The organism is Streptomyces sp. cf386, from assembly GCF_900103585.1.
Taxonomy (GTDB): domain Bacteria; phylum Actinomycetota; class Actinomycetes; order Streptomycetales; family Streptomycetaceae; genus Streptomyces.
The window spans coordinates 1-113,925 of the sequence record NZ_FNHV01000015.1; the positions used below are offsets into that span (position 1 = coordinate 1).

General features: G+C 71.2%; 94 protein-coding genes, 2 pseudogenes and 2 riboswitches (1 of these 98 only partly in view). Of the genes and pseudogenes, 49 read left to right on the top strand and 47 right to left on the bottom strand.

Going from position 1 to position 113,925, the window contains the following annotated elements; all coding sequences use genetic code 11:
- Together ilvC and BLU79_RS50100 are read left to right on the top strand one after the other, a co-directional pair.
- A pseudogene (gene ilvC / locus BLU79_RS32630) lies at positions 1-889 on the top strand (ketol-acid reductoisomerase); the annotation flags it as partial.
- 116 nt (positions 890-1,005) lie between these two features.
- Positions 1,006-1,395 carry a CHAT domain-containing protein gene (locus tag BLU79_RS50100; RefSeq protein WP_177001265.1) on the top strand — a complete coding sequence of 130 codons (390 nt, stop codon included), beginning with the start codon at positions 1,006-1,008 and terminating at the stop codon, positions 1,393-1,395.
- Between the two features lie 36 nt (positions 1,396-1,431).
- Here the strand turns inward: BLU79_RS50100 and BLU79_RS32640 are convergent, their stop codons facing one another.
- Entirely contained in the window at positions 1,432-1,659 is a 228-nt protein-coding gene (locus BLU79_RS32640) for a hypothetical protein (RefSeq protein WP_093909586.1), read from the bottom strand.
- 160 nt (positions 1,660-1,819) lie between these two features.
- Between BLU79_RS32640 and BLU79_RS32645 the strand changes: the two genes are divergently transcribed.
- A complete protein-coding gene (locus tag BLU79_RS32645; RefSeq protein ID WP_177001266.1) occupies positions 1,820-2,794 on the top strand; it encodes a hypothetical protein in 975 nt (324 codons plus the stop codon).
- Positions 2,795-2,808: 14 nt separating this feature from the next.
- Here the strand turns inward: BLU79_RS32645 and BLU79_RS32650 are convergent, their stop codons facing one another.
- From BLU79_RS32650 to BLU79_RS32660, 3 genes are read right to left on the bottom strand one after another with little or no spacing between them, the layout of a single operon-like run.
- Positions 2,809-5,286 (bottom strand): ATP-binding protein, encoded by a 2,478-nt coding sequence (locus BLU79_RS32650; protein ID WP_143052540.1) that lies wholly within the window; start codon positions 5,284-5,286, stop codon positions 2,809-2,811.
- On the bottom strand, positions 5,264-8,626 hold the full coding sequence (locus BLU79_RS32655; protein ID WP_093909589.1) for a phospholipase D-like domain-containing protein: 3,363 nt from the start codon (positions 8,624-8,626) through the stop codon (positions 5,264-5,266). Before BLU79_RS32655 ends, BLU79_RS32650 begins: the two co-directional genes overlap by 23 nt.
- On the bottom strand, positions 8,626-12,276 hold the full coding sequence (locus BLU79_RS32660; protein WP_177001267.1) for an AAA domain-containing protein: 3,651 nt from the start codon (positions 12,274-12,276) through the stop codon (positions 8,626-8,628). Before BLU79_RS32660 ends, BLU79_RS32655 begins: the two co-directional genes overlap by 1 nt.
- A 525-nt stretch (positions 12,277-12,801) precedes the next feature.
- On the opposite strand from BLU79_RS32660, the gene BLU79_RS32665 reads away from it, so the two are divergent.
- The 6 genes from BLU79_RS32665 (at position 12,802) to BLU79_RS32690 (ending at position 18,407) form a co-directional block, all read left to right on the top strand.
- On the top strand, positions 12,802-13,578 hold the full coding sequence (locus tag BLU79_RS32665) for a LysR substrate-binding domain-containing protein (protein ID WP_143052541.1): 777 nt from the start codon (positions 12,802-12,804) through the stop codon (positions 13,576-13,578).
- Between the two features lie 80 nt (positions 13,579-13,658).
- On the top strand, positions 13,659-14,375 hold the full coding sequence (locus BLU79_RS32670; protein WP_093909592.1) for a transporter substrate-binding domain-containing protein: 717 nt from the start codon (positions 13,659-13,661) through the stop codon (positions 14,373-14,375).
- 140 nt (positions 14,376-14,515) lie between these two features.
- A complete protein-coding gene (locus tag BLU79_RS32675; RefSeq protein ID WP_093909593.1) occupies positions 14,516-15,538 on the top strand; it encodes a DNA-directed RNA polymerase subunit alpha in 1,023 nt (340 codons plus the stop codon).
- A 122-nt stretch (positions 15,539-15,660) separates the two neighbouring features.
- Entirely contained in the window at positions 15,661-16,140 is a 480-nt protein-coding gene (locus BLU79_RS32680; protein WP_093909594.1) for a hypothetical protein, read from the top strand.
- A 22-nt stretch (positions 16,141-16,162) separates the two neighbouring features.
- Complete coding sequence (locus BLU79_RS32685; RefSeq protein ID WP_093909595.1) at positions 16,163-16,474, top strand: GNAT family N-acetyltransferase; 312 nt, start codon at positions 16,163-16,165, stop codon at positions 16,472-16,474.
- Positions 16,475-16,610: 136 nt separating this feature from the next.
- The gene (locus BLU79_RS32690; RefSeq protein ID WP_177001268.1) at positions 16,611-18,407 is read left to right on the top strand and encodes an APC family permease; all 1,797 of its coding nucleotides are present in this window, start codon (positions 16,611-16,613) and stop codon (positions 18,405-18,407) included.
- On the opposite strand, the gene BLU79_RS32695 is transcribed toward BLU79_RS32690, so the two are convergent.
- From BLU79_RS32695 to BLU79_RS32710, 5 genes are all read right to left on the bottom strand, one after another.
- Positions 18,391-20,067, bottom strand: coding sequence for a hypothetical protein (locus BLU79_RS32695; protein WP_093909597.1), 1,677 nt, complete (start codon positions 20,065-20,067; stop codon positions 18,391-18,393). The genes BLU79_RS32690 and BLU79_RS32695 overlap by 17 nt on opposite strands.
- Positions 20,064-21,092, bottom strand: a complete 1,029-nt coding sequence (locus BLU79_RS48390) for a hypothetical protein (protein WP_107489320.1) — start codon at positions 21,090-21,092, stop codon at positions 20,064-20,066. Before BLU79_RS48390 ends, BLU79_RS32695 begins: the two co-directional genes overlap by 4 nt.
- A 5-nt stretch (positions 21,093-21,097) precedes the next feature.
- Positions 21,098-21,442 (bottom strand): hypothetical protein, encoded by a 345-nt coding sequence (locus BLU79_RS47595; RefSeq protein WP_143052542.1) that lies wholly within the window; start codon positions 21,440-21,442, stop codon positions 21,098-21,100.
- A gap of 238 nt (positions 21,443-21,680) precedes the next feature.
- Positions 21,681-22,757, bottom strand: a complete 1,077-nt coding sequence (locus BLU79_RS32705; RefSeq protein WP_093909598.1) for a D-2-hydroxyacid dehydrogenase — start codon at positions 22,755-22,757, stop codon at positions 21,681-21,683.
- Positions 22,757-23,392, bottom strand: a complete 636-nt coding sequence (locus BLU79_RS32710) for an RraA family protein (protein WP_093909599.1) — start codon at positions 23,390-23,392, stop codon at positions 22,757-22,759. Before BLU79_RS32710 ends, BLU79_RS32705 begins: the two co-directional genes overlap by 1 nt.
- Positions 23,393-23,620: 228 nt before the next feature.
- Between BLU79_RS32710 and BLU79_RS32715 the strand changes: the two genes are divergently transcribed.
- The 7 genes from BLU79_RS32715 to BLU79_RS32745 are packed head-to-tail and all read left to right on the top strand — an operon-like array spanning position 23,621 to position 30,675.
- Positions 23,621-24,973 carry an MFS transporter gene (locus BLU79_RS32715; protein WP_093909600.1) on the top strand — a complete coding sequence of 451 codons (1,353 nt, stop codon included), beginning with the start codon at positions 23,621-23,623 and terminating at the stop codon, positions 24,971-24,973.
- Between the two features lie 35 nt (positions 24,974-25,008).
- Positions 25,009-25,815: a 5-oxoprolinase subunit PxpA gene (locus BLU79_RS32720; RefSeq protein WP_093909601.1), complete on the top strand. Its 807-nt coding sequence runs from the start codon at positions 25,009-25,011 to the stop codon at positions 25,813-25,815.
- 10 nt (positions 25,816-25,825) lie between these two features.
- Complete coding sequence (locus tag BLU79_RS32725) at positions 25,826-26,557, top strand: 5-oxoprolinase subunit B family protein (RefSeq protein ID WP_093909602.1); 732 nt, start codon at positions 25,826-25,828, stop codon at positions 26,555-26,557.
- Positions 26,554-27,555: a 5-oxoprolinase subunit C family protein gene (locus BLU79_RS32730; RefSeq protein ID WP_093909603.1), complete on the top strand. Its 1,002-nt coding sequence runs from the start codon at positions 26,554-26,556 to the stop codon at positions 27,553-27,555. The genes BLU79_RS32725 and BLU79_RS32730 overlap by 4 nt, the downstream gene beginning before the upstream one ends.
- A 50-nt stretch (positions 27,556-27,605) precedes the next feature.
- Positions 27,606-28,856: an SDR family NAD(P)-dependent oxidoreductase gene (locus BLU79_RS49340; RefSeq protein ID WP_256333539.1), complete on the top strand. Its 1,251-nt coding sequence runs from the start codon at positions 27,606-27,608 to the stop codon at positions 28,854-28,856.
- Between the two features lie 25 nt (positions 28,857-28,881).
- Complete coding sequence (locus BLU79_RS32740) at positions 28,882-30,054, top strand: pyridoxal phosphate-dependent aminotransferase (protein WP_093909604.1); 1,173 nt, start codon at positions 28,882-28,884, stop codon at positions 30,052-30,054.
- A 33-nt stretch (positions 30,055-30,087) separates the two neighbouring features.
- The gene (locus BLU79_RS32745) at positions 30,088-30,675 is read left to right on the top strand and encodes a TetR/AcrR family transcriptional regulator (RefSeq protein ID WP_093909605.1); all 588 of its coding nucleotides are present in this window, start codon (positions 30,088-30,090) and stop codon (positions 30,673-30,675) included.
- Positions 30,676-30,692: 17 nt separating this feature from the next.
- Here the strand turns inward: BLU79_RS32745 and BLU79_RS32750 are convergent, their stop codons facing one another.
- The 3 genes from BLU79_RS32750 to BLU79_RS32760 all read right to left on the bottom strand — a co-directional run bounded on the left by BLU79_RS32750 (position 30,693) and on the right by BLU79_RS32760 (position 33,074).
- Positions 30,693-31,628: a LysR family transcriptional regulator gene (locus BLU79_RS32750; RefSeq protein WP_093909606.1), complete on the bottom strand. Its 936-nt coding sequence runs from the start codon at positions 31,626-31,628 to the stop codon at positions 30,693-30,695.
- Between the two features lie 72 nt (positions 31,629-31,700).
- A complete protein-coding gene (locus BLU79_RS32755) occupies positions 31,701-32,396 on the bottom strand; it encodes a M24 family metallopeptidase (protein WP_093909607.1) in 696 nt (231 codons plus the stop codon).
- A gap of 87 nt (positions 32,397-32,483) precedes the next feature.
- Positions 32,484-33,074: a TetR/AcrR family transcriptional regulator gene (locus tag BLU79_RS32760; RefSeq protein ID WP_093909608.1), complete on the bottom strand. Its 591-nt coding sequence runs from the start codon at positions 33,072-33,074 to the stop codon at positions 32,484-32,486.
- A 121-nt stretch (positions 33,075-33,195) separates the two neighbouring features.
- Here BLU79_RS32760 and BLU79_RS32765 point away from each other — a divergent pair, with 121 nt between their 5' ends.
- Both BLU79_RS32765 and BLU79_RS32770 read left to right on the top strand, forming a co-directional pair.
- Positions 33,196-34,176: an NAD(P)-dependent oxidoreductase gene (locus BLU79_RS32765; protein ID WP_305657772.1), complete on the top strand. Its 981-nt coding sequence runs from the start codon at positions 33,196-33,198 to the stop codon at positions 34,174-34,176.
- Positions 34,173-34,952 (top strand): enoyl-CoA hydratase/isomerase family protein, encoded by a 780-nt coding sequence (locus BLU79_RS32770; protein WP_093909609.1) that lies wholly within the window; start codon positions 34,173-34,175, stop codon positions 34,950-34,952. The genes BLU79_RS32765 and BLU79_RS32770 overlap by 4 nt, the downstream gene beginning before the upstream one ends.
- Before the next feature lie 65 nt (positions 34,953-35,017).
- On the opposite strand, the gene BLU79_RS32775 is transcribed toward BLU79_RS32770, so the two are convergent.
- Positions 35,018-35,452 carry a DUF6299 family protein gene (locus tag BLU79_RS32775; protein WP_093909610.1) on the bottom strand — a complete coding sequence of 145 codons (435 nt, stop codon included), beginning with the start codon at positions 35,450-35,452 and terminating at the stop codon, positions 35,018-35,020.
- A 263-nt stretch (positions 35,453-35,715) separates the two neighbouring features.
- Between BLU79_RS32775 and BLU79_RS32780 the strand changes: the two genes are divergently transcribed.
- Entirely contained in the window at positions 35,716-35,910 is a 195-nt protein-coding gene (locus BLU79_RS32780; RefSeq protein WP_093909611.1) for a DUF5999 family protein, read from the top strand.
- Between the two features lie 7 nt (positions 35,911-35,917).
- Here the strand turns inward: BLU79_RS32780 and BLU79_RS32785 are convergent, their stop codons facing one another.
- Positions 35,918-36,316 (bottom strand): RidA family protein, encoded by a 399-nt coding sequence (locus tag BLU79_RS32785; RefSeq protein WP_093909612.1) that lies wholly within the window; start codon positions 36,314-36,316, stop codon positions 35,918-35,920.
- On the bottom strand, positions 36,313-37,482 hold the full coding sequence (locus BLU79_RS32790; RefSeq protein WP_093909613.1) for an acyl-CoA dehydrogenase family protein: 1,170 nt from the start codon (positions 37,480-37,482) through the stop codon (positions 36,313-36,315). The genes BLU79_RS32785 and BLU79_RS32790 overlap by 4 nt, the downstream gene beginning before the upstream one ends.
- A gap of 169 nt (positions 37,483-37,651) precedes the next feature.
- Between BLU79_RS32790 and BLU79_RS32795 the strand changes: the two genes are divergently transcribed.
- The 5 genes from BLU79_RS32795 to BLU79_RS32815 all read left to right on the top strand — a co-directional run bounded on the left by BLU79_RS32795 (position 37,652) and on the right by BLU79_RS32815 (position 42,889).
- Complete coding sequence (locus BLU79_RS32795; protein WP_371131986.1) at positions 37,652-39,265, top strand: AMP-binding protein; 1,614 nt, start codon at positions 37,652-37,654, stop codon at positions 39,263-39,265.
- A gap of 15 nt (positions 39,266-39,280) precedes the next feature.
- Positions 39,281-40,093: a PaaX family transcriptional regulator gene (locus tag BLU79_RS32800; RefSeq protein WP_093909614.1), complete on the top strand. Its 813-nt coding sequence runs from the start codon at positions 39,281-39,283 to the stop codon at positions 40,091-40,093.
- Between the two features lie 116 nt (positions 40,094-40,209).
- Entirely contained in the window at positions 40,210-40,776 is a 567-nt protein-coding gene (cysC, locus tag BLU79_RS32805; protein WP_093909615.1) for an adenylyl-sulfate kinase, read from the top strand.
- Positions 40,773-41,675, top strand: coding sequence for a sulfate adenylyltransferase subunit CysD (cysD, locus tag BLU79_RS32810; RefSeq protein ID WP_093909616.1), 903 nt, complete (start codon positions 40,773-40,775; stop codon positions 41,673-41,675). The genes cysC and cysD overlap by 4 nt, the downstream gene beginning before the upstream one ends.
- Before the next feature lie 2 nt (positions 41,676-41,677).
- On the top strand, positions 41,678-42,889 hold the full coding sequence (locus tag BLU79_RS32815) for a sulfate adenylyltransferase subunit 1 (RefSeq protein ID WP_093909617.1): 1,212 nt from the start codon (positions 41,678-41,680) through the stop codon (positions 42,887-42,889).
- On the opposite strand, the gene BLU79_RS32820 is transcribed toward BLU79_RS32815, so the two are convergent.
- Entirely contained in the window at positions 42,873-45,266 is a 2,394-nt protein-coding gene (locus tag BLU79_RS32820; RefSeq protein WP_093909618.1) for a bifunctional salicylyl-CoA 5-hydroxylase/oxidoreductase, read from the bottom strand. The two genes, BLU79_RS32815 and BLU79_RS32820, sit on opposite strands and share 17 nt — an antisense overlap.
- 3 nt (positions 45,267-45,269) lie before the next feature.
- On the bottom strand, positions 45,270-46,097 hold the full coding sequence (locus tag BLU79_RS32825; RefSeq protein WP_093909619.1) for an enoyl-CoA hydratase family protein: 828 nt from the start codon (positions 46,095-46,097) through the stop codon (positions 45,270-45,272).
- 365 nt (positions 46,098-46,462) lie between these two features.
- Here BLU79_RS32825 and BLU79_RS32830 point away from each other — a divergent pair, with 365 nt between their 5' ends.
- Positions 46,463-46,915 (top strand): ATP-binding protein, encoded by a 453-nt coding sequence (locus BLU79_RS32830; protein WP_093909620.1) that lies wholly within the window; start codon positions 46,463-46,465, stop codon positions 46,913-46,915.
- A gap of 27 nt (positions 46,916-46,942) precedes the next feature.
- Here BLU79_RS32830 and argF read toward each other — a convergent pair whose 3' ends face one another.
- Together argF and BLU79_RS32840 are read right to left on the bottom strand one after the other, a co-directional pair.
- Complete coding sequence (gene argF, locus BLU79_RS32835; RefSeq protein ID WP_093909621.1) at positions 46,943-47,950, bottom strand: ornithine carbamoyltransferase; 1,008 nt, start codon at positions 47,948-47,950, stop codon at positions 46,943-46,945.
- Positions 47,951-48,051: 101 nt separating this feature from the next.
- Entirely contained in the window at positions 48,052-49,275 is a 1,224-nt protein-coding gene (locus BLU79_RS32840) for an arginine deiminase (RefSeq protein WP_093909622.1), read from the bottom strand.
- Between the two features lie 126 nt (positions 49,276-49,401).
- Between BLU79_RS32840 and BLU79_RS32845 the strand changes: the two genes are divergently transcribed.
- A complete protein-coding gene (locus tag BLU79_RS32845) occupies positions 49,402-50,478 on the top strand; it encodes an SPFH domain-containing protein (protein ID WP_093909623.1) in 1,077 nt (358 codons plus the stop codon).
- On the top strand, positions 50,475-51,374 hold the full coding sequence (locus tag BLU79_RS32850) for an NAD(+)/NADH kinase (RefSeq protein WP_093909624.1): 900 nt from the start codon (positions 50,475-50,477) through the stop codon (positions 51,372-51,374). The genes BLU79_RS32845 and BLU79_RS32850 overlap by 4 nt, the downstream gene beginning before the upstream one ends.
- Before the next feature lie 36 nt (positions 51,375-51,410).
- Here the strand turns inward: BLU79_RS32850 and BLU79_RS32855 are convergent, their stop codons facing one another.
- Positions 51,411-53,951, bottom strand: coding sequence for a polynucleotide kinase-phosphatase (locus tag BLU79_RS32855; RefSeq protein WP_093909625.1), 2,541 nt, complete (start codon positions 53,949-53,951; stop codon positions 51,411-51,413).
- Entirely contained in the window at positions 53,948-55,447 is a 1,500-nt protein-coding gene (locus BLU79_RS32860) for a 3' terminal RNA ribose 2'-O-methyltransferase Hen1 (RefSeq protein WP_093909626.1), read from the bottom strand. Before BLU79_RS32860 ends, BLU79_RS32855 begins: the two co-directional genes overlap by 4 nt.
- A 181-nt stretch (positions 55,448-55,628) precedes the next feature.
- On the opposite strand from BLU79_RS32860, the gene BLU79_RS32865 reads away from it, so the two are divergent.
- Positions 55,629-56,429, top strand: coding sequence for an SAM-dependent methyltransferase (locus BLU79_RS32865; RefSeq protein ID WP_093909627.1), 801 nt, complete (start codon positions 55,629-55,631; stop codon positions 56,427-56,429).
- 86 nt (positions 56,430-56,515) lie between these two features.
- Here the strand turns inward: BLU79_RS32865 and BLU79_RS32870 are convergent, their stop codons facing one another.
- The gene (locus tag BLU79_RS32870) at positions 56,516-57,439 is read right to left on the bottom strand and encodes an LLM class F420-dependent oxidoreductase (RefSeq protein WP_093909628.1); all 924 of its coding nucleotides are present in this window, start codon (positions 57,437-57,439) and stop codon (positions 56,516-56,518) included.
- Between the two features lie 240 nt (positions 57,440-57,679).
- Here BLU79_RS32870 and BLU79_RS48395 point away from each other — a divergent pair, with 240 nt between their 5' ends.
- Positions 57,680-57,853: a hypothetical protein gene (locus tag BLU79_RS48395; protein WP_177001270.1), complete on the top strand. Its 174-nt coding sequence runs from the start codon at positions 57,680-57,682 to the stop codon at positions 57,851-57,853.
- Positions 57,854-57,996: 143 nt separating this feature from the next.
- Here the strand turns inward: BLU79_RS48395 and BLU79_RS32880 are convergent, their stop codons facing one another.
- The 4 genes from BLU79_RS32880 to BLU79_RS32895 form a co-directional block, all read right to left on the bottom strand.
- Positions 57,997-58,467: a DUF6099 family protein gene (locus BLU79_RS32880; RefSeq protein WP_093909630.1), complete on the bottom strand. Its 471-nt coding sequence runs from the start codon at positions 58,465-58,467 to the stop codon at positions 57,997-57,999.
- A 208-nt stretch (positions 58,468-58,675) separates the two neighbouring features.
- Positions 58,676-59,002 carry a nucleotide pyrophosphohydrolase gene (locus BLU79_RS32885; RefSeq protein ID WP_093909631.1) on the bottom strand — a complete coding sequence of 109 codons (327 nt, stop codon included), beginning with the start codon at positions 59,000-59,002 and terminating at the stop codon, positions 58,676-58,678.
- Positions 58,999-60,309, bottom strand: a complete 1,311-nt coding sequence (locus BLU79_RS32890; protein WP_093909632.1) for an AAA family ATPase — start codon at positions 60,307-60,309, stop codon at positions 58,999-59,001. The genes BLU79_RS32885 and BLU79_RS32890 overlap by 4 nt, the downstream gene beginning before the upstream one ends.
- Positions 60,310-60,396: 87 nt before the next feature.
- Complete coding sequence (locus BLU79_RS32895; protein WP_177001271.1) at positions 60,397-60,786, bottom strand: cell division protein SepF; 390 nt, start codon at positions 60,784-60,786, stop codon at positions 60,397-60,399.
- 231 nt (positions 60,787-61,017) lie between these two features.
- On the opposite strand from BLU79_RS32895, the gene BLU79_RS32900 reads away from it, so the two are divergent.
- On the top strand, positions 61,018-65,091 hold the full coding sequence (locus BLU79_RS32900; protein ID WP_093909634.1) for a bifunctional nitrate reductase/sulfite reductase flavoprotein subunit alpha: 4,074 nt from the start codon (positions 61,018-61,020) through the stop codon (positions 65,089-65,091).
- 129 nt (positions 65,092-65,220) lie between these two features.
- Positions 65,221-66,924 (top strand): hypothetical protein, encoded by a 1,704-nt coding sequence (locus tag BLU79_RS32905; protein ID WP_093909635.1) that lies wholly within the window; start codon positions 65,221-65,223, stop codon positions 66,922-66,924.
- Here BLU79_RS32905 and BLU79_RS32910 read toward each other — a convergent pair.
- Positions 66,902-67,420, bottom strand: a complete 519-nt coding sequence (locus tag BLU79_RS32910) for a YceI family protein (protein ID WP_093909636.1) — start codon at positions 67,418-67,420, stop codon at positions 66,902-66,904. The genes BLU79_RS32905 and BLU79_RS32910 overlap by 23 nt on opposite strands.
- 122 nt (positions 67,421-67,542) lie before the next feature.
- On the opposite strand from BLU79_RS32910, the gene BLU79_RS32915 reads away from it, so the two are divergent.
- A complete protein-coding gene (locus tag BLU79_RS32915; RefSeq protein WP_093909637.1) occupies positions 67,543-68,097 on the top strand; it encodes a MarR family winged helix-turn-helix transcriptional regulator in 555 nt (184 codons plus the stop codon).
- On the opposite strand, the gene BLU79_RS32920 is transcribed toward BLU79_RS32915, so the two are convergent.
- Positions 68,043-68,813, bottom strand: coding sequence for a carbonic anhydrase (locus tag BLU79_RS32920; protein WP_093909638.1), 771 nt, complete (start codon positions 68,811-68,813; stop codon positions 68,043-68,045). The two genes, BLU79_RS32915 and BLU79_RS32920, sit on opposite strands and share 55 nt — an antisense overlap.
- Positions 68,814-68,989: 176 nt before the next feature.
- Between BLU79_RS32920 and BLU79_RS32925 the strand changes: the two genes are divergently transcribed.
- From BLU79_RS32925 to BLU79_RS32935, 3 genes are all read left to right on the top strand, one after another.
- Positions 68,990-69,463 (top strand): DUF6174 domain-containing protein, encoded by a 474-nt coding sequence (locus BLU79_RS32925; RefSeq protein ID WP_093909639.1) that lies wholly within the window; start codon positions 68,990-68,992, stop codon positions 69,461-69,463.
- Positions 69,464-69,762: 299 nt separating this feature from the next.
- Positions 69,763-71,013, top strand: coding sequence for an ATP-grasp domain-containing protein (locus tag BLU79_RS32930; RefSeq protein WP_093909640.1), 1,251 nt, complete (start codon positions 69,763-69,765; stop codon positions 71,011-71,013).
- Positions 71,014-71,016: 3 nt separating this feature from the next.
- Positions 71,017-72,300, top strand: a complete 1,284-nt coding sequence (locus BLU79_RS32935; RefSeq protein ID WP_093909641.1) for an ATP-grasp domain-containing protein — start codon at positions 71,017-71,019, stop codon at positions 72,298-72,300.
- A 328-nt stretch (positions 72,301-72,628) separates the two neighbouring features.
- Here the strand turns inward: BLU79_RS32935 and BLU79_RS32945 are convergent, their stop codons facing one another.
- From BLU79_RS32945 to BLU79_RS32980, 8 genes are all read right to left on the bottom strand, one after another.
- Positions 72,629-72,922, bottom strand: coding sequence for a hypothetical protein (locus BLU79_RS32945; protein WP_093909642.1), 294 nt, complete (start codon positions 72,920-72,922; stop codon positions 72,629-72,631).
- 138 nt (positions 72,923-73,060) lie between these two features.
- Complete coding sequence (locus BLU79_RS32950; protein ID WP_093909643.1) at positions 73,061-73,738, bottom strand: 4-carboxy-4-hydroxy-2-oxoadipate aldolase/oxaloacetate decarboxylase; 678 nt, start codon at positions 73,736-73,738, stop codon at positions 73,061-73,063.
- A 31-nt stretch (positions 73,739-73,769) separates the two neighbouring features.
- Complete coding sequence (locus tag BLU79_RS32955; RefSeq protein WP_093909644.1) at positions 73,770-74,984, bottom strand: aspartate transaminase; 1,215 nt, start codon at positions 74,982-74,984, stop codon at positions 73,770-73,772.
- 4 nt (positions 74,985-74,988) lie between these two features.
- Positions 74,989-75,732 carry an SDR family oxidoreductase gene (locus BLU79_RS32960; protein WP_093909645.1) on the bottom strand — a complete coding sequence of 248 codons (744 nt, stop codon included), beginning with the start codon at positions 75,730-75,732 and terminating at the stop codon, positions 74,989-74,991.
- A gap of 96 nt (positions 75,733-75,828) precedes the next feature.
- Complete coding sequence (locus BLU79_RS32965; protein WP_093909646.1) at positions 75,829-77,139, bottom strand: MFS transporter; 1,311 nt, start codon at positions 77,137-77,139, stop codon at positions 75,829-75,831.
- Positions 77,140-77,828: 689 nt separating this feature from the next.
- Positions 77,829-78,821: a 5-oxoprolinase subunit C family protein gene (locus BLU79_RS32970; RefSeq protein ID WP_093909647.1), complete on the bottom strand. Its 993-nt coding sequence runs from the start codon at positions 78,819-78,821 to the stop codon at positions 77,829-77,831.
- Complete coding sequence (locus tag BLU79_RS32975) at positions 78,814-79,563, bottom strand: 5-oxoprolinase subunit B family protein (protein ID WP_256333541.1); 750 nt, start codon at positions 79,561-79,563, stop codon at positions 78,814-78,816. Before BLU79_RS32975 ends, BLU79_RS32970 begins: the two co-directional genes overlap by 8 nt.
- Before the next feature lies 1 nt (position 79,564).
- Complete coding sequence (locus BLU79_RS32980) at positions 79,565-80,347, bottom strand: LamB/YcsF family protein (protein WP_093909649.1); 783 nt, start codon at positions 80,345-80,347, stop codon at positions 79,565-79,567.
- 256 nt (positions 80,348-80,603) lie between these two features.
- Between BLU79_RS32980 and nac the strand changes: the two genes are divergently transcribed.
- Both nac and BLU79_RS32990 read left to right on the top strand, forming a co-directional pair.
- Positions 80,604-81,548 carry a nitrogen assimilation transcriptional regulator NAC gene (gene nac / locus BLU79_RS32985; protein ID WP_093909650.1) on the top strand — a complete coding sequence of 315 codons (945 nt, stop codon included), beginning with the start codon at positions 80,604-80,606 and terminating at the stop codon, positions 81,546-81,548.
- 102 nt (positions 81,549-81,650) lie between these two features.
- Positions 81,651-82,628, top strand: coding sequence for a 2-hydroxyacid dehydrogenase (locus tag BLU79_RS32990; RefSeq protein WP_093909651.1), 978 nt, complete (start codon positions 81,651-81,653; stop codon positions 82,626-82,628).
- A 127-nt stretch (positions 82,629-82,755) separates the two neighbouring features.
- Here BLU79_RS32990 and BLU79_RS32995 read toward each other — a convergent pair whose 3' ends face one another.
- The gene (locus BLU79_RS32995; RefSeq protein WP_093909652.1) at positions 82,756-83,397 is read right to left on the bottom strand and encodes a superoxide dismutase; all 642 of its coding nucleotides are present in this window, start codon (positions 83,395-83,397) and stop codon (positions 82,756-82,758) included.
- A gap of 190 nt (positions 83,398-83,587) precedes the next feature.
- On the bottom strand, positions 83,588-87,181 hold the full coding sequence (cobN, locus tag BLU79_RS33000) for a cobaltochelatase subunit CobN (protein ID WP_093909653.1): 3,594 nt from the start codon (positions 87,179-87,181) through the stop codon (positions 83,588-83,590).
- Positions 87,182-87,228: 47 nt separating this feature from the next.
- A riboswitch (cobalamin riboswitch) is annotated at positions 87,229-87,341 on the bottom strand.
- A 76-nt stretch (positions 87,342-87,417) separates the two neighbouring features.
- Here cobN and cobG point away from each other — a divergent pair.
- Genes cobG through BLU79_RS33015 form a run of 3 tightly spaced genes read left to right on the top strand, consistent with a single transcriptional unit; the run spans position 87,418 to position 90,856 of the window.
- A complete protein-coding gene (gene cobG / locus BLU79_RS33005; RefSeq protein WP_177001280.1) occupies positions 87,418-88,692 on the top strand; it encodes a precorrin-3B synthase in 1,275 nt (424 codons plus the stop codon).
- Positions 88,693-88,697: 5 nt separating this feature from the next.
- Positions 88,698-89,369, top strand: coding sequence for a precorrin-8X methylmutase (locus tag BLU79_RS33010; protein WP_177001279.1), 672 nt, complete (start codon positions 88,698-88,700; stop codon positions 89,367-89,369).
- A complete protein-coding gene (locus BLU79_RS33015) occupies positions 89,366-90,856 on the top strand; it encodes a precorrin-2 C(20)-methyltransferase (protein WP_093909655.1) in 1,491 nt (496 codons plus the stop codon). Before BLU79_RS33010 ends, BLU79_RS33015 begins: the two co-directional genes overlap by 4 nt.
- A gap of 14 nt (positions 90,857-90,870) precedes the next feature.
- Here BLU79_RS33015 and BLU79_RS33020 read toward each other — a convergent pair whose 3' ends face one another.
- On the bottom strand, positions 90,871-91,998 hold the full coding sequence (locus tag BLU79_RS33020) for a Nickel transporter NicT (RefSeq protein WP_256333543.1): 1,128 nt from the start codon (positions 91,996-91,998) through the stop codon (positions 90,871-90,873).
- A gap of 110 nt (positions 91,999-92,108) precedes the next feature.
- Positions 92,109-92,864 carry a cobalt-precorrin-6A reductase gene (locus BLU79_RS33025; RefSeq protein WP_093909657.1) on the bottom strand — a complete coding sequence of 252 codons (756 nt, stop codon included), beginning with the start codon at positions 92,862-92,864 and terminating at the stop codon, positions 92,109-92,111.
- Between the two features lie 18 nt (positions 92,865-92,882).
- Between BLU79_RS33025 and BLU79_RS33030 the strand changes: the two genes are divergently transcribed.
- The gene (locus tag BLU79_RS33030) at positions 92,883-94,001 is read left to right on the top strand and encodes a cobalt-precorrin-5B (C(1))-methyltransferase (protein ID WP_093909658.1); all 1,119 of its coding nucleotides are present in this window, start codon (positions 92,883-92,885) and stop codon (positions 93,999-94,001) included.
- A gap of 22 nt (positions 94,002-94,023) precedes the next feature.
- On the opposite strand, the gene cobM is transcribed toward BLU79_RS33030, so the two are convergent.
- Together cobM and cbiE are read right to left on the bottom strand one after the other, a co-directional pair.
- Positions 94,024-94,773 carry a precorrin-4 C(11)-methyltransferase gene (gene cobM / locus BLU79_RS33035; RefSeq protein WP_093909659.1) on the bottom strand — a complete coding sequence of 250 codons (750 nt, stop codon included), beginning with the start codon at positions 94,771-94,773 and terminating at the stop codon, positions 94,024-94,026.
- Complete coding sequence (gene cbiE, locus BLU79_RS33040; RefSeq protein ID WP_093909660.1) at positions 94,770-96,035, bottom strand: precorrin-6y C5,15-methyltransferase (decarboxylating) subunit CbiE; 1,266 nt, start codon at positions 96,033-96,035, stop codon at positions 94,770-94,772. The genes cobM and cbiE overlap by 4 nt, the downstream gene beginning before the upstream one ends.
- A gap of 156 nt (positions 96,036-96,191) precedes the next feature.
- Here cbiE and tsaD point away from each other — a divergent pair, with 156 nt between their 5' ends.
- The 3 genes from tsaD to BLU79_RS33055 are packed head-to-tail and all read left to right on the top strand — an operon-like array spanning position 96,192 to position 98,759.
- Positions 96,192-97,241 (top strand): tRNA (adenosine(37)-N6)-threonylcarbamoyltransferase complex transferase subunit TsaD, encoded by a 1,050-nt coding sequence (gene tsaD, locus BLU79_RS33045; RefSeq protein WP_093909661.1) that lies wholly within the window; start codon positions 96,192-96,194, stop codon positions 97,239-97,241.
- A complete protein-coding gene (locus BLU79_RS33050) occupies positions 97,241-97,807 on the top strand; it encodes a GNAT family N-acetyltransferase (protein WP_093909662.1) in 567 nt (188 codons plus the stop codon). The genes tsaD and BLU79_RS33050 overlap by 1 nt, the downstream gene beginning before the upstream one ends.
- 25 nt (positions 97,808-97,832) lie before the next feature.
- Positions 97,833-98,759 (top strand): cobalamin-binding protein, encoded by a 927-nt coding sequence (locus tag BLU79_RS33055; RefSeq protein WP_093909663.1) that lies wholly within the window; start codon positions 97,833-97,835, stop codon positions 98,757-98,759.
- Positions 98,760-98,784: 25 nt separating this feature from the next.
- Here BLU79_RS33055 and BLU79_RS33060 read toward each other — a convergent pair whose 3' ends face one another.
- The gene (locus BLU79_RS33060; RefSeq protein WP_093909664.1) at positions 98,785-100,191 is read right to left on the bottom strand and encodes a short-chain fatty acyl-CoA regulator family protein; all 1,407 of its coding nucleotides are present in this window, start codon (positions 100,189-100,191) and stop codon (positions 98,785-98,787) included.
- 425 nt (positions 100,192-100,616) lie between these two features.
- Here BLU79_RS33060 and aceA point away from each other — a divergent pair, with 425 nt between their 5' ends.
- From aceA to BLU79_RS33085, 5 genes are all read left to right on the top strand, one after another.
- The gene (gene aceA / locus BLU79_RS33065) at positions 100,617-101,900 is read left to right on the top strand and encodes an isocitrate lyase (protein ID WP_093909665.1); all 1,284 of its coding nucleotides are present in this window, start codon (positions 100,617-100,619) and stop codon (positions 101,898-101,900) included.
- A gap of 122 nt (positions 101,901-102,022) precedes the next feature.
- Complete coding sequence (gene aceB / locus BLU79_RS33070) at positions 102,023-103,621, top strand: malate synthase A (protein WP_093909666.1); 1,599 nt, start codon at positions 102,023-102,025, stop codon at positions 103,619-103,621.
- On the top strand, positions 103,618-104,490 hold the full coding sequence (locus BLU79_RS33075) for a 3-hydroxybutyryl-CoA dehydrogenase (protein ID WP_093909667.1): 873 nt from the start codon (positions 103,618-103,620) through the stop codon (positions 104,488-104,490). Before aceB ends, BLU79_RS33075 begins: the two co-directional genes overlap by 4 nt.
- 75 nt (positions 104,491-104,565) lie before the next feature.
- Positions 104,566-104,719, top strand: a riboswitch (cobalamin riboswitch).
- A gap of 175 nt (positions 104,720-104,894) precedes the next feature.
- Positions 104,895-107,222, top strand: coding sequence for a 5-methyltetrahydropteroyltriglutamate--homocysteine S-methyltransferase (gene metE, locus BLU79_RS33080; protein WP_093909668.1), 2,328 nt, complete (start codon positions 104,895-104,897; stop codon positions 107,220-107,222).
- A gap of 57 nt (positions 107,223-107,279) precedes the next feature.
- A complete protein-coding gene (locus BLU79_RS33085) occupies positions 107,280-108,647 on the top strand; it encodes an MATE family efflux transporter (protein WP_256333544.1) in 1,368 nt (455 codons plus the stop codon).
- Positions 108,648-108,862: 215 nt separating this feature from the next.
- On the opposite strand, the gene BLU79_RS33090 is transcribed toward BLU79_RS33085, so the two are convergent.
- The 4 genes and pseudogenes from BLU79_RS33090 to BLU79_RS33110 all read right to left on the bottom strand — a co-directional run.
- Positions 108,863-109,927 carry an enoyl-CoA hydratase/isomerase family protein gene (locus BLU79_RS33090; protein ID WP_093909669.1) on the bottom strand — a complete coding sequence of 355 codons (1,065 nt, stop codon included), beginning with the start codon at positions 109,925-109,927 and terminating at the stop codon, positions 108,863-108,865.
- Positions 109,924-110,189, bottom strand: a pseudogene (locus BLU79_RS33095) (acyl-CoA dehydrogenase family protein); the annotation flags it as partial. The pseudogene BLU79_RS33095 and the gene BLU79_RS33090, both read right to left, overlap by 4 nt.
- Positions 110,190-110,297: 108 nt before the next feature.
- A complete protein-coding gene (locus BLU79_RS33105; RefSeq protein ID WP_256333546.1) occupies positions 110,298-111,917 on the bottom strand; it encodes an ABC transporter substrate-binding protein in 1,620 nt (539 codons plus the stop codon).
- 5 nt (positions 111,918-111,922) lie between these two features.
- On the bottom strand, positions 111,923-113,925 hold the 3' portion of the coding sequence (locus BLU79_RS33110) for a hypothetical protein (protein WP_093909670.1). The gene runs 163 nt beyond the window's last position; only the last 2,003 of its 2,166 coding nucleotides appear in the window; its start codon lies off the right edge, out of view; the stop codon is at positions 111,923-111,925.

The following is a 113,925-nucleotide window of genomic DNA, read 5'->3' on the forward strand; positions in this document are numbered from 1 at the left end:
CGACGCCGACCTGTCCATCATCCAGGGCCGCAAGGTCGCGGTCATCGGTTACGGCAGCCAGGGCCACGCCCACGCGCTGTCGCTCCGTGACTCGGGTGTCGACGTCCGCGTCGGTCTGCACGAGGGCTCCAAGTCCAAGGCGAAGGCCGAGGAGCAGGGCCTGCGCGTGGTGACCCCGTCGGAGGCCGCCGCCGAGGCCGACGTCATCATGATCCTCGTCCCGGACCCGATCCAGGCCCAGGTCTACGAGGAGCACATCGCCCCGAACCTGAACGACGGCGACGCCCTGTTCTTCGGCCACGGTCTGAACATCCGCTACGGCTTCATCAAGCCCCCGGCCGGCGTCGACGTCTGCATGGTCGCCCCCAAGGGCCCGGGCCACCTGGTCCGCCGCCAGTACGAGGAGGGCCGCGGCGTTCCGTGTATCGCGGCTGTCGAGCAGGACGCCACCGGCAACGCCTTCGCGCTGGCCCTGTCGTACGCCAAGGGCATCGGCGGCACCCGCGCCGGCGTCATCAAGACGACCTTCACCGAGGAGACCGAGACCGACCTGTTCGGTGAGCAGGCCGTCCTCTGCGGTGGTACGGCCGCCCTGGTCAAGGCCGGTTTCGAGACGCTGACCGAGGCCGGCTACCAGCCGGAGATCGCGTACTTCGAGTGCCTGCACGAGCTGAAGCTGATCGTGGACCTCATGTACGAGGGCGGCCTGGAGAAGATGCGCTGGTCGATCTCCGAGACCGCCGAGTGGGGCGACTACGTCACCGGCCCGCGGATCATCACCGACGCCACCAAGGCCGAGATGAAGCAGGTCCTCGCCGAGATCCAGGACGGCACCTTCGCCCAGGCCTGGATGGACGAGTACCACGGCGGTCTGAAGAAGTACAACGATGGCTCTGGGCCTTTGTCCACCTCGACGCCGGATCGTTCGATGTGCCGGTCTTGCGGCGGACGGACCGGGCACAGGCCCAACTGGATCACCTGCTCGACGCGGTTCGTGTCGTACCCGTGTTCGAGGACTGTCCCAGACTGCTCTTCGGTACCGAAGAGCTCACCTGGCGACATCTGCCGCGCGATCTCGTCGCCGACGGGGCGCTGGCCTACCTGTCGGCTGCCAGAACTGCCGGCGACGGCCGGGAGTACGAGAGCGGAGGGCGGACGCTGGCGGCGGCCTTCCAATCGGCCGGTTTCCGCCATGTGATCGCGGCACTGGGGCAGTTGGGGGATGCGGTGGCGGAGCGCACCGCGGTCTCTGTGTACAGGGCGCTCTCGGACGCCGACGGACGGCTGCATCCGGAGCATGCCGCCCGTGCCCTGCACCGGGCCCTGCAGGAGGTGCGGTCCTCTTCCCGCCGCGAATCGCTCGCCTTCGCCAGTCTGGTGCACTTGGGTCCTTGAAAGCACGATGCTCGCGCATCTGCCCAGCCCGCGCCCTCAGTTCTCCCCCTCGATCCGGGCGAGTTCCAGCAGGTCCTTGCGTACCGCCGACGGCTTCGCGGCGAAGATGCATCGCCAGGCCAGCGACGCCAGCCAGGGTATGGAGGCGCTGGCAACGGCGAGCCCGTACAGCCAGGGGGTGTTGGTGGTCGCGGCGGCGGTGACGAGGGCGGCCGTGGATCCACCCGCGGCGGCGGTTGCCTGAAGTCTGCGTGTTCTTGTCATGGCATCGAGTCTCTGGCCGACCCGGTGACCAGCCCAAGTAGGGCCACGATGACATTCGGATGCCCGCGCAGCCCAAGTACACCGAAAAGACAGCGGTTTGGTCATTGGGCGGTCACCGTCGCACGTCACCTGCCGCTATGGTGAGGAAATGACCCAGGCGGTGTCGACTGAGTTTGCGGGCATCCAGGTCGAGGTCCTCGGCTCCCCGAGGGTCCGCCTTGCCGATGGGACCCACTCCGACCTCGCCGCGCTGCCCGGGGACCTGCTGGCGACCCTGGTGCTCGCCGGTCCCGAGGGCCGTTCGGCCGACTGGCTGCGCAGGGAGCTGTGGTCCAGTCTCCCGGTCGAGGACAACAATCCGGTCGCGCGGGCAATGATGCGGTTGAGGAAGGACGTCCCGATCCCGAAACCGCGCGCCGGGGGCAACTACGTCCTGGCAGTCCCGCCGGACCGCATCGACGCGCTGGTCTTCCGCGACGGTGTGGCAACCCTGGGTTCTCAGACCCCCGCCACCGAAGTGGACGCGTTGCTGGGTCTGTGGCGGGGCAGCCCCTGGCAACGCAAGTCGCGGGTACGGGCCGCGTCCTGGGCCGAGATCCGTAGGGCACGCGACCGGCTGGGTGTGTACGTGGACGCCATGCCGCCGCAGCAGAGGGCTGAGTTGACGCACTGGCACCGGTTCTGCGGGCTCTTCCAGCACGAGACGGAGGCCTGGCACGGGGAGGCGGTCCCCGAACGGCCGCGCCGTAAACAGGTCCTCATCGTCGACGACATGATCGGCGAAGCGCTCGCCCGGGCCCTGGGAGGTGTGTATGACTGCGAGGTCGTGACCTCGTTCACCGCCTGGACGGAGATGCTGAGCCAGAACCATCCACTGGACTACGACTGCGCTCTCGTCGACCGCCACCTGGACGAGAACATGGCCGACGAGAACGGCGAGATCGTCCTGAAGAATCTGCGTGAGCTGCGCCCCGCGATGCCCACCGCACTCATGTCGGCCGAGCTTCCCTTCGAAGACGCCGAGAGCGTCAAGAGCAGGCTCGGTGTGCGCACCGTCATCCCCAAGCACAACGACAAGGACGGGAGGTTGGTCCCGCTCGTCGAACTGGTGGAGAAACTCATCGGCTCCGGGTGAGCGAGGAGGCCGCGTCACATCGCCAGAGGCAGCCAGACACGCAGATGGGCCCCGCCCAAGTCGGGCGAATTGCCCTGGATTCGCTCCAGCTTGCCCCGACACGCCTCCAAGGCCCGCAGTGCGTGCTGGAGTCCCTCCCCGCCGGGCATCCCGTTGGCTTTGCGGACACGGTCCAGTTCGGTTCGGTCGGTGTTGCCGAACCCCGGGCCGCTGTCCTCGACATCCGCGACCAGGAAGCGCTCGGTGGCCGTGTCCTGGTGGCGCACGGTAATCCGCACCGCCCGCCGGGGCGACTTGACTTCGTCCATGGCTTGGGTGGCGTTGAGGATCAGGTCGCTCAGCGTCAGCTGGACCAGCAGTCGTCGGGCCGTCACATCGCCGTCCCCCTCCGTACGGTCCACCACTTCGACCTCGACCCGTCCAGTGGGGCGCTGGGCCTGCATGAGGGACCGGGCCAGCCCGACGAAGTCGAACGTCGTGGTGCGCACCGCGTGCTCCACATCGCCACTCTCGATGGCCGTGCAGTCGGCGACGAGCTCGTCCAATGCTGTGATCTGGTCCTCGATGGCCCTGCGCTCCACGGGGTCTCCGGTCACCGCTTGGCGGCCGCGCAGCTGGTCCAGAGCGTAGAGGAAGCCCTTCTTGACGTGCTTGTTCTGCCGCTCCGTGCGGCTTAGAAGGAGGAGCCTGGCCAGTTCCTCGGCCTCGTCGAGATTCTCGTGCAGCCGACGAAGCACCCGCACGGTGTCCGCGATCGCCTCGTCGCCCGCGATGAGGGAGACCAGGCCGGCGCCGGGCAGCACCACGTCGTCGCCGCGCCGCTCGGCGAGGCCGGCGTTCTCGACGCGGGTCAGGGTGTTGTCGATGTCGATGCGCTCCAGGGCGAGGTTGCGGGGCCGTTCGCCTTCCCGCTCGTATTCCTCCATCAGCAGCATGGTGAGGTCGTCCAACTCGGCGTCCAGCCGGCGGATGCTCACCCGGTCGGTGCCGAGCCGGGCTGCCGCGCCGAGCAGCGCGCCGCAGACCACGCGGGCCGGCATGTCGTCGTTCAGCGGTGCGAACACTGCCGCGCGCACGGCGCGGGTCGCGTCCGGGTCGTTCCTGAGTCGGGACAGGTCCTCGTGGACGAGGTCCCGAGGACGCCGCGGTCGGCTCAGTTCGCGCAGCATCGCCTCCAGCGCCGCCGGTACCGCCGCCGTGTAGAAGAGGACCATGTCCGCGACCTCCGGAGCCGCACACAGCCCCAGCACGTCGAACAACCACAACAGCGATGCCCTGATCCCTGCCTCGTCGCCCAGATCCTGCTCCGCCAGGTTGACCACCTGATCGAAGGGCAGCTGCGCGCACACATGCCGCAGCATGTTCATCCGTCGCCACTGGGTGGGATAGGACCGACCTTCACCGTCCGGCTCCAGCAGGCTGAACAGCAGGTGCGGCTCCACCACCGCCACCCCCTGTGGGAGGACGGGCCGGTCGACGGACGTGGGCAGCCACAGCAGCGGCTCCGCTCCTGGCTCGGGCAGGCGCGTGCCGATGTGCAGCGTGGTCCGCCAGGACGGGGCCAGCCACGGCAGCCGGGCGTCGACGAAACAGGACAGCTCGACGGTGAAGCCGCCGTTGTCCGAGGGCCGCACCCGGTGGATGGTCGGCGCGTCCTGGATGAGATGGCCGAAGGCGTCGGCCAGCACGCGGGCACTGTTCTGGTTCAGCTCCGCGTAGGCGTCCTGCAGGGCGGTGACAAGGGCCCAGGCCTGCTCGTCCGACGGCGCGGGACGGTGCTCGGCGAAGTCCGCGGGGGCCGCGGCCTTGCCGAGGAACCACTCCACCACCCTGTCGTACGAATGCCGGTACGGCCATCGGGGTGGCCGGGAGACGCTGGCGGGACCGAGCCACCCCTGCTCGTGCTCGGTCTGCGTGACCACATGTTCGGCGACCGCGTACTCGCCGCTCTTCAGGCATGCCCTGGCAATGGCGATCCGGTCCCGGTGCAGTCCCGCGAAGTGCTTCTCGATGGCTGTACGACGTTTCGCGGCCTCGCCGTCGAGCGCCTCCTCCCATTCATCGAGTGCTCCGTCCGCCTCCCGTCCGCTGTCGCTCGCGAGGAGGCTCCAGTACTCCTCGTCGGCAGGGAGCTTGAGGGCCCGGGCCCGGGTGGCCAGCCGGTGGGCGCGGGGCTGCCGCGCGGTGCGGGCGGCAGCGGCAGCCCGGGTGATGCGGTCGGCCAGCTCCGTGCGCTGTTCCTCGGTGAGGCTCGTGCCGGTCCGCTCCAGCAGCGTGCGCGCTGGCCGGAGCTCTTCGGAATCGATCAGCCGTTGCACGCCCTCGGCCACGTCGGCGACCGGATCCAGCAGGCCGGCCAACACCGTGTCTGCGGCGGCGGTCGCCGTCATGCCGACGCCTGTCAGACCCAGCGCGAACAGCCCCGGCTGCTGCCAGGCCGCCGGCCAGTCCGTGACCACCACTGCCAGCTCATCCGTCCGTCCCGCACTCACCGCTCCCCCATTCCCTGATGTCCGTCAGCGCCGTCAACGCGTGCTCGGTGAGGTGGCGTTCCGGCGCGGGGTGGTCGTGCAGGTCGGCGTGCAGCTCAGGCCAGACCTCGGCCAGCCGGATCGCGGTCGGGCGGGCTTCGGTCACCTGGTACGCCATGTCCACATCGCGCTCCGCGTCGTGGAACGCCGCGACGACTCCGGCAGCTCCCTTCACCTGCCGCAACCGGTCCAGGTAGACCCGTCGTTTACTGCTGTGGATGACGTTGTTCTTGTGTCCTGCCATCAACTCGGCGGTCGTCCGGTCGACGTGGGCGGCCAGGTCCGCCACCTCGGGCCGCCCGGCCCACTGGGCCGCGCCGGTCACGTCACGCCGGTTGAGGACGGTGCGCAACTCGCCGAACAGGCCTTGGGCGTGGAAGAGATGCTCGTGGGTCTTCAGTCCGGCCTCGAAGCGGAAGTTCGTCGCCCCGGCCGTCGCCAGCGCCTCGTCCATCTCGTCCCAGGCCTCGGTGAGCCTGCTGCCCCGGTCGCGCCAGACGAGCTGCCGACGGGCGACGACGGCGGGTCCGGGGTTCTCGACGATCCCCTGCGGGCACTGCCGGGCGAGTTCGGCCAGCTTCTTCCAGCACGGCCTTGCCCGTCCCTCTGCCACGAGGAAGCCGAGGGTCTCGCGCACGCGGTGGGCCAGGTCCGGTGGGATGGCGGGCTGCTCGGACGTGCCGGACCAGGCGAGTAACTGGCTGACGCCGAGGGCCATGAGCGCTGCGGTGTGACCCGGGGACGGCGGCTCCTGCAGGGCAGCGGTCTCCAGGGCCTCGCCCAGGTGTGCCGTGTTCGCAGCGGCAGCGGCAGCCGCCGGCAGTAGCGGCAGCGCGCCGTCCGGCAGTGCCCGGCGCAGCACCCAGGCCTCGACGAAGCGGCCCCGCGACCACAGATCTGCGACCAGCCAGTCGGCCCATTTGCGCAGGTCCCGGCCGACGGTGTCGATGCGGCCGCGCAGCGCGGCAGCCACGACGACCCTCAGCAGGTCGTCCGGCGCCTCCGCCTCCCGTAGCTCGGCAAGCAGTACGGCGGGATCGCCCTGGCCGATGGCTCTCCTGACCAGTTCGGCACGCTGCCCTGGATCCGGGCACCCCTCCAGCTCCACCATCAGGCGGTTGGAGCGGTGGTCGAGTCGGTCACCCCGGACAGGTCGCGGCCCGGGGCGGCGTACGGCAGGCGCGCCGAGCAGGGTGGCCGCCTCCTGGGCCAGTCCTCCGCCGGTGACCCGCAGGCTCACCTCTGCTGCCGGTCTGCGGCCCGGCAGACCGCGGAAGGAACCCTCGTGGGAGAGAAAGTCGAAGCTGCCGACGATCAGGTCGTCGTCCCATATCAGGGCGCGTGCGGCCGAATCGCTCCGGTGCACGGCGAAACCCGAAGCGGAGTCGGCTGTCCTCTCCAGCAGGTCCCGGGCGTCCGCGCCATGCTTCTGGACATGGCGGTAGAACACGTCGGCCCGTACACCGGTCTGGACCCTTTGCGCCAGGACATCGACGAGAGGTTGCTTGACCACTCTTGGAGCGATCGTCTCGCTCGCCAGGACCAGCTGTGCTGTAGCGGAACGCACGGCCTCCCACAGCGCGTCGCGGTGCGCGGAGTCCTCTACCACGGTGACCGACGGCAGTGTGCGCGCCGCCAAGTGCCGTCGTACCTCCTCCGCGCAGTGGCGCCAAGCGAGCGCCCAGGCGCGCACGGCCGTGTCGGAGGCCGCGGTGTCCAGCTCCAGCGGCGAGGGCAGCTCCGACCAGGTCAGCCGCTGCGACGGCGGGACCCATCCGTCGAAGTGGCGGGCGAAGTCGCGCTCCCGGAAGTACACCGCCGAGGCGGTCGCGCCGTCAGGCATCGCCCGTCGTACCCAGCGCAGGATCATCTCGACGGGTTCGCAGCCGCCCGGTTCGGTGGCGGTCACCAGCGCGCCGAGCTGGTCGGCATTGCGGTCGAGGCGTTTGAGGCAGGGGTAGCCCCCGACGAGTGCCGTGTGGTTGTCGGCCACCACCATGTTGGCGTTGACGTTCCCCGGCCGCCGCGACACCAGCACGACCGACTCGCCCGTTTTGCCTTCCTCCCCCACGTAGCGCAGTTCCTCCAGGGCGTTCGCCGCGCGCGATTCGATCGTCTCGTTGTGTCCGCGGCCCCACAGCAGCACCAGCTGTGTGCCCCGTTCGACCGCGGCCCGCAGCGTCGGCAGCAGGTCGGACAGCCCCTCGAAGTTGACCGCCGACGCGACGAGGATCACCTGCCGGTCGGCGGCCGCAATCACGTCCCGGATCGCGGCACGGTAGTCCTTGTGCGTCCGCACCAGCCGGACGTCGGCCTCACCGTCCACCCGCGCCCCAACCTGCGAGTGGGCCGTGCGCAGGGCCTCGACAAGGCTGTCGTGCAACGCGCCGCGGGTGCCGGCCGCCGCAGTCAGAGCCCGCCCCGCCAGGGTCTCCAGCCGGGTGACGGTGCGCTCCAGGGACGGGGGGTCGGCCAGCCGGATCTCCAGACTGGCCCGTAACTTCCTTGAGAACCGGTGCTCCGGCCGCCGGTCCAGGAATTCGGTCAGCTGCCTGCCGATCCGTTCGCAGTGTGCGAGGTTGCGCCGCGAGTCCTGCACCACACTGACCCGGACGACATCGCTCTCCGGGTCCTGCCGCACCGTGATGTCCACGGGAAACCACATGGTGCGCCTGGCTGCGGTGAGCTGCTGGGCGGGCATCAGACGTGCCTCCAGCACGCGCAGGTTCCTGCCCTGCGGGCGGTGGGGCGGCGCGGAGGCCTCGCGCTCCTGGACGCGCTTGGCGAGCGTCTCCCGCACGGCCCGAACCAGGTCGCTGCCCGTGATGTCGTCGACCGTGGCGCTGAACAGGGGATGCGCCGGCACCACCAGGTCGCGGTCGGGTGGGTGCGTATGACCGGAGCGCCCGGTCAGATGGCCGCTGACCCGGTCCAGCCACACGTCGACGGTCTCCACAGTGAACTCGCCGCCCGTCAGCTCGTCCTGTCTGCCCTGGGCGAAGGCTTCGAGCACCAGGGGGGTCGGAGCCACCTCCGCGCCGTACATGTCGAGCGTGACGTAGTCGCGCCGCCACAGGTCGAAGACCAGGTGCAGGGTCATCCGGTTGCCTATCTCGAACATCCCGGAGAGCCTGCTCAGGCTCACGCCGTGCCGCTCGCGTTCCATGCGCTGTTGTGCGGTCCACAGCTCGACGATGCCGCGCAGCACGGTGGACTCGATTCGGGACAGCGTCCCGCCGTAACCGAGTTGGACACGCGCCGGTACTGCCTCGTACGGCAGGAAGATGCGCAGTGCGGGCATCAGATGACCCCTGCTTCACCGGCGGGGACGATCACACCGTAGCGCTGGACCAGTGCACACACGTCCTCCCACATCGGTCCGCCATGGGAACGGAAGTGCTCAAAGGAGCCGACGACGATCAGGTGCTCGCGGGCCCGGGAGAACAGAACGTTGACGAGCTCTGGTTCGTTCAGGTGGCCGATGCTGCGCCACGGCTGTTCCGCGGGTCCGCGTTTCTGGTCGCGGACCAGGGAGACGATGACGACGTTGGCCTCCCGGCCCTGGAAGGCGTGGATGGTGGAGGCGTGCGGGCGTATCTCACCCCAGGAATTGAACAGTTCCAGTTGGCGCCGATAGGGCGTGAGTACGGCCACCGGATGGTCGCCGTAGCCGTCGTGGCCGGGCACCGGACGCGGTTTCAGCGACTGGAGCAGGGAGTTGATGATCCGCACCTCGCCCGGATTGCACCAGGCCGGTTCCTCGGAGCAGTCGGAGATGTGGCTTGTGTCCAGCCACAGCACCGCCTCCGGGCTGGGCAAGCTCAGAACGGGAGTATCGTCCCGCCCGGTGGCGAGCAGTCCCTCAGCATCGATGTCGACGTGTCCGTCCTCGTCGGGCGGGTCGACAGCGTAGAAGAGCCGACTGACGATCTGACTGATGGCCGGCCGCATGCGGTACTGGGTGCGCAGGGTGTGCCGAGGCGGGTCCTTGACCGGAGGGGTCGGATCGTGGGCGAAGAGGTGGCCGAACATGCCGAAGACGTCAAGGTAACTGTCCTTGCGTTTGCCGTGCAGCTGTAGGTCCAAGTCCCCCGACCGCTCGCAGACGTCGAGGAAGTCGAGGACCTCTCGGCGGCGGTGCGCGGGTAGTTGTCGGTGGTCACCCACCAGCGACCATCGGGTGCCACGGGCCAACGGGATGGCCAGCTCCGTCGGCCAGGCCTTGGCGGCCTCCTCGATGACCACCCAGTTGAACAGGTCCGTGTCCGCGGCATGGGCCAGTGCGTCGCGCGTGGCCGACGAGCAGGTGGCAAAGACCAGGTTGGCGGCACGGTGCAGGCGGTCGATCAGCTCAGGCAGGCTGTCCCGCACCACTTCGCGCCAGGTGGCAAGCAGTTCCTTCTCCCTCTCGTCGCCGTGCGCGTCATTCAGTTTCTCCGAAGTGCGGCTGATGATCTCCTGCTGGGTGCGCTCGGCCAGGTGGTGGATCAGGAACGGCTTCACAAGCTCGTCCACCTTGTCCTCGCGGCGGATGCTGCTGGCGCGTACGGCGATCACGTCCGAGTTGGCCTGCGCCAGAGGGACGTCACCCGACAGCAAGTCCAGTTTGCGCAGCAGCCGCTCGGCGATGTTGTCCAGGGCGAAGTTGGACTGGGTGGACACCAGGACGCGGTCGCCGGGCTCCCTTTCCAGGTAGCGCACAATCGCCCGGGAGGTGACCTCGGTCTTGCCCGTTCCGGGCGGGCCCTGGAGGGCGAAGAGCGGCTCCACGTCGCTGAGCGCCTCGACGACGCGCTCGGCAGTGCTCCGTTTGTTCAGGGAGACCGGGTTCGCCGCCTTGGGCCCGGCGAGTTGCTCGACCAGTACCCTGTTTTCCAGTAGCTCCCAGGCGGCATGCTGCTGCCGGTCCAGCGCCATCCAGGAGCCAAAATCGTCGGCGAGGATGAGCCACCCCTTCTCGGGGATCGACTCCGAGCGCCGGCCGACCGCCAGCGTGACGGTGTCGGTGTGGGCGTCGATGCAATCGCCGGTGAAGGACGGGGTCCGCGCGGGCCTCCCCTTGTCGTCGGCGTGAACCGAGACCGATACCGTGCCGTCCTCGTTGCTGGACCCGGCGAAGAAGTCGCCCATCAAGGGACGCAGACTCGGCGTGTTCGCGAATGCGGTGGCCATGGCCGAGCCGAACCGCCACATGCGGTCCCGTTCCTCGTCGAAGCGCAGTACCGCAGAGCCCCGCTGGTCCGGCTCTTCGACCATGACGTAGGGATACCGCCGGGCCTCCAGCTCGATCCGCTGGAACTGCAGCAGCCACTCGAAAGCCTGGGCGTACTCCCGTTCCGCCCTGGTCTTCGGGGCGATCTGCTGGACAGCCTCGAGCAGCGGCTCCCAGGAGGGGCTGCCTCTGAGTTGGGCCCCCATCTCCCTGGGATGGATGTCCGAGGCTTCGATCCGCACTCTCGGCGGAATGAAGCGCCATTTCTTGGCCTTCTTCACAGTGGCCAGGAGGCTGCGGCCGCGCGCGCTGTCGAGTTGTAGTGCGAACGTCAGCAGCAGGCCGCGCGGGTCCGGGGTGCCTCGGTGCCGACCGGCCCGATCGGGTTCGTAGAGGCGGCAGAACCAAGCAATGTCACGACCCATGAGAAGCTGGTCGGCGGCGCGCAGTTTGTCGGCGTCGGCACCCGGCACGAACGGCAACGCACCATCGGGAAGGTGCAGAAGCCGGGCTTCGCGGAGGTCGCTCAGGATGAACTCGGTGGTCTCGAGTCTGCCTTCCTCACTCGTCGGATCGAGATCGATCAGCTCCCACTGAAGCAGTGTCTTGCGGCACTCGTCCGGCATGAAGACGAGCAGGTGCTCCGCGTCGCTCCCCTCCGCGGTGGTGACCGTCACCAGCTCGTAGTGGTCGCTCAGCCGCCCGACGACGTCCATTGCGGACGGCCGTCCGGTCGGCTTTCCCCACTCGATCATGTCGCGCAACAGGGTGGCCAGAGGGCCGGGCAGAACTCGCACGGCGTCGGCCAAGTGCCCATTGACACGGTGTGCGGCAGCCAGGAGCCGATCGGGGTCGGGAGCGGCTTCGGGCCCCGCCGTCATAGCCGCCTCGGCCTCCGCCAGCAGGTGGTCGGGGATGGGGCCGGTCATCCACTCCGCCACCACCATGCCCAAGCTGTAGGTGTCCGACCGGAAGTCCTCCAAACGGGCTCCCTCCTGCAGCAGGAAGCGGAGGCGCTCGGGGGAGAAGTACACCAGGGCATCGCTGCCCTGGGACACGATCAGTCTGCGCGCGTGGGCAGCCCGCTCGCGGGCGTCCAGCAGGAAGGATCTGAGCAGGTTCGACACCAGGCCGCTCATCTCGAACCGGCTCAGCACCATCTGGTCCTTGCCGTCGATCTTGGCGCGGCTGATGGTCCCCGGCCAGATGTTGCGGTGCACGATCCTCATGTCATGCAACACCGATAAGGCGTCGGCAAGCGACATGAACTGAGCGACCGCCTCACGGCGGTTGTCGCGCAGGTCCTCGATCTCCTCCGCGAGTCCCGGCCTCATCCCATATTCCGGGTCGGTTTCGTCGTACAGCTGTCGCTGTCCGGAACGGGTGACAACGTAGGCACAGCCGCGGATACCGAAGCGCCTGGTCGCGGACTCCTCTATGTACCCGCCGTGCACGAGGCCGGGCAGCGCGGGATGCTGCAGGGCCGCGACCCTCCGCAGGACGGTGAGTTCCTGCTTCCACAAGCCCTCACCGAGGCCGGACACCCCCAGGTAGAACTGCACGGTGACAGGCGCTTTGGTCGCCCGGTCCGCCAGTTCGTAGCGGTACAGCGTGCCCGGGAGGAGTTCGGCCCCCTCAGCGCGGCTGCCCCCGCCTGGGACCCGGAAGGATCCATAAGGAGTAGACTCGGTTCCGCAGAACAACGCCGTGACGAGCGCGTCCATCTCCCCCAGTGCCATCGGCCCAGCCCCTCCAGGCACGCAGCAACCCCGCATGGCTTCACATGCGCTGGTCCGTGCGCGTGCCCTCGCCCGCCCCGACTTATATGTCCGGGAACGTTATCTGATTGCCCATCTGGGCGAGGCCGTATTCGAGGGGTTCGTGAGAACTGCGGCGTCTGCGCATCTCCGTCGACGCCAACGCATGCGTAAATGCCGGACATGGAGCGCCCCGTGACCGCCCATCTCAACAGGTCACGGCGCTGGCTGTTCCCTTCCGGGACATCGGAAGGGCGGACCCCGCCGCGCCTCATCAGACCTGCACAGATCCTGGTCTGATGAGGTGCGGTGTAAGCCGGGGAGCTGGGAAGTGATCTGGCGGGCCGGCGGGACGAGCCGGTCGGCGCCCTTCGCCCCGACGGGCTGCGCGAGGGTGAGCATCCAGGTGCGGGACGCGGTACGCCACACCACCCACGTGACGGTCTGTCGCGGTTGGAGCACCTGGCGCACTCGTTGAAGGCGGCCCGCCCCAGGCTGGTGACCTCGGTGACGCGTACGGAGCGCATGCCCGCCGATGCGCTGGCAGAGGAGGAGCTCGCCTCCCTGAACTCCCCCAGCGGCGGCCGGGTCCGGCTCGCGGCCATGCAGAGCAGCTGCGTCTCCCTGGTGCCCCGCGCCCTCGGCGCCCTGCGCCGCACGCATCCGGAGCTGGAGGTCACGGTCACCCAGGCCGAGTGCCCTGTCTCGCACGGTCTGCTGCTGAACGGCGAGATCGAGCTGGCGGTGATGTGCGACGTGGACGCGGTCGACCCGGCCGTCGAGCCGGAGACCGGGCGCGAGTCCCTCACCATCGACATCGATCCCCGGCTGAGCCGTATCCCCCTGCTCACCGACCGCCGCTGCGTGCTGCTGCCCGCCGACCACCCGGCCGCCGCCCAGCCCTTCGTCTCACTGGCGGACCTCGCCGAGGAGCGCTGGGTGCTGGAGTCCGGCCGGGCCCGCTTCCTGGCGGCCTGCCGCGAAGCCGGTTTCACCCCCCGGATCGCCGCCACCGTCGACGACCAGCTCACCCTGCACCATCTGGTGGCCCACCGCATCGGCCTCGCGGTCCTCAACACCCTGGCCGTCACCGCCCACACCGACCCCCGCGTGGTCACCCGCCCGCTGACCGGCTTCCCGGTCCGCCATGTCTTCGCCCTGCTCTGGCCGGACGCCCGGAACATCCCCGCTGCGGCCCTCCTGCGAGCCCTCAGCGACGCGACCCGGCCGACGGCCGACGGCGTGCCGGGCATCCTGCCCTCGGCCGCCGCCGGGCAGACGTGACGCGATCAGCCGACGCAGGTCACAGGCACTCAACCATCCGCTCTGACCGGCTCATTCGATACACGACCTAGACTCCCGCCATGAGCCTGCCGTCCCTCGCCGCCGACCTCGCGCCCACCGGTGTCCTGCGCGCCTCCATCAACCTCGGCAATCCCGTCCTCGCCCAGGGCACGCCGGACGCGCCGAGCGGCATCACCGTCGATCTGGCCCAGGAGATCGCGGCCCGGCTCGGCGTGCCCGTGGAGTTCCTCTGCTTCGACGCCGCACGGAAGTCGTTCGAGGCGATGGCCGGTGGGCGGGCCGATGTGTGCTTCCTCGCGATCGAGCCCGCGCGCGAGGCGGAGGTCGCGTTCACAGCCCCGTACGTGCTCATCGAGGGCGTGTACGCGGTACCCCGGGACTCCGAGCTGACGAAGCCCGAGAGCGTCGACGCGCCCGGGGTCAGGATCGGCGTGAAGTCCGGGTCCGCCTACGATCTCTATCTCACCCGGACCCTGCGCCACGCCACCCTCGTGCGCGGCGACGAAGGCGTCGACGTCTTTGCCGCGCAAGGCCTGGAGGTGGGGGCGGGCATCCGGCAGCCGATGACCGCCTACGCAGACACGCACCCCGAGGTGCGGCTGATCCAGGAGGGATTCATGCAGATCCGCCAGGCCGTCGGCACGACCAGGGCCCGGCGTCCGGAAACCGTGCGATTCCTGCGGGAGCTGGTCGAGGAGCTGAAAGCCAACGGCTTCGTCGCCGCGTCGCTGCGCCGCGCAGGGCAGCCGGAAACCCTGGTGGCCCCGTCGGCCTAGCAGGGTCCACACACCGTCGCCGTCGGATACATCACCGGCGGTTCGGCCTCTTCGGAGGCAGTATCGCCCGTACCGCCCGTACCCTTCATGGTGTCCAAGGCGTCACGCAACGGGCGCCAAACCACTGGAGGCAACACCTCGTGCTGATTGCTCAGCGTCCGTCCCTGACCGAAGAGGTCGTCGACGAGTTCCGTTCCCGGTTCGTGATCGAGCCGCTGGAGCCGGGCTTCGGTTACACCCTCGGCAACTCCCTCCGTCGAACCCTCCTGTCGTCGATTCCTGGCGCTGCTGTCACCAGCATCCGTCTCGACGGTGTCCTGCACGAGTTCACCACCGTGCCGGGCGTCAAGGAGGACGTCACCGACCTGATCCTCAACATCAAGCAGCTGGTCGTCTCCTCGGAGCACGACGAGCCGGTCGTGATGTACCTGCGCAAGCAGGGTCCGGGTCTGGTCACCGCCGCCGACATCGCGCCCCCGGCCGGTGTCGAGGTGCACAACCCCGACCTGGTCCTCGCCACGCTCAACGGCAAGGGCAAGCTGGAGATGGAGCTCACCGTCGAGCGCGGCCGCGGCTACGTCTCCGCCGTGCAGAACAAGCAGGCGGGCCAGGAGATCGGCCGTATCCCGGTCGACTCCATCTACTCGCCGGTTCTGAAGGTCACATACAAGGTCGAGGCCACGCGTGTCGAGCAGCGCACCGACTTCGACAAGCTGATCGTCGACGTCGAGACCAAGCAGGCGATGCGTCCGCGTGACGCCATGGCGTCTGCTGGTAAGACGCTGGTCGAGCTGTTCGGGCTTGCCCGTGAGCTCAACATCGACGCCGAGGGCATCGACATGGGTCCGTCCCCGACGGACGCCGCGCTCGCCGCCGATCTGGCACTGCCGATCGAGGAGCTCGACCTCACCGTTCGGTCGTACAACTGCCTCAAGCGTGAGGGCGTCCACTCCGTGGGTGAGCTCGTCGCCCGCTCCGAGGCCGACCTCCTCGACATCCGCAACTTCGGTGCGAAGTCGATCGACGAGGTCAAGGCGAAGCTGGCCGACATGGGCCTGGCCCTCAAGGACAGCCCGCCCGGATTCAATCCGACCGCCGCCGCCGACGCCTTCGACGCCGGCAATGACGGTGACGCGGGCTTTGTGGAGACCGAGCAGTACTGAACCGCTGCGCCAGGGCAGGTTCGCCCGATGCCGGTCCACGGGACCGAGCTCGGCGCGGCCTGCCCCGGCCCTGCCGGCGTCAGCGGCTTCATCGTCGGTCTGCACACGCTTCAGGGGGTTAGATGCTGGACACGTTGGTGACAACGGCCGCTGGTGCGCTCTCCGCCACAGCGGGTGTGCTGGTCGGCGGTATCGTCACGCGCCGTGCTCAGGATCGTCAGTGGACACGTGATCAACAGCTTGCCGCCTATCAGGAGCTGTTCAGCCACTACGCCAAGTTCACGATGGAACTCAGGCGAGCGCATGGTGACCGGCGCGGCTGGGACTACGACTGGGGCGAGTGGAGCGCGGCCTTGATACGCGTCAGCCTGGTCGCTCCCGCGGAAGTCGCGACGGAAATCGACAACTTCGGCCGTGCCATCAACTCCTTCCTGGACCAGGTGGAACGAGGCGAACGCACTCCGCTGCGTGACCCGCTGAGCCCGGAGGAGTTCGAACAGGCCAGGCAGGCTTCCGCCCAAGCCCAGGTGAAGCTGGTCAACGTCATACGACGTTCGCTGAGCAACGATCGTCAAGGCCTGCCCTTCGGAATGGGCGGGTAAGGCAGCATCCAGCCATCCCCGCATGCCGCTCTTGCGAACCGTTGTCGGCGATGGCGTGGTGGTCGGGCATGCCGCGGTGTTCGGTTCGCCCTCCGAGCGTGAGGTCACCTATGTCGTCGGGCGACCCCACTGGGGCCGAGGCATCGCCTACCGGGCGCTCGCCGAGCTGATCCAGCTGGAGGGCACCCGCCCTCTGCACGCCGACGCCGCTGCCGACAACGCCGGATCCATCCGCGTACTGGAAAAGTGCGGCTTCGCCGTGACCGGGCGCAGCCGGTGCTCCGCCCATGCCCGGGGTCATGAGTTCGAGCTCGTGCACCTGACGCTGAGTTGAGCGGAAGGGCACCCTGCCGAGGAGTTCGGCCACCGTCCGCCACCGCCGATCCCCGGCGCGTCCCCTGCCCCGCCACCGCCCGCGCCGCTAGCGTTGCTCCTTCGCAACTGCGGTGGAGGGGGAGAAGTTGGGGTGGTTGGGCGGGGGCCGGGGCAGTGTGTCGGCGGGGTCGGCGGAGGATGCGGACGAGCGGCGGCGGCTGTCGACCTCGGACCTTGTGGGGCTTGCCGCCGGTGGGGTTCTCGGGTCCGGGTGGCTGCTGGCCGCCGGTCCGGCCTTCTGGGGGCTCGGAAAGTACGCCGTGTGGGGGTGGGTGGCCGGCGCGGTGCTGATGCTGCTGATCGCCGCCGTGATGGTCGAGCTGGGGATCGCCGTCCCGAAGACCGGCGGGCTGATCTTCCTTCCGCTGCAGGCCGCCGGCCCGCTCGTGGCCTCCGTCGTGGCCGCGGGGCTGTGGATCGTGTACGCGGTGAACCCGGCGAGCGAGGCGGCGGCCATGGTCCGCGGGCTGGCGTACAAGTTTCCCTCGCTGCTTGAGAATTCGGGTGAGCTGGAGAGGGCCGGCGAACTCGCCACGGGCGTGGGCCAGCCCTACGACCTGTCCAACACCGGCCTCCTGTGCGCCGTCGTCTTCATGGCGCTGATCGTGGGGCTCAACCTGCTGCCGCCCCGTCGGCTGATCAGGCTGAACCTCTTCATCACCGTGGTGAAGATCGTCATCCCGCTGCTGGTCGTCGTCTGTCTGTGGCTCGCGGCCCTCGACACCGGCCACAGCTGTCAGCCACGCGACGTCTGGTATCTCAGCGGCGGGACGGAGAGCGCCAGGGTCCTGAAGGAACAGGCCGGGAATTCCTCGCACTTCCTGTACACGGTGCTGGGCGGCAGCATCATCTACGCGTACATCGGCTTCCAGGCCCCGCTCGACTTCGCCGGCAACGTCAAACGGCGCGGCATGGGCGAGGCCGCACGGCTGCGATGGGCGGTGTACGGCACTCTCGTCGGCGCGTTCCTGCTGTACGCGGCGTTGCAGTGGGTGTTCGGCATGCAGTGCGGGTGGCTCGACGGGAACATGCTCGACTCGCCGTACGCCAAGATCGCCTTCGCGTTGGAGATGACCGGGCTGGGCTGGCTGATCCGCGTGAACGCGTTGCTGTCCCCGATGGGCTCCGGCATCGTCTTCACGCACGCGCTGACCCGTGAGGTCGCCGCCCTCAGCCGCGCCCACCTCACCCACCGGGGACTGCAGACGGCCCGCCGGGCCTCGTTCCGGTTCCGGGGCGGCGCGATCGACGCGTACTGGATGATCCTGCTGGTCAACTTCGCCATAGGGCTGGTGATGCTGGCGTTGACGCGGGGCAGCTGGGAGGAGTTGGTCGCCCTCAACAGCGTGCCCGCGCTGGTGGTGTACGCCATGCCGGGCGTCGTCCTGGTGGCGCTGAAACCGCCGGGGTTCCGGGGAACGCGGCGGATCGTGCACCTGGCCCTCTCCTACACCGCGTTCGTGGCGATCGCCGTCGTCATCCACGAGGCCAGGTGGGACGACGTATGGCGGGGCATGGCCGCCGTGGGGATCGGCTCGGCGCTGCTGCTCGGGCTGCCGTGGCTGGCGGGACTCGACCTGCCCTTCGTGGGACGCCTGTTGCGGCGCTACGACGCCCGGGAACACGTCTCCCGCCTGGCCGACCCGGACGACCCCGCCGTGCGGCCGGTGCTGCTGTTCCTGGCGTATCTCGCGGTACTCGTGGCAAGCACGCTGCTGGGGGACGAGTACGACCTCGACCAGGTGACGCTGCCGGTCGCCGCCCTGTCGGCCGCCGTGGTGTTCCCGCTGCTGGTGCGGGCCTGCCGACGCTACATGGACTCCGTACCGCCCACCCTGCCCGCTCCCCGCCAGGAGCCCCGGGTGCAACCGTCCGTCACCGCAGGGACTTGACGACCCACTCGGCCGCCTCGCTCCGGCCGGCCGCCCGCAGCGCGGCCACCGTGTCATCGCGGTGGCCCACGTCCGACCAGCGGCCCACCGTGGCCCGCAGCAGCAGCTCCGCGTCCGGCAGTGGCAGCTCCAGCACCTGGCCCACGACCTCCACGACATCGGTCCGCGTCACCAACTGCTCGTTCTCCAGGAACCGTTCGAGCAGCGTCCAGGCCACGTTGTCGAGGCCTGCCCGGTGCAGCCGGCCCGCGACATCGGCGACCAGCTCGGCGTCGACCGTCGCCCCGGGAGAGGAGGGATCGGAGAGTTCGCGACACGCCGCGCGCACGGCGACCGAGAGCCTGGCCTCGTGCAGCGCACGCAGGCAGTCCACGAACCCGTCCCGGTCCGCGTCCGGCTCCATCACGGCCACGGCCAGCCGGCGCCCCGCCTCCAGCGCGGCCCGGGTCCGGTCCCGGCTGCGCTCGACGCGGCCCAGCAGGGTCACCAGGTCGGCGCCGGAGCGCCCCTCGACGCGTACCGCGGCGGCATGGCGCAGCAGGCGGGAGCACTCGGGGGCGGCGTCCTCCAGGGGCAGCCACTCGTCCAGCTGACGCAGCTCTTCCAAGGGGCGGGGCGCGAAGCCGGAGGCGGACGGGCCCGCCACGATGTCGGCCAGCAGATCCCTGGTGGTACGGGTCAGGACCGGTACTCGCTGCCAGGACGCCACGAGCACGGCCAGTTCCTGCACGCTCTTGTACCCGGCCGCGTGGTGCCGCACCAGGGCGCACTTGGCGGGGGACGCCTCGTCCTTCGCCAGGATCGCGCAGAGCTTCACCAGGTGCCGGGGCTGTGTGGTGCGGCCGATGTGCTCGGCCAGGGCGTCATGGCCGGTGCCGCGCCGGGCGATCAGCCTCGCCACCAGTCGTTTGGTCCGCTCCACCTCGGTCGCGTCCGAGGCGGCCAGCCGCTCCTCGACCCAGCGCTCCAGGACCCGTCCGGCCGGGCTGAGATGCTGGAACGCGCCGGCCAGGTCGGCGATCTCCTCGCCGTCCTCGCCCGCTCCGGCGGCGCCCGGCGGGCCGTCGGCGATCGCCCGCAGGGTCAGCCCGAGCAACCGGTCGGCCTCGCGATGGCAGCCCTCGTCGCGCAGCGCGGTGTGCAGCAGCGCCTTGTCGAGGTTGGTGCGGCCGGAGCCGGCGCCCGCGAACACCTTCACGGTGCGCTTGGCGAGCGCCGACTGCCGCTGCTCGAGAACCCGCACGAACACCGCCACGTCGAACGCCGTCCGCTGGCAGGCCACGTCATGCACGATGCTCGCGGTGATCGTGGCGGGCTCGCTCCCGGACTCCGCCTCCTGCTGCATCACGGCCAGCTCGGCCGCCTCCCCGACGGGCCGCGACAGGGCTGCCGTGGCCATCAGCATGACCGCGTCCCGCCGGTCGAAGTGGTGGACGAGCTCGACGAGTTCGCCGACCGGGCGGCGCAGCGCGAAGGCGTGCAGGGCGCGCATGGCCATCGCCCCGCGGTGCTCCTCCCGCATCCTGCGCAGGATTCCCACGAACTGCGGGACCTCGATCCGGGTCACCCAGGCGTACGCCTCGTTGAGCGACTCGGTCAGGTCCGGCTGGAACAGATGGTCGGTGCGGCGGGCACCGTGGGTGCCCTCGGTGCCGGTCATCCGCCGCCCAGCATCGCGGGTTCGATCTCACCCCAGTACCTGACGAAGTCGACCGGGTCGGGCAGCAGTTCGCCCGCCCTGGCGTCGACCCTGCGGGCCAGCTCGCGGCTCTGCTCGTCGCCGGCCTTCAGTCGCACCACCACACGGCCCGCGAGGTCGGGGCAGCGCATCAGCTCGGGCAGGTTGCGCTCGCCGTTGAGGAGCAGTTCGCGGACCCACTCGTCCACCGTGACCGGTGCGCGCGTGCGGGACCGGCGGCCCTTGGCGTGGTTGGTGAACAGCGAGGCCGCCTCCGAGGCGTCGTTCAGCAGCATCCGCGGGGTGTGGTGGACACCGCACTCCTGCATGCCCTCGTCGATGCCGGCGCGCAGCGCGCCGAGCGTGAGGTCGTCGGGGTGCTCGGGCATGCCCTGGGCCAGCACGTTCAGCAGATGGCCGCTGAAGGTCGTGCAACTGTCGAGGGGGGCGGGGAGGTTCGGGCAGGCGCCCGCCCAGGCGTTGTGGACGTTGCCGCCGACCGCGGTGAGCACGCAGGTGCCCTGGTATCGGGTGCCGAGGACGCCCGGCAGGGCGGACTCGGGGCCCAGGTGCGGCAGCATGCTGGAGTAACAGCAGTCCGCGATCAGCACTTTGAGGCCCGCCTTGCTCTTCCTGATCGCCCGGTACACGTACCAGGCGGACAGCCAGGTCCAGGGCTCGTTGACCCGGGAGGAGCCGAGCGCGAAGTGGACCTGGCCGCCGGGCACGTCCTGCCAATAGGCGCCGTGTCCGACGTACACCACCAGCAGGGTGTCCTGCGGTCCCTCACCGGCCGCGGCCGCTTCGTGGAGGGCGCGCATCACGCCGTCGGCGGTCCGCACCTCGTCCCGGTCCAGCACCGGGGACCGGGTCGCCGTGCCCCACCGCGGGTCCCGGCCGAGCGCTTCCCCGTATGCGCGGGCGCTGGCCTCGATCGTCGGATACCCGTGTATGCCGGAGTCGTCGGCGTACGTCCCGACCCCCACCACCACCGCCCGTGATGCCATGCCGGTCAGCTCCCCTCGGGGCCGTCGGTGCGGCGCGGCGGCTGTGGGTCCTGCGGAGGCTCGGGCGGCCGGACGACGACGATGACGGGCGGCGGGTCGAGCCTGCGGCGCCGCCAGTTGTCGACCGCCAGTTGCGTGGCGGCCTGCACCGCGGCCCCGACGGCACCGCCGAGCACTGCCTGCAGCATCGTCTCGGCGAGCCCCCCGTCGAGGGTGCCGTCCCGCCCGGCCGGCTCCAGCCGCCAGGCCAGCCCGGTCGCCTGCCCGAGCTCTTCGAGGAGTTCCTGCGGGTCGTCCAGGCCGACCGGCCCCTCGACCTTCACGGAGATGGTCGCCGTCATGTCTGCCATGTCTCCCCCGCCGCCGTGTGCCGTACCCATCCACTCTGCCAGGCCGGACACCGGCTTCACGAGGGCGAACCGAGGCCCGTTGCCGGGTCGGTGCGCCCCTGGTCGCCGTCTGCGCGCCCCTGATAGCCGCCCGAACGGGTGCTGAGAGCGCGGGGGCTGGGGAAGCGTACGGCCCTGAGACCGTGGGGAGCGGGGAAGCGAACGGCCGGTTCGCCCGGCGGCCCCTTTGGGCAACCGGTCAGTAGAACTCGACGGTGTTCACGCGGTTGAGCAGGTCGCGGCCGTCGAGGAACCGGGTGGCGTTGGCCGCGAAGAGTTCGGCGATGAGGCGGTCCTCGGCGGCGTTGAGGGCGGCGGTGTGGGGGCTCACCAGGACGCGGTCGTGGCCCCAGAGGGGGCTGTCGTCGGGCAGCGGTTCCGTCTCGAAGACGTCCAGGGCGGCGAAGCCCACCCGGCCGCTGTCGAGGGCGTCGATCAGGGCGGCCTCGTCGACGACGGTTCCGCGGCCGACGTTGACGACGGTCGCGCCGGGCCGGAGGGCGTCGAAGAACCCCTTGCCGAGAAGGTGTTCGGTCGCGGCGGTGCCGGGGAGGGTGTTGACGACGGCGTCCACCGTCGGTGCCGCCTCGGCCAGCCGCCCGGGATGGACGACGTCGGACACGCCCGGGGCGCCGACGCCGTTCCTGCTCGTGCCGATGACCCTCGCCCCCAGCGCGTGCAGTTTCGCGGCGACGACCCGTCCGATCCCGCCGAGGCCGAGCACGAGCACGGTCTGCTCGCTCACCTGCTTCATCGTCCAGCGCCCGCTCCACTCGCGGTCGCGCTGCTGACGGCCGAGGCGGGGCAGGTCCTTGGCACCGGCGAGCACTCCGAAGACGGCGAACTCGGCGAGGGGCTGTCCGTGCACCCCGGCCGAGGTGGTGAAGACGATCCGGTCGAGCTCTTCGGCGCCGAGTCCCGCCGCCTGGACCTGGCTGCCGCCGCCGGCCGCCATGGTGTGCACCCAGCGCAGCCGCGGGTTGGCGCGCACCGTCCGGGCAAGGGCGGACGGGTCCACGTCGGGGATGCCGTACAGCGCGTCGGCACCGTCGAGGGCGGCCTCGTAGGCGCGCTGCTGTGCGGGCGTGCGCCGCCAGGTCGGATCGCCGGCGAAGTCGGCGGGCCAGCGCATCGGCGGGAGGAGGGCCTGGTCGACGACGAGGTCGATCCGCGGCTCCAGCTGCCGTATGCGGGCGCGGTTCTCCTCGGACAGCGGCGCGGCGACCGCGACGCGCAGCCGGTCGGCCGGTCGGGCGCCGCGCGGGGCGGTCGGCATCAGGCGGCCCGCTTCCGCAGTGCCTCGACCTCGGCGTCCAGGTCGGCCTCGCGGGCGACGATCGCCTCGACCGCCGCGAGGGCCTCCTCGGCGCGGTGCGGGGGGACGACGATCACGCCGTCGGCGTCGGCGGCGACGATGTCGCCGGGGTTGACCACGACCCCGCCGACGGCGACGGGGTCGCCGATGGTGCCCGGCCCGTTCTTGAAGGGACCGGCCGGCGTCAGCCCGCGTGCGAAGACGGGCACGCCGAGCTTCTCGATGATCGCGCCGTCGCGCACATAGCCGTCGACGACCGCGCCGACGGCGCCGTACACGTCGAACCGCTGCGCGAGGTTGTCGCCGATGATGGCGCGCCCCTCGTAGCCGAAGGCGTTGATGACGACGATGTCGCCGGGGCGGATGTGGTCGAGCGCGGCGATCACGGCCTTGTTGTCGCCCGCGACGGTCAGGACCGGGAGCGCGGTGCCGACGGCCCTGGCCCCGTGCCAGACGGGCGCGATGCCTCCGTCGACGATGTTCAGCCGGTCGAGGGCGTCGCCGAGGTTGGCCACGGAGTGCTCACGGAACCGGTCGAGCACGTGCCGGTCGACACGGCCCCACCCCGTGCTGACGCGCACGTTGTCCTGGGTCATCGCAGGCCCCTTCCCTGAAATGCGAAAGTCTTCGCGTTTTGAGATGCCAGTCTGCATCCATCCGAGCCGCCGAACAAGGGGCCACAACCGCCGAATCAGCTGCAACGACCACGGAAACATGGCGGAATCGGAAGGTTGACACGGACGCAACTCCAGCCCTTGACCACCCCGAGAATGCGAACTTATTCTCATTCGCGATTCAGCTCGCAACTTGGCGAAGGTGAGCCCATGGCAACGTCAGATCGGCTCGATATCACGTCGGACCACTCGGAGAGAGCGGTCGACGTCGTCACCGCACAGGACAAAGTCGTCCGCAAGGCCACCGTCGCAGGCGCCATCGGCTCCTTCGTGGAGTGGTACGACTACGGCATCTACGGCCTGCTCGTGACCTATCTCGCACTCAACATCATGGGCGAGGCGGAGGCCGGAGGGCTCTTCCTCACCAACGTCGGCTTCCTGATCAGCTTCCTCGCACGGCCCTTCGGCAGCGTGATCTGCGGATACCTCGGGGACAGGCTGGGCCGCAAGACGCTGCTGGCCACCCTCCTGGTGCTCATCTCCGGGGCGACGGCCGCGATCGGCCTCATCCCCTCCCACTCCGTCATCGGAGTCGCCGCACCCGCCCTGCTGGTCCTGCTCCGGGTGCTGCAGGGCTTCTCGGCGGGCGGCGAGGTGGCGGGCGCCATGTCCTTCGTCGGCGAGTACGCCCCGGACGCGCGCCGCAACTACATGATGAGCTTCATCGCCGTCGGCTCGTTCGTGGCCCTCATGTTCGGCAGCACCCTCTCCGCCATTCTCATCACCACGCTCGGCGACGACGCGATGACCTCCTGGGCCTGGCGGATCCCGTTCCTGCTCGCGGTCCCGCTCGGCTACGTCGGCTTCTACATCCGCAGCCGGCTGGAGGAGACCCCGCACTTCACGGCCCTGCGCGAGGAGAAGACCGTCGCCCGCAACCCGCTCAGAGAGGCACTGACCTCCAGGCGGCACCTGAAGGCGATCGCGCTCACCATCTTCCTGCCCGCGCTCAACGGCCCCGGCTACTACCTGCTGTTCGTCTACATGCCGACGTACCTGAAGACCTCGCTCGGCGAGCACAACTTCTCGATGGTGCGGGCGCTCATGGTCACCGCGTGCAGCCTGGTCGCCATCGTGATCAGCATCCCGCTCATGGCCCGGCTGTCGGACCGCATCGGCCGCAAGCCCGTGCTCGCGGGCTCGGCCGTCGCCATGGGCCTGGTCTCGTACCCGATGTTCCTACTCATCACCACCGGCGAGTTCGGCCTCGCGTGTATCGGCACCGTCGTGCTCGCGATGGCGTTCTCCGGCCACGCGGCCGTGGTCCACACCGTGCTCGCCGAGATGTTCCCGACCAGCGTGCGCTACTCCGCGTACAGCATCGGGTTCAGCGTCTCGACGATCATCTTCGGCGGCAGCGCCCCGCTCGTGATGACCGAGCTCATCGAGTCGACGGGATCCAACCTGATCCCGGCGTTCGCCTCGATCATCACCGCCGCGATCACCCTGGTCACCGTGGGCTTCCTGCGGGAGACCAAGGGCCGGCCGCTCGCGTCCCACTGAACCGTCCTTCTGAACCGCACTTTGGGAGACACCCCATGGCATCCGGAACCCACTCGGTGGCGGTCGTCGCCGACCTCGGCGAGAGCTTCGGCAACTACACGATCGGCGACGACGCGGCCCTGCTCGGCCTCGTCACCGCCTCCAACATCGCCTGCGGCTTCCACGCGGGTGACCCGCGCATCATGGATCGGACCGTCGCCGACTGTGTGGCCCGCGGCATCGAACTGGGCGCCCACCCCGGCTACCCCGACCTCGTCGGCTTCGGCCGCCGGCTCATCGAGGCGTCGGAGGAGGAGATCCGCACCGACGTCGTCTACCAACTCGGCGCACTCGACGCCTTCGCGCGCGTGCACGGCGGCACGATCAGCCACGTCGCCCCTCATGGCCGTATGGGATCGATAGCCCAGACCGACGCCAAGCACGCCCGCGCCATCACGGACGCGATCGCCGCGTACAACACGGACTACATCGTCATCTGTCAACGCGGCCTGCTCGCCGAGGAGTCGCGCAAGCGCGGCCTGGACGTGGGGTACGTCTTCCTCGCCGACCGCGGCTACGGCGACGACGGCATGCCCGTGCCGCGCTCGCACGAGCAGGGCCTGATCTACGACCCCGAGGTCATCGGCGAGCGGTGCGTGCAGGTCACGCTGGAGGGCACGGTGCGCTCGGTCGACGGCAATGTCGTCCCCCTCGGCCACGACGTCGACGTCCTGCTGCTGCACGGCGACCACCCCAAGGTCCTGGCCAACGGCACCGCGCTGCGGGCCGCGTTGGGGAAGGCGGACGTCCGGGTCACGGGTCTGAAGGACGTGCTGGCCGAGAAGGCGAACGTGGCGGTCTGAGGGCGCTTCGATGGCCACCGCACAGTTCCCCGCCGTCACCGTCGAGCCCTTCGGGGACTCGGCGGTGATGGTGACCGTTCCGCATCCCGACCCGGCCCTGCGCAGGGCGGCGATCGTTGCCTTCCGCGAGCGGTTCCTGGCGGACCGGCCGCACGGTGTGCTCGACGTCGTCTCCGGCCTGGAGTCGCTGCTCGTCGAGTTCGACCCGCTGCAGACGGCGCCGACGCATGTGGAGTACGCCGTACGGCTGCTCGCGCGGCGCCTGCCCGTGCACGAGCCGCTCCGGCCGCGTACGGCGCTGCGGTTCGCCATTCCCGTCGTCTTCGACGAGGAGACCGGACCCGATCTGGCGGCCGTCGCCGAGGAGGTGGGGCTCGCGCCGGCCGAAGTGGTCGAGGCGATCGCCCAGTCCACGTTCACGATCTCGCTGCTGGGCGCGGCGATGGCCCCGATGATGGACGGGCTCCGGGTGCCCCGACCGGTACGCCGGCGCGCGGAGCCACGTACCGATGTGGCGCCCGGGGCGATCATGGTGGCCGGTACGAACGCGATCATCCAGCCGTTCCCCGGACCGACCGGCTGGCGGGTGGTCGGGCGCACCCCGCACACCATCGTCGACATCTCGCGCCCGGAGCCGGTGTCCTTCGGCACGGGCGACATCGTGCGGTTCGTGCCCGTCACACGGGACGAGGCGGCGGCACTGGACGCGAGCTTTCTGCTGCCTACGGAGGTGCCGGCATGACGACGGTGGGCCTCGACATCACCGGTACGGGGTGGATCACGACGTTCCAGGATCTCGGCCGCCGGGACTCCGAACGCCGCGGCGTCCCCACCGGGGGCGCCGCCGACCAGCACTCGGCGGCCGTGGCGAACGTCCTCGTGGGCAACCCGCGCGGGGCGACGCTGATCGAGAACCTCGGGGGCGAGCCGGCGTTCGTGCCCGATGCGGACGTCCTGGTCGCCGTGACCGGCGGGCCCGCCCGGGTCACGGTCGGCGGTGCGCCGGTCGACAGCTGGTCGCCGGTGGTGGTGCCGGCGGGCCAGGAGCTACGGGTCCGCGGTGACGTCGGCCTGGGTGCCCGGACCTATCTCGCGGTCAACGGGGTCCTCACGACCGAGACCCTGCTGGGCAGCGCGGCCCCGGACGCGCGGATGGGGTTCACGCAGTCCCTGGGGTCACGCGTCTGCCTGGAGTCCGGCTTCCGGGGATTCCGGCGCAGCCACTTCACTCCCCCACTCTTCCGGCTCCCCGTCCCCGTGCTGCGCTGTCCGGACGGGCCCTGGGTGATCGACGTCGTCGAGAGCCACGGGATCCAGGCGATCCCCGGGGTCCGGGAGCTCATCGCGGAGTCGTCGTACGTCGTCACGGGCCGCTCGAACCATGTCGGCCTGCGCCTCGACGGACCGGTGCGCCATCCGGACTCGGACACGGAGATCGTCTCGCACGGGGTTCCCATCGGGGCCCTGCAGATCCCGCACGCGGACGAGCTGATCGTCCTCGGCCGGTATCGGAGCCTGACGGCGGGCTATCCGATCGTCGGGGTCGCCTCGCGGGCGTCCCTTCCGCTGCTCGGGCAGGCCGGGCCGGGGCGGGAGCTGCGGTTCCGGTGGGTCGACCGGGAGACCTCGGTGCGGCGGTTCGCGCGGCGGGAGGGCGAGTTGCGGGTGCTGGAGCGGGCGACGGCCGACGCGTTCGGCGCGCTGGGCTTCGAGCCCTCGGCGCACTTGATCCAACACTGAATGAGAAAGTATTCTCACTTGATACGGGCGTCTCACTCGGAGGAGGAACAGTGACGAGGACCGTGACGAGGACCGCGCTCATCACAGGCGCCGGCAGCGGGATCGGGTTCGAGGCGGCCCGGCTGCTCGCCCGGGACGGCGTCGCCGTCGTCCTCGTCGGCCGCCGGCAGGAGGCGCTCGACAAGGCCGAGGCGGCCATCCGCGCCGAGGGCGGCACCGCCCACGCGATCGCGGCCGACATCACCCGCCCCGACGACGTGACCCGCCTCGTCGACCGGATCCACGACCGACTCGGCCCGGTCGACGTCCTCGTCAACAACGCGGGGAGCGCGTCGTCGGTGCTCAACCCGCAGTGGCTGCCGCACGAGGAGTGGCGCCAGGTCCTGGACGTGAACCTCACGGCGGTCTTCCAGCTCACCCAGGCCGTGCTGCCCGACATGCTCGGCCGCGGCGGCGGAACGATCGTCACGGTCTCCTCGCTCGCCGCCGTCAACCCCAACCTGCTCGGCGGAGCGGCCTACGGCGCGGCCAAGGCGGGGGTCCGCAACTTCATGACCTTCCTGCACAACACCTTCCGCAACGAGGGCCTGCGCGCCATCACCGTGCTGCCCGGCGAGACGGACACCCCGATCCTCGACAACCGCGCCCGGCCGCCGGCGACCGAGGAACGCGCCCACATGCTGCGCCCGGAGGACGTGGCGGAGGCCATCCGCCTCGCGGTCACGCTCCCCCAGCGAGTGGTACTCCAGGAGATCGTCGTCGCCCCGACCCGTCAGCGCGACACGTCCGCCGACCTCGACATCAGCCGCAGGACGGGTGCTCCGGCCGACGCCCCGGCGACGCGGGTCGGATCCGTCGGCACGGCATCCCCGACCGACACCTCGACACACGTCCACCCCAGCGGCACGGCGGCCGAGGCCGACACCGCCCACATCACGGGGCAGGTCCACCACGCCCACATCACGGGGCAGGTCCACCACGCCGACACCGCGGGGCAGGTCCAGCCCACCGACACCGCGGCGCACGCCCGCCCCGCCGACACCAAGGCGCAGGTACAGCCCGCCGACCCAACAGCGCAGGTCCAGCCCGCCGACACCGCGTCTGAGATCCGTCCCGGCGACACCGCGCCCGAGATCCGTCCCACAGGCACCGGGCGCCGGGAGCGGCCCACCGACGCCACACCTCAGCCCCACCCCACCGGCACCACGCCTCAAGCCCGCCCGGCCGAACCCGAGCACCAGGTACGGCCCACCGACCCCACACCCCAGCCCCACCCCACCGACGCCCGCCCCCAGGACTGACCACCCCCGCTTCCAGGAGGAGCGCATGTCGCCCACCGTCACCACCCCGCCGCTCTCATTCGCGCCTGCCGCGGCCGTCGCCCGGATCGCCGCTGCCTCGCGTCGGGTGCAGCAGCCGCAGTCCGGAGGGGATCTCGTGTCCCTCGCCATGGGCGAGCCCGACTTCGACACGCCCGCGCAGGTGACCGAGGCCGCGGACGCCGCGCTGCGTGCCGGGCGTACCCACTACTCGCCGCTGCTGGGCGAACCGGCGTTGCGTGAGGCGCTCGCCGAGAAGCTCGGCGGTATCGCCGGGACGGCCGTCTCAGCCGCCGACATCCTGGTCACGCAGGGCGGCACCGCCGGGCTCGCCGCGTCGATCCTCGGCATCGTCGACCCCGGCGACAAGGTCGTCATCCCCGACCCGACGTACTCCCTCTACGCCGACCTGGTGAGCATGGCCGGCGGTGTCGTCGTCCCCGTCCCGCTCGCCCCCGACCTGCACTGGGACCTCGACCGGCTGGCCGACGCGCTCGCCGGGGCGAAGCTCTTCGTGTTCTGCAACCCGGGCAACCCGACCGGAATCGTGCACAGCCGCGCCGAGTTGGAGGCGCTCGCCGAGATGCTCGACGGAACGTCCACCGTAGTCATCTCCGACGAGGCCTACGCAGACCTGGACTTCACCGGCCGGCCGTTCACGTCGGCGCTCTCGCTGGACGGCCTGCGCGACCGTACGGTCTACTGCCAGACCTTCTCCAAGAGTTACGCGATGACCGGCTGGCGGGTGGGCTACCTCTGGGGCCCGTCGCCGCTGATCCAGGCCGCCGCGCGCATCCACAACACTTTCAACGGCTCGGTGAACACGGTCGCCCAGGACGCCGCGCTCGTCGCCGTGCGGACCTGCGCCGCCGACATCGCGCGGATGCGGGCGGAGTACGAGCGCCGCCGCGAGCTCATGCGGACCGAACTCGCCAAGATCCCGGGACTCACTCTGAGTTCCCCGGAGGGCGCGTTCTACCAGTTCCCGCGCTACGACCTCGACCTGCCCTCGACCGAGGTGGTGGCAGCGCTGCGTACGACATACGGCGTGGCCGTCCGGCCCGGCAGCGAGTTCGGCGCCCGGGGCGAGGGGCACCTGCGGTTGTCGTACGCTGCCGACGCGGAGTCCATCACCGAGGGCGTCCGCCGACTGGCTCACGGTCTCTCGGCCCTTCAGTGAACGCCGTCTCGTATGCAACGGGGGAGTCGACCCATGCGCAGTGACACCCAGCGCAACCGCAGGCAGCTCATCAAGGCCGCGGCGGTGCTGTTCGAGAACTCGCCGACCCCGGTCAGCCTGGCCGAGATCGCCAAGCACGCCGAGGTGTCCACCGCGACGGCCTACCGGCACTTCTCCTCCGTCGAGGAGATCCTGCACGCCTTCCGGGCCCAGGTCGGCTCCGAACTGCGCGACTTCAGCGCACGGCAGACCACCCGCGGTATGCAGCGGCTGGAGGCGGTGTCCCGCTACTGGGTGTCGCTCGTCCTCGAACACGGCGGAGCGATGGCCCAGATGCGCTCGCACCGCGGCTACCTGGAGCGGCTGCGCGAGAGCACCGGCTATCTCGTCCCGCAGGCCGAGGCGCTCACCGAGCCGCTGCGGCAGACCACCGAGGACCTCGGACTCGGCGACCTGGGCGACGAGGCGCTGTACCTGTGGAACGCCCTGTTCGACCCCCGCGACATCCTCGACCTCATCAAGAGCGGACGCACCGAGGACGAGGCCGCCTCCCGCCTGGTGGCCGCACTGCGCGGCGCCCTCATCGGCTGGTCGACGGCCCCGGACCGGAGGGACGACTGAAGCGCGGTCGGCGGCCGTCACCCGTGCCCATCGAGGTAGGTGCGCAGGAGTTCGTCCAGCGCCTGCCGTACGTCCGCCTGCCGGGCCACCGTCAGCAGGGCGCCGGCGAGGACGGAGGGCGGGTCGTCGGGGCCGGTGACCAGGCCGACGCGCGGTCCGTGGGCGGGGCCGTCCAGGGGGACGACGCGCATGCCGTCGGGTACACCGAACATGTGCAGCCAGGCGTGCGAGATCACGCTGGACCAACGGCCGCCCGGCAGATGGGCGTACAGACCGGCGACGCTGTCCGACTCGATCGCGGGCGCCGCGGTGGCGCCGTCGGCCGCGAAGCACTCGTCGATGATGCGGCGGTTGCGCATACGCGGCCCGAGCAGGCACAGCGGGAGGTCGGCCGCCTGCGCCCAGCGGGCGGTGGCCGCGGTGGCGAGCGGGCCGTCGACGGGGGTGAGCAGGACGTACCGCTCCTCGTACAGCGGCAGCCGGCGCAGTCCGCCGCCCAGCGCGTCGTCGTCGAGGTACGTCATCGCCGCGTCCAGCTCGAACTCGGCCAGCCCGTGCCTGATCTCGGCCGAGGACAGCGACTCGATGCTCACCCTGGCCCGCGGGTGGCGCTCACAGAACGGGGTCGTCAGGAGGGACGCGGTGGGCAGGGCCGTCGGGACCACGCCGAGGCGCAGGGTGCCGGTCAGCCCGTCGCGCAGCGCCGACAACTCCTGTCGGAGTCCGTCGCGTTCGGCGAGGATGCGGTGTGCCCACGCCAGCACCACCTCGCCCTCGGGGGTGAGCCCTTCGTAGCGTCGGCCGCGCCGCACGATCGGCACGCCCAGTTCGTGTTCGAGCCGGCGGATCGCGGCCGACAGGGACGGCTGGGAGACGTAGCAGGCAGCCGCCGCGCGCACGAAGTGGCGTTCGCGGGCGAGCGCTACCAGGTACTCCAGCTGACGCAGCAGCATGCACGACCTCCGAGGGCGACCGCGGGGGCAGGGCCTGGGACATCGCATCGTAAGTACGAGGTCAGCCGACGGTCAGCCGAGCGTGAGCAGTTCCTCGTAGAACCCGCCGAACTCCCGCCCCCGGTCCACGAGATGGATCTCCAGGATCCAGTGGCAGCGGCGCCCTGCCTTGTCGGTGCGCCGCAGCGGGGTGTCGTTGCCGGGTGCGATGTACGACTCCACGTCGGCGCCGTCGATCCACTCGTGCGGGAACTCCCCGACCAGGTGCCCGGCGTGCCAGCCGCCCAGCTCCCAGCCGGCCTCGGCGGCCAGCCGCTCGACCTCGGCGTACAGCCGCTTGCCGGTGATGTCGGGGTCGCTCTCGAAGAACCGCTTCGCGGCGGCGAAGACCTTCGGCAGATCGTCCGCGAGGCGCCGCTTGACGGGGTCCTCGCCCAGCACGAAGGTCCGCCCGAAGTCGGCCTCGTACTCCTCGAAGATCGGCCCGAAGTCGGCGAACACGATGTCGTCCGCCCCGATCAGCCGGTCCGGCGGGTTCTCCCGGTACGGCAGCAACGTGTTCGGCCCCGAGCGCACGATCCGCTTGTGCCAGTGCCGGGTCGTCCCGAACAGCTCGTTCGCCAGATCCCGCACCAGGTCGCTGACAGCCCGCTCCCCCTCCCCCGGCGCGACGAGCCCGCGCTCCTCGATCTCCGCGAAGAGCCGCTCGGCCTTCGCCTGGGCATCCAACAGCCTTGCCGCGCGCGTGGGTTCGTCATCGTCCGCCATGGCCCGAAGGTAGGTCGCGAGATCGTTACCCGGCAACCGGGATCTGGTCGATCGCCGTGCGCCGGGAGTCACCTTCAGGACGACCGGTCAGTCGCCCTTGCCCACCGCCGCGTCGAGGAGCGGCCCGAGTTCCCGGGCCACGGTCGTCAGGGCGCGGACGTCCCGTTCGGCGCGGGCGATCAGGAGGGCGCCCTCCAGAGCGCTGATCATGAGCGTGGCCAGCGCACCGGCCCGTTCCCCGGGCACGCCCATGTCGGCCAGGGCCTCCGCCACCGGGCCGGTCCAGGTGGCGAAGGCGGACGCCGCGGCCTCACGCGTGGACGCCGTGGACTCGGCCCAGTCCACCGTGGCGGCGGCCACGGGGCAGCCGCCCGCGAAGCCGACGGCCGTGTACTCGTCGGTCCACTGCCGCACCATCTCGCCGAACAGCCCGCTGGGCGTCGGCTCGGGCAGCGCGGCGAGGAAGCGTCCGACACGGTTGCCCGCGTAACGCCCCGCCCACCCCACCGCCTCGTTGACCAACTGCTCCTTGCCGCCGGGGAAGTAGTGCTGGAGCGAACCGCGCGGCGCACCGGCGTGCACGGCCACCTCGCGCATCCCCGTGGCGGCGACCCCGTCGCGCCGGATGAGCTGGGCCGCACTGAAGACCATCCGCTCACGCGGGCCGCGTCCGGACATCCTCGACCTCCCCATTCGTCCAATTCACGCCATGCACGCCATTCGGCGAACCCTCCGGCATCCATCCTATGACCGCTGTCATAGGGGTCGGCTACTATGACCGCTGTCATAGGCCTGGCTCGTGGCCGACCGAGAGTGGTGGTGCATCGTGGACGTAGGCGCGTACGTCGGTTTCGTCGGCCTTGGGGTCATGGGTCAGCCCATGGCACTCAACCTCGCCCGCGCCGGAACACCCCTCGTCGTGTGGAACCGCACCCCCGCCCGGTGCGACCCCCTGCGCGCCGCCGGAGCCCAGGTCGCGGCGAGCCCCGCCGAGGTATTCGACCGGGCCGGCACCGTGATCCTCATGCTGGCCGACGAGGCCGCCACCGACGCGGTGCTGGGGCGCGGCACTCCGGAGTTCGCCGCACGCGTCGCCGGACACACCGTCGTCCACATGGGCACGACCTCGGCCGAGTACTCGGGCAGCCTGCAGGACGACATCCGGGCGGCGGGCGGGACATACGTCGAGGCCCCGGTCTCGGGCTCCCGCGTGCCCGCCGAGCGGGGCGAACTGGTGGGGATGCCGGCGGGTGACGACGACGCCGTGGCGGCCGTACGCCCCCTGCTCGCCCCCATGTGCCGGGAGACGTTCGACTGCGGCCCGGTCCCGGGCGGGCTGCTGATGAAGTTCTCGGTGAACCTGTTCCTGATCACCCTGGTCACCGGGCTCGCCGAGGCGTTCCACTTCGCCGACCGGCACGGTCTCGATCAGCGTCTGCTCCGGGACGTCCTGGACGCGGGCCCGATGGCCAGCGCCGTCTCCCGCGTCAAGGGTCCCAAACTGCTGGCCCGCGACTTCACCGTCCAGGCGGCCGTCACCAACGTGCTGGAGAACAACCGGCTGATCGCCGAGGCCGCCCGCAAGGCCGACCTGGCCTCCCCGCTCCTCGACGTCTGCCACCGTCTCTTCCAGGAGACGGTGGCGCGGGGCCACGGCGGCGAGGACATGGTGGCCGTACTGCGGGCGCTGGAGGCTCGGACCGACGGGGACTCCGTGGTCGTACGGCCTTCCGGAGCCGTACGACCGTCCGCGCCCGCACGACCGGAGGAGCACGCATGAGCTGGACGATCGAGCGGCGCGGCCGTGTCGCCGTCGTCACCATGACGACCAACCCGGTGAACGCGCAGAACCGCGCCTTCTTCGCCGACCTGCACGACGCCTTCGACCGGCTCGAACGCGACCACGCCGACTCCCCCGTCGTCCTGACCGGTACCGGCACCCGCTTTTCCGCCGGTCTCGACCTCGGCGAGAACTTCCCCCTGCTCGCGAGCGGTCCGGCGGCCGTCGCGTCCTGGTTCCAGGACTACCGGGCCACGAACATGCGGCTGTTCACCTACCCGCGCCCCATGGTCGCCGCGGTCAATGGGCACGCCTTCGCCGGCGGACTGATCACCGCCGCCGTGTGCGACTACCGGGTGGCGGTGGCGCAGGGGGCGCGGTTCGGGCTGAACGAAGTGCCCATCGGCATCCCCATGCCCGCCGTGTACGTCCGTATGCTCGCCCACGCCTGGGGCGAGCCGGTCGCCTCCCGGGCCTGCCTGCTCGGCGAGATCTTCACGCCCGAGCAGGCGCACGCTCTGGGCATGGTGCACGAGCTGGCGTCGGCCGACGACCTCCTGGACCGGGCCGTCGCCGTCGCCGAGCGAACACCCGAGGACTGCATCGAGCAGTACGCGTTCACCAAGCGGGCCTGTCAGGCGGCCGCCCTGCGCGACATCGCCGAACTCGCCGACCCGCTGGACGAGGAGTTGCCCGGCGGCATGACGAGCGACCGGGCCCGGCAGGCGCACCGCCGCTACTGGCAGCAGCTCAAGGGGCGCCCCGCCGAGTGGTGATGCCCCACCGCGCCCCTCCGGACCGGCAGAGACGCGGTGCGCGTCGTGCCGCAGCGGGATACCGCCTACGCCTTCTTCAGGGTGATGTCCTCCTTCAGCGCCGCGTGGAAGCGGGGCAGGGGCAGGATGCCCACGGGGTGGAGTTCCACGATGGTGGCCTCGACGTCCGCCTTGCCGTGCTTGAGAGTGGTCGGGGACGGCTTGCTCTTGTTGGCCCAGCGGTGCAGCTTGCCGTCGCACACGGCGGAGGTGCCACCGATGGCGTACCGGACGGTCTCGGACTTCTGGCCGACGGAGGAGCTCACGAACACCGGTCCCACGCTGTCGACGCAGCGGTAGGTGCCGGACAGGGTGACGGTGCCGTCCGCGGACATGAGGCCCTTGGAGTCGACGGTCACGGTCTCCTCGGGGTCGGCGAGCGCCGAGGAGTCCGCGGGGGCGGCGACCAGCAGGAGCAGGGCGGCGCAGGCGGCGGTGGCGAGCGCGGGGCGCAGGGGCATGGGATGACCTCCCGGATGGGCGGAGTGAGGGCTACCACTCGTACCCGGCAGGTGTGCCGACGGACGTGACCGTCACCCACTCGGTGGCGAGTCCGCCCCGACCTTCGTGGATCGGTCAGAGTGTTGTCCGCGTGTTGTCACGGTTCACGACCGGCCGTTCCGATGCCCCGCGGCGGAGCCGCATATCGACACTGCGCGGCGGGAGCATGGTCTACCCATATGGACGACCCACACGGCTCGTCCGCCCAATGTGGAGGTGCGCCATGTGTTCCCACCAGTCCTCGTGCCCGTCCTCCGAACACCCCAGCGCACATGTGGTGGCCGCCCACCCCGAGCAGGGCTGGAGCCTCCTCTGCGACGGCGCGATCGTCTTCGACGACAGCGGCGAACTGCTCGCCGACGGCCGCGTCGTCGCACCGCACCGGGTGCCGACCGCGCGGCTCGCGATGGCCGCGTGAGCGCGGCTTACGGCAGCACCGCGAACCCGTCGAGTTCCACCATCGCCCGTTCGTCCCAGAGGCGTACGACCTCGACGACCGCCATCGCCGGATAGTTCCGGCCCGCCGACTGCCGCCAGATACGGCCGAGTTCGGCCGCCTGAGCACGGTACGCGGCGACGTCGGTGGCGTAGACGGTGACCCGGGCGAGGTCCGCGGGGGTGCCGCCGGCGGCGGTGAGTGCGGCCAGCAGATTGGTCAGGGCCCGCTCGAACTGCTCGGGCAGGGAGTCGCCCGTCACCTTGCCGTCCGCGTCCAGGGCGGTCTGCCCGGCCAGGAATACGACACGTGAGCCGGTGGCGACGACCGCATGGGAAAAGCCGGTGGGCGGGGAGAGATCGGGCGGGTTGACACGCTCGGTGCTCACTGGGCGGCCTCCATGGTCGCGTACAACTCCTTGGCGATGATGCCGCGTTGGACCTCGCTGGCACCCTCGTAGATACGCGGGGCGCGCACCTCGCGGTAGAGGTGTTCGAGCAGGTGACCACGGCGCAGGGCACGCGCACCGTGCAACTGGACCGCCGTGTCGACGACATACTGCGCGGTCTCGGTGGCGAGCAGTTTCGCCATCGCGGCGCGCTTCGGGACATCTCCGGCCCCTTCGTCGTGCGCCGTCGCCGCCGCGTACACCATGAGGCGGGCCGCCTCCGTGCGCAGGGCCATCTCGGCGACCTGGTGAGCCACGGTCTGAAGGTCCTTCAACTTGCCGTCGAAGGCGTCCCGTTCGGCCGTGTGGGCGAGGGTCGCATCGAGGGCCGCCTGGGCCATGCCCACGGCGAAGGCGCCGACGCTGGGCCGGAAGAGGTTGAGGGTGCCCATCGCGACCCGGAAGCCTCGGTCGGCCTCGCCGAGCATGTCGGCGGCGGTGACGGGGACGGCGTCGAAGGCGAGGGCGCCGATGGGGTGCGGAGACAGCATGTCGAGGCCCGTTCCGGTAAGGCCGGGACGGTCGGCCGGGACCAGGAAGGCGGTGACGCCTCGGGCGCCGGCGCCGGGGGTGGTGCGGGCGAACACGGTGTAGAAGTCGGCCTCGGGGGCGTTGGAGATCCAGCACTTCTCGCCGGTGAGCCGCCAGCGGGCGGGGCCGTCGGGCTCGGCGACCGGCACCTGCCCCGCCCCCGCGGTGTCCCGTTCCGCCTTCAGCTCCAGCGCCGCCGCGTCCGACCCCGCCCCCGGCTCGCTCAGGGCGAACGCCGCCACCGCGCTACCCTCGGCCACCCGGGGCAGCCAGCGTTCCCGCTGGGCCGGGGTGCCGTATGCGTGGACCGGATGGGCGCCCAGACCCTGAAGGGCGAGCGCGGTCTCCGCCTCGGTGCAGGCGTACGCGAGGGACTCCCGCATCAGGCACAGGTCGACCGCCCCTGAGGTGAACAGCCGCCCCAGCAGCCCCAGTTGACCGAGCTCGGCGACGAGCGGACGGTTGACGTGCCCTGGCTCGCCCTTCTCCGCGAGGGGGCGGAGCCGTTCGGCTGCCAGGGCGCGCAGCTCGGCACACCAGGCGGTTTGCGTCGGATCGAGTGAGAATGCGGGCATTGCCGACCTCCCTGCGGAGCCGTCCGCGACGGACGCTCTCGACGGACCTCTTCGACGGATTCTCACGGACCTGTAGACGGTATCGCGCCCCATTGACTGCCGTCACCAACACGATACGCTCCCTGTGCGAGCCCACCACGACGCCCACAAGGCAAGGGGGCGAACCGCCATGGCCGGTCTGCACCGCTCCGCCCACGTCGACACCTTCGCCCGCGAGCACCTGCCACCGCCCGACCAGTGGCCCGAGCTCCGCTTCGACCTTCCGGGGCTGCGTTACCCCGAACGGCTCAACGCCGCCGCCGAACTACTCGACGGCCCCGACGACGAGCGGCCCGTGTTCCACACCCCGTCCGGCCCCCCATGGACGTACGGCACACTGCGCGCCCGCGTCGACCGGCTCGCACATGTGCTTACCGACCACCTGGGCGTCGTCCCGGGCAACCGGGTGCTGCTGCGCGGCCCGACCACGCCCTGGCTGGCCGCCTGCTGGCTGGCGGTGCTGAAGGCGGGTGCGGTCGCCGTCACCGTGCTGGCCCAGCAGCGGCCGCACGAGCTGCGGACCATGTGCGAGATCGCCCAGGTGCGGCACGCGCTGTGCGACATACGCGCCGTCGACGACCTCGCCAAGGCCGAGATACCCGACCTGCGCATCACGACGTACGGCGGCGACGCCCCCGACGACCTGCTGCGCCGCCCGGCGCCCGACACGCCCTACCCCGCCGCCGACACCGCGGCCGACGACGTCGCGCTCATCGCCTTCACCTCGGGCACCACCGGACGGCCCAAGGGCTGTATGCACTTCCATCGGGATGTGCTCGCGATAGCCGACTCCTTCTCGGAACATGTGTTGCGCCCCCATGTGGGCGATGTCTTCGCCGGCAGTCCCCCGCTCGGCTTCACCTTCGGCCTCGGCGGGCTCGTCATCTTCCCGATGCGGGCCGGCGCCAGCGCCCTGCTCCTCGAACAGGCCGGTCCCAAACAGCTGTTGCCCGCGATCGCCGAGCACCGGGTGTCCGTGCTGTTCACCGCCCCGACGGCGTACCGCGTCATGCTCGACGAACTCGACTCGCACGACGTCTCCTCACTGCGCCGCTGTGTGTCCGCGGGCGAGAACCTGCCCGCCGCCACCTGGCAGGCCTGGCACGAGCGGACCGGGCTGCGCATCATCAACGGCATCGGCGCCACCGAACTGCTGCACATCTTCATCTCGGCGGCCGACGAGCACATCAGGCCCGGGACGACGGGAATGCCGGTACCGGGGTGGCACGCGCGCGTGGTCGACGACGAGGGCCGGGACCTGCCCGACGGGGAGCCCGGGCTGCTCGCCGTGCGCGGGCCCGTCGGCTGCCGCTATCTCACCGATCCACGGCAGCGCGAGTACGTACGCCACGGCTGGAACATCACCGGCGACACCTACGTCCGGGAGAGTGACGGCTACTTCCGCTATGTCGCCCGCGCGGACGACATGATCATCTCCGCCGGTTACAACATCGCGGGCCCCGAGGTCGAGGAGGCGCTGCTGCGCCACCCGGACGTGCTGGAGACGGCGGTGGTGGGGCGGCCCGACGAGGCGCGTGGCCAGGTCGTGGTGGCATACGCGGTGCTCAGGGAGGGTGCGCGACGGGACGTGGAGGCGCTGCGCACGTTCGTCAAGGCCGAGCTGGCGCCGTACAAGTGCCCGCGTGAGATCGTCTTCCTGGACGCCCTCCCGCGCACCGCGACCGGCAAGCTGCAGCGGTTCCGACTGCGCGACGACCGTCAGCCGCTGGGCGACCAGCAGTGATCCGTAAGAACTAAGATGATCAACGTGTCCGACCAGCATGCACCACGGTCTCTCATCGTCACGCTCTACGGCGCCTACGGCCGCCATATGCCCGGCCCCGTGCCGGTCGCCGAGCTGATCAGACTGCTGGCCGCGGTCGGCGTGGACGCCCCTTCCGTACGCTCGTCGGTGTCACGGCTGAAGCGACGCGGGCTGCTGCTCCCGGCGCGTACGGCGCAGGGCGCGGCCGGATACGAACTGTCGCCGGAAGCCCGGCAGCTGCTCGACGACGGCGACCGGCGCATCTACACCGTCACGCCGCCCGAGGACAAGGGCTGGGTGCTCGCGGTGTTCTCGGTGCCGGAGTCGGAGCGGCAGAAGCGGCATGTGCTGCGCTCCCGGCTGGCCGGGCTCGGCTTCGGGACTGCGGCTCCGGGGGTGTGGATCGCTCCCGCGCGGCTCTACGCGGAGGCCCGGCACACCCTTCAGCGGCTGCGCCTGGAGGAGTACGTCGACTTCTTCCGCGGTGAGCACCTCGGCTTCACGCCGACCGTCGAGGCCGTCGCCCGCTGGTGGGACCTGGCCGCGATCGCCAAGGAACACGACGCGTTCCTCGACCGCCACGCGCGCGTACTGCACGACTGGGAGCGGCGGCCGGACACCCCGCCCGAGGAGGCCTACCGCGACTACCTGCTCGCCCTGGACTCCTGGCGCCACCTCCCCTACACCGACCCCGGCCTGCCCGCCCGGCTGCTGCCCGAGGACTGGCCGGGCGCACGTTCGGCCGCCGTCTTCCGGGGACTGCACGAACGTCTGCGGGACGCGGGGGCCGTGTACGCCGGTCTATGACCTCAGGCACACCATGCACCACTAACGGAACCCTCAGGTTCCTCTGCGCCTCTTCTCAAGTTTCTTACCTAGCGTCCATCGGGTCGCCGCCAGGTAAGAAATGAGGACTGTTGCGCATGACCACCACGGCCCGAAAAGGAGGCCCCAGGGCTCAGGGAGCCACCGTCTGGCTCACCGGACTGCCGAGCGCGGGCAAGACGACCATCGCCCGCCTGCTCGGTGACCGGCTGACGGCGGAGGGACATCGCGTGGAGGTCCTCGACGGCGACGAGATACGCCGCTTCCTGTCGGCCGGTCTCGGCTTCTCACGGGAGGACCGCAACACCAATGTGCAGCGCATCGGGCTGGTCTCCGAGGTGCTCGCGCGCAACGGCGTGCTGTCCGTCGTCCCCGTGATCGCGCCCTACGCCGACAGCCGCGAAGCGGTGCGCAAACGGCACGAGGCGAGCGCCACGCCCTACGTCGAGGTGCATGTCGCCACACCGGTCGAGGTGTGCAGCGAGCGGGACGTGAAGGGGCTGTACGCCCGGCAGGCGGCGGGGCGGCTCTCGGGGCTGACGGGCGTCGACGACCCGTACGAGCCGCCGACCGACCCGGCGCTGGTTCTCAGGACCCAGGACCAGACGCCGCGGGAGTCGGCGGACGCCGTGTACGCGGTGCTGGCGGAGCGGGGGTTGGTATGAGCGACTTCGCCCTCTCGCACCTGGACGCGCTGGAGTCCGAGGCGGTGCACATCTTCCGCGAGGTCGCGGGCGAGTTCGAGCGGCCGGTGATCCTGTTCTCCGGCGGCAAGGACTCCATCGTCATGCTGCACCTGGCGCTCAAGGCGTTCGCCCCCGCGGCGATCCCCTTCTCACTGCTCCACGTCGACACCGGACACAACTTCCCCGAGGTCATCGACTACCGCGACCGCACGGTCGACAAACACGGCCTGCGCCTCCATGTCGCCTCCGTACAGGACTACATCGACCGGGGGGTGCTCAACGAACGCCCCGACGGCACCCGCAACCCGCTGCAGACGGTGCCGCTGACCGAGAAGATCCAGAGCGAGCAGTTCGACGCCGTCTTCGGCGGCGGACGACGCGACGAGGAGAAGGCCCGGGCCAAGGAACGGGTGTTCAGCCTCCGGGACGAGTTCTCCCAGTGGGACCCGCGCCGACAGCGCCCCGAACTGTGGAACCTGTACAACGGCCGCCACGCACCCGGCGAACACGTCCGCGTCTTCCCGCTGTCCAACTGGACCGAACTCGACGTCTGGCAGTACATCGCCCACGAGGAGATCGAGCTGCCGGAGATCTACTACGCCCATCAGCGCGAGGTGTTCCCGCGCGACGGCATGTGGCTGACGGCCGGTGAGTGGGGTGGACCCCGCGAGCACGAGGTCGTCGAGAAGCGGCAGGTCCGCTATCGCACGGTCGGCGACATGTCCTGCACCGGCGCGGTGGACTCCGACGCCGACACCATCCAGAAGGTGATCGCCGAGATCGCCGCCTCCCGGCTGACCGAGCGCGGCGCCACCCGCGCCGACGACAAGCTCTCCGAGGCCGCCATGGAAGACCGTAAGCGCGAGGGGTACTTCTAGACATGACCGGCACGACCATCGACACGCTTCGGTTCGCCACCGCGGGCTCCGTCGACGACGGCAAGTCCACGCTCGTCGGGCGGCTGCTGCACGACTCCAAGTCGATCCTCGCCGACCAGCTGGAGGCGGTCGAGCACGCCTCCCGCAGCCGCGGCCAGGACGCCCCCGACCTCGCACTGCTCACGGACGGCCTGCGGGCCGAGCGCGAACAGGGCATCACGATCGACGTGGCCTACCGCTACTTCGCCACGTCCCGCCGCCGGTTCATCCTCGCCGACACCCCCGGCCATGTGCAGTACACCCGCAACATGGTCACGGGCGCCTCGACGGCCGAGCTGGCGATCATCCTGGTCGACGCGCGCAACGGGGTCGTCGAGCAGACGCGCAGGCACACGGCCGTGGCGGCCCTGCTCCAGGTCCCGCATGTCGTCCTGGCCGTCAACAAGATGGACCTGGTCGGCTACGAGCGGACGCGGTTCGCGGAGATCGTCGAGGACTTCGCCGCCGAATCGGGGCTCACCGGCTTCACCTCGGTCCCGGTCTCGGCGCTCGTCGGCGACAACGTGGTGGAGCGCTCAACGCACATGGACTGGTACGAGGGACCTGCGCTCCTGGAGTTCCTGGAGAACGTCCCCGTCGGCACCGAGGCCGCCGACGCGCCCGCCCGCTTCCCCGTGCAGTACGTCATCCGTCACGGCGAAGTCCGTTACTACGCGGGCCAGTTGGTGTCCGGCTCACTGCGGGTCGGCGACCGGGTCACGGTCCACCCGTCCGGCGAGACCTCCGAGATCACCGGCATCGACGTGCTCGGAGTCGCCCAGGAGGCCGCGCTCGCACCGCAGTCGATCAGCGTACGGCTCGCGGACCAGCGGGATGTGTCGCGCGGCGACATGATCACGGCGGGGGCGAAGGCGCCGACGCTCACGCGGGACGTCACCGCGAACGTCTGCCACCTGGCCGACCGTCCGCTGCGGGTCGGCGACCGCGTCCTGCTCCGGCACACGACCAGGACCGTCAAGGCTATCGTCAAGGACCTCGCCGGAGCCGCCGAGTTGAGCGTGAACGACCTCGGCCGGATCTCCCTGCGCACCGCCGAGCCACTGGCCCTCGACGACTACGCGGCCTCCCGCCGCACCGGCGCGTTCATCCTGATCGACCCGGCGGACGGGGCGACGCTCACGGCGGGCATGGCCGAGGTCAACTCCCCAGCGTGAGCCGGGGCTTGGGGGCGTCCGTGCGGCCGGTCTGCGGACGTCGGCTGCCCGCCCGGTACGGGTCCGGCCAGCTGGCGCCCGGACCGTCGTAACCCTGCTCGGCCGCCGCGTGCAGCGTCCAGTGCGGGTCGTAGAGGTGCGGGCGGGCGAGGGCGCACAGGTCCGTACGGCCCGCCAGGATCAGGGAGTTGACGTCGTCCCAGGAGGAGATCGCCCCGACCGCGATCACCGGCAGACCGGTGGTGTGGCGGATCCGGTCGGCGTACGGCGTCTGGTACGACCGCCCGAACTCCGGCTGCTCGTCGGCCACGACCTGCCCGGTCGACACGTCGATCGCGTCGGCGCCGTGCGCGGCGAAGGCGCGGGCGATCTCTACGGCGTCCTCGGCGGTCGTGCCGCCCTCGGCCCAGTCGGTGGCGGAGATACGGACGGTCATCGGCCGCTCCTCGGGCCATACGCTCCGTACGGCATCGAAGACCTCCAGCGGGAAGCGGAGTCGTTTCTCCAGGGAGCCGCCGTAGGCGTCGGTGCGGCGGTTGGTGAGTGGGGAGAGGAAGCCGGAGAGCAGATAGCCGTGCGCGCAGTGCAGTTCGAGGAGGTCGAAGCCGGCGCGGGCGGCGCGCCAGGCGGCGGCCGTGAACTGTTCGCGGATATCGGTGAGTTGGGCGCGGGTGAGCTCGCGCGGGGTCTGGCTGTCCGGCTTGTAGGGGAGCGGGGACGCGGCCACGAGCGGCCAGTTGCCGTCGTCCAGCGGTTCGTCGATGCCCTCCCACATCAGCTTGGTCGAGCCCTTGCGACCGCTGTGGCCGAGCTGCACACCGATCGCGGTACCGGGTGCCTGGGTGCGCACGAACTGGACGATCCGCCTCCAGGCGTCGCCCTGCCTGCCGGTGTAGAGACCGGCGCAGCCGGGGGTGATCCGCCCCTCCGGGCTGACGCACACCATCTCCGTCATCACCAGGCCGGCACCGCCGAGGGCGCGGGCGCCGAGGTGGACGAGGTGGAAGTCGCCGGGGACGCCGTCCTCGGCGGAGTACATGTCCATCGGGGACACGACGACCCGGTTGCGCAGCGTCAGGCCGCGCAGCCGGAACGGGGTGAACATCGGGGGCGTGCCGGGCGGGCAGCCGAAGTCGCGCTCCACGGCCTCGGTGAAGCGGGCATCGCGCAGGCGCAGGTTGTCGTGGGTGACGCGGCGGCTGCGGGTGAGCAGGTTGAAGGCGAACTGGCGGGACGGCTGGTCGAGGTAGAGGCCGAGGTTCTCGAACCACTCCAGGCTGGCGCGGGCGGCGCGCTGCGTGGAGGCGACGACCGGTTTGCGCTCGGCCTCGTACGCGGTCAACGCGCTGGCGAGGTCCGGCTGTTCCTCCAGGCAGGCGGCGAGCGCGAGGGCGTCCTCGACGGCGAGCTTGGTGCCGGAGCCGATGGAGAAGTGGGCGGTGTGGGCGGCGTCGCCGAGCAGCACGATGTTGTCGTGCGACCAGCGTTCGTTGACGACGGTGCGGAAGGTGGTCCAGGCCGACTTGTTGGACTTCAGCGGCCGTCCGCGCAGCGCTTCCGCGAAGATCTTGGCGCAACGCTCGACCGACTCCTGTTCGTCGAGTTCGTCGAAGCCGGCCGCGCGCCACACCTGTTCGTGCATTTCGATGATGACGGTGGAGGCGTCGGCCGCGTACGGGTAGCCGTGCAGTTGCATCACGCCGTGCTCGGTCTCGGCGATCTCGAAGCGGAAGGCTTCGAAGGCGAAGTCCGCGGCGAGCCAGATGTAACGGCAGTGGTGTTCGGCCACATGGGGGCGGAACACATGGGTGTAGGCCTCGCGGGTGGAGCTGTGCACACCATCGGCGGCGATGACGAGGTCGTACGTCTCAGCGAGCCAGGCGGGGTAGGGGGCCTCGGTACGGAAGCGGAGTTCTACGCCGAGGGTGCGGCAGCGGTCGTGGAGGATTTCGAGGAGGCGCTTTCTGCCCAGGGCCGCGAAGCCGTGTCCTCCGGAGGTTTGGTGGGTGCCTCGGTGGGTGATGTCGATGTCGTCCCAGCGGGTGAAGTGCGCTTGCATGGCCTCGTAGACCACGGGGTCTGCGTGTTCGATGCCGCCCAGGGTCTCGTCGGAGAGGACTACGCCGAAGCCGAAGGTGTCGTCTGGGGCGTTGCGTTCCCAGACGGTGACTTCCCGGGTGGGGTCCAGGCGTTTGAGGAGAGCTGCGGCGTAGAGGCCGCCGGGGCCGCCGCCGATGATGGCGACTCGTAGGGGGTGGCTGGACATTGTCGGCGGCTGCGGGTGGTCTGTGGCTGGTCGCGCCCACGCGGCGGTAGCCGCAAATTCAACACAGCCCCGCGCCCCTGACATGGGTGCAGTCCCCTTGGTCGAGAGCATCCGCTACCTCCCCTGCCACTTCGGTGGGCGCTTCTCCGTGAATGCCGCGTGGAATTCCGCGTAGTCCTCGCCGTTCATCAGCAAGGCCTGTGTCGACGCGTCCATCTCCACCGCTGCCGCCAGTGGCATGTCCAGCTCGGCCGTCAGGAGTGCCTTTGTCTGCGCGTACGCCAGTGCCGGGCCGTCGGCCAGGCGGTGGGCGAGGGACTGGGCGGCCTCGTCGACGCCGCCCTCCTCCGTCAGCTCGCTGATCAGGCCGATCCGCTCGGCCTCGGGTGCGCGTACCGGTTCGCCCAGCATGAGCAGGCGGGTCGCGTGGCCGAGGCCGACGACCCTGGGCAGCAGGTAGGCCGCGCCCATGTCGCCGCCGGACAGGCCGACCCGGGTGAAGAGGAAGGCGAAGCGGGCGGTGGGGTCGGCGACGCGGAAGTCGGCCGCGAGTGCCAGTACGGCACCGGCACCGGCCGCCACTCCGTGCACCGCCGCGATCACCGGGAACGGGCACTCCCGTACGGCCCGCACGACCTGCCCGGTCATCCGGTTGAAGTCGAGCAGCTGGGCGGTGTCCATGGACAGGGTGGCGCCGATGATCTCGTCGACGTCGCCGCCGGAGCAGAAACCGCGCCCCTCGCCGGCCAGCACCAGGGCCCGTACCGCCCTCTCCCGGGACAGCTCGGCGAGCAGATCACGCAGGTCGGCGTAGGCGCCGAAGGTGAGCGCGTTGAGTTTCTCGGGGCGGGCGAGGGTGACGGTGGCGACCCCGTCGGCCTGCTCGACCCGCAGATGCTCCCAGTCGGTCGTGCGGGCGGCGGAGCCGGTGAAGGGACTCATGACGTGCGGCCTCCTCGGGCGGACGGCGGGCACTGACTCACTGAGCTCTACCCTTCGAGCTCTCTCCTTCGAAGCTATCACCCAACTTTGACTGTCGTCACGACCACGCAATAACCCGTCCGGGTGTGATCTCGGGTGTGATCTTGGGTGCCTTGTCGAGTCACATCTCGGATGTGACCTGGCCCCGTCACATCCGTCACGGATCGTCGACGCCCGCGTAACGACGGGATCAACCGCGCGAGGCCGACCGTTCACCGGGGTAAGCCGCCCAACAGTCGGGGCCGAAGGTCCCGAACGGTGCCCGTCGGATGCCTTGTCGGGTGGCGCCGTACCATTCATAAGGTTGAAAGCAGGACAGCCTGCTCATGAACGGACCCGCCTTGCAAGATCGCTCGCCCGCCTCCGCCTCCTGGCGCATCGCACTGCCGCACACCGCTGCAGCCGTGCCCGTCGCGCGTGCCCTGGTCCGTACAGCGCTGACCGAGCTGGAGCATGCCGCCGACAGCGACACCGCGGAGCTGCTCACGGCGGAGCTGGTCGCGAACGCCGTGGAGCACACCGCGGGTGACGGCCCCATAGAGCTGGTGGTGGAGCTCCTGCCCTCCGGCTGCCAGGTAGAGGTACACGACCCGGACCCGGCCCCGCCGGGCAACCTGACCCGCCCCACGGACGGCGACCCCGACCCGTGGCAGGAACACGGCCGCGGCCTGCTCCTGATCCGCGCCCTGAGCTCGTCGTGCGGCCACCGCCCCACGGACTCGGGCAAGGCGGTATGGTTCAGGCTGCCGATTCTGCCTGCTCAACGCCGCCCGGTGTAGGCCTCTCCCTCAAGCCGGCGTCTCCCCTCAAGCCAGCGTCGCGACCAGCACCGCCTTGATCGTGTGCATCCGATTCTCCGCCTCGTCGAAGACCACCGAGTGCGCCGACTCGAACACCTCGTCGGTCACCTCCAGCGACTCCAGGCCGTAGCTCTCGTAGATCTCACGCCCGACCTTCGTGCCGAGGTCATGGAAGGCCGGCAGGCAGTGCAGGAACTTCACGTCCGGGTTCCCGGTCGCCCGCAGGACGTCCATGGTCACCGCGTACGAGCCGAGCGCAGCGATCCGCTCGGCCCACACCTCCTTCGGCTCCCCCATCGAGACCCAGACGTCGGTGGCGACGAAGTCCGCGCCGAGCACACCCTCGTCGACCTTCTCGGTGAGGGTGATGCGAGCACCGCTGGTCTCGGCGAGCTTGCGGGCCTGGCCGATGACGTCCTGGGAGGGCCAGTACGCCTGGGGAGCGACGATCCGTACGTCCATGCCGAGCAGCGCGCCGGTGATCAGGTAGGAGTTGCCCATGTTGAAGCGGGCGTCGCCCAAGTAGGCGAAGGCGATCTCCTTGAAGGGCTTGGCGGTGTGCTCGGTCATGGTGAGCACGTCGGCCAGCATCTGGGTGGGGTGCCAGTCGTCGGTGAGGCCGTTGTAGACGGGCACCCCGGCGTACTCCGCCAGCTCCTCCACCTTCTGCTGGCTGTCCCCGCGGTACTCGATCCCGTCGTACATCCGCCCGAGCACGCGCGCGGTGTCCTTCACCGACTCCTTGTGGCCGATCTGCGAGCCCGAGGGATCCAGGTACGTCGTCGAAGCGCCCTGGTCGGCGGCCGCGACCTCGAACGCGCAGCGCGTGCGCGTCGAGGTCTTGGCGAAGATCAGCGCGATGTTCCTGCCCCGCAGGTACTGCGTCTCGGCCCCGGCCTTCTTGGCCCCCTTCAGCTCGGCGGCCAGCTCGACCAGCCCACGGAACTCCTGCTCGGTGAAGTCGAGCTCCTTGAGGAAGTGGCGGCCGGCGAGGGCGGTCGGGACAGTCGCCATGGGGGCGCTCCAGAGGTACGTGAACAGGGACCCTGGAAGTCTATACGACGATAGGCATTTCTATACAGGCGCATGAGGCCTACCAGACGCATCAGGTGCGTCTACACAGGCGCACGCTCGACCGGACAGCTCATACAGCGCGGCCCTCCCCTCCCCCGCCCCAGCTCACTTCCCGGAATCTCGATCACCTCGATGCCCTGCTTGCGTAGATGCGTGTTGGTGGTGGCGTTCCGCTCATAGGCGACGACCACACCCGGCTCCACGGCCAGCACATTGCAGCCGTCGTCCCACTGCTCGCGCTCGGCCGCGTGGACATCCTGGGTGGCGGTCAGGACGCGGATCTCGCTCAGACCCAGCGCGGCGGCGATCGCACGGTGCATGTGCTCCGGCGGATGGTCGGTGACCTTCAGCTCCTTGTCACCGGCGCCCGGTTCGATGGTGTACGAGCGGAGCATGCCAAGCCCGGCGTACTGGGTGAAGACATCGCCGTCGACCATCGTCATCACGGTGTCGAGGTGCATGAGGGCACGACGCTTGGGCATGTCGAGGGCCACGATCGTCTCGGCCGAGCCGGCGGCGAACAGCTTGTGGGCGAGCATCTCGACGGCCTGCGGGGTGGTCCTCTCGCTCATCCCGATGAGGACCGCGCCGCTGCCGATCACCAGGACGTCCCCGCCCTCGATGGTGGACGGGTAGTCCGCCTGCCCCTCGGACCAGAAGTGGAACGTTTCGTCACGGAACAGCGGGTGATGCCGGTAGATCGCCTCGAAGTGCACGGTCTCGCGCTGACGGGCGGGCCAGCGCATCGCGTTGACGGAGACGCCGTCGTAGATCCAGGCGGAGGTGTCGCGGGTGAAGAGGTGGTTGGGCAGGGGGGCGAGCAGGAAGTCGTCCAGTTCCATGACATGAAAGCGCACGGAGGTCGGCTCGGGGTGCGCCTCCAGGAACTCCCGCTTGGTCATGCCGCCGACGAGCGCCTCGGCCAGTTCGGGCGCGGGCAGGCCCTCGAAGGCCGCACGGAGGTGGTCGGTGGCGAGCACCCCGTACTCCTTCTCGTCGAAGACCCGGTCCAGGACGAGTTTCCGGGCCGCCGGGATCTCCAGGGCCTCGGTGAGCAGGTCACCGAAGAGGTGGACGGTGACACCGCGGTCGCGCAGCACGTCGGCGAACCCGTCGTGCTCGGCGCGCGCCCGGCGCACCCACAGCACGTCGTCGAAGAGCAGCGCGTCCTTGTTGCTGGGGGTGAGCCTCTTGAGCTCGAGATCCGGCCGGTGCAGGATGACGCGGCGCAGCCGCCCGGCCTCGGAGTCGACATGGAATGCCATGCCTCCATCCTGACCATCGGGGGCCGCCTTCACCCCCTACTTGCATCTTTCTTGTTCTCGTCCCCTTGACGACAACCCTGCCTCACGATTATCGTCTTGGTGACGAGAAATCGTGGAGGGGATCACATGGCCGACATCACCCGGCGCCTCGGTTGGCGCCATCTGCGCGGCGCGCCCACGGCGCACATCCGTCACCACCGTGGCGGAAAGCTGCTGCACGACGGCCCCGGGCTCAGCTTCTGGTTCCGTGCGCTGACCGCCGCGCTCTCCGAAGTGCCGGTCGACGACCGGGAGTTGGCGATGACCTTCCATGCCCGTACGTCCGACTTCCAGGACGTGGCCGTCCAGGCGACGGTCACCTACCGGATCAGCGACCCCGCGGTGGCCGCGACCCGCCTGGACTTCTCCGTCGACCCGGACACCGGCGCGTGGCGGGGCACCCCGCTGGAGCAGCTGGGCACGCTGCTGACGGAGACGGCACAGCAGCACGCACTGGACGTCCTGGCCCGTACGCCCCTGTCGGCGGCGTTGGCCGACGGCGTCACGGCGGTGCGGGAGCGGATCGCGGCGGGCCTCGCCGGGGAGCCCCGGCTCCCGGCCACCGGCATCGAGGTCGTCGCCGTACGCGTCATGGCGCTGCGCCCGGAGCCCGAGGTGGAGCGGGCGTTGCGCACCCCGGCCCGCGAGCAGATCCAGCAGGAGGCGGACCGGGCGACGTACGAGCGCCGGGCGGTGGCCGTCGAGCGGGAGCGCGCGATCGCCGAGAACGAACTGGCCAGTCAGATCGAACTCGCCCGCCGCGAGGAGCAGTTGGTGGACCAGCGGGGCACCAACGCGCGCCGGGAGGCCGAGGAGCACGCGGCGGCCGACGCGGTCAGGGCCGAGGCGGAGGCGGCACGGACGGTACGGCTCGCGGACGCGGAGGCGGTACGGACGGTGCGCCTCGCGGAGGCGGAGGCCACGCGGTCCGTGCGGCTGGCCCGGGCCGAGGCAGAGGGGGCGCGTGAGGTCGGCGAGGCGCGGGCGCAGGCGCAGGCGGCCTGGCTGCGGGTGCACGCCGAGGTGGACGTGGCGACGCTGCACGCCCTCACCGGGACCCGGCTCGCGGAGAACCTGCCGCGGATCGACAGCGTGACGGTGTCGCCGGACGTGCTGACGGGGTTGCTCGCCAAGCTCGGCGCCCAGGCCCAGGAGCAGGCGTGAGCCTCGCTCCCCGGGTCGTGCTCGTCCATCGCACCACGGAGTACGAGGAGTTGGTGGCCCGGCACGGCACACACGGCCAGGCCGCCTTCTTCCTCTCCTCCCGCGGCCGGGACATCGCGGAGATCACGGAACGCCACCGCCGGACGCGACAGGCGCTCGCGGAGGTGACCTCGGCGATCCCCCTGACCTGGCGGCAGACCAGGGTGGAACGGGGCGACCTGGACCGTTTCCTGTTCGCGCCGGAGGACGTGGTGGTCGTCGTCGGACAGGACGGCCTGGTCGCGAACGTGGCGAAGTACCTGGCCGGACAGCCGGTGCTCGGCGTCGACGCCGATCCCGGCCGCAATCCGGGCGTGCTGGTGCGCCACCGCCCCGGGGACGCGGCCAAGTTGTTCGCGTCCACGCAATCCGGACGGGCCCGCTTCGACGAACTCACCATGGTCGAGGCCGTCGCCGACGACACACAGCGGCTCGTGGCGCTCAACGAGATCTACCTCGGCGCCGTCGGACACCAGACGGCCAGATACCGCCTGGGCCTGGAAGACGACGGGGGTGTCGTCGAGGCCCAGGCTTCGTCCGGGGTGATCGTGGGCACCGGGACGGGGGCGACCGGATGGCTCCGGTCGGTGTGGCAGGAGCGGGGAGGGCGACTGCGGTTGCCCTCCCCCACGGAGGAACGGCTCATGTGGTTCGTCCGCGAGGCCTGGCCCTCCCCGGCCACCGGTACCTCACTGGTGGCCGGGGAACTCGCGGCCGCGACCCATCTGCGGCTCACCGTCGAGTCCGAGCGGCTCGTCGCCTTCGGGGACGGGATGGAGACGGACGCGGTCGAGCTGACCTGGGGTCAGACGGTCCGGGTGGGCGTGTGCCGGGAGCGGCTGCGACTCGTCAACTGACCGTGAACAGCCGCTTACCGTCACTGCCCTTGACTGTCACAGGCGCGGGTCCACCGGCTCCGACTCCAGCGCCAGCACCCCGAACACCGCCTCGTGCACCCGCCACAGCGGCTCCCCCTCGGCCAGCCGGTCCAGGGCTTCCAGTCCCAGCGCGTACTCCCGGATGGCGAGGGAGCGCTTGTGGTTGAGGAACCGCTTGCGCAGCCGGTCCAGGTTGTCCGGGCGGGTGTACTCCGGGCCGTAGATGATCCGGAGGTACTCGCGGCCCCGGCACTTGATGCCGGGCTGTACGAGCCGTCCCTCCTCGCTGCGGACCACCGCCCCGATCGGCTTGACGACCATGCCCTCGCCGCCCCGGCCCGTCATCTCCAGCCACCAGTCGACACCGGCCCGCACCGACTCCGGGTCGCCGGTGTCGACGTACAGACGCCGGGTCGTCTGGAGCAGACCCGTGCCGTCGTGCTCCACCAGCCGGTCGAGGAGCGCGAGCTGCTCGTCGTGCGGGAGCGCGGCGAGGCTGCGGCCCTGGACCGCCAGGATCTGGAAGGGGGCCAGGCGTACGCCGTCGAGGCCGTCCGTCGTCCAGCAGTAGCGGCGGTACGCCTCCGTGAACGCGGCTGCGTCCGAGGCCCGTTCACGCTGACGTGCCAGCAGGTCGGACACATCGACACCGCGCGCCGAAGCGCCCTCCAGCGCGGCCAGCGCACCGGGGAACGCCGCCCCGGAGGCGGCACCGACCGCCGCGTACTGCGAGCGCAGCAGCCCGGACGCCTTCAGCGACCACGGCATCAGCTCGGCGTCGAGCAGCAGCCAGTCCGTCTCCAGCTCGTCCCAGAGGCCGGCCTCGCCGGCCGCCGCACGGACCCGGTCGAGGATCGTCTCCGTCACGGACTCGTCGTCGAAGAACGGGCGGCCCGTGCGGGTGTAGATCGATCCCGTGGGGCCGTCCACGCCGAACCGCTCGCGTGCCGCCTCGGCGTCCCGGCACACCAGGGCCACGGCCCGCGAACCCATGTGCTTCTCCTCGCACACGACCCGCTCGACCCCGTCCGCCCGGTACTGCGCGAAGGCCTCCACCGGGTGCTCCAGGAAGCCCTCTTCGTGGCTGGTCGCCGTCGGTGCCATGGTGGGCGGGAGGTACGGCAGCAGGCGCGGGTCGACCGCGAAGCGGCTCATGACCTCCAGGGCCGCCGCCGCGTTCTCCTCACGGATGGCGACACGGCCCTGGTGCCTGGTCTCCACGACCCTGCGCCCGTGCACGTCCGCCAGGTCCAGCGGTCGGCCGTCGTGCCCGCCCGGTGCCTCGGAGCGCAGCGGCTTGGCCGGTTCGTACCAGACCTTCTCGGCCGCTACGTCGACCAGCTCCCGCTCCGGCCAGCGCAGTGCGGTCAGCTTGCCGCCGAAGACGGCGCCGGTGTCCAGGCAGATGGTGTTGTTCAGCCAGGTGGCCTCCGGGACCGGGGTGTGGCCGTACACCACGGCCGCCCGGCCCCGGTAGTCCTCGGCCCACGGGTAGCGCACCGGCAGCCCGAACTCGTCGGTCTCCCCGGTGGTGTCGCCGTACAGCGCGTGCGAGCGCACCCGGCCGGACGTGCGGCCGTGGTACTTCTCCGGCAGACCGGCGTGGCAGACGACCAGCTTGCCGCCGTCGAGGACGTAGTGGCTGACGAGCCCGTCGATGAACTCCCGTACCTCCGCGCGGAACTCCTCGTTCTCGGTCTCCATCTGCTCGACGGTCTCGGCGAGTCCGTGCGTGTGCTGGACCTTGCGGCCCTTGAGGTAACGCCCGTACTTGTTCTCGTGGTTGCCCGGCACGCACAGCGCGTTGCCCGACTTCACCATCGACATCACGCGGCGCAGCACACCGGGGCTGTCCGGGCCGCGGTCGACGAGGTCGCCGACGAAGACGGCGGTACGGCCGTCCGGGTGCACGCCGTCGGCGTAGCCCAACTTGCCGAGCAGCGACTCCAGTTCAAAGGCGCAGCCGTGGATGTCGCCGACGATGTCGAACGGGCCGGTGAGGTGGGTGAGGTCGTTGAAGCGCTTCTCGGTGACGACGGTGGCGTTCTCCACGTCCTCCACGCCGCGCAGGATGTGCACCTTGCGGAAGCCCTCGCGCTCCAGGTGCCGTACCGAACGGCGGAGTTCGCGGATGTGCCGCTGGATGACCCGGCGCGGCATGTCGGCCCGGTCGGTGCGGGCGGCGTTGCGCTCGGCGCACACCTCCTCGGGCACGTCGAGCACGATGGCGATCGGCAGCACGTCGTACTGCTTGGCCAGCTCGATCAACTGCCGCCGTGAGTCCTGCTGCACGCTGGTGGCGTCGACGACCGTACGGCGGCCGGCCGCCAGGCGCTTGCCCGCGATGTAGTGCAGGACGTCGAAGGCGTCCCGGGTCGCGCTCTGGTCGTTCTCGTCGTCGGAGACGAGGCCACGGCAGAAGTCGGAGGAGATGACCTCGGTGGGCTTGAAGTTCCTGCGGGCGAAGGTGGACTTGCCGGATCCGGAGGCGCCGACGAGCACGACGAGGGAGAGGTCGGTGACAGGCAGAGCACGTCCCTTCGGTGTCTGGTTCATGCTGCCTTCGCCTCCTTCTCGTCGTTGTTGCCCGTGGTGGTCGTGCTTGTCTCGGCTGTGCCCATGTCGAACACGGCCATCTGCGTGGGTGGCCCCACCTCGGGGTCGTCGAGCCCGACGGGCACGAACTCCACGCGGTACCCGTGCCGTTCGGCAACCGCCCGCGCCCAGATCCGGAACTCCTCGCGCGTCCACTCGAACCGGTGGTCGCCGTGCCGGACGTGCCCGGCCGGGAGGGACTCCCAGCGGACGTTGTACTCGACGTTCGGGGTGGTCACCAGGACCGTCCGCGGGCGGGCGGCGCCGAACACCGCGTACTCCAGCGCGGGCAGCCTGGGCAGGTCGAGGTGCTCGATGACCTCGCTGAGCACCGCGGCGTCGTAGCCCTTGAGGCGGTTGTCGGTGTAGGCGAGGGAGCCCTGGAAGAGGTTCACGCGCGAGGCCTGCCGCTCCCCCATCCGGTCCAGCTTCAGCCGCCGCCCGGCGATGGTCAGCGCCCGCATCGACACGTCCACGCCCACGATCTCGGTGAACGCCGGGTCCTTGAGCAGCGCCTGCACCAACTGGCCCTGCCCGCACCCGAGATCGAGCACGCGCGCGGCACCGGACGCCTTGAGCGCGGCGATGATCGCGTCCCGTCGCTGCACGGCGAGCGGGGTCTGCTTCTCCTCGGTCTCCTTCTCGGCCTCGACGGCGTTGTCGATGTCCTCGACCTCGCTGTCGTCGGCCTCCGCGAGCCGCACCAGCTCCAGCCGCTCCATCGCCTCCCGGGTCAGCGACCAGCGGCGCGACAGATACCGGCTGGTGATCAGCTTGTGCTCCGGGTGGTCCGGCAGCCAGCCCTCACCGGCCCGCAGCAGCTTGTCGACCTCGTCGGAGGCGACCCAGTAGTGCTTGGCGTCGTCGAGGACGGGGAGCAGGACATAGAGGTGGCGCAGGGCCTCGGCGAGGGTCAGCGCCTCCGACTCCAGGACGAGACGGACGTAGCGCGAGTCGCCCCACTCCGGGAACTGCACGTCCAGCGGCACGGGCTCGACGGTCACGGCCCAGCCGAGCGGCTCGAACAGCCGCCGTACGAGCTCCGGGCCGCCTCGGGCCGGCAGCGCGGGCACCTCGATGCGCAGGGGCAGCGGCTGGGCGGCGCGCTCGGGACGGGCGTTGCACACGCCCCGCATCGCGCTGGAGAACACGCCGCTGAGCGCGACCGCGAGCAGCGAGGAGGCGGCGTACGGCCGGTCGTTCACGTACTGCGCGAGTGCCGCGTCGGGCGCACCGCCCCGGCCCTTGCCCTTGCCGCGCCGGACCAGCGCCACCGCGTCCACCTCCAGCAGCAGCGCCGCCGTGCAGCGCTCGGCGTCGGCCTCTGGGTAGAGGACATGGGCCTTGCCGTAGGAGGTGGAGAACGCCTGCGATTTCTCGGGGTGCTTGTGCAGCAGGAAGCCGAGGTCGGTGGCCGGGCGCTCTGGAGAGCCGGTGGTGGTGATGGTCAGGAACACGGTGGGCAGGCCTTGGAGTAGTCGTCTGAACTGCGGTTACGCCCACCGTACAGAAGCGGGCATCGGCAGCACCCGAGAATTTTCGCTAGCCTCCGGACCGTCCGGGCGTTCGAACAGCGCACGACCGATCGCCCCACGCATGTCCCCCCTCGCCCACGCATGCCCCCAGCGGAGGCCCCACGTGACAGACGCCGGATTACGCGCGACCCCCATCGACACCAGCAAGCCCCACTCGGCCCGCATGTACGACTACTTCCTCGGCGGGAAGGACAACTACCCGGTCGACGCGGAGGCGGCCGAGCAGGTGGTTTCCCTTTTCCCCGCCGTGCGGGAGATGGCGCGGACCAACCGCTGGTTCATGCACCGTGCCTCCCGGCTGCTGGCCGAGCGGGGTGTCCGCCAGTTCCTCGACATAGGCACCGGGATCCCGACCGAGCCGAACCTCCACCAGATCGTGCAGGGCATCGCCCCCGACGCCCGGGTGGTGTACGCGGACAACGATCCGATCGTCCTCCGGCACGCCGAGGCCCTGCTGCACAGCACGCGCGAGGGAAAGACGGCCTACGTCCACGGCGACGTGAGGGAACCGGGACGGATCCTCGCGGCGGCGCGGGAGACCCTCGACTTCACGCAGCCGATCGCGCTGTCCCTCGTGGCTCTGCTGCACCTGGTGGTGGACGAGGACGAACCCGCCCGGATCGTGAGCGAGTTGCTCGAACCGCTGGCGCCGGGCAGCTATCTGACGCTGTCGCATGCGACGGGGGATTTCGACCCGGAGACCTGGGAGCGGGTCGTCGAGGTGTACCGCAAGGGCGGCACTCCGGCCCAGGTGCGAGCGCGTGACGAGTTCGCCGGCTTCTTCACGGGGCTCGCGTTGGTGGACCCGGGCGTGATGCTCGCCGCCGAGTGGCATCCGGAGCTCGGTGAGCGGCACGAGGGCGAGGAGATACCCCTGTACGTGGGGGTCGGCCACAAGCGATGACGACGCATCCGGCGGACCGCCCTTTGTCGGCCCGGTCCGCCGGATGACGCATGGATCGCTCGTGTCGCCGGTACGGCCCTACGGCCCTACGACAGCTGCGACTGCACCTGGGAGGAGATGAGCTCCAGGTGGTCCAGGTCGTCGAGGTCGAGGACCTGGAGGTAGATCCGCTGCGAGCCGATCTCCTGGTACCGGCCGATCTTGTCGACGACCTCGTCAGGGGAGCCGGCGAGCCCGTTGAGCTTCAGCTCGTCGACCTCCCGCCCGATCGCGGCGGCGCGGCGGGCGATCTCCTGGTCGTCCTTGCCGACGCAGACGACAAGGGCGTTGGAGTAGACGAGGTCGTCGCCCTTGCGGCCGGCCTCCTCGGCGGCGGCCCGCACCCGCCCGAACTGCCGCTCGCTGTCCTCGATCGAGGCGAACGGCATGTTGAACTCGTCGGCGTACTTGGCGGCGAGCCGGGGCGTGCGGGTGGCGCCGTGTCCGCCGATCAGGACGGGGATTCGGTCCTGGGCGGGCTTGGGCAGGGCGGGTGAGTCGGTGAGGTCGTAGTGGTTCCCGTGGAAGTCGAAGGTCTGGCCGACCTCGGTCGCCCACAGCCCGGTGACGATGGCGAGCTGCTCCTCCAGCCGCCCGAACTTCTCCTTCGGGAACGGGATGCCGTACGCCTTGTGCTCCTCCTCGAACCAGCCCGCGCCCAGGCCGAGTTCGACCCGGCCGCCGGACATGCGGTCGACCTGCGCGACCTGGATGGCGAGCACGCCGGGCAGCCGGAAGGTGCCGGCGGTCATCAGGGTGCCGAGGCGGATCCGCTTGGTTTCGCGGGCGAGGCCGGCGAGCGTGATCCAGGCGTCGGTGGGGCCGGGAAGGCCGTCCCCGGAGCCCATCTTGAGGTAGTGGTCCGAGCGGAAGAACGCGTCGAATCCAAGGTCTTCGGTGGCCTTCGCCACGGTGAGGAGGGTGTCGTAGGTGGCCCCCTGCTGGGGCTCGGTGAAGATGCGAAGATCCATACCTCCATCCTGCACGCCGGGGTGCGGGCCGGGCGCACCGGTCCCCCCGCCTCTCGCGTCCCCGGTCGGGTGAATTCCCGCCACGCTGTTGCCGCCCTGGGCCGGGCCAGTGACCGCCCCCGACGGTGATCGTTGGCTCGGTCGGAGCCGGACCGCCCGGCGCCCGCGCCGGCCGGTGACCGCCGGAGCGTCACCGTGTCGGCCCCCTTCTGTCGGGGGCCGGAGGCCGAGGAGGCCGTCATGTCCGAGGAAATCGCACCACAGCAGAGCGGCGGCGGTCAGCCCAAGGGGCTGTTGCAGCAGATGGAGGAGCTGATGGCGGCGCTCAATGCGGACCTGTCGGCCCTGGACGCGGATCTGCAGGCGACCGGGGGGTCCGGCGTGGGGAAGCGGCAGGACGGAGAGGCCGGCTGAGTTCCGGGCCGCCCACCCTGCTGGGGGCCTGCGGCCCCCAGACCCCCGCCTTCGGCCCTGAAAGGGCCTCGTCCTCGAACGCCGGACAGGCTGAGATGGCCTGGACCGGCGTTGAGAGGATGACCGACGGCCGCCTGACGCCCCTAGCCCGCCTCCCGCTCCGCCAGCACCTGATCCCGATCCGCCAGTCTTCGCAGCATCTCCAGCACGCGGTCCCGGGACTCGTCCGCCGCGTCGATCGCCTCCATGCACTGCCAGTACGTCGTCTCCTCGTCCGCGGCGCTGGCCATCCCGACCAGGGCGATCCCCACCTCCCCCAGCAGGCTCCCCAGCTGCATCAGCGCCTGTCGCGCATCCCCCAACTCCGTGAGCTGGGCCGCGCGTAAGGCCCCCTCCGCGAGGTCCGGCGCCTCCAGCACGCCGCAGCCACGCCCGGCCAGTTCCGTCAACCCCAGCGCCTCGCCGCGTAGTTCAGGTGGACCGAAGACGGCCAGCCGACTCCCTATCGCCTGGGCCAGGGCCTGCGCCTGCCACACCTCGGTCATGGTCTCCGGCAGGCTCCCACTGCCGGCCAATGCACGCCTGCTGGTCTTGATGAGCCGCACCGCGTCCATCCGCTGCCCCGTCTGTCCGACGCGCTGCCCACGCGTCCGCCTGAACTCCCTTGTTCACTACCCAGAGTGAAGGGCGTTGAGACGAAAAGCCAGAGGAAGGCGGAAATCTCTGGACAACTTTTCGGCTACAGGCGCCAAATTGGATACGGAGAGTGAAAGTGGACGCGGATCCTCCTAGCGCCGGAAGCACCCCTTCCGCACACCCTCCCTACGGCGCCGGAAACCTCCGCTCGTTCCGGTCGATCTTCGCGTCCAGCGCCGCCAGCGGATCGATCGCGAGCACCTCGCAGAGCTGCAGCAGATACGCCAGCACGTCGGCGACCTCGTCCGTCACCCGCTCCGCGGTCCGCGCGTCGTCCATGACACGGGCCGACTCCTCCGGCGTCAACCACTGGAAGATCTCCACCAGTTCGGACGCCTCGACGCTCAGCGCCGCGACGAGGTTCTTCGGCGTGTGATACGGCTGCCAGTTGCGCGCGGCGGCGAACTCGGCCAGCCTGCGCTGCAGCTTGGCCACATCAAGAGGTTCGGTCACGGCTCCAGGTGTACCACCGTCACCCCGCCCGCCTCCGCCACGCCCGAAGCGTCACTCACCGCCCCGACCACCCGGATGTGCCCGCGCTCGCACATCCGCACCGCGAGCCGCACCACTTCCCCGCACTGCCCGGGATCCAGCCCTCGGTCGAGCCCGTCGGCCAGCACGGTCAACGTCTGCATGGCCTCCGGCACCTCACCGGCCGGGTCGACCTCCAGCACCCCGGGCCCGGTCAGCAGCACCAGCGACAGCGCGAGATAGCGCAGCTCGCCGTCGCCCAGCCGGCCGAGCTCCGTGCGGATCCCGTCCCCGCGGTCGAGCACCGCCCGCATGGTCCCGTCCCCCAGCACCTCCGCGGCCACGTCTGTCACCGCCCCGGCGCACCCCGCCCGCACCGCGGCCACGAACTGCGCATGCCGGCGCCCGCACTCGGCCCGGGTCCGCCACAGCACATCGGCGAGGTTGTCGCAGCCGCCGAGCAGGCGGCCGGACCCGACCGGCACCCGGCCCCGCATCCGGTCGGGCCGCGGATCGCAGGCGAAGACCGACCGCAGCGCCACCACCATCTGCTCCGCGGCGGCGAGCACCCGCCGCTGCCCGTCCGTCTTGCCCGCCACCCGCAGCGGCAGCAGCGCCGTTCCGAGCCGGTCGTCGGGCAGGGGCGCCCGTGTGACCGGCGACTGACCGGCCGTGTGCCAGGCGGCCTGCACATAGGGCCGGCTCGGATCACGCAGGGCCGTCTCCAGCAGCACGACCCCGCCGGCGCTCAACCGCTCCCCCACGATGCGCAGTTCGGGCTCGGCCTGCACGGCGACATCGAGTCGCACCGGCCCCTCGGGACCGTCGGCGGTGCAGCCGATGCGGAAGCCCCGGCGGCGCTGGGCATCGGGCCGGGCCCGCTCCGGCACGCACGCGTCCGGATCGGGGAACGCCTCACCGACCCCGGCACCGCCGGCGAGCCGCGCCAGCGCCTCGTACGCCCGCAGGGCAGTCGTCTTCCCGCATCCGCTGGGCCCCGCGAAGAGTGTGAAGGGCCCCAGCGGCAGCGCCGCCCGTCGATGCCCGGCGAACGCCGACAGCCGCAGTTCGGTGAGATGGGACCGGTCGGGGCGCGCCGCGGACGGCTCGCCGGCGGGGCGTTCCGGCGACGGCTGGGATACCGCGTCTCCCCTCTGGGACGGCGGGGAAACCGCATGCCCCTCCCGGGACGACAGGGAATCCGCATGCCCCTCCCGGGACGGCGGGGAGACCGCACGGCCCTTCTGGGACGGCAGGGAAACGGCACCAGAAGCAGATGACACGGCCATTCCCGGACCGTAGGGCCCCCGCCGTCAGACGAACCGTTCCCTCCCGGCGCCCTTCCTACGATCGAGGGATCGCCCGGCCGGGCCGCCTCAGGTGCCCGGCACCCCCGCCCCCTCCATCAGCCCGCTCACCTCGGTCCCGGGCGGCGTCAGCAGGAACACGTTCCGGTCGACCCGGTGCATCCCGCTCGCCAGCCCGAAGACGACACCCGTGCTGAAGTCCAGGACCCGCTTGGCGACCTCGGTCTCCGCTCCGGTCAGATCCAGCAGCACCGGAATCCCCGCCATCAGTGTCTCGGCGACCTCACGGGCGTCCGCGAACACATTGACCCGCAGGACGACGAACCGCCGCCGCGTCTCCGTCTCCGCCTCCGGGTGCACCCGATGGTCCACCGCCGACGGCCAGGCGTCCCGGCCGCGCAGCGGCACGACCTGGGCGAGCCCTTCCCACTGTTCATCGGTGACGTCGTGGCTGTTCACCGGCTCCCCCCGACCTGACTCGCCTTCATTGCCTGCACCTGCCAATTCTTACGCCAAGTCACCCGTTCGGCCCAACAGCGACACGATGCGCGACCGCCACAAGCCCCTCACATCGCGCCGTGGAGGGCTGTGTGGCCGACGTAACTCCTCATGATCTAGGGATGTGACATCGACGTAACGGGCAATTCGTACGCTTCAAGCACCACCCCGACCGCCGGAGAAGGGCAGCACGTGACCTCGACCACCTCCACGACTCAGGTCCGGACGGTCTGCACGTACTGCGGGGTCGGCTGCGGAATCCTGCTGGACGTCGGGATGGGGCCCGACGGGCGGCGTACGGTCCTGAAGGCCTCCGGTGACAAGGCGCACCCGGCGAACGCGGGCCGGCTGTGCACGAAGGGCGCCACGACGGCCGAGATGCTGGCCGCACCCGGGCGACTGACCAGCGCACTGGTGCGGGCCGACCGGGGCGAGGAGCCGGTGCCCGCCCCCATGGCGGACGCCATCGCCGAGACCGCCCGCAGGCTGCGCGCGATCATCGACGAGCACGGGCCGGACGCGGTCGCCTTCTACGTCTCCGGGCAGATGAGCCTGGAGGCCCAGTACCTGTCCAACAAGCTGGCCAAGGGGTTCGTGCGGACGAACCAGATCGAGTCGAACTCACGGCTGTGCATGGCGAGCGCCGGTATGGGATACAAGCTGTCCCTCGGCGCGGACGGGCCGCCCGGGTCGTACGACGACTTCGAGAAGGCGGACGTCTTCCTGGTCATCGGCTCGAACATGGCCGACTGCCACCCCATTCTGTTCCTGCGGATGATGGAGCGGGTCAAGGCGGGTGCGAAGCTCATCGTGGTCGACCCGCGACGCACCGCCACCGCCGCCAAGGCCGATCTGTTCCTGCAGGTCAAGCCGGGCACCGACCTCGCCCTCCTGAACGGCCTGCTGCATCTCCTCGTCGAGAACGGCCACACCGACCCCGACTTCGTCGCCGCCCACACCGAGGGCTGGGAGGCGCTGCCCGAGTTCCTCGCCGACTACGCGCCCGCTGCCGTGGCGGAGATCACGGGCATCGACGAGGACGACCTGCGCACCGCCGCCCGGCTGATCGGCGAGGCCGGCGAGTGGATGAGCTGCTGGACGATGGGGCTCAACCAGTCCACGCACGGCACCTGGAACACGAACGCCCTGGTCAACCTGCATCTGGCGACCGGGGCCATCTGCCGTCCGGGCTCCGGGCCCTTCTCCCTCACCGGGCAGCCCAACGCCATGGGCGGGCGTGAGATGGGGTACATGGGGCCGGGGCTGCCGGGGCAGCGGTCGGTCGCCGTCGAGGCCGAGCGGGCCTTCGTCGAGGAGCTGTGGGAGCTGCCGCCGGACACCCTGCGCGCCGACGGGGTCGGCAAGGGCACCGTCGAGATGTTCCAGAAGATGGCCGACGGCGAGATCAAGGCCTGCTGGATCATCTGCACCAACCCAGTGGCCTCGGTCGCCAACCGCCGTACGGTCATCGAGGGTCTCGAGGCCGCCGAGTTCGTCGTCACACAGGACGTCTTCGGGGAGACCGAGACCAACGCCTACGCCGATGTGGTGTTGCCCGGCGCCATGTGGACCGAGGGCGAGGGCGTCTTCGTCAACAGCGAGCGCAATCTCACCCTGACCGCGCCGGTGGCCGACCCTCCGGGCGAGGCGATGGCGGACTGGCGGATCATCGCGGCCGTCGCCTGTGCGATGGGGTACGAGAAGGGGTTCTCGTACGACAGTGCCGAGGACGTCTTCGAAGAGATACGGCGGGCGTGGAACCCGGTGACCGGCTGGGATCTGCGCGGGGTGACGTACGAGCGGCTGCGGGCCACGCCCGTGCAGTGGCCGGCCGCCGACGTGGACGGACCCGAGCGCAATCCGATCCGGTACGTCGACGGCGACGGCGGGCTGCGGTTCCCGACCGCGAGCGGGCGAGCCGCGTTCCATGCGCGGCCGCACATGCCGGCCGCCGAGATGCCGGACGACGACTACCCCTTCGTGCTGAACACCGGGCGGGTGCAGCACCAGTGGCACACGCTGACCAAGACCGGGCGGGTCGCCAAGCTCAACAAGCTGAACCCGGGGCCGTTCGTGGAGGTGCATCCCGAGGACGCGGGTGCGCTGGGGATCGCCGACGGGGACCGGGTGGAGGTCGCCTCGCGGCGGGGGCGGGCGGTGTTGCCGGCGGTGGTGACGGATCGGGTGCGGCCCGGGGGCTGTTTCGCGCCGTTCCACTGGAACGACCTGTTCGGGGAGTATCTGAGCGTCAACGCGGTGACAAGTGACGCGGTGGACCCGATCTCCTTCCAGCCGGAGTTCAAGGTGTGTGCCGTGTCCCTGACGAGGGTGGCGGCTCCGGTACCGGCGCCGGCGCCGGAAGTGCCGGTGGAAGCGCTGACGCCGACCGCCGTCACCCCCGGCCCGGCCGATCCCTTCGGTCTGGAACCCGCCCCGCCACCCGTCCTGACCGCCCAGGAACGCCTCTATCTGACCGGCTTCCTCGCCGGCATCCGGACCGGCGCGCCCGGCATCCCCATCCTGCCGCCGGACGCGCCCTTCAGCCCCGAGCACGCGATGTGGGTCAACGGCGTGCTGGCCGGGATGTACTCCCGTACGGCAGCGGAACCGGTCACGCGTGATGGCCGTGAAGTTCGTGAGGTCGTGGTGCTGTGGGCCTCGCAGACCGGCAACGCCGAGGAGTTCGCCACCGCCGCCGCCGAGCGGCTGGGCGCGGCGGGGCACCGGGCCACCCTGGTCGGCATGGAGGACGCCGATGTCCTCGCTCTCGCCCGCGCGGCCGACCTGCTCTTCATCACCAGCACGTTCGGCGACGGTGACGCGCCCGACAACGGGTCGGGCTTCTGGGACACGCTGTCCGACACGGGGGCTCCACGGCTGGACGGGGTGCGGTACGCCGTGCTCGCCTTCGGCGACTCGTCGTACGACGACTTCTGCGGGCACGGGCGCCGGCTCGACGCGCGCCTCGACGAGTTGGGGGCAGTGCGGCTCGCGCCGCGCACCGACTGCGAACCGGACTACGAGCCGTCGGCGGGCGCCTGGCTGGACCAGGTGCTCACCGCGCTGGAGCCGGAAGCGGCCGACACGGAAACGGCGACCACGACGGCACCGGCGCCCGAGCCGACGTCCAGGCCCGGCGCGCGCCCCGCCAAGCCCGCCCCCACGACCGCCCGCCTCGTCGGCAACCGGCTGCTCAGCCTGCCCGGCGCGGGCAAGGAGGTACGGCGCTTCACCTTCGACACGAGCGGGACACCGCTGACGTACGAGACGGGCGACGCGCTCGGCGTGCGACCGGTCAACTCGACCGCGCTGGTGGAGGAATGGCTCGCGGTGACCGGCGCGGACGGGTCGACCGCCGTGGAAGTGAACGGCGTTGGCGAGGTCCCCTTCGCCGAGGCCCTGCACCGGCACCTCGACATCACGAAGATCACCTCGGATCTGCTCCGCTTCGTCGCCGAACGCGTCCGCGACGACCGGGAGTTGCGGCGGCTGCTGCGCCCCGACAACAAGGACCGCCTGGCGCAGTGGAGTTGGGGGCGGCAGGCCGTGGACGTCATCGCGGAGCACCCCGTGCGGGCGGGCGCCGAGGAGTGGGCCGGCGCGCTCAGGAAGCTCCAGCCGCGTCTGTACTCCATATCGTCCAGCCCGCTCGTCGACCCGCACAGCGTCTCGCTGACGGTCTCCGTCGTGCGGTACGAGAACCTGCACGGCCGGGCGCGCGGAGGCGTCTGCTCACCGTTCCTCGCCGACGCCGAGCCGGCCACCGAGGTACCGGTCTTCGTGCAGCGCTCCCCGCACTTCAGGCCGCCCGCGGACGCCGCGACGCCGATGGTGATGGTCGGCCCGGGTACCGGTGTCGCGCCGTTCGTCGGCTTCCTCCAGGAGCGGCGCGCGCTCGGGCACAAGGCCCCCAACTGGCTGTTCTTCGGGGAGCAGCACCGGACCAGCGACTTCTACTACGAGGACGAGCTGACCGAACTGCTCGACGAGGGCACCCTCGCCCGCCTCGACACCGCCTTCTCCCGCGACCAGCGCAACAAGGTGTACGTCCAGGACCGGATGCGCGAACACGGCCCGGAGCTGTGGCGCTGGCTGCAGGACGGCGCCCACTTCTACGTCTGCGGCGACGCCTCGCGCATGGCCAAGGACGTGGACCAGGCCCTTCGGGACATCGCGGTCACGCACGGCGGGCTGGCGGAGGTCGAGGCGTCGGCGTACGTGAAGCAGCTGGCGGCGGCGAAGCGGTACGTGCGGGACGTCTACTGACCGGTTCCGGGGAGTCGGGGGAGCTTCTTCTCACCCGCCTCACACCGGACTCTTCACCTCCCTCGGCACCTCGCTCACCAGGCCTGATTACGGTCCGGTGGCGTGCAGTTGGCAGAACAGCAGCCGGTGATGCCGGCCCGGGGGACACAGTCGCCGGCGCCCGCCGTCCCGGACACGGAACCCCCCGCCCAGTGGCATCGCGTCCTCACCCTCCTCGCGGCCGTCAGCCTCTTCATCGGGACGCGTGCGATCTGGACGCAGGCGGCGAGTCACCGTCTCGTCGTGGCCGCCGCCATCTCGGCGTGCTACGTGTCGATCCTGGTGTGCGGGGTGCTGGCGCTGGTCGTGCGGCGGGCGAGGTCGTTGGCGCGGCTGGATCTGTGCGTCCTGGTGACCGCCGTGACGCTGGCGCTGTGCGCATGGGCGATGAACCACCGCGGCAGCGACGAGGCGATCCTCACCACGCAGGCCGCGCGTGCGCTGGTCGCCGGGCATCCCGTCTACGGGCAGCCCTGGCCCTGGCTGTTCGGCCACGGCGTGGCGCTCACCCCGACGGTCACGGGCGGCTACGACTTCACGTACGGCTATCCGCCCCTGGCCCCGCTGCTGACCGCGCCCCTGCTGTGGCTGGGGCACGGGGCCCTGCCCGCGACCGTCGTGAGCACGGCCGCCCTGCTGGCCGGCACCGTCGCGCTGTGGCGGATGCTGCCCACGCCGTGGCGGTCGGCGGCGACCATGACCTGCCTCGGCTTCGGCTTCCTGCCGTCGTACGCCCGCCTCGGCTATCCGGCGATCGTGGCGCTGGCCCTGCTGGTGCCGGTGGTGGTGCGGTGGCCGCGGATCGGGCGGCGCGGACGGCTCGGGGCGGGCGGGCTGGCGCGGGCGGCGTGTCTGGGGGCGGCGTGCGCGGCGCAGCAACTGCCGTGGTTCGTCGTGCCGTTCCTGCTGGCCGGGGTCTACGCCGTGCGGCGCGGGGAGCTGGGCGCACGGGCGGCGGCGCTGGTGGTGGCGCGGATCGTCGGGGTCGCCGGGGTCGTGTGGCTGCTGATCAACACGTACTTCGTCGTCAGTGAGCCGGGCACCTGGATCCGGGGCATAGCGCTGCCGCTGACGCAGGGCGCGGTGATCCACGGGCAGGGTGTGGTCGGCATCTCGCTGTACTTCACCGACGGCAGCGACCGGCTCGACTGGTACTCCCACGCGAGCATGCTGCTGGCGGCGGGGCTGCTGGCGCTGTTCGTGGTGTTCGTGCGGCGGTTGGGGCCCGCGGCGACCGTGCTGCCGTGGTGCGCGTTCTTCGTGGCGACCCGGTCGCAGGACGGCTACTACCTGATGATGACGCCACTGTGGCTGGCGGCGGCCGTCACCGCGTCGGCGTCGGAGTTCGCCAAGGCCTGGCAGCCGCGTCTGCGGGTACGGGTGCTGTCCGGGAGGCCGGCACGGATCGCGGTGGCCGTGCTGCTGCTCGCCCCGGCCCTGGCGGGCGTGGCCTGGGCGGCGACCGGGACGCCTCCGCTGGACATGCGGCTGACGTCGGTGCGGTGGGCGACGCGGGCCGCCGTGTCCCGCCTGGAGGTCGAGGTCACCAACACGGACGCCGCCGCTCTGGCGCCCCACTTCACGCTCACCACGGGCCAGGGCATGAACGCGTACTGGACGGTCGTACGCGGTCCGGCCACGCTGGCCGCGCATGCCACGGCGCGCTATGAACTCCGGCCTCCCGCAGGGAGGTTCCGCCTCCCCCGTCCGGGCGTGCGGATCCGGCTGCGGGCCTTCACGGCCGTACCGCAGACGCTGTCGAGCGCCGACGTCAGGCTGCCGCGGTCCGGGTGAAGCGGAGCGTGGCGGCGATCGTGGCGTGGCCGCGCATCATGCCGAGCTGGTTCCAGCCCATGCCGAACTGCTCGCGGTCCACGGTGAACTCGGTGTCCAGGGTGAGCGCGTCGGCGTCCGCGCCGACGAGGCGGGCGGTGAGGGACTTGGGGCGGCTGACGCCGCGCGCGGTGAGCTGACCGACGACGTGCACGCTGTCGCCGTCCCGGAGTTCGGCGCTGCGGACCGAGAAGGTGATCTCGGGGTGGTTCGCGACGTCGAAGAAGTCGGCGGAGCGCAGATGCTCGTCGCGCTTGGCGTTGCGGGTGTCCAGGGAGGCGACGTCCAGGGTGATCGTGCCGACGGCGGAGCCGTCGGGGCGCACCTCGCCGGTGCCGGTGACGGCTGCGAAGGTGCCCTTCACGTTGACCAGGCCCCACATCGTCCGGTGCCGGACGGCGACGGTGGAGGCGGTGGCGTCGAGCTGCCACAGCCCGGTTTCGACGGCGACGGTCATGATGCTTCTCCTGCGACCTTGTCGTTCAAATTTGGATGACTGCACGCTAGCCCATAATCCAAATATGGACAACCATTCCGAGGGTGCCTCGTCCAAAAATGAACGACAGGTAGAATCGAGCCATGTCCGCCGCCGATGAACACCCCGCCGACCAGCTCGAATGCCCCTCCGCCCAAGGTGGCGGACTACTCCCCGCCGAGCTGCGCGGCTGGATGCTGCTGCTGGCCGCGACGGGGGCCGTGGAGCAGCAGCTGCGGACCGTAGTCAAGGAGCGGCTGGACGTCTCCCACGACGAGTTCCTCATCCTGTGCCTGCTGGCCGAGCAGCCCCCGGCGGGCAGCCTGCGCATGACCCGGATCGCGGAGCTCCTCGGCCGCCCCAAGACCCGGCTCACCTACCAGATCGCCTGCCTTCAGCACGCCGGTCTCGTCACCCGCAAGTCGGTGTGCGGCGACAAGCGGGGCGTCGAGGTCGCCCTCACGGAGAAGGCCCGCCGGCTGCTGACGGAGGCTTCCGAGGCCCTCGGCGAGACGGTCAAGGCGGCCCTCGCTCGCTTCGTCGGGGCGGAACAGCGGGAGGCGCTGTGCCATCTGCTGCCGGATCTCGCCGGGGAGACACCGCGTCAGGCGGAGGGCGCTCCGGTGAGGACCTCCACCTGGCCCGTGTCGAGCGAGTAGTAGGCGCTGACGACGGCCAGGTCGCCCTTCTTCACCAGCGGGGCGAGATTGGCGCTTCTCCGCAGCCCGGCGGCGGTCTGCTGGGCGTGGACGCGGATCATGGCGTCGACGGGGTCGGCGTGCTTCGCCTTGGATATCGCCTCGTACGCCGGGCGCAGCGTTTCGACGATCGACTGCAGGTTGCCCGGCAGTGGCTTGCGGTCCTTCAGTGCCTTGTACGCCGCCTTGACCGCACCGCAGTTCTGGTGTCCGAGCACGAGGATCAGCGGGGTCCCGGACGTCACGGGACCGTACTCGACGGAACCGGTGACGACCGGGGCGACCACCTGGCCGCCCGTGCGTATCACGAACAGGTCGCCCAGCCCGGTGTCGAACACCATCTCCGGAGGCACCCGGGAGTCGATGCAGGACACTATGACGCCGTACGGGTCCTGCTCCGCGGCGACGGACTCACGCCGGTCGACACCCTGGTTGGGGCGCTGGAGCGCACCGGCCACCCAGCGCTTGTTGCCCTCCAGCAGCCGACCGTACGCGGCCCGGGGTGTGGTGGGGGACGGGCCGGCGGACGGTGACGGAGTCGCCGCCGCGCCCACGACCGTCGCCTTCGAACCCGAATTGCCGTTCGCCTTCGCCGAACAGCCGGTGATCACGGCCGCGGAGGCCACGAGCCCTCCGGTGAGAATCGCTCGGCGCTGCGGTCGCGAGACACTGCCCATGGCACTCTTCCCTTCTGCAATTCGCCCTGCTGGGGCGGGTGTTTCCACTGTTGCGAAGCAGCGGTTAACGCCCGTACAGGGCTGATGCAGCGCACGAGAAGGGCTCGTCCAAATCGCTGAACGTTCCGTGGGCGAGCGGCGTCGTAGCAGCAGCCGCTCGGGAAGGGACCACCGCCATGACCGCCGTAACTCTCACCGCCCGTACCGTGTTCAGGGCCGCACTGATCACAGGGCTGCTCTGCGCGGTCGCCGCCTGCGGCACCGAATCGCAGAGCGCGTCGGCGCGCAGCGGGGCCACCTGGCAGGAGCCCGCCTCGTACACCTACACGCTCCGATCGGCCGAAGGGGAGCGGACGTTGCTCGGCACCTTCCGGATCACGGTCCGCGACGGCGCCGTGGTCGAGGCGGTGGGCCTGGACGACAGCGGCCGGCGCGTGGCCGAGGACGTGCCCGACGCGGTGCCCACCATCGGGGAACTCCTCGATGAACTGGAGCAGGCGCGGCGGGACGACGCGGACAAGGCCGAGGCGGAGTACGCGGCCGACGGGCGTCCGGCGTGGATCTCCCTGGACTGGGAGGAGAACGCGATCGACGACGAGGCGCTCTACGTCATCAGCGCCTACGAGGCCGACGAGCCGACCGGGGCCTGACGGCCCTCAGGCGTCCTCGCGCCGCTCCAGGGCCTCCTTCAGGCGCCGGGTCGCACCTCCATGTGGGCGGCCATCGCGACGCCGAGCATCTCGGTCAGCTGCCGCTCGGGGCCGTGGTGAGCCACCGCCCGACCGGTGGACCAGTGAGCCGGAAGGCCGGCTCGTAGTGCTCACGGCAACCGCATCGGTGATGTTCCGGGACCGTTGTGGCTTCGGCCAACTCGTCGCCGCCATCGGCGAGTTGTTTTCGGAGAACGGCCCGATGGACGGTGCGCCCCCGGGACCGATCCACTGGGCGCGTGGACAGCAACGACGAGCCGGACGTGACCGGCGTGATGGTGATCGAGCCCATGGGCAACGCGGGCCCCTTCCTCGTGGAGGCGGCCGCCCGGTCGGGCATACGGCTGTACGCGGCCACCGACGAGCGGGTCCACGCCGGCTACGAGCCGTGGCTGACCCGCGCCCTCGCCGGGGTGTGTCTGACCGAACTGGCCGACACCGCACGCGCGTTGGACGACATGGAGAAGTTCTGCCACGCGCATCGCATCGCGGGTGTCGCGGTCTGCTGGGAGTTGCTGACCCCGCTGGCGGCCCTGCTCGCCGCGCGCCTCGGGCTGCCGGGCAACGACCCGCTGCGCGCCAGGGCCGCCCGCAACAAGATCGCCATGGCGGAGGCGTTCCGGGCGGCGGGCGTGGCGGCCCCGGCGGAAGCGGTGGTCACGAGCGCCGAGCAGGCCCATCAGGTCGCCGCCTCCGGCCGGCTGGGCTGGCCGCTCGTCGTCAAACCGGCCGAGCAGGGCGGTTCCTGGGGTGTGAGCGTGGTGGACGGACCGGACGGGCTCGACGCCGCGGTGGCCGCCGCCGCGCTCGTCACTCACGCCGAGCCGCACGGTCTGCCGCTGGACGCGCGGGTGCTGTTGCAGAGCTATGTGCCCGGTGAGGAGTTCTCCGCCGACACCGTCGTGCACGAGGGTGTGCCGTTCCCGCTGCCCGTGGTCCGCAAGGACACCACGGCGGGCCGGTATCGGGTGGAGACCGGGCACTCCTGCCCCGCCGGGCTCGACGCGCGCACGGTGCGGGCGATCCAGGAGGCCGCTGCGCGCGCCGCGCTCGCCGTCGGGGTGCGCAACGGCATCGCCCACACCGAGGTGAAGATCCTTCCGGGCGGCGAGCCGATCGTCATCGAGACCGGGGCCCGGCTGCCCGGGGACAACATCTGCGAGATCGTCGAGGCCGCGACGGGCGTCAGCGAGGCTGCCGCCTATCTGCGGGCCTTGACCGGCCGGATGCCGGACACCACGCCGACCCGGGACGCGGCTGCCACGGTGCGCTTCCTGCTGCCCGACCGGGCGGGGGTGCTGGAGGACGTCGTCATCCCCGATGTGCCCGGCACCCACAGCCGGCTCCACATCCGTCCCGGGCAGCGGGTGCCCGAACCGGCCGACAGCGCCGGCCGGATCGGCCATGTCGTGGCGCGTGCCGCGTCCGTCGACGATGCCCGCCGTCTTGCCGCGCAGGTGATCGCCGGCACCCGAGTGAAGGTGAGGTGAGCCGTGCGCAACCCCGTGCGGAAGCCCGTACGCAAAACCGTGCGGAAGATCGCGTTCCTGCGGTCCGTGGAGATCCGGCGCGCCGACCCGTACATCCAGCGGTGCGTCCGCGACCTGGCCGAACTCGGCGTCGAGAGCTGCCTGTTCCACACCCACGGCACGGCGGACGACAGGGACTTCCCCGGCCCGCGCCGCCGCCTCGACCCCGCCGTCACCCCCGCCGACCTGGCCCGGGAGGTCGCGGAGTGGGGCGCGGACGCCGCCGTCTCGATCTCCCTGCCCTGCGAGAACGCCCTGCGGGACGCGACGGTCAAGGAACTCCTCGACGCCCAGGGCATCCCCACGGTCATGACTCCGCTCCCGTCGACCCTGGCCCTGTGCGACAAGTGGGAGACCAAGCAACTCCTCGTCCGCGCGGGTCTGGACACCCCGCGCGGCGTCAAGGTCGACTCCGATCTGCTCGCCGGGCGCGGCGTGGCCGTTCCCGCCTACGCGGACGCCCTGCGCGCATCGGCCACCCGGATCGGCTACCCGCTGCTGTCCAAGCCGCTGTGGGACTCCACCAGCATGGGGATCCGAGCCCTGCCCGACGCCGCGGCCCTGGAGGCGTACCTCGCCGATCCGCCCGAGGTGTCGGCGGTGATCGAGGAGTGCGTCGCCGGCGCGCTGTGCTCCGTGGACATCGTGGGCGAGCCCGGCGCGTACCGGGTACTGCCGGTGTGCTGGACCGGCACGGCGGGCACCGAGCCCGTGTTCACCTTCGCCGACCTGCGCTGGTGCGGGCCCCGACCGCGGGCCGACGCCGATTTCGCACCCGTCGCGGCCCGGCTGGTCGCCCTGTGCGAGGACCTCGGCGTCCAGGGGTCCGTCAACGTGGACATGATCTACACCGGTTCGCGGTACGTGGTCCTGGAGATCAACCCACGGATCGGCGGCGCCACCACCCTGTCCTGCGCCGCCTCCGGCACGAACACGTTCAGCGCGCTGGCGGACATGGCTCGCGGCGGCTACGTCCCCGCTCCTGTCCGCCGTACGGGATGGGCCATCGAGTTCCTGTCCCCCGAGCGCCTGCCGGACCCGGTCCGCGCGGAGCTGATGGCTCGTCTGGGTGTCATCACCGCCCATGAGTTGGTGATCGACGACACCAGTCACGGCGACATCGTCGTGTTCACCCTCGCCGAAGGGGACGAGCGACAGACCGTCAAGCACCTTCAGGAGCTGCACCGGACGACGGGCTGGCCGCGCGCGGAAATCCTCGACAAGACCCGGGCCCTGCTCACCCCATGACGCGGACGGCACAACCAGGCAGGGGCCCGACCCACTGTCATGGGTCGGGCCCCTGCCTGGTTTCCGCGGGGTGCGCTGCCGTCGGCGGGACCCCATGGACCGTCTGCCACGGCCCGTACTCCACCGGTGGGTCCCGCCGTGCGGCGCCGGTCCGCTCCCGCCGGCGGGTCCCGTCGATCAGCCTCCGTCGACATGCGGACGGCCCGCCGACCTGCGCAACAGGCGACCGCGGTGCCACACGGGCCTGCGCTCACCCGGGATCCCCACGTCCCACACCGCGATCATCACGGCATGGGACGTGGCGAGAAGCCCCGTTCCACGGCACAACCTAGAAGGCCTTACTGTTGCAGCCCATCTCCGCGCCCAGGTGGGTGCCGTCCTGCCCACCCGCGATGCCCTCACCGTTGAGCGCGTTGCCCAGCGCGCCGTTGAGCACGCCGACCTGGCCGAGGACGTCGACGTTCAGGTCGTGCGACTTGCAGTTGGAGCTCTGCAGGACGCTGAACTTGTCACCGCCCTTGCCCTTGCCGTCGAGTCCCTGAGCGGTGGCCGTGCCGGCGCTCATGAGTCCGAGGCTCCCGAGGGCGACGACCAGGACTGCCGCCTTGCGAAGGTTGTGCATGTCTTCTCCGATGGACTGAGGTGGGTGCGATCCGCGGAAGATCGACTTCGTACAGTGAGGGAGAGATTAATGGGAAAAGTCCCAATATATTCCCAGACGCGCCGGATCACTGTGCCTCAGGTTCACCCTCGGTAGGCGTCAGTCGTCCTCGATCACCAGCCCCTTCGACGCCAGCAGCGGCGCGAGGTTGCACATCTCGATGACGGTTTTGCCCGCCCGGTAGGCGGCGATGTAGCCCGTCTCGGCGTCGACCCTCTCCTGCGACGCGGTGACCACGTCCGCCGCGTCCTCCCGGCGCACGACGACCACACCGTCCGCGTCGGCCCGCATCACGTCGCCCGGCCGGACGAGCACCCCGCCGACGGTGACCGGTTCGCACATCGGGCCGACGGTCTCCTTGACCGTGCCCTTGATGGAGACGCTGCGTGAGAAGACCGGGAAGCCCAGGGCGCGCAGGTCCTCGGTGTCCCGGACCCCGGTGTCGGTGATCAGGCCGCCGAGGCCCTTGGACTGGCAAGCGTTGGCGAGGACGTCTCCGAAGGAGCCCGCCTCCTCATAGGCGCCGGCGGAGACGACGACGACGTCGCCCGGGCGGGCGTAGGCGATGGCGGTCTGGAGCATCAGGTTGTCGCGCGGCGCGCACTGGACGGTGAACGCGGGGCCGCACAGGGACATGCGGTGGTCGACCGGCTTGATGGTCGACTCCAGGGCACCCAGACGGCCCTGTGCCTCATGGATGGTGGCCGAGGAGAAGGCGCTGAGCGCCTCGACCACGGCGGCGTCCGGCCGCTCGAACTTCGTGCTGACACGGATCATGACGACCTTTCAGACAGAGATCAGGCAGAGATCAGGCAGAGGGAGCCCCGGTCAGGGCGGCGCAGGCCTTGGCGATGCGGGCGCATGCCTCCGTCAGGACGTCCGTCGACGTGGCGAACGAGATGCGGAAGTAGCCGGGCGCGCCGTAGGCGGATCCGTGGATCACCGCCACCTGCTGGGAGTCCAGGAGGTGGCGGGCGAAGTCCTCGTCGCTGTCGATCCGGACTCCGGTCGGGGTGAACCGGCCCAGCGCGGCTCGGCAGTTGACCAGGAGGTAGAAGCCTCCGTCGGGAGTGGTGCAGCTCAGCTCGGGGACGTCGTTGACGAGCCGCACGGTGGCGTCGCGGCGCCCGCGGTAGACCCGTACGGTCTCCCCCACGAAGTCCTGCGGTCCGGTGAGCGCCACGGCCGCCGCGGCCTGACTGACGGAGGACGGGCAGGAGGAGATCTGGGACTGCAGGGTGTTGATCGCGGTCACCAGGTCCGCCGGGCCCACCCCGTAGCCGATGCGCCATCCGGTCATGGCGTACGTCTTGGACACGCCGTTGGTGAGGAACACCCGGTCGGCCAGGCGGGGTTCGACGGCCGCGAGCGACGGGGCGTCCTCGTCGCCGTACCAGATCTCGTCGTAGATCTCGTCGGTGAGGACGCGCACCTGCGGGTGTTCCAGCAGCACCTCGGCGAGTGCGCGCAGTTCGGCGGGCGTGTAGGCGGCTCCGGTCGGGTTGCCGGGGGTGTTGAGCACGACCCAGCGCGTCCGTTCGGTGAGCGCCGCGCGCAGGCGTGGCGGGGTCAGCTTGAAGCCGTCCGCCTCGGGGCAGTCGACGATGACGGGGGTGCCGTCGTTAGCGAGGACCATGTCGGGATACGACACCCAGTACGGCGCCGGGACCACGACCTCGTCGCCCTCGTCCAGGGTGGCCGTCAGCGCGAGGAAGATGACCTGCTTGGCCCCGCCGCCGACCGTGATCCGGGGGTCGGTGACGGTCAGCCCGTGGCGTTGGCGGACCTTCTCCGCGATCGCGGCGCGCAGTCGGGGTGTGCCGTTCACGGGGGTGTACTTGGTCTCCCCGGCCCGGATCGCCTCGATCGCGGCGGCCTTGACATGCTCCGGGGTGTCGAAGTCGGGCTCGCCCACGGTCAGGTCGAGGATCGTGTGCCCCTGGCTCTTGAGTTCGCGCACGCGCTGCGCCGCGGCGGTGCTGGGCGAGGGGTTGATACGGCGTACACGCGCTGCCGTACTCATGCGCTCATCCCTCCCTGCGCTCGAAGTTCAGGCCGCCGGGGACCTGGAAGGTGGGCAGGATCTCGATGTGGCCGATGTTGACGTGCCGGGGCGAGTCGACGGCGAACGCGATGGCGTCGGCGATGTCCTCGGGCTTGAGGGACTCGTAGCCGTCGTAGAACTGCCGCTGAGCCTCTTCCATGTCGCCGAGCAGCCGGCCGAAGATCTCCGTCTCCACCCGGCCGGGGCAGATCTCGGTGACCCGGATCCGGCGGCCGTAGCCGTCGACGCGCAGCTGGCGGGAGAGGGTGTGCACCGCGGCCTTCGTGGCGTGGTAGATCGTGTTCCCGCCGAAGTTGTAGACGCCGGCGATGGAGCTGATATTGACGATGTGGCCGAGGTCGCGCTCGACCATGCCGGGCATGAGCAGCCGGACCAGGTGCAGGACCGCCTGGATGTTGACGGCGATCTGCTCGTCGACGGCGAACTCGTCGGCGGTGAGGATGTTGCCGGTGCGTGAGACGCCCGCGTTGTTGACGAGGACGTCGATCTCCAGACCGTCCAGTACGGCGGTGAGGGCGTCGGTGTCGGTGATGTCGACGGCGTGCGGGACACAGCCGGTGGTGCGGGCTAGGGCGTCGAGCCGTTCGGCGTTGCGGGCCAGGGCGTGGACCTCCAGGCCCTGCTTGGCGAGTCGTTCGACGACCACGGCTCCGATGCCGGTCGACGCCCCGGTGACGAGGGCCGTCCTGTAGTCGGAGATGGGCATGGTGGGGTGCTCCTCAGGGTGCGGGTGGGGGTGGGGGGTTGGTTGCCGTGCGGGTGTACGTGGTAGTACGTGGCGGTACGTGGCGGTACTTAGCTGTCAGGCGTCGCGCAGCGGGAGGTGTGCGCGGTCCTTCACTCGGCTGACCGCGATGAGCGTGCCGAGGGCGGTGAGGACGGCGTAGAACGCCGGCATGTTGACGTTGCCGGTGCGGTCGATCAGGTACGTCATCAGCAGCGGGGCCGTGCCGCCGAACAGGGCGGCGGAGACGTTGTAGCCGAGGCCGTAGGCGGAGTAGCGGACGCGGGTCGGGAAGAGCTCGACGAGCAGGATGTGGATGACGCCGGTGTGTCCGGCGAACACGACCGCCATGAGACAGGCGCCGAGGACCGCGAGGGCTACGTTGCCGGTGCCGATCAGGAGGTAACAGGGGATGCCGACCACGGCCATGGCGATCGCGGCGCCTGCGATGACCTTCTTGCGGCCGATCCGGTCGGACAGCCTCCCCATGTAGGGGATGGCGATACAGATCGCGATGAGACTGGACGCGGTGACGAGGAGGCCCTCGACCTTGCCGAAGTTCAGCTCGTTGCTCATGAAGGTGGGCATGTAGCTGAACAGGACGTAGTAACCGGAGCCGTTCATCAGGGGGATGAACAGGGCCAGGAGCATGGCGCGGCGGTGCTCGGGCGAGGTGAAGGCCTCCTTGAGGGGGTTCTTGGACAGACCGCCCTCTTCTTGCAGGCGCGTGAAGTTGGGGGTGTCGCTGATCCGCTTGCGGATGTAGATGCCGGTGATGCCGAGCGGGACGGCGAGCAGGAACGGGATGCGCCAGCCCCAGGACTCCATGCGCTCGGCGCCGAGTCCGCTGGTCATGGCGGCGGCTATCAGGGTGCCGGTGAGCAGGGAGAGGAACGACGCGATCTGGGCGTAGCTGGTGTACAGACCGCGCTTGCCCTCCGGGGCGTGCTCGGCGAGGAAGCTCATCGCGCCGGACGCCTCGCCACCGACGGAGAAGCCCTGGGCGACGCGCAGCAGGATCAGCAGGGCGGGTGCGGCGACGCCGATGCTGACGTAGGTGGGCAGGAGGCCGATGGCGGCGGTGGCGACGCTGATCAGCAGGATGACGAAGACCAGCATCCGCTGGCGGCCGATGCGGTCGCCGAGGTGGCCGCAGATCACGCCGCCGAGGGGGCGGAAGAAGAAGGAGACGGCGTAGCCGAGGAAGACGAGCTGGATGGCGTTGTCCGAGCCGGGGAAGAAGACCGCGGCGAGCGTGCCGGCCATGAAGCCGAAGATGCCGTTGTCGTAGAGCTCGGCGAAGATGCCGACGCAACCGGCGAGGGTGACCTTACGGGCTGTTCTCGGGTCGACGGTGTGGGGAACTGACTGAGCGGCCATGGTGCTCATGGCGTCTCCTGTCTGGAGCGGGCGTGGGATGAAGGGCGTTCGGCTCCGTGCGGGTGGGGTGGGTGGGCCGGATGCCGGGTGGGCGGGTGGGGGGTGGGTTTCGTGCGGGGTGGGCTGGGTGGAGCGGGTGCCCTGCGGGCGGCGGGGCGGGATGGGTTCCGTGCGGGGCGGGTTGGCGGAGCCGGGTCCGTGTGGGTGGGGGCGGGACGAGGTCCGTGCGGGACGAGGGCGGCTGGATGAATTTCAGCGGGGCGAGCTGGCGACGCGTGTTCCACGCGCGGCGGGCTGGGTGGAGCGGTGTCCGTGCCGGAGGGGCGGGGTGGGTTCCGCGCGGGGTGCGCTGGCGGAGCCGGTTCCGTGTGGGTGGGGGCGGATAGATTCCGTGCGGGGCGAGCTGGTGGAGCGGGTGCCGTACCGGGGGCAGAGTGGCGCGGGGTCCGCGCGGGGCGGGCAGGGACGGGGTGATTTCCGTGCGGAACGGGGTGGGTTCAGCGCGGGGCGGGTTGGCGGAGCTGGCTCCGGGTCGGTGAGGCGGGAGATTCCGTGCGGGAAGGGTTGGCGAAGCCGGGTCCGGGTCGGCGTGGCGGGGTGGGTTCCGTGCGGGGTGGGCTGACGGTTCCGGGCCGGCATGGGCGGGGTGGTTCCGTGCGAGCTCGTGGAGCCGGTTCGGGGTAGGGGGACGGCTGGGGTCAGCCGGCGTCAGGTACGGGGATGTCGAGGGCCTCGAACGTCGTACGCACTCGGGTTCTCAGTAAGTCGATGGCGTTGCGCTCTGCGCGGTACGCGTTGACCGCCTGGTCGACTGTGCGGTGCCGGAAGCGGATGGTGTGGCCCGGGCGGACCTGGCCGAGTGTGGACAGGGCGGTGGCGGTGACCACGGCGAGGACGGGGTAGCCGGCCGTGACGCCGCGGCCGCGGTGCAGTACGAGGAGTTCGTCCCCGGCGGGGATTTCGACGGCGCCGATCGGCACGCCTCGGGAGAGCACCTCGCCCTGGGAGACCCGGCGGGGGACGTCGCCGCGCAGGCGCAGTCCGATGTGGTTGCTCTGCGGGCTGACGGTGAAGGGGCCGCCGAAGAGGCGGGCGGCCGTGTCTCCGAACTCGGCCCGGTCGGGGCCGTCGGTGACGTCGATGGTCCATGCGGTGGCGGTGGGGAACCGGGGCGCGGGGGCGTGCAGGCGGAACAGTGGGATCCGGGAGTAGGGGTGGTCGATGGGCGGACAGCCGGTGCGCAGGGCGAGTTGGTCGCCGTCGCGCAGGGTCGGCCCGAAGCCCAGGATCGTGTCCGGGGCGCAACTGCCCTGGAGGTACTCGGCCTCGAACGAGCCGAGCACCGCGAGATAGACACGCAGGCCTTGGCGGATGCCGGTGACGCGGATGGTCTCCCCCGCGCGTACCGACACCGGTTCCCACTGCGGGCGGATCACTCCCTCGACGGTCACGTCGGCGGGTGCCCCGGTCACGGCGACGAGGATGTCGCCGGACGGGATACAGGCGAAGTCGAGGGCCGTGATCTCCAGCAGCGGGGCGCGTTCGTCGTTGCCACACAGGACGTTGGCGACGCGTGGCGAGTGCTGGTCGGCGGCTCCGTTGGCGGGCAGCCCGTAGCGGGCGCGGCCGACGCGGCCGAGGTCCTGCACGGTGGTGATGCCCGCGGTGCGGATCGTCAGGGTGTCAGCCATGACAGGCCGCCAGCGGGGTGTCGGGGTAGTCGTCCCACTGCTCGGGCGTGATGGGTACGAAACGGAAGGTGTCGCCGGGCTGGTAGGCGGTGAGCGGGTCGCTGTGCAGGTCGAGGACGCGCACCGGGGTGCGGCCGAGGAGGGGCCAGCCGCCGGGTGAGGGCATCGGGCAGATCACCGCCTGCCGGCCGGCCACGGCGACCGAACCGGGGTCGACGCGGGTGCGGGGCGATGCGAGGCGCGGTACCGGCCGGGGGAAGGCGGGCCCGTCCATCATGGGTGCCCCGGCGGGCGCGCCCAGGCAGCGCACGGTGAGATCCGCTCCGGAGTGCAGGGCGATGACCTCGCTCTCGTCCAGGCCGAGTTGTGCGGCGACCTCGGGGAGGTCGGGCCCGTACTCGCCGCCGTAGACGACGGGGACGACGAAGCGCCGGGAGGGAGCCTGCCGCGTGGAGCCCGGGCGGATACGGGCGGCTTCGTGCCACAGGACGCGCCTGACGGTGTCGTGGTCGGTGCCGGCGCAGTCGAACTCCACGAGGAGGGCGTCGTACGTGGCCACGACGCCGTGGACACCGGTGAGCTGGACGGCGTCCAGCGCGTCGGCCAGGGCGTGCACCAGCCGCCAGGCCTCCTCGGCCTCCATACCCACGGCCTTGGCGATCAGCGCGGAGTCACCGCAGTCCGTGATCGTGACGTTGCCCGTCATCTCGGGCGCCCTGCGCGTCTCATGGGTCCTCGGCATCTCATACGCCCCTGCCGCTCAGCACGTCCTCAAGAGAGGTGATCTTCACGTCGGCGGCGAGGAGTTGTTCACGGACGGTGCCGGCGAGTGCGATCGCCCCGGGGGTGTCCCCGTGCAGCAGGACGGTGTCACAGGTGACCGGGACGTCCTTGCCGTCGACGCTGCGGATGACGCCCTCGGTGACCATCCGCAGCGTCCGCCGGGCGATCTCGTCAGGGTCGTGGATCACCGCGCCCGGCTCGGAGCGCGGCACGAGGCTCCCGTCCTCGCGGTAGGCGCGGTCGGCGATGCCGACGATGCCCACGCGCAGTCCGCGAGCGCGGGCGGCGTCGGCGAGTTCGCCGTCCTGCGCGAGGACGATCAGCGACTCGTCCAGCGAGGCGACGGCCTCCACCACGGCCTGGGCGTAGTCGGCGCGTACGGCGACCAGGTTGCCCAGGCGCCCGTGCGGGGCGACATGACGCACCCGGGTGCCGTGCGCCACGGCGAACGCCTGGAGTGCGCCGACCTGGTACAGCACGTCCGTGCGGACCTCCTCCGGCGTGAGGTCCATCGCGCGGCGGCCGAAGCCGACCAGGTCGGGAAAGCTGGGATGGGCGCCCACGGCCACCTGCCGCTCGACGCAGCGCCGCACCGTGGCGTCCATGATGCGCGGGTCACCGGCGTGGAAACCGCAGGCGACATTGGCCGATGTCAGCAACTCCAGGAGGGCTTCGTCGTCGCCCATCGTGTAGGCGCCGAATCCCTCACCGAGATCGGCGACGAGATCAACCGTATGAGGCATGACGTCCTCCGGGAGAAGGAAACGAAGAAGATGAAGAAATGAAGGCGAGGAAGAGGGAGCGGAGGGCTCGGAATTCCCGGAAGCTGTTTCTCTTCTGCTTTTCCGGGCGGGTGTTCCGGCGTGCTGGTTCCGCACAACTTAATCCCCTGCTCGCCCGGCCGCCAATACGCGTTCGGTTTGGCGTTATCACGAACGGCTATGACGAGGCTCACAGCCCGGGCCCTACGATGAGGCTCCGCTCATGGGAAGGCCCTGCATGGACACCAGGCGGCTGTACTCCTTCATCAAGATCGTCGATGCGGGGAGCATCACGCGCGCGGCCGACATCCTGCACATCGCGCAGCCCGCGCTCAGCCAGCAGCTGTCCGCGCTGGAGGCACAGTTCGGTCAGCAGCTGCTGATCCGCAGCAAGCGCGGGGTCGCCCCGACCGAGGCGGGCCGCGCGCTGTACCGGCACGCCCATCTCGTCCTGCGCCAGGTGGACCTCGCGCACGCGGCCGTCGAGGTCTCCGGACGGGCTCCGGCCGGCAGTGTGTCGGTGGGGCTCGCGCCGTACAGCCTGGGCGCCGCCCTCGCGTTGCCGCTGCTCAAGAGCGTGCGGGAGCGCTACCCGGAGATCCTGCTGCACATCAACGAGAACTTCGGCGGCGTGATCAGCGAGGCGATCATGACCGGCCGCATGGACATGGCGTTCATCTACGGCGCCGGCCCGCTGCGGGGCGTGCAGTTCGAGCCGCTGCGCACGGAGGACCTGTTCCTGATCGGCGCTCCCGGCGCGGCGGCCCCGGCGGGCGGGGGCGAGGTGAGCCTGGAGGACCTCAAGGGCGTGCCGCTGCTGCTGCCCAGCCGTATCCACACGATCCGGCAGGTGGTGGACGCCGCCTTCCAGCAGGCGTCGCTCCAGCCGAACGTGGTGGGCGAGGTCGAGTCGGCGCTGACCCTGGTGCACGCCGTGGAGGCCGGCCTCGGTGCCACCGTCCTGCCGTGGTCGGCCGCCCGCGCGATCCTCGACGTCGGCTCCCTGCCCGTGCGCCGCATCGTGAATCCCGTGATCCAGGTCAAGCTGTCATTGGTGACCTCGGACAATCAGCCCCTCTCCGAGCCCGCCCTGGCGGTGCATGATCTGTTCCTGGAACTCATCACCACTTATGACGGGCCGCCCGACGAGCAGCCGCCGGGCAGGGATAAGGATCCGCAATAGCGTCACACGAAAGCCCTATTTGTTTCCGGTGCGTGTCACGGCTAGTTTTCTGCGAAATCAGCTGCTGAATCGGCTGCGGAATTCGCTGCACTGGAGACCTGAGTGAAGAAGCGTGTGCTCGCGACCCGTGACAACCTGCCCGGCCACGGTCTGGACCGCCTCTCCGCGGCGGCGGACGTGGTGGCCTGGTCAGGGACCGACAAGCCCGGCCGTGCGGACCTCGCCGCGCTCGCGGCCGGCGTGAGCGGCGTCCTGGCGCTGGGCAACGACCCGGTCGACGGCGCCCTCATGGACGCCGCCGGCCCTTCCCTGCGGGTCGTCGCGCTGGCCAGCATGGGCTTCGACAACGTCGACCGGGCCGCGGCGGCGGAGCGCGGCATCGCCGTCACCCACACCCCGGGGGTGCTGGCGGAGACCACCGCCGACCTCACCTTCGCCCTGATCCTCGCCGCCCGCCGACGGCTCGCCTCCGCTTCGGCGAGCCTCGGGGCGGGCGCCTGGGACGTGTTCCGGATGCACGACTACCTCGGCCTGGACGTCCACGGAGCCACCCTCGGCCTGATCGGCTACGGCCAGATCGGCCGCGCGGTGGCCCGCCGGGCCCAGGGCTTCGGTATGCGCGTACTCCACCACGACCCGTACGCCTCCCACACCTCCGGCGACACCCTGTCGACCCCGGTGAGCCTGGCCGGGCTGCTGGCCGAATCCGACATCGTCTCGCTGCACGTGCCGCTCACCGACGACACCCGGCACCTCATATCGGCCCGCGAACTGGACGCGATGAAGCCCACGGCCACGCTCGTCAGCACCGCGCGCGGCGGTGTCGTGGACGAGGAGGCACTGCTGAAGGCCGTGCGGGAGAGGCGCCTGCACTCCGCCGGGCTCGACGTCTACGAGCGCGAACCCATGGGCGGGGAGCTGTCCCCACTGGTGGCGCAGCCGCACATCGTCACGCTGCCGCACATCGGATCGGCGACCGAGTCCACCCGGGCCGCCATGGTCGATCTGGCCGTCGACAACATCCTCGACGTCCTCGCCGACCGCCCGGCCCGCACGCCGATTCCCGGCGGCGAACGATGAGAGACCGGCGCAGGGCGCACGCAGAAGGGCCCCCACAAGTCACGTCCTTGCGGGAGCCCTTCGTCCTGCTGCCTGCCGGTGAAGGTTGAGAAGACGATCACGAGCAGGACATCTGAGTGCTACGCCGTCACGGCGCGAGGAGCAGGCTGTCGCCGCGCTCCTTGGCGGCGGCGTAGCGCCTGGCCACGTCCTGCCAGTTGACGACGGCCCACATGGCGTCGATGAAGTCGACCTTCTGGTTCTTGTACTGGAGGTAGAAGGCGTGCTCCCAGGCGTCGAAGACCAGGATCGGGGTCGAGCCCTGGCCGACGTTGCCCTGGTGGTCGTAGACCTGCTCGACGATCAGCCGGCCGCTCAGCGGCTCGTACGCCAGCACACCCCAACCCGAACCCTGGGTGGTGGCCGACGCCTTGGTCAGCTGCGCCTTGAAGCCCGCGAAAGAGCCGAAGGACTCGGCGATGGCGTCCGCGAGCTCGCCCACGCCGTCCTTCTCCAGGGGCTCGCCGCCGCCGTCGCCGGTCATGTTCTGCCAGTAGATCGAGTGCAGGATATGGCCGGAGAGATGGAAGGCCAGGTTCTTCTCCAGGCCGTTGATCGAGCCCCACGTCTCCTTGTCCCGCGCCTCGGCGAGCTGCTCCAGCGTGTCGTTCGCACCTTTCACGTACGCCGCGTGGTGCTTGTCGTGGTGCAACTCGATGATCTCGGGGCTGATCACGGGCGCGAGCGCCGAGTAGTCGTACGGAAGCTCCGGGAGCGTGTAAACCGCCATGTCCAACGTCCTCCGACGTTATTGCGAGTGATATGCAACTACATGCATACGCTAACAGCAAGAGGGACGCGCTCTCGATCAGGCCTTGGACCTAGGACCTCGGTCGTGTCGCGGAGGCAAGGGTGCGGAAAAAGGTGCGGGGCGACGTCCTCAACGGACGCCGCCCCGCACCTGACTCTCGGAAGGGCCGTCAGCCCTCGCCCTCCAGGTCCCCCTCGGTCTCCAGGTACACCTGGCGCAGCGCCTCCAGCACCGCGGGGTCCGGCTTCTCCCACATCCCGCGCGACTCCGCCTCCAGCAGCCGCTCGGCGATGCCGTGCAGGGCCCAGGGGTTGGCCTGCTGGAGGAACTCACGGTTGGCCGGGTCGAGGACGTAGGCCTCGGTGAGCTTGTCGTACATCCAGTCGGCGACCACGCCGGTCGTGGCGTCGTAGCCGAACAAGTAATCCACCGTGGCGGCGAGTTCGAAGGCGCCCTTGTAGCCGTGGCGGCGCATCGCCTCGATCCACTTGGGGTTGACCACGCGCGCGCGGAAGACCCTGGACGTCTCCTCGACGAGGGTGCGGGTGCGGACCGTCTCGGGACGGGTCGAGTCGCCGATGTACGCCTCGGGGGCCGTGCCGCGCAGGGCTCGGACGGTGGCCACCATGCCGCCGTGGTACTGGAAGTAGTCGTCGGAGTCGGCGATGTCGTGCTCGCGGGTGTCCGTGTTCTTGGCGGCGACCGCGATGCGCTTGTACGCCGTCTCCATCTCGTCGCGGGCCGGGCGGCCGTCGAGTTCGCGGCCGTAGGCGTAGCCGCCCCACACCGTGTAGACCTCGGCGAGGTCGGCGTCGGTGCGCCAGTCGCGGGAGTCGATGAGCTGGAGCAGGCCGGCGCCGTAGGTGCCGGGGCGGGAGCCGAAGATACGGGTGGTGGCGCGGCGTTCGTCGCCGTGGGCCGCCAGGTCGGCCTGGACGTGGGCGCGTACGTGGTTGGCCTCGGCCGGTTCGTCCAGCGACGCGGCCAGGCGTACGGCGTCGTCGAGCAGGCCGATCGTGTGCGGGAAGGCGTCCCGGAAGAAGCCCGAGATGCGCAGGGTGACGTCGATGCGGGGGCGGCCCAACTCGTCGGCCGGGATGGGCTCCAGGCCGGTCACGCGACGGGAGGCGTCGTCCCAGACCGGACGGATGCCGAGCAGGGCGAGAGCCTCCGCCACGTCGTCGCCCGCCGTGCGCATGGCGCTCGTGCCCCAGAGCGACAGCCCGACGGACGTCGGCCATTCGCCGTTGTCGGTGCGGTAGCGCTCCACCAGTGAGTCCGCGAGGGCCTGGCCGGTCTCCCAGGCCAGGCGGGAGGGGACGGCCTTCGGGTCGACCGAGTAGAAGTTGCGGCCGGTCGGCAGGACGTTGACCAGGCCGCGCAGCGGGGAGCCGGAGGGGCCCGCCGGGACGAAGCCGCCCGCCAGTGCGTGGACCGTGTGGTCGAGTTCGTCCGTGGTCGCGGCCAGACGCGGGACGACCTCGCGGGCCGCGAACTCCAGGATGGCGGCGACCTGTTCGCCGTGCTCGGTGGGGACGGCGGCCGGGTCCCAGCCCGCGTCCTCCATCGCCTGGACCAGCGCGCGGGCCTTCTCCTCCGCCGCGTCGGCCGTCGTACGGGTCGCGGCGGACTCGTCGAGGCCGAGGGCCTCGCGCAGACCGGGCAGGGCGGTGGCGCCGCCCCAGATCTGGCGGGCGCGGAGGATGGCGAGGACGAGGTTGACGTGGTCGGCGCCGGTGGGCGGGTTGCCGAGGACGTGCAGACCGTCGCGGATCTGGGCGTCCTTGACCTCGCAGAGCCAGCCGTCGACGTGGAGGAGGAAGTCGTCGAAGCCGTCGTCCTCCGGGCGGTCGTTCAGGCCGAGGTCGTGGTCGAGCCTGGCGGCCTGGATGAGGGTCCAGATCTGGGCGCGGATCGCCGGGAGCTTCGCCGGGTCCATGGAGGAGATCTGGGCGTACTCGTCGAGGAGTTGCTCCAGGCGCGCGATGTCGCCGTACGAGTCGGCGCGGGCCATCGGCGGCACGAGGTGGTCGACGAGGGTGGCGTGCACGCGGCGCTTGGCCTGGGTGCCCTCGCCCGGGTCGTTGACCAGGAACGGGTAGACCAGCGGCAGGTCGCCGAGGGCCGCGTCCGGGCCGCAGGCGGCGGACAGGCCGGCGTTCTTGCCGGGCAGCCACTCCAGGTTGCCGTGCTTGCCGAGGTGGATCATCGCGTCGGCGCCGAAGCCGCCGTCCTCGGCGCGGGCCGCGATCCAGCGGTAGGCAGCGAGGTAGTGGTGGGAGGGCGGGAGGTCCGGGTCGTGGTAGATCGCGATCGGGTTCTCGCCGAAGCCGCGCGGGGGCTGGATGATGATCAGCAGATTGCCGAAGCGCAGGGCCGCGAGGACGATGTCGCCCTCCGGGTTGCGGCTGCGGTCGACGAACATCTCGCCGGGCGCCGGGCCCCAGTGCTGCTCGACGGCCGCGCGCAGTTCCTCGGGGAGGGTGGCGTACCAGCGACGGTAGTCGGCCGCGGGGATGCGGACCGGGTTGCGGGCGAGCTGCTCCTCGGTGAGCCAGTCCTGGTCGTGGCCGCCGGCCTCGATGAGGGCGCGGATCAGCTCGTCGCCGTCGCCGGAGGCGAGGCCCGGCACCTCGGCGTCCGTGCCGAAGTCGTAGCCCTCGTCGCGCAGGCGCCGCAGCAGGGCCACCGCACTGGCCGGGGTGTCCAGGCCCACCGCGTTGCCGATGCGGGAGTGCTTGGTCGGGTAGGCGGACAGCACCAGCGCGAGGCGCTTGTCACCCGCGGGGATGTGGCGAAGTCGGGCGTGGCGTACGGCGATTCCGGCGACGCGGGCCGCGCGCTCCGGGTCGGCGACGTACGCCGGGAGGCCGTCCTCGTCGATCTCCTTGAAGGAGAAGGGGACGGTGATGAGGCGGCCGTCGAACTCGGGTACGGCGATCTGGCTGGCGGCATCCAGCGGGGAGACGCCCTCGTCGTTCTCCTCCCAGGCCGAGCGCGAGCCGGTGAGGCACAGGGCCTGGAGGATCGGGACGTCCAACCCGGTGAGCGCGCCCGCGTCCCAGGACTCGTCGTCGCCGCCGGCCGACGCCTCGGCGGGCTTGGTGCCGCCCGCGGCGAGGACGGTGGTGACGATGGCGTCGGCCGCGCGGAGCTCCTCGATCAGCTCGGGCTCGGGGGCGCGCAGGGAGGCAACGTACAAGGGCAGCGGTCGGGCGCCCGCGTCCTCGATCGCGTCGCACAGGGCGCCGACGAAGGCGGTGTTGCCGCTCATGTGGTGGGCCCGGTAGTAGAGCACGGCGACGGTCGGGCCCTGGACGTCCTCGCGGGCCGTGCGCTCCAGCGGACCCCAGGTGGGTGCCGCCGCGGGCGCCTCGAAGCCGTGGCCGGTCAGCAGGACCGTGTCGGAGAGGAAGCGGGCGAGCTGCTCCAGGTTGGCCGGTCCGCCGTGCGCGAGGTAGGCGTGGGCCTCGGCGGCGATACCGACGGGGACGGTGGAGGCGGCCATCAGCTGGGCGTCCGGGGCCTGTTCACCGGTGAGGACGACGACCGGGCGGCCGTCGGCGAGGAGCAGGTCGAGGCCGTCCTCCCAGGCGCGCAGCCCGCCGAGGAGGCGTACGACGACCAGGTCGACGCCGTCGAGGAGGGCGGGGAGGTCGTCGAGGGCGAGGCGGGACGGGTTGGCGAAGCGGTAGGGCACCGGGCCGGCAGCCGCTCGGGCGCTGAGCAGGTCGGTGTCGGACGTCGACAGGAGCAGGATCATGCGGCGTCGGCCTTCCTCGGGGTGTCCGCGCCCCGGGTGGTGTCGGACGGCGGGAGTTCCTGACTCATCCGGCCCTCGGTGGCCGGATTCACAGTGGCGGGACCGCGCCGGATTCGCACCGGGCTTCCTCCCCTGTCGCCGTCGTGGCGATGGCGGACCGGGTGATCCGCCGAGGACATCGTAAGGGTCCCGGAATCGGGAAAAGGCCGGAGGATACACCGGGTGTGATGGTAGGTATGCTCGCCGCCATGTCCACGGCTGACCTTCGTTCATCGTCCCAGGCCATAGCGGCCACACGGGACCGCGGTGACGCCTGCCCGGGGACTCTGCGGCTGCACGCGGCGGACGACGGCGCGCTGGCCCGTATCCGGGTTCCCGGCGGCGTGTTGACCGTGCCGCAGGCGGAGACGCTCGTCGATGTGGCGGAGCGGCTGGGCGACGGCGAGTTGCATCTGACCTCGCGCGGCAACGTGCAGCTGCGAGGGCTGGGCGACGGCTGCGGCGGCGAGCTGGCCGAACTGCTGGACGCCACCGGACTGCTGCCGTCCCGAGGGCACGAACGGGTCCGGAACATCGTCGCCTCACCCCTGTCCGGCCTCGACGGGCAGAGCCTGCTCGACGTACGGCCCTGGCTGACGGCCCTCGACGCGGCGCTGTGCGCGAGCGAGGCGGCGCAGGCACTGTCGGGACGCTTCCTGTTCGCGCTGGACGACGGGCGCGGGGACGTGGCCGGGCTCGGTGCCGACGTGACCGTACGGGCGACGGCGGACGGTGGCGCGGAACTCGGCCTCGGGTCGGGCGACGACGCGCTGCGGATCGCTGCCGAGGAGGCGCCGCGGGCCGCGCTGGTGGCCGCGGAGACGTTCCTGGACAGGGCACAGGGCGTGTGGCGCGTGGACGAACTCGCGCTCCCCGAGGGCGAGTTCGTCGATCTGGTCGCGCGCCGCCTCGCGGACGAGGGCATCGGTCACGAGCGGTGCGCCCGCAACCCCGGCCGTACGGACGGCCCGCCTCCCGGAGCCGTCGGCACCGGTCTGTCCGTGCATGTCCCCCTCGGTCGCCTCACCGGCCGTCAGTGGCGGGAGTTGATCGGCACCGCCGCCGATGAGATGCGCCTCACGCCGTGGAGCGGTGTGGTTCTTCCCACACCACGCGCGCAGGCCGTCGAGGCTCTTGCCCGTCTCGCCACCGCCGGCCTCGTCACCGATCCCGGCTCCTTGTGGCCGCGCATCGGTGCCTGCATCGGCCGGCCCGGATGCGCCAAGTCACGGGCCGACGTACAGGCCGACGCGACCGAGACCCGCGAGGCGGTCGGCCCGGGCGGTCTCCCCCTGTACTGGTCGGGGTGCGAACGCCGTTGCGGGCGCCCTCGGGGCGACCGGATCGACGTGGTCGCCGCCCCCGGAGGCGGCTACCTGCTCTCCACCGCCGTATCCGGCCAGGAACCCCGAACCACCACCATGGATCATCCCTTCCGACTCGCCGACGCCCTGGTGGCGATCACCGCATGAGCCGCATGAGCCGTATCGACACCGAGAGCAGTGAGAAGAACACCGTGACCACGTACGACTACGAGAAGGACGGCGCGGCCATCTACCGCCAGTCCTTCGCCACCATCCGGGCGGAGGCGGACCTCGCGTCCCTGCCCGCCGACGTCAGCCAGGTCGCGGTCCGGATGATCCATGCCTGCGGGATGGTCGACCTGGTGCGGGACCTGGACTACACGCCGGCCGTGGTGGCTCGCGCCCGCGAGGCACTGCGGGCCGGCGCGCCGATCTTCACCGACGTCCAGATGGTGGCCAGCGGTGTGACCCGCAAGCGACTCCCCGCCGACAACGACGTGCTGTGCACCCTCTCCGACCCGTCCGTCCCGGAGCTGGCGGCACAGCTCGGCACCACCCGCAGCGCCGCCGCCCTGGAACTGTGGCGGGACCGGCTGGAAGGCTCGGTCGTGGCCGTCGGCAACGCGCCCACCGCCCTGTTCCGGCTGCTGGAGATGATCGAGGAGGGGGCTCCGCGACCCGCCGCCGTCATCGGTGTGCCGGTCGGCTTCATCGGTGCCGCCGAGTCCAAGGACGCCCTGGCCGCCCATCCGTCCGGCCTGGAACACCTGGTCGTGCGCGGCCGGCGCGGGGGCAGTGCCCTCGCCGCCGCCGCGCTCAACGCGATCGCGAGTGAGGAAGAGTGAGCGGCAAGCTGTACGGGGTCGGGCTCGGCCCCGGTGACCCGTCCCTGATGACCGTACGGGCCGTCGAGGTCATCGCCGAGGCGGACGTCATCGCGTACCACAGCGCCCGGCACGGCCGGTCCATCGCCCGCTCGATCGCGGCGCGGCACATCCGCGCCGACCACATCGAGGAGCGGCTGGTCTATCCGGTCACCACGGAGACCACCGACCACCCCGGCGGCTACAAGGGCGCCATCGAGGAGTTCTACGCCGAGGCGTCGGCCCGGCTCGCCGAGCACCTCGACGCCGGGCGCACGGTCGCGGTCCTCGCGGAGGGCGATCCGCTCTTCTACGGCTCGTACATGCACATGCACAAGCGGCTCGCCGACCGCTACGACACCGAGGTCATCCCCGGTGTCACCTCCGTGTCCGCCGCCGCGGCCCGCCTGGGCACCCCGCTCGTCGAGGGCGAGGAGGTGCTGACCATCCTGCCGGGCACGCTGCCCGAGGAGGAGCTGACCGCACGGCTCGCCGCGACGGACGTGGCCGTGGTGATGAAGCTGGGGCGGACCTTCACCAAGGTGCGCGGCGCGTTCGAGAGTTCGGGGCGGCTGGGCGAGGCGCGGTACGTCGAGCGGGCCACCATGGCCGGGGAGCGGGTCGGCGAACTGGCGGACGTGGACCCGGAGTCGGTGCCGTACTTCTCGGTGGCCGTGCTGCCCAGCCAGGTCGACGCCGAGCGGCCCGAGGCCCGGGAGCGGGGCGAGGTCGTCGTGGTCGGCACCGGGCCCGCCGGTCCGTTGTGGCTGACGCCCGAGACGCGGGGTGCGCTCGCCGCCGCCGACGACCTCGTCGGCTACACCACCTACCTGGACCGGGTGCCGTCGCGTCCCGGGCAGGAGCGGCACGGCTCGGACAACCGGGTCGAGTCGGAGCGGGCCGAGTTCGCGCTCGATCTGGCCCGGCGGGGGCGGCGGGTCGCGGTCGTCTCCGGCGGTGACCCGGGCGTCTTCGCGATGGCGACGGCCGTCCTGGAGGTCGCCTCGCAGAAGGAGTACGCGGACATCCCAGTGCGGGTGCTGCCCGGCGTGACCGCGGCCAACGCGGCGGCGGCCCGCGCGGGCGCCCCGCTCGGGCACGACTACGCCACCCTCTCGCTCTCCGACCGGCTCAAGCCGTGGGAGGTCATCGCCGAACGGCTGCGCGCGGCCGCCTCGGCGGACCTGGTGCTGGCCCTCTACAACCCCGGTTCCCGCAGCCGCACCTGGCAGGTGGGCAAGGCCCGGGAGCTGCTGCTGGAGCACCGGTCGCCGGACACGCCGGTCGTGGTCGCGCGGGACGTGGGCGGCTCCGGGGAGCGCGTGCGGATCGTACGGCTGGCCGACCTGGATCCGGCCCAGGTCGACATGCGCACGATCCTGCTGGTCGGGTCCTCGCAGACGCAGGCCGTGCGGCGCGGGGACGGCGAGGAGATCGTCTGGACCCCTCGCCGGTATCCGGAGGCGTGAGGCGGCGGCGCGGGTCAGCTCTCCTCGGCCGAGGCCGCAGCCGCAGCCGGGGTGGCCTGCGCCAGGCCCGCCGTCCACTTCTCCTCGATGCGGGCCACCTTCCACACCACCAGGGCCACGGCCCAGGTGGCGAAGAACAGCCCGACGATGACGTAGCCGATGATGTTGAGGTCGAGACCGGACACCCAGTCCCAGAACGGGCCGTGCAGGTCCGCCTGTTCGGCGATCAGGCCGAGGATCTCGACCGTGCCGATGATGAGGGCGACGGCGACGGACAGGCCGGTGATGGTGAGGTTGTAGTAGACCTTGCGGACCGGCTTGGAGAACGCCCAGCCGTAGGCGAAGTTCATGAACGAGCCATCGATCGTGTCGAGCAGGGACATGCCGGCCGCGAACAGGATCGGCAGGCAGAGGATCGCGTACCAGGGCAGGCCGGAGGCGGCGCCCGAACCGGCGAGGACGAGCAGGGAGACCTCGGTCGCCGTGTCGAAGCCGAGGCCGAAGAGCATGCCCAGGGGGTACATCTGCCAGGGCTTGGTGATCGACTTCATCAGCCGGCCCAGGAGGCGGTTCATGAAGCCCCGGTTGTTGAGCTGCTCCTCCAGGGCGGCCTCGTCGAAGTGGCCGGTGCGCATCTGGCGGAAGACCTTCCAGATGCCCGCCATGATCACGATGTTGATGATCGCGATGACATAGAGGAAGGTCCCCGAGACCGTCGTACCGATCCAGCCGGTGACGCTGTGGAGCGTGGAGTCGTCGTTCTGGACCGGCCCGGACAGCGCCTTGACGCCGAGGGAGAGCAGGAAGGCGAGGGCGAAGACGATGGTCGAGTGCCCCAGGGAGAACCAGAAGCCGACCGACAGCGGGCGCTGTCCTTCGCTCATCAGCTTCCGGGTGGTGTTGTCGATCGCGGCGATGTGGTCGGCGTCGAACGCGTGCCGCATACCGAGGGTGTAGGCCGTGACACCGATGCCGATCCCGAAGGTCTTCTCCCCCAGGCTGTAGTGCTCCGGGGCGACGAGCACCACCAGTGTGAACCAGCCGATGACGTGCAGCGCGAGGATGAACGCGGCCATCCCGCCGAGGCTCGTCCACTCCTTGCGGGTCATCGAGGCGCGGGCGGAAGGAGGAGCGGTGGTCATGGAGACGTGGGCCTTACTTGTCGGCGATCGGCTGTTCTCAGTCGCGCCCTCAAGACTTCTGCGCACTCATTGCAGGTACAAGGTCGTAGCGGCAAAGCCCACGTCAGGTTTCAGCCAGCAGCCGGGAAAGTGCGCCGGTCCCTGATCCACCGGACCGCTTCTTCCGGCTCCCCCACCACCGGCACCCCTTCGGGAACCGGCGGCCGGCGGACCACGACCACCGGCAGACCGGCCTCCCGTGCGGCCGTGAGCTTCGGTGCCGTGGCGTCTCCCCCGCTGTCCTTCGTCACGACGACGTCGACGCGGTGGCGGCGCAGCAGTTCGCGCTCGCCGTCGAGGGTGAAGGGGCCGCGGTCGAGCAGCACCTCCATGCGGGGCGGGTGCGGGGCCTCGGGCGCGTCGACGGAACGGACGAGGAACCACAGGTCGTCCAGGGCGGCGAAGGCTGCCAGGCCCATGCGTCCGGTGGTGAGGAAAACGCGGTGGCCCAGGGTGGGCAGCAGCGTCGCGGCCTCCTCCAGGGAGCCGACCTCGCGCCAGTCGTCACCGGCTACCGGGACCCAGCCGGGGCGCCGGAGCGCGAGCAGGGGAACATGGGCGGTGGCGGCGGCCAGCGCCGCGTGGAAACTGATCGTCCCGGCGAAAGGATGGGTGGCGTCGATGAGCGCGTCCACCCGGTGCTCGCCGAGCCACGCGGTCAGCCCCTCCACACCGCCGAAGCCGCCGATCCGGACCTCGCCCGGGGGCAGTCGGGGGCTGGCCACGCGCCCGGCGAGGGAGCTGGTCAGGGTCAGGCCCGGGGTCCGGTGGAGCAGTTCGGCGAGGCGGCGGGCTTCCGTGGTCCCGCCAAGAATCAGTACGCGCATGGAAGTCCAGGTCCGTTCATGAACAGCGAAGTGAAGGGTGGCCGCAGGGCCCAGCTGGAGCACACCGGCCTGCGGCACGGGTGGACCACCGGCGCCTGTGCGACGGCGGCCACGACGGCCGCGTACACGGCGCTGCTGACCGGCGAGTTCCCCGACCCGGTGACGATCACGCTGCCGAAGGGGCAGACACCGTCGTTCGCGCTGGCGGCCGAGGAGCTGGGCGACGGGTCCGCGATGGCGGGCGTGGTGAAGGACGCGGGCGACGATCCGGACGTCACGCACGGCGCGCTGATCCGGGCCACGGTACGGCGGCTGCCCGCCGGGGCCGGGGTGGTCTTCAAGGCGGGGCCCGGGGTCGGCACCATCACCCGCCCCGGCCTGCCCCTGCCCGTCGGCGAACCGGCCGTGAATCCCGTCCCCCGCCGGATGATGCGCGACCACGTCGCCGAGGTCGCCGCCCGGCACGGCGGCACCGGCGACATCGAGATCACCGTCTCCGTCGACCACGGCGAGGAGATCGCCCGCTCCACCTGGAACCCCCGGCTCGGCATCCTGGGCGGCCTGTCCATCCTCGGCACGACCGGGATCGTGGTGCCGTACTCCTGCTCGGCGTGGATCGACTCCATCCGACGGGGCGTGGACGTGGCGCGGGCCGCGGGGCGTACGCATGTCGCCGGGTGCACGGGGTCGACGTCGGAGAAGACGGTCGTCGCCGAGTACGGCCTGCCCGAGGACGCCCTGCTCGACATGGGTGACTTCGCCGGCGCCGTGCTGAAGTACATCCGCCGCCACCCCGTCGACCGCCTGACGATCTGCGGCGGCTTCGCCAAGCTCTCCAAGCTCGCCGCCGGCCACCTCGACCTGCACTCCGCCCGCTCCCAGGTCGACAAGGGCTTCCTCGCCGACCTCGCCCGGCGCGGCGGCGCGAGCGAGGCGCTGGCCGCCGAGGTGACCGAGGCCAACACCGGGCTCGCCGCGCTCCAGCTGTGCATGGCCGCCGGGGTACCGCTCGGCGACCTGGTCGCCATCACCGCCCGCGACGAGGCGCTGGGGGTGCTGCGCGGGGCGCCGGTCGCGGTGGACGTCATCTGCATCGACCGGGCGGGGACGGTGGTGGGGCGCAGCACGGTGGCCTGACGGTCCATGTCCCGAGTCTCCGTCAGCAGACGTGCCGCTCGCGCTCCGTCGAGTACAGGTGGCTGTCCCGGAACTGCTCCGCCCCGAGCGTCCGCCCCACCATGATCACGGCCGTGCGCAGCACACCGGCCTCCTTGGTCTTCCCGGCGATCTCGTCGAGGGTGCCGCGGATGATCAGCTCGTCCGGGCGGGAGGCGTAGGCGACGACCGCGGCGGGGCAGTCGGCGCCGTAGTGCGGGAGGAGTTCGTCGACCACGCGGTCCACGTACCTGGCGGCCAGGTGCAGCACGATCAGCGCACCGCTCCGCCCGAGCGTGGCCAGGTCCTCGCCCTCGGGCATGGCGGTGGCCTGCTGGGCGATCCGGGTGAGGATGACGGTCTGGCCGACGGTCGGCACGGTCAGCTCCCGCTTCAGGGAAGCCGCCGCGGCAGCGAAGGCCGGGACACCCGGGACCACCTCGTACGGCACCCCGGCCGCGTCCAGCCTGCGCATCTGCTCGGCGACCGCGCTGAACACGGACGGGTCCCCGGAGTGCAGCCGCGCCACGTCGTGCCCCTCCTCGTGGGCGCGCACCAACTCGGCGGTGATCTCGTCCAGGTTGAGGTTCGCGGTGTCCACCAGGCGGGCGTCCGGCGGACACTCGGCCAGCAGCTCGCGCGGGACCAGGCTGCCCGCGTACAGGCAGACCTGGCAGGCGGCGAGCCTGCGGGCGCCGCGCACCGTGATCAGGTCGGCGGCACCGGGGCCGGCACCGATGAAGTACACGGTCATCTGTCTGCTCCCGAAGGGGTGTCGAGGGTTTTCTGTACGGCCCACTGGGTGACCGGCATCGCCTGCCGCCACCCGGTGAATCCGCCCACGGGCACGGCGTGCGCGACGGCGAGCCGCACCAGCTCGCCGCCGTGGCGCCGGTAGGCGTGCGCGAGCAGCGCCTCGGACTCCAGCGTCACGGTATTGGCCACGAGCCGTCCACCGACCGGCAGCGCCTCCCAGCAGGCGTCGAGGAGGCCGGGCGCGGTGAGTCCGCCGCCGATGAACACGGCGTCGGGCTGCGGGAGTTCGGCCAGGACGGCGGGCGCGGCACCGGTGACGACCCGCAGTCCGGGCACGCCGAGCCGGTCGGCGTTTCGGGTGATGCGTTCGGCGCGCACCGGGTCGCGCTCGACGGTGACCGCGCGGCACGACGGGTGGGTGCGCATCCACTCGATGGCGATCGAGCCCGATCCGCCGCCGATGTCCCAGAGCAGTTCGCCGGGGGTGGGCGCGAGCGCGCCGAGCGTGGCTGCGCGGATGTGCCGCTTGGTGAGCTGCCCGTCGTTCTCGTACGCCTCGTCGGGGAGGCCGGGCACGGCGCCGAGGCGAAGGGCGCCGGGGGCGCGTCGGCACTCGACGGCGACGATGTTGAGGGGGTCGCCGGCCGGCTGCGGGTCCGGCCAGTCGTCGGCGGTGGTCTCGGCGGTCGTACGTTCCTTCGCGCCGCCGAGTTGTTCCAGCACCCGCATCCCGCTCGGCCCGAAGCCGCGGTCCCGCAGCAGCGCGGCGACCTCGCCGGGCGTGCCGGCGTCCGCGCTGAGGACGAGGAGCCGTCGGCCGTCGTGCAGGGCGGCGGCGAGGCGGGCGGCGGGGCGGCCGACGAGGGTGACGACCTCGACGTCCTCCAGCGGCCAGCCGAGGCGGGCGGCGGCGTAGGAGACGGAGGAGGGGTGGGGCAGGACGCGCAGGGCGTTCGTTTCCTCGGCGAGGGCGCGTCCGATGCCGTAGAACATCGGGTCCCCGCTGGCCGGCACGGCGATCCGGCGGCCGGCGTGGGTCGCGAGCAGGGCGGGGACCGCGGGGCGCAGCGGTGAGGGCCAGGCGATCCGCTCTCCGGCGCACTGCGGGGGCAGGAGATCCAGCTGCCGCGGGCCGCCGATGAGGACCTCGGCCTCGCGGAGCGCGGCACGAGAGGTGTCGGGCAGGCCCGCCCAGCCGTCGGCCCCGATCCCGACGACGGTCACGGCGGTGGTGGTCGGTGCGGGACGTGCGGGGGTCACTGCCAGGTACCTCGGGTTTCGGGGGCAACGCTCGGGAGGGGCGACAGGGGCGCACTCTACTGGGCGACGACCAGCGCACTCTTGCTCGGGTACACATCCACCGGCTCTTATTGCACACTTCTTGCAATAGCTTTTCTAGCGCAGGAAGAGGTGGACATGGGCTATCGGATCGTGCTGGGCATCGAGTCGTCCTGTGACGAGACCGGCGCGGGACTGGTCCGGGACGGGCGGCTGCTGGGGCATGCGCTGGCGTCGAGCATGGACGAGCACGCCCGCTTCGGCGGGGTGGTGCCCGAGATCGCTTCCCGGGCGCACCTGCAAGCCCTGCGCCCGGTGGTCCGGCAGGCGCTGGACGAGGCCGGGCTGCGGCTGTCCGACATCGGCGCGGTCGCCGTCACCACCGGGCCGGGTCTGTCGGGTGCGCTCCAGGTGGGGCTGGCGGGGGCGAAGGGCATCGCGTACGCCCTCGGTGTCCCGCTGTACGGCGTCCACCACCTCGCCGGTCACGTCGCCGCCGACACCCTGGAACACGGGCCGCTGCCGAACCCCTGCATGGTGCTGATCGTCTCCGGCGGCCACACCTCGCTCCTCCTCGTCCGCGATCTGGTCCGCGATCCGATCGTCCACCTCGGGGACACCCTCGACGACGCCGCCGGGGAGTGCTTCGACAAGGTCGCGCGGGTCTTCGGGCTGCCGTATCCCGGCGGTCCGGCCGTCGACCGGGCGGCGCGCGTGGGAAATCCGGGCTCCGTCGCCTTCCCGCGCCCACTGCCGGGCTCGTACGACTTCTCCTTCTCGGGGCTCAAGACCGCCGCCGCCCGCTGGGCCGAGGGGCACTCGGGGCGGGAGCTCCCGGTGGCCGACGGCGCCGCCTCGCTCCAGGAGGCGATCGCGGACGTACTGACCCGCAAGGCCGTGGCCGCGTGTGCCGAGCACGGGGTCGGCACGCTGGTCGTGGTCGGCGGCGTGGCCGCGAACTCGCGGGTGCGGTCGCTGGCCGAGGAGCGGTGCCGGGCCGCCGGGATCGAGTTGCGCGTACCGCCGCTCGGGCTGTGCACGGACAACGGCGCGATGATCGCCGCGGTCGGCGACCTCCTCGTCCGGGCCTGGGCCGAACCGGCGCCCCTGAATGTGTCGATCGACCCGTCGGCACCTCTGGAGCACGCCGCGCTGCAACCGGGGGCGGCCCTGGCTGGTGTGGCCTGATGGACATCAGGATCTTCAGGAACGCCGAACTCCTCGCCCACACCACCACCCTGCGCTCCGTCTACGTCGACGCCTTCTGCGTCCCACCCTGGAACGAGGACGAGGAAAAGGCGGAGGAGTTCGCCGGACGGCTCCGGGTGAACGTACGGCGTCCCGGCTTCACCGCCGCGCTCGCCTTCGCCGGCGCGGAGGTCATCGGCTTCGCCACGGCCTGGACCACCCTCGCGCCCTTCCCCACCGACCGCTGCTACCCCCAGGCCGCCGCCGGTCTCGGCCCCGAGCGCACCGTCGACTGGCTGTGCGGCGCCCGCGAGACGGACGAACTCGCCGTCCGCGCCGACGCCCAGGGATCCGGCCTGGCCGCCGACCTCCTGGCAGCGGTCACCGAGGACGCCCCCAAAGGCCGCTCCTGGCTGCTGACCTCCGTCCGGTCGCCTCGCGCCCTGTCCTTCTACCACCGCCAGGGCTGGACCCAGGCCACCCACCCCTCCCCCGACGGCACGGGCATCGTCGTCTTCCTCGGCCCCCGTCACCCCGCCCGGCCCCTGGCCGCGCAACCCCGGTAAGCAACCGGAGCCCTAGGCTTTCGGCATGCGGATCGTCTCCCTGCTGCCCGCGGCCACCGACATCGTGGCCGAACTCGGCCTCGCCGACAGCCTTGTGGGGCGTACCCATGAGTGCGACTGGCCGCCGGGGCCGGTGCAGGGGGTTCCGGTGGTGACGGCCGCCGGGTTCGACGCGGACCGGATGAGCAGCCGGGAGATCTCCGAGGCGGTCGGCGGGGCGGCGCACCGCGGCTCCTCGCTCTACACGCTCGACACCGAGGCCCTGGCCGCGCTCGCCCCGGACGTCGTGCTCACCCAGGACCTGTGCGAGGTCTGCGCGGTGTCGTACGGGGCCGTGTCCCGGGCGGTGCGGGTGCTGGAGGGCGGCGGACCCCGGGTGCTGAGCCTGGAACCGCGCACGCTCGACGACGTACTGGACTGTCTGGTGCGGGTGGGTGAGGTGCTGGGGGTGTCGGGGACGGCGCGGGAGCGGTCTGCCGGGCTCCGGTCCCGGCTGGCCCGCGTGGAGTCGCTCGTCCTCTCCCGGCCGCGTCCCCGCGTGGTCGCGATCGAGTGGCTCGATCCGCTGTGGCCCGCCGGGCACTGGGTGCCGGAGCAGATCCGCGCCGCGGGCGGCGCACCGCTGCTGGCCGCCGCCGGCGAGCACACCAAGCCCATGGAGTGGGAGGCGGTGCGCGCCGCGCGCCCCGACGTCGTCCTTCTCCTGCCGTGCGGCTTCGCTCCGCAGCGCACCATGCGCGAGTGGGAGGGAGCGCTCACGGGTCTCCCCGGCTGGCGGGACCTTCCCGCGGTGCGGTCGGGCGAGGTGTGGGTGGTGGACGGACCGGCCTACTTCAACCGGCCGGGGCCGCGGGTGGTGCGCGGGGCGGAGGTGCTGGCGTACGTCCTGCACGGGGTGGTGGCCGGGGCACCGGTCACCGAGGGGGAGGCACGGCGCGTGGGCGGCGGCTGACCGGCTCGGGGGCACGCACGGCCCGTCACATCGCCGGATCCGCCACCGGATACGGCACGAAGGTGCTGCTGTTCTGGTCGATCCGCAGGGGGCGGTCGAGGGGCGGCACCGCGCGTTGGGGGCAGTCGAGGCGTTCACAGACGCGGCAGCCCATACCGATCGGTGTGGCGGCGGAGGCGTTGGCGAGATCGAGGCCGTCGGAGTAGACGAGGCGATGGGCGTGGCGGATCTCGCAGCCCAGCCCGATGGCGAAGGTCTTGCCGGGCTCGCCCCAGCCGCCGCGGTGCCGGGTGAGGGCGCGGGCCGTCCACAAGTACCGCTGCCCGTCCGGCATTTCGGCGATCTGGACATGGATCCGGCCGGGCGCCGCGAACGCCTCGTAGACGTTCCACAGCGGGCAGGTGCCGCCCGCCCGGGAGAAGTGGAACCCGGTGGCCGACTGCCGCTTGGACATGTTCCCGGCCCGGTCCACCCGGACGAAGGAGAAGGGCACACCGCGCAGCCGGGGCCGCTGCAGGGTGCTCAGGCGGTGGCAGACGGTCTCGTGGCCGAGGCTGTAGCGGTCGGTGAGGCGTTCGATGTCGTAGCGCACCTCCTCGGCCGCCGCGTGGAAGGCGGTGTACGGCAGGATCAGCGCGGCCGCGAAGTAGTTGGCGATGCCGATCCGGGCCAGGGCATGCGTGGGGGAACCGGGCGGGAAGTCCTCGCCGGCCTGGCGGTCGAGTTCGGCGCCGTATTCGAGCAGGGCGAGCTGGAGGGCCATCCGGAACGCCCGCTGTCCTGGGCGGAGTCGGGCGGACAGGTGGAGGGTGCGCGCCGCTTCGTCGTAGTGGTGCAGATGGTCGCCGGTGGCGACGGTCAGGCGGACGCCGTGGGCGTCGGCGAGTCTGGCCGTCAGGGCCTGGACGACCTCGCCGGGTCGGATGCCGATGTCCTCGGCGAGCTGTTCGGCGGCGAGGTCGGTGTCGTGCAGGTAGTTCTGGCGGCGGTAGAAGAAGTCCCGGATCTCCTCGTGGGGTGAGGACGCGGCACCCCGATCGCCGTCGCGGCCGTCCGCGGCCCCGGCGAGCCGCTCGGACAACCGCTGGTTGCGGCGGCCGAGGTCCAGCAGGACCTGGGCGACCTCGGGCATCCGGGAGGCGAGTTCGGCGAGGTCGGTCGGGGACACCCGCGCTTCGGTGATCTCGCCGGCGAGCGCCTCGCGCAGGTCCGCCAGCAGCCGGGCCGTGTCGCGCTCGGAGAAGAAGCCGGGGTCGACGCCGAAGGCCTCGGTCAGCTTCAGCAGGACCGGGACGGTGAGCGGGCGGGAGTCGTGCTCCATCTGGTTCAGATAGCTGGGCGAGATCCCGAGGACGCGGGCCAGCTCGGCCTGGCTCATCCGGCGCTCCTCGCGCAGCCGCCGCAGCCGCGCGCCCGCATAGATCTTGCTCACCGCTCTCCTCCCCGCCCCCAGGCCCGGGCATCGCCGATCCCCGCCCGTTGCCTCCGGGCATCGCCCGGGACGGTCGCCAGCGTACGCGAATCGAGGGCGCCGCGACCCTTCGCAACCTTGGCAAACGAGGGCGCGAAGATTCGCAGAAGTTGGCACGCGTCCACCCTTGATGGCACTCAGTGCCACTGCCAGAGTCTGAGTGCGGCCCGCCGAACCTCCGGCGGCCAGGCACTGGACCGGGCACGATTCACGCCCAGACGTCGGAGATCCCGGCATTAGCGCCGCGCTACCGGGCCGGCATTGCTCAGCTCCGCCCCACGGCAGGTAGGGCGGGCCGCATTCCAGTCGAAGACACACAGTGCCACCTCTCGCGGCGACGGCGTGAGGGTTGGCAGACCGCACAACCGAGGGAGACGGTGACACTCATGGCAGAGGCGAGGACACAGGCGGCCGAGGAGCTCGCGCGGCGCTGGGCCACCGACCCGCGCTGGCAGGGCATCGAGCGCACCTACACCGCCGAGGACGTCGTACGGCTCTCCGGCAGCGTCCGTGAGGAGCACACCCTGGCCCGGCGCGGCGCCGAGCGGCTGTGGCGCCAGTTGCACGAGCGGGACTACATCCACGCGCTCGGCGCGCTCACCGGCGGCCAGGCCGTCCAGCAGGTCAAGGCAGGCCTCCAGGCGATCTACCTGTCCGGCTGGCAGGTCGCCGCGGACGCCAATCAGGCCGGGCACACCTACCCCGACCAGAGCCTCTACCCGGCCAACTCCGTGCCCCAGGTGGTCCGTCGGATCAACAACGCCCTCCTGCGCGCCGACCAGATCGCCACCGCCGAGGGCGCGGGCGACACCACGGACTGGCTCGCGCCGATCGTCGCCGACGCCGAGGCCGGGTTCGGCGGCCCGCTGAACGCCTTCGAGCTGACCAAGGCGATGATCGCGGCGGGGGCCGCCGGCATCCACTACGAGGACCAGCTCGCCTCGGAGAAGAAGTGCGGTCACCTCGGCGGCAAGGTCCTGGTGCCGACCGCTCAGCACGTCCGCACCCTGAACGCGGCCCGGCTCGCGGCCGACATCGCCGATGTGCCGACGCTGGTCATCGCGCGTACGGACGCCCTCGCCGCCAACCTCATCACCAGTGATGTCGACGAGCGCGACGCCGAGTTCGTGACCGGGGAGCGGACCGCGGAGGGGTTCTACCGGGTGCGGAACGGGATGGCGCCGGTGATCGCCCGGGGCCTCGCGTACGCCCCCTACGCCGACCTCATCTGGGTCGAGACCGGTACGCCGGATCTCGCACAGGCGCGGGAGTTCGCCGAGGCGATCCACGCCGAGCACCCGGACCAGATGCTGGCGTACAACTGCTCGCCCTCCTTCAACTGGAAGGCCTCGCTGGACGACGACCAGATCGCCAAGTTCCAGCGGGAGTTGGGGGCGATGGGGTACCGGTTCCAGTTCATCACGCTGGCCGGGTTCCACTCCCTGAACCACGGCATGTTCGACCTTGCGCGTGGCTATGCCGAGCACGGGATGACCGCGTACGTCGATCTGCAGGAGCGGGAGTTCGCGGCGCAGCAGCACGGGTTCACTGCCGTCAGGCATCAGCGGGAGGTCGGTACCGGGTACTTCGATCTGGTCTCCACCGCCGTCAATCCTGCCTCTTCCACTACCGCGCTCTCCGGGTCCACCGAGGAAGAGCAGTTCCACTAAGTCCGGTTCGTCGTCTGCGGGTGCGTGGGGGCTGGTCGCGCCCACGCGGCGGAGCCGCATATCGATGCGGCCCCGCGCCCCTTGAGGGCGATGCCCTGAACGTTTCCAGTCAGGAGAGGCCGATGTCTACCACCGCACTGACCCACCACGTCCGCGTCCTCGCCGCTGCCGGGCACCGGCACGACGAGATTCTCACGCCCGCCGCTCTCGACTTCGTCGGCCGGCTGGCCGGTGCCTTCGAGGAGCGCCGTCGGGAACTTCTGAAGGAGCGTCGTCGGCAGGCCCTGCGGCTGGCGTCGGGCTCGCCGCTCGACTTCCCCATGGTCACCTCTGCCGTGCGCGCCGATCCGACCTGGCGGGTGGCGCCGCCCGCGCCCGGTCTGGCCGACCGGCGGGTGGAGATCACCGGGCCGCCCGAGCGTCGTATGACCGTCAACGCCCTCAACTCGGGCGCCCAGGTCTGGCTGGCGGACTTCGAGGATGCCACCGCGCCCACCTGGGACAACATCGTCTCCGGTCAGCTCAATCTGCTCGACGCGATCGAGCGCCGGATCGACTTCACCACTCCCGAGGGCAAGGAGTACCGCCTCGGGGACCGTGACCGGCTCGCCACCATCGTCGTCCGGCCCCGCGGGTGGCATCTCGACGAGGAGCATCTGGAGTTCGACGGGCGGCCGGTGCCCGCGGCCCTCGTGGACTTCGGGCTGTACTTCTTCCACTGCGCCCAGCGCCAGATCGACGCCGGGCGCGGCCCGTACTTCTATCTGCCCAAGCTGGAGAACCGGTACGAGGCCCGCCTGTGGAACGACATCTTCGTCGCCGCGCAGGAATTCCTCGGTATTCCGCGCGGCACGATCCGGGCCACCGTTCTCATCGAGACGATCACCGCGGCCTTCGAGATGGAGGAGATCCTCCACGAGCTGCGCGAGCACAGCTCCGGTCTCAACGCGGGCCGCTGGGACTACCTGTTCAGCCTGATCAAGACCTTCGGCCACCGCACCGACTTCCTGCTGCCGGACCGGGCGAAGGTCACCATGACCGCCCCCTTCATGCGGGCCTACACCGAACTCCTCGTGCGCACCTGCCACAAGCGGGGCGCCCACGCCATCGGCGGTATGGCCGCCCACGTGCCCGGCAAGGACCCGGCCGCGAACGAGGCCGCGCTCGCCAAGGTGCGCCTCGACAAGGAGCGGGAGGCGGAGGACGGATTCGACGGGTCGTGGGTGGCCCATCCGGGCCTGGTGTCCGTCTGCCGTGAGGTGTTCGACGGTGTCCTCGGCGGTCGGCCGCACCAGATCGACCGTACGCGCGACGACGTGGAGGTCGGCGCCGCCGACCTGCTGTCGGTGCGCCGGATCAGCGGGCCGCCGACCCCGGAGGGGGTGCGCGTCAACATCGCCGTCGCCCTGCGGTACTTCGCCGCCTGGCTGCGCGGACAGGGCGCGGTCGCGCTGTACGGCCTGATGGAGGACGCGGCCACCGCCGAGATCGCCCGGGTGCAGATCTGGCAGTGGCTGCGGCACCGGGTGATCGACCGGGAGGCGGTGCTGCGGCTGCTCGACGACGAGGTCGTGGCGCTGGGCGCCGAGTATCCGTGGGCGCCGGTCGACGAGATCCGCGCACTGTTCGAACGGACCGCGCTGGCGGGCGAGTTGCCGGGGTTCTTCACGCCGGACGCCTACAGCCGTCACCTCGTGCGGCGGACGGAGGCCGGGGCATGAGCGGGGGCATCAAGCGTGTCGGTGTGGTCGGCGGCGGGCAGATGGGGGCCGGGATCGCCGAAGTGTGCGCGCTGGCCGGGCTCGACACCATGGTGTGCGAGGTGGACGCGGTCGCGGCCCGCGCCGCCCGGGAACGGGTGACGGCGTCGCTCGACCGCGCGGTGCGGCGGGGCAAGCTGGAGCAGGCCGCCGCGCGGGACGCGCTCGCGCGGACGGTGTTCACCGGCAACCTGGAGGACCTGGCCGACCGGCAGCTCGTCGTCGAGGCCGTCGTGGAGAACCCGGACGCCAAGATCGAGGTGTTCACGGCGCTCGACAAGATCGTCGAGGATCCGGCGGCCGTGCTGACCACCAACACCTCCTCCCTGCCGGTCATGCGGCTCGGCAGGGCGACCGGCCGCGCGGACCGGGTCGTGGGCCTGCACTTCTTCAACCCCGTGCCCGTACTCCCGCTGGTGGAGGTCGTGACGTCCCTGCACACGTCGGCCGCGACGATCGCCACGGTCGAGGACTTCGCGACCGGCGCCCTCGGCAGGACCGTGATCCGTTCCCAGGACCGGGCGGGCTTCGTCGTCAACGCGCTGCTCGTCCCCTACCTGCTGTCCGCGATCCGTATGGCGGAGTCCGGCTTCGCCACCGCAGCCGACATCGACACCGGCATGGAACTGGGCTGCGCCCACCCCATGGGCCCGCTGAAGCTCGCGGATCTGATCGGTCTCGACACCGTCGCCTCGATCGCCGAGTCGCTCTACGACGAGTTCAAGGAACCCCTCTACGCTCCTCCCCCGCTGCTTCAGCGGATGGTGGAGGCGGGGCTGCTGGGCCGTAAGAGCGGCCGGGGGTTCCATGGGTACGGCCGGGTAGGCTGATCCGTGCAGCTGGTTCGCCCCGTCCTCCCCCATAGCCCGAAAGGCATGGGGGGACCCCCATGGCGGGATGCGTCGTAAGAGGGAACCCGGTGGGAATCCGGGACTGCCCCGCAGCGGTGAGCGGGAACGACCGCCGTCATACGCACTGGGTCCGACGTACCGGGCCTGGGAAGCGACGGCCAGTAGGTGTCCTCCGGTCAGGAGGGCGTGCCCGCGAGTCCGAAGACCTGCCAACTGCCCGCGCGCGAACCACTCGTGCGCGGACATCCCGGTGACCTCGAGGGCGGGTCGGCGTACACGACCGAACGGACGGCCATACGGCCGCTGCCGTCCGGTCCGTCGCCCCTTCGCGTTCTCGTCCCGTCTCCGGGATCTCAGGGATTCATCTCGCGAAGGAGATCTCCGTGACCACCAAGTCCGCAGCCGCGGCAGCACGAGCGACCGTGTACGGCTACCCGCGTCAGGGCCCGAACCGGGAGCTGAAGAAGGCGATCGAGGGCTACTGGAAGGGCCGGGTCGACGCCGAGGCCCTGCGCTCCACCGCCGCCGACCTGCGCGCCTCGCACTGGCGGCAGCTCGCCGAGGCCGGCATCCACGAGGTGCCGACCGGTGACTTCTCGTACTACGACCACGTCCTGGACACCACCGTCGCCCTCGGTGCGATCCCCGCCCGCCACCGCGCCGCCGTCGAGGCCGACGCCCTGGACGGCTACTTCGCCATGGCGCGCGGCACGCAGGACATCGCGCCGCTGGAAATGACCAAGTGGTTCGACACCAACTACCACTACCTGGTGCCCGAGTTGGGCCCGGACACCGTCTTCACGGCCGACTCGGCCAAGCAGGTCGCCGAGCTGAAGGAGTCCCTGGCGCTGGGCCTGACCGCCCGGCCCGTGCTGGTCGGCCCGGTCACCTACCTTCTGCTCGCCAAGCCCGCGCCCGGGGTCGCCGCGGACTTCGAGCCGCTCACCCTGCTGGACCGGCTGCTGCCGGTGTACGCGGAGATCCTGGCCGACCTGCGCGCGGCCGGCGCCGACTGGGTCCAGCTGGACGAGCCCGCCCTCGTCCAGGACCGCACCCCGGCCGAACTGAACGCCGCCGAGCGGGCCTACCGCGACCTCGGCGCCCTCACCGACCGGCCGAAGCTGCTCGTCGCCTCGTACTTCGACCGGCTCGGCGACGCCCTGCCGGTGCTGGCCAAGGCGCCGGTCGAGGGGCTCGCGCTGGACTTCACGGAGGCCGCCGCCGCCAACCTGGACGCGCTCGCCGCCGTCGGCGGGCTGCCCGGCAAGCGCCTGGTCGCCGGTGTCGTCAACGGCCGCAACATCTGGGTCAACGACCTGTCGAAGTCCCTCGCCACCCTCGGCACCCTGCTCGGCCTGGCCGACCGGGTCGACGTGTCGGCCTCCTGCTCGCTGCTGCACGTGCCGCTCGACGCGTCCGCCGAGCGGGACATCGAACCGCAGATCCTGCGCTGGCTGGCCTTCGCGAGGCAGAAGACCGCCGAGATCGTCACCCTCGCGCGCGGCCTCGCCCAGGGCACCGACACCATCACCGCCGAACTCGCCGCGAACCGCGCCGACCTGGCCTCCCGCGCCGGTTCCCCGATCACCCACGACCCGGCCGTCCGGTCCCGGGCGGCGGCCGTCACGGACACGGACGCCCGCCGCTCCCAGCCGTACGCCGAACGGGCCGCCGCCCAACGCGCCCACCTCGGGCTGCCGTTGCTGCCGACCACCACCATCGGCTCCTTCCCGCAGACCGGCGAACTGCGCACCGCGCGCGCCGATCTCCGCGCGGGCCGCATCGACACCGCCGGCTACGAGGAGCGCATCAAGGCGGAGATCCAGGAGGTCGTCTCCTTCCAGGAGAAGACCGGCATCGACGTCCTGGTGCACGGCGAGCCCGAACGCAACGACATGGTCCAGTACTTCGCGGAGCAGCTCACCGGCTACCTCGCCACCCAGCACGGCTGGGTGCAGTCCTACGGCACCCGCTACGTCCGCCCGCCGATCCTGGCCGGCGATATCTCCCGCCCCGCACCGATGACGGTGCGCTGGACGTCGTACGCCCAGTCCCTCACCTCCCGCCCGGTCAAGGGCATGCTCACCGGACCGGTCACCATGCTGGCCTGGTCCTTCGTCCGCGACGACCAGCCGCTCGGCGAGACGGCCCGCCAGGTCGCCCTGGCCCTGCGCGACGAGGTGGACGACCTTGAGGCGGCCGGGACTTCGGTCATCCAGGTCGACGAACCCGCCCTGCGCGAAACGCTCCCGCTGCGCGCCGCCGACCGTCCCGCCTACCTGGCGTGGGCCACGGAAGGCTTCCGGCTCAGCACGAGCGGAGTGCGGCCGGACACCCAGATCCACACCCACATGTGCTACGCCGAGTTCGGCGACATCGTCCAGGCCATCGACGACCTCGACGCCGATGTCATCAGCCTGGAGGCCGCCCGCTCGCACATGCAGGTGGCCCGGGAGCTGGCCACGCACGGCTACCCGCGGGAGGCGGGGCCGGGTGTCTACGACATCCACTCGCCGCGGGTGCCGAGCACGCAGGAGGCGGCGGAACTCCTGCGCACCGGACTGAAGGCCATCCCCGTCGAACGGCTGTGGGTCAACCCCGACTGCGGCCTGAAGACCCGCGGCTGGCCGGAGACCCGCGCCTCACTGGAGCACCTGGTCGCCGCCGCCCGCACGGTGCGTGAGGAGATCGCGGGGCCCTCCGCGCACTGACGCCTTGTTCGCCACTTCCGCCGACCTGTCGGCTCCAGCGGTGTGATGATCGAACATGTGATCAGCAAGGGGACCGGACCGGCCGGACGCGGTACATGGATCGGGATAGCGGCGGCAGCGCTTCCGCTGTACCTGACGATGATCGCCGCCTCGGCCGGCGCCCTGGTCGACACCGCACTGCTCGGCAACCACTCCACCGCCGTGCTCGCCGCCTTCGCGGTGAGCACGGCGGTGTTCAGCCCGGCCACCGCCACGGTGGCGGGCGCGCTGCGCGGTGTGATGCCGTTCGTCACGCCGCGCAAGGAAGATCCCGACCGGCTCCTGCCCGTGGTGCGCAGCGGGACGTGGCTCGCGATCGCCGTCGGTGCCCTCGCCGCGGCGGCGGTCGCGTCCGTTCCTCTGATCGGCCGGGCGACCGGCGTTCCCCGCACCACTCTCGACCAGTTGGGGAGCTTCCCCTTGCTGCTGGCCGGGAGCGTGCTCGCCATCGCGGTCAGCTCGTCGACCACGTCCGTCCTGGTCGCACTGGGCCACTCAAAGCTGGTGATGCGGGCCGGGCTGCTCGGCACCGCCGCGTCGACCGCGCTGTCCGTCCTCCTCGTGGGTGGCCCCGGCCCTCTGCCGAGTCACGGCCTGACCGGGGCAGGCGTCGCCATGCTCGCCTCCAGCGTGATCAGCGCCTGCGTCAACCAGGTGGCCCTGCGCCGCTCCACGGTGCTGGCCGGCCGCTCCCTGTGTCCGGGCAGGCCGGATGTGAAGCAGGTCTGGCAGTTGGGCTCCGTGGGGATTCCGCTCGCCGGCACGGTCCTGGTCAAGTTCGCGGTCCTGGGCGTACTGACCTTCGCCGCGGCCAGGATCGGGACGGACGGCGCCGCGGTGCACAGCGTCGGAATCTCGCTGGTCAACCTCATCTTCACGGCTGCGGTGGCGGTCGGCCAGGCCACCGTCCCGCTGGTCTCCGAGCACGCGGAGGAGCACGACACCGCACGCATCCGTCGCAGCGTCCGGGCAGGGACGTGGCTGGCGCTGGCCGTTGTGGGGTTCATCGCATCAGTGATGGTTCTCCTCGGACCGTGGATCATTCCGCTGTTCACCGGGGATGCCGAGGTGCGGCCGCAGATCACGGACCTGCTGCCCCTGGTCCTGGCCGTGGTCGTCACCGACGCGCTGCAGGCGGTCGTCGGGTTCGGACTCATCGGCCTCAAACGCACGGTGCCGAGTTTCGTGTCGACGTCGATCTGCTACGGAGTCCTGGCCGCTGTCGCCGCCCCGATCGCCACCGCCGGGGGTGTTGCCGCCCTGTGGACGGCTCTCGCCGTCGCCAACTTCCTCCAAGCGGTGGGCAAGGCGTACTCCTTCCACCGGCACAGCGCCTTCGCCGAGGACCGCGAGGAGGTGCCGGCCGTCACCTGGCCCGGCCGGTAGTCGCGGTTGGCCGGGACGGTCGGGACGGTCTTCCTGCCCATGGCCTCCCGCAGAGGACGCGCCTCGGTGAAGTCGGCCTCACCCCGGCCGGCCGTGAAGATCAGCGTGGTGGCCTCGGCGCCGACGACCCCGCCGGCGATCTCGCGCCCCGCGGCACCAGATTGGCGGCCATCGGACCGCCCATTGCCCGAGTCCGATGAACGCGACGGTCGTACTCACCAGGCCACCTCTTCGGCGCCGTCGGGTCCGGCGAGCCCGAGTTCGCGCTCGCCGAGGGACGTGAAGAAGCGCTCCACGTCGGCGCCGGTGACCTCGGCGAGGGTGGCCGGTGACCAGCGCGGATTGCGGTCCTTGTCGATGACCTGGGCGCGGATGCCCTCGACCAGGTCGGGCGCGGTCAGGGCCGCGCAGGAGACGCGGTACTCCTGCTCCAGCACCCGCTCCAGCGAGCCGAGCCGACGGGCGCGGCGCAGGGCGGCCAGGGTGACCTTGAGCGAGGTGGGCGACTTGGCCAGCAGGGTCTCGGCGGTCTCCTTCGCCGCCGGGTCGCCTTGGGCGAGCAGCCGCCCGATGATCTCCTCGACCGTGTCGGAGGCGAAGCAGGAGTCGATCCACTCCCGCCGCCCGGCCAACTCCCCCTCCGGGGCGGGCCGCACATGACGATCCAGGGCTTGTCGTACGGGCAGGTCGGCGAGGTCGTCGACGAAGTGCCGGAGCGAGGTGGACGGCAGGTAGTGGTCGGCGAGCCCGCACAGCACGGAGTCCCCGGCGCCGATCTGCGCGCCCGTCAGGGCGAGGTGGGTGCCGAGTTCGCCCGGGGCGAGGGCGAGCAGATGGGTGCCGCCGACATCGGGGACGAAGCCGATGCCGGTCTCGGGCATGGCGACCCTCGACCGCTCGGTGACGATCCGAACGCTGCCGTGCGCGGAGACACCGACGCCGCCGCCCATGACTATGCCGTCCATGAGGGCGACGTACGGCTTGGGAAAGCGGGCGATACGGGCGTTGAGGTGGTACTCGTCGCGCCAGAACGCGGCGGAGGCGGTGCCGTCCCCGTCGCGCGCGTCGTCGTGGATGGCCCGGATGTCACCGCCCGCGCACAGGCCGCGCTCCCCCGCGCCACTGATGACGACGGTCTCGACGGCCGGGTCGTGCTCCCAGCCCGTCAATGCCTCATCGATGCGGCGCACCATCGCGTGGGTGAGGGCGTTGAGGGCCTTCGGCCGGTTGAGGGTGATGTGGGCGGCCCGACCCGCCCTGGCGAACAGGACGTCGGTCATCCGAGTGCCTCCGTCGGGCCGTGGGCCACGATGACGCGCATGATCTCGTCGGTTCCTTCCAGGATCTGGTGAACGCACAGGTCACCGACGATCTTCTCAATGCCGTCTCGCTGAGACAGCCGTGGCCCCCGTGGAGTTGGAGGGCGCGGTCGGCCACCGAGTAGCCCGTGTCGGTGGCGAGCCGCTTCGCCATCGCGGACGAGGGCACGGCGGCGGCGAGTTCGGTAGCCATGTCGGCCGGCCGGAAGCGCAGGACCGGGGCCAACTGGAGCGCCGGTCGCATCCACGCCACCGCCATGTGCAGGAACTACTGCATCTCACCGACGCCGACCGCGTCGTGACGGACATCGAGCGTCGGAGCGTCCTCCCCTCAGGGCGTGCTGCTGGGGATCACGCAGTTCTTCGGCTGTTCCCGGCCGGTCGGCCAGCCCAGGCCGACGAACCTCAGCTTGCCGTGGCCCTCCCGGCCCGGGTCCAACTCGACGACCGCGACCGGCTTGTCGTACGCGTTCCCGCCGCTGGTCAGGCATATCAGACCGCTCGTGCCCTGCACCCGATGGCGGGACTGGAGCAGCGCCCACTGCCTGCCGACGTCCTCAAGGCCGGGCACCGCCTCGGCGCCGCCGCTCTGCGCCTGGTGCAGGGCCTTGCCGATGGTGACGAGGCCGTCGTACACGAGCATCGTCCGGGAGTCCTCCAGGTTCGGGACAGAGCCGAGCTTCGTCTCCTCGCTGCGCGTGGTCTCGATCCGCTTCTTCAGGTTGTCCAGGGCCGTCTTCGGCTCGGTGAGGTACTGGGGGAGCTCCTGCGGCCTGGGCGCGCGGTCGTGGTCCGCGTCCCACTTCCTGTTCCAGCCGGCCAGCTCGGCATCCCACGCGTCCGGGTGCGCGGGTGCGGCGTACTGCACCGTCACCTTGGCCTTTCCGTCCTCACCACGCAGCTGCGCCCAGTCCTCCTCCGACATGGCCTGCCGCAGCGACGCGGCGTCGGACCCGCTGACGATGGTGTAGTGCCGGTCCTTGCAGCCCACTTGAGCGAGCTTGAGCGCGAAGATCCGCAGGTGCAGCGTGCGCCCCGCGAAGTAGACGGTGTCGGCCTCGGAGTCGCAGATGTTGTTGGCGATCTGGGTGAACTGGTTGCCGGTCGAGCCCGGCTCGTCGATCGCCGGGGACTCGAAGGACATCGCGGCGGGACCGGCCGGGCCCTTCTCCTCGATCTCGCTGAACGCCTCCGCCAGCGACTCGGTGTAGCTGTCGGGGCGCTTGTCGTAGACCAGCACCGTCTTCAGGTTCTCCCGGCCACGCTCGCCGTTGAAGTTGGCCAGCGCCTGGGCCGCGTCGTGGTTGGTGGGGATGATCCGGGCCAGGCCGGGGAACTTCAGCTTCGCCATCCCGTCCGCGGCGTCCTTGTTCGCGATCCCGTCGCCGCTGATCCGGGAGGCGAGCACCGGGACGTCGTGGTCCGTCAGGCGGTCGACGGCTTCCTCCGTGGCATCGAGGCTGAGGTTGAAGCCGGTGACGGCGCGCAGCCGGTCCTCGGGCGAGTCGGCCATCCGCAGCAGGCTGTCCACGACCTCCTTCTGCTGCCCGTAGTTCCGCCCCGGGTTGGCCAGCACCAGCCGGATCTTCGGCGGTTCCCCCTCCCCCTCGTTGGCCTGCCGCTGCCCGAGATACGCGCCCTGGAGGTCGCTGCGCATCTGCCGCCGCAACGCCGCCTTGTCCGACTGGAGCGGCAGCATCACCGCCACCGTCACATACGGCTGGTCCTCGATCCGCTCGTTCTCACGGGCGATGGCCCGGGCCACGTCCCCGATCTCCGGTGTGCCGAAGTCGTAGCCGTCGCCGTTGACGCCGATGCACTCGCCGTCGATCCGCTCGATCCCGTCGGTGCAGGTGTCCGGTTCCCGGGCAATGGACCAGATGAGCCAGGCGCCCACCGTGAGCGCCCCCACGGTCAGCAGCGTGTAGAGGAACTTCTTCCACCTGGGCATCCCCGTTACCTCCCTCGCGCGAGCTGTCCGGTGCATGTGCAGCGCAGCAACGGCTGCTCGTTCCCCGCCAGGCCGCTCCACCGCGTGGCCGTCTTGTCGAGCTCTCCCGCACCGTCGAAGTCCATGATCGAGAGACGTTCCAGCAACTTGGCCAGCGTGTCGGCCGTCTTTCCGCTCGGCCTGGTCCGCTCCTCGCACAACCACGCCGCGTGCAGCACCTGGTCGACGGTGCGACGCAGCGCCGGTCCGTCCACGGTCACCAGGCCCTCGGCACGCTCCCGCCGGGCGTCCGCTCCGCCCGGATACGGCGCCTGGGCTATCTCCAGCAGCTCCGCGCTCCACTCCTCGGCCCGACCGGGCAGCGTGGCCACCAGGTGGCCGACCACGTCGTCGACTCCGCCGGACACCAAGTGGTGGTTCATCCGGTGCGCCGCGACCGAACGGAACGCCCCGCCGCTCGGCGCCCCCTCGTCGGCAGCGCGTTCCGCGTAGTGGTCCCGCAGCAGATGGTGGTCGGCGTGCCAGGCGGCCCCGCCGGGGCGTAGCCCGTACAGCCGGTGCACCAGCAGCTGGCGCAGTCCGAAGTCGCCTATGAAGTGCCGTTCGCAGCTGGGCCAGCCGGTGTCGATGAGCAGCTGCGTCACCTGGTGTGCCGTCAAGTGGTGGACCCGGCCCGCCTGATGATGGCGGAGCAGGACGTTCGCGCACTCCTCGTCGTGGGCCACCGACAGATGGGTGAGCAGATCGAGCCACTGGTCACGGTGCACGTCCGGCAGCCGGACCGGCGGCTGGTCGAGGATCAGCTCCTGCAGCAGTACGTCCGCCACGGGCCGTTCGGGGCCGCCGTCGCCGGGGTGTCGTAGGGGGGCGTCCAGCAGGTCCCGGTCATTGGAGTCCGCCGGCATGCGGAAGGCGGCGGCAGCGGCGGCCAGCCGGATCACCGAGTGCGGCCGTCCGCCGCTCAGTCGTGCCACGGCGGCGTCGATACGGCGGCGGTTCGCGGCGCCCTCCGGCTCCGCGCGCTGCTGTCTTCGCTGGGTCTCCTCGCGGAGCTGGTCGCCGGTGAGCAGCGGCATACGAAGCAGGAGCACCCCGTCGGCCAACGGCGCCTGGCCCGCTCCCGCTCCCGTGCTCCGGGACCAAGCGGCGTGGCCGCCGTCGGCGGGCCGGAACTCCGCCGGGGGAACCACCTGCTGCTGCGGCAGGCCGCCGTGCAGGAAGACGCCGCCGTCAGCCCGGCGCGCCGTGCCCACGATCACCACGCGGTCGCGCTGCCCGCCCCGGCGGTCGGTGAGCACGGCGCTCAGCAGCTGCACCCCAAGGGGCGACTCGGCGTGGCCCAGCAACAGTCCCGGGCGGCCCACCCGACGCAGCCAGCCGACCGGAGAGGCGTACGCCGCCTCCAGGTCCTCGCGCAGCGCCCGGAAGAGAAAGCTCTCTGCCAACTCCCGGTCCGCGAAGCCGGCCTGGAAGTCGGCGGCGAGATTGCGCAGGCCGTCGCCGGGCTGACCGGCCGCGCCCGGATAGGCGCCGTAGATCCGCTCCAGTTCCGCCCGGCCCCGGGGTGCCAAGCGGTCGAAGAGGACGTCCAGCAGCGCGTTGCCCACCGCCGCCTGGTACACGCCGAGCACCTGCGGGGCCAGGTTCGCCAGCAGGTTCTGGATGGTTCCGCCGAGCACCCCGCGCCAGAAGTCACCCGCGCCCAGACCGCGGAAGCGCTGCCTCTGGGGCAGCATCTCGTACCGTTCGATCTCCGTCGCGACCGCGCTGGGGCGGCCGTCCGCGACGCCGGTCGCGATCATCGCGAGGCCCGTGAAGAGCCGCGGGAAGGCGAACGAGCCGCCTGTCCCCTGCCAGGTGCACAGCCGCCGGGCGGCCTCGACCAGGGCTTCTGTCGCGGCCGAGCGGGCGCCCGGCTCCGGCTCGGCCCGGTCCGCGTACACCGGCGAGCCGCAGTCCAGGTGGATCACCGGCACCTTGACGGCGAAACGGTCCCGCACCGCGTGCA

Excerpts from the sequence above, each read along its gene's own strand:
- argF (WP_093909621.1), bottom strand. The coding sequence starts at position 47,950 with ATGGCGACTGTCCCGACCGCCCTCGCCGGCCGCCACTTCCTCAAGGAG.
- nac (WP_093909650.1), top strand. The coding sequence starts at position 80,604 with ATGGACACCAGGCGGCTGTACTCCTTCATCAAGATCGTCGATGCGGGG.
- BLU79_RS32945 (WP_093909642.1), bottom strand. The coding sequence starts at position 72,922 with ATGCACAACCTTCGCAAGGCGGCAGTCCTGGTCGTCGCCCTCGGGAGC.
- cobN (WP_093909653.1), bottom strand. The coding sequence starts at position 87,181 with ATGATCCTGCTCCTGTCGACGTCCGACACCGACCTGCTCAGCGCCCGA.
- BLU79_RS32715 (WP_093909600.1), top strand. The coding sequence starts at position 23,621 with ATGGCAACGTCAGATCGGCTCGATATCACGTCGGACCACTCGGAGAGA.
- BLU79_RS32685 (WP_093909595.1), top strand. The coding sequence starts at position 16,163 with ATGCCGCTCTTGCGAACCGTTGTCGGCGATGGCGTGGTGGTCGGGCAT.
- BLU79_RS32770 (WP_093909609.1), top strand. The coding sequence starts at position 34,173 with ATGAGCTGGACGATCGAGCGGCGCGGCCGTGTCGCCGTCGTCACCATG.
- BLU79_RS47595 (WP_143052542.1), bottom strand. The coding sequence starts at position 21,442 with ATGGCAGACATGACGGCGACCATCTCCGTGAAGGTCGAGGGGCCGGTC.
- BLU79_RS32720 (WP_093909601.1), top strand. The coding sequence starts at position 25,009 with ATGGCATCCGGAACCCACTCGGTGGCGGTCGTCGCCGACCTCGGCGAG.
- BLU79_RS32710 (WP_093909599.1), bottom strand. The coding sequence starts at position 23,392 with ATGACCCAGGACAACGTGCGCGTCAGCACGGGGTGGGGCCGTGTCGAC.
- BLU79_RS32780 (WP_093909611.1), top strand. The coding sequence starts at position 35,716 with ATGTGTTCCCACCAGTCCTCGTGCCCGTCCTCCGAACACCCCAGCGCA.
- BLU79_RS32955 (WP_093909644.1), bottom strand. The coding sequence starts at position 74,984 with ATGAGTACGGCAGCGCGTGTACGCCGTATCAACCCCTCGCCCAGCACC.
- cysC (WP_093909615.1), top strand. The coding sequence starts at position 40,210 with ATGACCACCACGGCCCGAAAAGGAGGCCCCAGGGCTCAGGGAGCCACC.
- BLU79_RS32830 (WP_093909620.1), top strand. The coding sequence starts at position 46,463 with ATGAACGGACCCGCCTTGCAAGATCGCTCGCCCGCCTCCGCCTCCTGG.
- BLU79_RS32725 (WP_093909602.1), top strand. The coding sequence starts at position 25,826 with ATGGCCACCGCACAGTTCCCCGCCGTCACCGTCGAGCCCTTCGGGGAC.
- BLU79_RS33030 (WP_093909658.1), top strand. The coding sequence starts at position 92,883 with ATGAACAGCGAAGTGAAGGGTGGCCGCAGGGCCCAGCTGGAGCACACC.
- aceA (WP_093909665.1), top strand. The coding sequence starts at position 100,617 with ATGGCAGAGGCGAGGACACAGGCGGCCGAGGAGCTCGCGCGGCGCTGG.
- BLU79_RS32920 (WP_093909638.1), bottom strand. The coding sequence starts at position 68,813 with ATGGGCAGTGTCTCGCGACCGCAGCGCCGAGCGATTCTCACCGGAGGG.
- BLU79_RS32965 (WP_093909646.1), bottom strand. The coding sequence starts at position 77,139 with ATGAGCACCATGGCCGCTCAGTCAGTTCCCCACACCGTCGACCCGAGA.
- BLU79_RS32890 (WP_093909632.1), bottom strand. The coding sequence starts at position 60,309 with ATGGCCGTGTCATCTGCTTCTGGTGCCGTTTCCCTGCCGTCCCAGAAG.
- BLU79_RS32880 (WP_093909630.1), bottom strand. The coding sequence starts at position 58,467 with ATGGACGCGGTGCGGCTCATCAAGACCAGCAGGCGTGCATTGGCCGGC.
- BLU79_RS32795 (WP_371131986.1), top strand. The coding sequence starts at position 37,652 with ATGGCCGGTCTGCACCGCTCCGCCCACGTCGACACCTTCGCCCGCGAG.
- BLU79_RS33050 (WP_093909662.1), top strand. The coding sequence starts at position 97,241 with ATGGACATCAGGATCTTCAGGAACGCCGAACTCCTCGCCCACACCACC.
- BLU79_RS32905 (WP_093909635.1), top strand. The coding sequence starts at position 65,221 with ATGCCGGCCCGGGGGACACAGTCGCCGGCGCCCGCCGTCCCGGACACG.
- BLU79_RS32755 (WP_093909607.1), bottom strand. The coding sequence starts at position 32,396 with ATGGCGGACGATGACGAACCCACGCGCGCGGCAAGGCTGTTGGATGCC.
- cobG (WP_177001280.1), top strand. The coding sequence starts at position 87,418 with ATGCTCGCCGCCATGTCCACGGCTGACCTTCGTTCATCGTCCCAGGCC.
- cysD (WP_093909616.1), top strand. The coding sequence starts at position 40,773 with ATGAGCGACTTCGCCCTCTCGCACCTGGACGCGCTGGAGTCCGAGGCG.
- BLU79_RS32910 (WP_093909636.1), bottom strand. The coding sequence starts at position 67,420 with ATGACCGTCGCCGTCGAAACCGGGCTGTGGCAGCTCGACGCCACCGCC.
- BLU79_RS33090 (WP_093909669.1), bottom strand. The coding sequence starts at position 109,927 with ATGACCGACGTCCTGTTCGCCAGGGCGGGTCGGGCCGCCCACATCACC.
- BLU79_RS32980 (WP_093909649.1), bottom strand. The coding sequence starts at position 80,347 with ATGCCTCATACGGTTGATCTCGTCGCCGATCTCGGTGAGGGATTCGGC.
- BLU79_RS32845 (WP_093909623.1), top strand. The coding sequence starts at position 49,402 with ATGGCCGACATCACCCGGCGCCTCGGTTGGCGCCATCTGCGCGGCGCG.
- BLU79_RS32705 (WP_093909598.1), bottom strand. The coding sequence starts at position 22,757 with ATGCCGACCGCCCCGCGCGGCGCCCGACCGGCCGACCGGCTGCGCGTC.
- BLU79_RS32760 (WP_093909608.1), bottom strand. The coding sequence starts at position 33,074 with ATGTCCGGACGCGGCCCGCGTGAGCGGATGGTCTTCAGTGCGGCCCAG.
- BLU79_RS33075 (WP_093909667.1), top strand. The coding sequence starts at position 103,618 with ATGAGCGGGGGCATCAAGCGTGTCGGTGTGGTCGGCGGCGGGCAGATG.
- BLU79_RS32925 (WP_093909639.1), top strand. The coding sequence starts at position 68,990 with ATGACCGCCGTAACTCTCACCGCCCGTACCGTGTTCAGGGCCGCACTG.
- BLU79_RS33055 (WP_093909663.1), top strand. The coding sequence starts at position 97,833 with ATGCGGATCGTCTCCCTGCTGCCCGCGGCCACCGACATCGTGGCCGAA.
- BLU79_RS32640 (WP_093909586.1), bottom strand. The coding sequence starts at position 1,659 with ATGACAAGAACACGCAGACTTCAGGCAACCGCCGCCGCGGGTGGATCC.
- BLU79_RS32820 (WP_093909618.1), bottom strand. The coding sequence starts at position 45,266 with ATGCTCTCGACCAAGGGGACTGCACCCATGTCAGGGGCGCGGGGCTGT.
- BLU79_RS32975 (WP_256333541.1), bottom strand. The coding sequence starts at position 79,563 with ATGCCGAGGACCCATGAGACGCGCAGGGCGCCCGAGATGACGGGCAAC.
- BLU79_RS32750 (WP_093909606.1), bottom strand. The coding sequence starts at position 31,628 with ATGCTGCTGCGTCAGCTGGAGTACCTGGTAGCGCTCGCCCGCGAACGC.
- BLU79_RS32695 (WP_093909597.1), bottom strand. The coding sequence starts at position 20,067 with ATGACCGGCACCGAGGGCACCCACGGTGCCCGCCGCACCGACCATCTG.
- BLU79_RS32970 (WP_093909647.1), bottom strand. The coding sequence starts at position 78,821 with ATGGCTGACACCCTGACGATCCGCACCGCGGGCATCACCACCGTGCAG.
- BLU79_RS32800 (WP_093909614.1), top strand. The coding sequence starts at position 39,281 with ATGATCAACGTGTCCGACCAGCATGCACCACGGTCTCTCATCGTCACG.
- BLU79_RS32855 (WP_093909625.1), bottom strand. The coding sequence starts at position 53,951 with ATGAACCAGACACCGAAGGGACGTGCTCTGCCTGTCACCGACCTCTCC.
- tsaD (WP_093909661.1), top strand. The coding sequence starts at position 96,192 with ATGGGCTATCGGATCGTGCTGGGCATCGAGTCGTCCTGTGACGAGACC.
- BLU79_RS33105 (WP_256333546.1), bottom strand. The coding sequence starts at position 111,917 with ATGCCCAGGTGGAAGAAGTTCCTCTACACGCTGCTGACCGTGGGGGCG.
- BLU79_RS32790 (WP_093909613.1), bottom strand. The coding sequence starts at position 37,482 with ATGCCCGCATTCTCACTCGATCCGACGCAAACCGCCTGGTGTGCCGAG.
- aceB (WP_093909666.1), top strand. The coding sequence starts at position 102,023 with ATGTCTACCACCGCACTGACCCACCACGTCCGCGTCCTCGCCGCTGCC.
- BLU79_RS32995 (WP_093909652.1), bottom strand. The coding sequence starts at position 83,397 with ATGGCGGTTTACACGCTCCCGGAGCTTCCGTACGACTACTCGGCGCTC.
- BLU79_RS32915 (WP_093909637.1), top strand. The coding sequence starts at position 67,543 with ATGTCCGCCGCCGATGAACACCCCGCCGACCAGCTCGAATGCCCCTCC.
- BLU79_RS32745 (WP_093909605.1), top strand. The coding sequence starts at position 30,088 with ATGCGCAGTGACACCCAGCGCAACCGCAGGCAGCTCATCAAGGCCGCG.
- BLU79_RS32960 (WP_093909645.1), bottom strand. The coding sequence starts at position 75,732 with ATGCCCATCTCCGACTACAGGACGGCCCTCGTCACCGGGGCGTCGACC.
- BLU79_RS32950 (WP_093909643.1), bottom strand. The coding sequence starts at position 73,738 with ATGATCCGTGTCAGCACGAAGTTCGAGCGGCCGGACGCCGCCGTGGTC.
- BLU79_RS48390 (WP_107489320.1), bottom strand. The coding sequence starts at position 21,092 with ATGGCATCACGGGCGGTGGTGGTGGGGGTCGGGACGTACGCCGACGAC.
- BLU79_RS32730 (WP_093909603.1), top strand. The coding sequence starts at position 26,554 with ATGACGACGGTGGGCCTCGACATCACCGGTACGGGGTGGATCACGACG.
- cobM (WP_093909659.1), bottom strand. The coding sequence starts at position 94,773 with ATGACCGTGTACTTCATCGGTGCCGGCCCCGGTGCCGCCGACCTGATC.
- BLU79_RS32740 (WP_093909604.1), top strand. The coding sequence starts at position 28,882 with ATGTCGCCCACCGTCACCACCCCGCCGCTCTCATTCGCGCCTGCCGCG.
- BLU79_RS32655 (WP_093909589.1), bottom strand. The coding sequence starts at position 8,626 with ATGCCCGCACTGCGCATCTTCCTGCCGTACGAGGCAGTACCGGCGCGT.
- BLU79_RS32660 (WP_177001267.1), bottom strand. The coding sequence starts at position 12,276 with ATGGCACTGGGGGAGATGGACGCGCTCGTCACGGCGTTGTTCTGCGGA.
- BLU79_RS32815 (WP_093909617.1), top strand. The coding sequence starts at position 41,678 with ATGACCGGCACGACCATCGACACGCTTCGGTTCGCCACCGCGGGCTCC.
- BLU79_RS33020 (WP_256333543.1), bottom strand. The coding sequence starts at position 91,998 with ATGACCACCGCTCCTCCTTCCGCCCGCGCCTCGATGACCCGCAAGGAG.
- BLU79_RS33010 (WP_177001279.1), top strand. The coding sequence starts at position 88,698 with ATGAGCCGTATCGACACCGAGAGCAGTGAGAAGAACACCGTGACCACG.
- BLU79_RS32670 (WP_093909592.1), top strand. The coding sequence starts at position 13,659 with ATGAGCCTGCCGTCCCTCGCCGCCGACCTCGCGCCCACCGGTGTCCTG.
- BLU79_RS33025 (WP_093909657.1), bottom strand. The coding sequence starts at position 92,864 with ATGCGCGTACTGATTCTTGGCGGGACCACGGAAGCCCGCCGCCTCGCC.
- BLU79_RS32680 (WP_093909594.1), top strand. The coding sequence starts at position 15,661 with ATGCTGGACACGTTGGTGACAACGGCCGCTGGTGCGCTCTCCGCCACA.
- BLU79_RS32840 (WP_093909622.1), bottom strand. The coding sequence starts at position 49,275 with ATGGCATTCCATGTCGACTCCGAGGCCGGGCGGCTGCGCCGCGTCATC.
- BLU79_RS32870 (WP_093909628.1), bottom strand. The coding sequence starts at position 57,439 with ATGGATCTTCGCATCTTCACCGAGCCCCAGCAGGGGGCCACCTACGAC.
- BLU79_RS48395 (WP_177001270.1), top strand. The coding sequence starts at position 57,680 with ATGTCCGAGGAAATCGCACCACAGCAGAGCGGCGGCGGTCAGCCCAAG.
- BLU79_RS32775 (WP_093909610.1), bottom strand. The coding sequence starts at position 35,452 with ATGCCCCTGCGCCCCGCGCTCGCCACCGCCGCCTGCGCCGCCCTGCTC.
- BLU79_RS32825 (WP_093909619.1), bottom strand. The coding sequence starts at position 46,097 with ATGAGTCCCTTCACCGGCTCCGCCGCCCGCACGACCGACTGGGAGCAT.